Annotated in this window: 101 protein-coding genes, 4 tRNA genes and 1 riboswitch (2 of these 106 cut by a window edge); of the genes, 55 read left to right on the top strand and 50 right to left on the bottom strand. The window is 69.7% G+C overall.

The window, feature by feature from the left end:
* The 4 genes from QF035_RS32945 to QF035_RS32930 all read left to right on the top strand — a co-directional run.
* Positions 1 to 1,064, top strand: partial view of a helix-turn-helix domain-containing protein gene (locus tag QF035_RS32945; protein WP_307524043.1) — the 3' portion only. Its footprint begins 166 nt before the window's first position; only the last 1,064 of its 1,230 coding nucleotides appear in the window; the start codon falls outside the window, past its left edge; it ends in the stop codon at positions 1,062 to 1,064.
* 162 nt (positions 1,065 to 1,226) lie between these two features.
* Positions 1,227 to 1,829, top strand: a complete 603-nt coding sequence (gene orn, locus QF035_RS32940) for an oligoribonuclease (RefSeq protein WP_307524042.1) — start codon at positions 1,227 to 1,229, stop codon at positions 1,827 to 1,829.
* 94 nt (positions 1,830 to 1,923) lie between these two features.
* Positions 1,924 to 1,996, top strand: a tRNA-His gene (locus tag QF035_RS32935).
* Between the two features lie 143 nt (positions 1,997 to 2,139).
* Positions 2,140 to 2,901, top strand: a complete 762-nt coding sequence (locus QF035_RS32930) for a hypothetical protein (RefSeq protein ID WP_307524041.1) — start codon at positions 2,140 to 2,142, stop codon at positions 2,899 to 2,901.
* A 48-nt stretch (positions 2,902 to 2,949) separates the two neighbouring features.
* Here the strand turns inward: QF035_RS32930 and QF035_RS32925 are convergent, their stop codons facing one another.
* Positions 2,950 to 4,005: a LacI family DNA-binding transcriptional regulator gene (locus QF035_RS32925; protein WP_307524040.1), complete on the bottom strand. Its 1,056-nt coding sequence runs from the start codon at positions 4,003 to 4,005 to the stop codon at positions 2,950 to 2,952.
* Positions 4,006 to 4,544: 539 nt separating this feature from the next.
* Between QF035_RS32925 and QF035_RS32920 the strand changes: the two genes are divergently transcribed.
* From QF035_RS32920 to QF035_RS32905, 4 genes are all read left to right on the top strand, one after another.
* A complete protein-coding gene (locus QF035_RS32920; protein ID WP_307524039.1) occupies positions 4,545 to 5,867 on the top strand; it encodes an ABC transporter substrate-binding protein in 1,323 nt (440 codons plus the stop codon).
* Positions 5,864 to 6,892, top strand: a complete 1,029-nt coding sequence (locus QF035_RS32915; protein ID WP_307524038.1) for a carbohydrate ABC transporter permease — start codon at positions 5,864 to 5,866, stop codon at positions 6,890 to 6,892. The genes QF035_RS32920 and QF035_RS32915 overlap by 4 nt, the downstream gene beginning before the upstream one ends.
* Positions 6,889 to 7,803: a carbohydrate ABC transporter permease gene (locus tag QF035_RS32910; protein ID WP_307524037.1), complete on the top strand. Its 915-nt coding sequence runs from the start codon at positions 6,889 to 6,891 to the stop codon at positions 7,801 to 7,803. Before QF035_RS32915 ends, QF035_RS32910 begins: the two co-directional genes overlap by 4 nt.
* 115 nt (positions 7,804 to 7,918) lie before the next feature.
* Positions 7,919 to 9,349: a GH1 family beta-glucosidase gene (locus QF035_RS32905; RefSeq protein WP_307524036.1), complete on the top strand. Its 1,431-nt coding sequence runs from the start codon at positions 7,919 to 7,921 to the stop codon at positions 9,347 to 9,349.
* 166 nt (positions 9,350 to 9,515) lie between these two features.
* Here the strand turns inward: QF035_RS32905 and QF035_RS32900 are convergent, their stop codons facing one another.
* From QF035_RS32900 to QF035_RS32890, 3 genes are all read right to left on the bottom strand, one after another.
* Positions 9,516 to 10,976, bottom strand: a complete 1,461-nt coding sequence (locus tag QF035_RS32900; protein ID WP_307524035.1) for a glycoside hydrolase family 18 protein — start codon at positions 10,974 to 10,976, stop codon at positions 9,516 to 9,518.
* 103 nt (positions 10,977 to 11,079) lie between these two features.
* Positions 11,080 to 12,483 (bottom strand): sensor histidine kinase, encoded by a 1,404-nt coding sequence (locus tag QF035_RS32895; protein ID WP_307524034.1) that lies wholly within the window; start codon positions 12,481 to 12,483, stop codon positions 11,080 to 11,082.
* On the bottom strand, positions 12,480 to 13,193 hold the full coding sequence (locus QF035_RS32890; RefSeq protein ID WP_307524033.1) for a response regulator transcription factor: 714 nt from the start codon (positions 13,191 to 13,193) through the stop codon (positions 12,480 to 12,482). The genes QF035_RS32895 and QF035_RS32890 overlap by 4 nt, the downstream gene beginning before the upstream one ends.
* Before the next feature lie 110 nt (positions 13,194 to 13,303).
* Between QF035_RS32890 and QF035_RS32885 the strand changes: the two genes are divergently transcribed.
* Positions 13,304 to 13,855, top strand: coding sequence for a hypothetical protein (locus tag QF035_RS32885; protein ID WP_307524032.1), 552 nt, complete (start codon positions 13,304 to 13,306; stop codon positions 13,853 to 13,855).
* A gap of 131 nt (positions 13,856 to 13,986) precedes the next feature.
* Here the strand turns inward: QF035_RS32885 and QF035_RS32880 are convergent, their stop codons facing one another.
* Both QF035_RS32880 and QF035_RS32875 read right to left on the bottom strand, forming a co-directional pair.
* The gene (locus QF035_RS32880) at positions 13,987 to 14,877 is read right to left on the bottom strand and encodes a spermidine synthase (protein WP_373466771.1); all 891 of its coding nucleotides are present in this window, start codon (positions 14,875 to 14,877) and stop codon (positions 13,987 to 13,989) included.
* Positions 14,878 to 15,045: 168 nt separating this feature from the next.
* Positions 15,046 to 15,414, bottom strand: coding sequence for a hypothetical protein (locus tag QF035_RS32875; RefSeq protein ID WP_307531612.1), 369 nt, complete (start codon positions 15,412 to 15,414; stop codon positions 15,046 to 15,048).
* A 276-nt stretch (positions 15,415 to 15,690) separates the two neighbouring features.
* Between QF035_RS32875 and QF035_RS32870 the strand changes: the two genes are divergently transcribed.
* Positions 15,691 to 17,175, top strand: coding sequence for a hypothetical protein (locus QF035_RS32870; protein WP_307524031.1), 1,485 nt, complete (start codon positions 15,691 to 15,693; stop codon positions 17,173 to 17,175).
* A gap of 118 nt (positions 17,176 to 17,293) precedes the next feature.
* Here the strand turns inward: QF035_RS32870 and QF035_RS32865 are convergent, their stop codons facing one another.
* On the bottom strand, positions 17,294 to 17,890 hold the full coding sequence (locus tag QF035_RS32865; protein WP_307524030.1) for a histidine phosphatase family protein: 597 nt from the start codon (positions 17,888 to 17,890) through the stop codon (positions 17,294 to 17,296).
* Positions 17,891 to 18,097: 207 nt separating this feature from the next.
* Between QF035_RS32865 and QF035_RS32860 the strand changes: the two genes are divergently transcribed.
* From QF035_RS32860 to QF035_RS32830, 7 genes are all read left to right on the top strand, one after another.
* Positions 18,098 to 19,093, top strand: coding sequence for a phosphatase PAP2 family protein (locus QF035_RS32860; protein ID WP_307524029.1), 996 nt, complete (start codon positions 18,098 to 18,100; stop codon positions 19,091 to 19,093).
* Entirely contained in the window at positions 19,026 to 20,162 is a 1,137-nt protein-coding gene (locus QF035_RS32855) for a hypothetical protein (protein ID WP_307531609.1), read from the top strand. Before QF035_RS32860 ends, QF035_RS32855 begins: the two co-directional genes overlap by 68 nt.
* A gap of 130 nt (positions 20,163 to 20,292) precedes the next feature.
* Positions 20,293 to 21,969, top strand: a complete 1,677-nt coding sequence (locus QF035_RS32850) for a hypothetical protein (protein WP_307524028.1) — start codon at positions 20,293 to 20,295, stop codon at positions 21,967 to 21,969.
* Entirely contained in the window at positions 21,966 to 23,300 is a 1,335-nt protein-coding gene (locus QF035_RS32845) for an AAA domain-containing protein (RefSeq protein ID WP_307524027.1), read from the top strand. The genes QF035_RS32850 and QF035_RS32845 overlap by 4 nt, the downstream gene beginning before the upstream one ends.
* A 136-nt stretch (positions 23,301 to 23,436) precedes the next feature.
* Positions 23,437 to 23,802 carry a hypothetical protein gene (locus QF035_RS32840; protein WP_189843370.1) on the top strand — a complete coding sequence of 122 codons (366 nt, stop codon included), beginning with the start codon at positions 23,437 to 23,439 and terminating at the stop codon, positions 23,800 to 23,802.
* Between the two features lie 309 nt (positions 23,803 to 24,111).
* Positions 24,112 to 24,843 carry a bifunctional DNA primase/polymerase gene (locus QF035_RS32835; protein WP_307524026.1) on the top strand — a complete coding sequence of 244 codons (732 nt, stop codon included), beginning with the start codon at positions 24,112 to 24,114 and terminating at the stop codon, positions 24,841 to 24,843.
* A tRNA-Lys gene (locus QF035_RS32830) sits at positions 24,834 to 24,907 on the top strand. The genes QF035_RS32835 and QF035_RS32830 overlap by 10 nt, the downstream gene beginning before the upstream one ends.
* Positions 24,908 to 24,983: 76 nt before the next feature.
* Here QF035_RS32830 and QF035_RS32825 read toward each other — a convergent pair.
* Positions 24,984 to 26,411 carry a M6 family metalloprotease domain-containing protein gene (locus tag QF035_RS32825; protein ID WP_373466770.1) on the bottom strand — a complete coding sequence of 476 codons (1,428 nt, stop codon included), beginning with the start codon at positions 26,409 to 26,411 and terminating at the stop codon, positions 24,984 to 24,986.
* Positions 26,412 to 26,807: 396 nt separating this feature from the next.
* Between QF035_RS32825 and QF035_RS32820 the strand changes: the two genes are divergently transcribed.
* Positions 26,808 to 28,958, top strand: a complete 2,151-nt coding sequence (locus QF035_RS32820; protein ID WP_373466769.1) for a putative bifunctional diguanylate cyclase/phosphodiesterase — start codon at positions 26,808 to 26,810, stop codon at positions 28,956 to 28,958.
* Here the strand turns inward: QF035_RS32820 and QF035_RS32815 are convergent.
* The 3 genes from QF035_RS32815 to QF035_RS32805 form a co-directional block, all read right to left on the bottom strand.
* Positions 28,949 to 30,091, bottom strand: coding sequence for an LLM class flavin-dependent oxidoreductase (locus QF035_RS32815; protein ID WP_307524025.1), 1,143 nt, complete (start codon positions 30,089 to 30,091; stop codon positions 28,949 to 28,951). The two genes, QF035_RS32820 and QF035_RS32815, sit on opposite strands and share 10 nt — an antisense overlap.
* Positions 30,092 to 30,334: 243 nt before the next feature.
* Entirely contained in the window at positions 30,335 to 31,066 is a 732-nt protein-coding gene (locus QF035_RS32810; RefSeq protein WP_307524024.1) for a maleate cis-trans isomerase family protein, read from the bottom strand.
* A complete protein-coding gene (locus tag QF035_RS32805) occupies positions 31,063 to 31,869 on the bottom strand; it encodes a maleate cis-trans isomerase family protein (protein ID WP_055615652.1) in 807 nt (268 codons plus the stop codon). The genes QF035_RS32810 and QF035_RS32805 overlap by 4 nt, the downstream gene beginning before the upstream one ends.
* Before the next feature lie 314 nt (positions 31,870 to 32,183).
* Between QF035_RS32805 and QF035_RS32800 the strand changes: the two genes are divergently transcribed.
* Positions 32,184 to 33,158, top strand: a complete 975-nt coding sequence (locus QF035_RS32800; protein WP_307524023.1) for a D-2-hydroxyacid dehydrogenase — start codon at positions 32,184 to 32,186, stop codon at positions 33,156 to 33,158.
* Positions 33,159 to 33,190: 32 nt separating this feature from the next.
* Positions 33,191 to 34,597 carry an amidase gene (locus QF035_RS32795; RefSeq protein WP_307524022.1) on the top strand — a complete coding sequence of 469 codons (1,407 nt, stop codon included), beginning with the start codon at positions 33,191 to 33,193 and terminating at the stop codon, positions 34,595 to 34,597.
* Positions 34,598 to 34,870: 273 nt separating this feature from the next.
* Here QF035_RS32795 and QF035_RS32790 read toward each other — a convergent pair whose 3' ends face one another.
* Positions 34,871 to 35,371 carry a DUF3830 family protein gene (locus QF035_RS32790; RefSeq protein ID WP_307524021.1) on the bottom strand — a complete coding sequence of 167 codons (501 nt, stop codon included), beginning with the start codon at positions 35,369 to 35,371 and terminating at the stop codon, positions 34,871 to 34,873.
* Between the two features lie 96 nt (positions 35,372 to 35,467).
* Between QF035_RS32790 and ehuB the strand changes: the two genes are divergently transcribed.
* From ehuB to QF035_RS32760, 6 genes are all read left to right on the top strand, one after another.
* Entirely contained in the window at positions 35,468 to 36,394 is a 927-nt protein-coding gene (gene ehuB, locus QF035_RS32785; protein ID WP_307524020.1) for an ectoine/hydroxyectoine ABC transporter substrate-binding protein EhuB, read from the top strand.
* Positions 36,391 to 37,116 (top strand): ectoine/hydroxyectoine ABC transporter permease subunit EhuC, encoded by a 726-nt coding sequence (ehuC, locus tag QF035_RS32780; RefSeq protein ID WP_200397966.1) that lies wholly within the window; start codon positions 36,391 to 36,393, stop codon positions 37,114 to 37,116. Before ehuB ends, ehuC begins: the two co-directional genes overlap by 4 nt.
* The gene (ehuD, locus tag QF035_RS32775) at positions 37,116 to 37,766 is read left to right on the top strand and encodes an ectoine/hydroxyectoine ABC transporter permease subunit EhuD (RefSeq protein ID WP_307524019.1); all 651 of its coding nucleotides are present in this window, start codon (positions 37,116 to 37,118) and stop codon (positions 37,764 to 37,766) included. The genes ehuC and ehuD overlap by 1 nt, the downstream gene beginning before the upstream one ends.
* Positions 37,767 to 37,776: 10 nt before the next feature.
* Positions 37,777 to 38,586: an ectoine/hydroxyectoine ABC transporter ATP-binding protein EhuA gene (gene ehuA / locus QF035_RS32770; protein WP_143632512.1), complete on the top strand. Its 810-nt coding sequence runs from the start codon at positions 37,777 to 37,779 to the stop codon at positions 38,584 to 38,586.
* A gap of 337 nt (positions 38,587 to 38,923) precedes the next feature.
* Positions 38,924 to 39,679 (top strand): IclR family transcriptional regulator, encoded by a 756-nt coding sequence (locus QF035_RS32765; protein WP_307524018.1) that lies wholly within the window; start codon positions 38,924 to 38,926, stop codon positions 39,677 to 39,679.
* A gap of 87 nt (positions 39,680 to 39,766) precedes the next feature.
* Positions 39,767 to 39,840: transfer RNA gene (locus tag QF035_RS32760), tRNA-Lys, on the top strand.
* A gap of 80 nt (positions 39,841 to 39,920) precedes the next feature.
* Here the strand turns inward: QF035_RS32760 and QF035_RS32755 are convergent.
* The 6 genes from QF035_RS32755 to QF035_RS32730 all read right to left on the bottom strand — a co-directional run bounded on the left by QF035_RS32755 (position 39,921) and on the right by QF035_RS32730 (position 46,380).
* Positions 39,921 to 41,582 carry a long-chain-fatty-acid--CoA ligase gene (locus QF035_RS32755; protein ID WP_307524017.1) on the bottom strand — a complete coding sequence of 554 codons (1,662 nt, stop codon included), beginning with the start codon at positions 41,580 to 41,582 and terminating at the stop codon, positions 39,921 to 39,923.
* Between the two features lie 58 nt (positions 41,583 to 41,640).
* Entirely contained in the window at positions 41,641 to 42,153 is a 513-nt protein-coding gene (locus QF035_RS32750) for a hypothetical protein (protein WP_307531604.1), read from the bottom strand.
* A 135-nt stretch (positions 42,154 to 42,288) separates the two neighbouring features.
* Entirely contained in the window at positions 42,289 to 42,909 is a 621-nt protein-coding gene (locus QF035_RS32745) for a lytic polysaccharide monooxygenase auxiliary activity family 9 protein (protein WP_307524016.1), read from the bottom strand.
* 96 nt (positions 42,910 to 43,005) lie between these two features.
* Positions 43,006 to 43,677, bottom strand: coding sequence for a nucleoside/nucleotide kinase family protein (locus QF035_RS32740; protein ID WP_307524015.1), 672 nt, complete (start codon positions 43,675 to 43,677; stop codon positions 43,006 to 43,008).
* Positions 43,664 to 44,836 carry an SPFH domain-containing protein gene (locus tag QF035_RS32735; RefSeq protein WP_307524014.1) on the bottom strand — a complete coding sequence of 391 codons (1,173 nt, stop codon included), beginning with the start codon at positions 44,834 to 44,836 and terminating at the stop codon, positions 43,664 to 43,666. The genes QF035_RS32740 and QF035_RS32735 overlap by 14 nt, the downstream gene beginning before the upstream one ends.
* 146 nt (positions 44,837 to 44,982) lie before the next feature.
* Positions 44,983 to 46,380, bottom strand: coding sequence for a peptidoglycan-binding protein (locus QF035_RS32730; protein WP_307524013.1), 1,398 nt, complete (start codon positions 46,378 to 46,380; stop codon positions 44,983 to 44,985).
* 197 nt (positions 46,381 to 46,577) lie between these two features.
* Between QF035_RS32730 and QF035_RS32725 the strand changes: the two genes are divergently transcribed.
* The 4 genes from QF035_RS32725 to QF035_RS32710 all read left to right on the top strand — a co-directional run bounded on the left by QF035_RS32725 (position 46,578) and on the right by QF035_RS32710 (position 51,811).
* A tRNA-Lys gene (locus tag QF035_RS32725) sits at positions 46,578 to 46,654 on the top strand.
* Positions 46,655 to 46,750: 96 nt separating this feature from the next.
* Positions 46,751 to 47,461 (top strand): FadR/GntR family transcriptional regulator, encoded by a 711-nt coding sequence (locus QF035_RS32720; protein WP_307524012.1) that lies wholly within the window; start codon positions 46,751 to 46,753, stop codon positions 47,459 to 47,461.
* A 315-nt stretch (positions 47,462 to 47,776) separates the two neighbouring features.
* Positions 47,777 to 49,768: a glycosyltransferase family 2 protein gene (locus QF035_RS32715; RefSeq protein WP_307524011.1), complete on the top strand. Its 1,992-nt coding sequence runs from the start codon at positions 47,777 to 47,779 to the stop codon at positions 49,766 to 49,768.
* A gap of 105 nt (positions 49,769 to 49,873) precedes the next feature.
* Complete coding sequence (locus QF035_RS32710) at positions 49,874 to 51,811, top strand: kelch motif-containing protein (protein WP_307524010.1); 1,938 nt, start codon at positions 49,874 to 49,876, stop codon at positions 51,809 to 51,811.
* Positions 51,812 to 51,930: 119 nt separating this feature from the next.
* On the opposite strand, the gene QF035_RS32705 is transcribed toward QF035_RS32710, so the two are convergent.
* Positions 51,931 to 52,971 carry a glycoside hydrolase family 6 protein gene (locus QF035_RS32705; protein WP_307524009.1) on the bottom strand — a complete coding sequence of 347 codons (1,041 nt, stop codon included), beginning with the start codon at positions 52,969 to 52,971 and terminating at the stop codon, positions 51,931 to 51,933.
* Positions 52,972 to 53,253: 282 nt separating this feature from the next.
* On the opposite strand from QF035_RS32705, the gene QF035_RS32700 reads away from it, so the two are divergent.
* Positions 53,254 to 53,928 (top strand): GAF and ANTAR domain-containing protein, encoded by a 675-nt coding sequence (locus QF035_RS32700; RefSeq protein ID WP_307524008.1) that lies wholly within the window; start codon positions 53,254 to 53,256, stop codon positions 53,926 to 53,928.
* 308 nt (positions 53,929 to 54,236) lie between these two features.
* Here the strand turns inward: QF035_RS32700 and QF035_RS32695 are convergent, their stop codons facing one another.
* From QF035_RS32695 to QF035_RS32675, 5 genes are all read right to left on the bottom strand, one after another.
* Positions 54,237 to 54,911, bottom strand: a complete 675-nt coding sequence (locus QF035_RS32695; RefSeq protein ID WP_307524007.1) for a class F sortase — start codon at positions 54,909 to 54,911, stop codon at positions 54,237 to 54,239.
* A 6-nt stretch (positions 54,912 to 54,917) separates the two neighbouring features.
* On the bottom strand, positions 54,918 to 55,553 hold the full coding sequence (locus QF035_RS32690; RefSeq protein WP_307524006.1) for a hypothetical protein: 636 nt from the start codon (positions 55,551 to 55,553) through the stop codon (positions 54,918 to 54,920).
* 129 nt (positions 55,554 to 55,682) lie between these two features.
* Complete coding sequence (locus tag QF035_RS32685) at positions 55,683 to 56,462, bottom strand: HAD-IIA family hydrolase (protein WP_055617989.1); 780 nt, start codon at positions 56,460 to 56,462, stop codon at positions 55,683 to 55,685.
* 160 nt (positions 56,463 to 56,622) lie between these two features.
* Positions 56,623 to 57,351 carry a hypothetical protein gene (locus QF035_RS32680; protein ID WP_307524005.1) on the bottom strand — a complete coding sequence of 243 codons (729 nt, stop codon included), beginning with the start codon at positions 57,349 to 57,351 and terminating at the stop codon, positions 56,623 to 56,625.
* A 384-nt stretch (positions 57,352 to 57,735) separates the two neighbouring features.
* On the bottom strand, positions 57,736 to 58,860 hold the full coding sequence (locus QF035_RS32675) for an ROK family transcriptional regulator (protein WP_307524004.1): 1,125 nt from the start codon (positions 58,858 to 58,860) through the stop codon (positions 57,736 to 57,738).
* 116 nt (positions 58,861 to 58,976) lie between these two features.
* On the opposite strand from QF035_RS32675, the gene QF035_RS32670 reads away from it, so the two are divergent.
* Both QF035_RS32670 and QF035_RS32665 read left to right on the top strand, forming a co-directional pair.
* The gene (locus QF035_RS32670) at positions 58,977 to 60,098 is read left to right on the top strand and encodes a Gfo/Idh/MocA family protein (protein ID WP_307524003.1); all 1,122 of its coding nucleotides are present in this window, start codon (positions 58,977 to 58,979) and stop codon (positions 60,096 to 60,098) included.
* A complete protein-coding gene (locus tag QF035_RS32665) occupies positions 60,095 to 60,571 on the top strand; it encodes a heme-degrading domain-containing protein (RefSeq protein ID WP_307524002.1) in 477 nt (158 codons plus the stop codon). Before QF035_RS32670 ends, QF035_RS32665 begins: the two co-directional genes overlap by 4 nt.
* Positions 60,572 to 60,747: 176 nt before the next feature.
* Here QF035_RS32665 and QF035_RS32660 read toward each other — a convergent pair whose 3' ends face one another.
* From QF035_RS32660 to QF035_RS32650, 3 genes are all read right to left on the bottom strand, one after another.
* Positions 60,748 to 61,605, bottom strand: coding sequence for a fumarylacetoacetate hydrolase family protein (locus QF035_RS32660; RefSeq protein ID WP_307524001.1), 858 nt, complete (start codon positions 61,603 to 61,605; stop codon positions 60,748 to 60,750).
* Between the two features lie 146 nt (positions 61,606 to 61,751).
* On the bottom strand, positions 61,752 to 62,516 hold the full coding sequence (locus QF035_RS32655; RefSeq protein ID WP_307524000.1) for a YidC/Oxa1 family membrane protein insertase: 765 nt from the start codon (positions 62,514 to 62,516) through the stop codon (positions 61,752 to 61,754).
* 187 nt (positions 62,517 to 62,703) lie between these two features.
* The gene (locus QF035_RS32650; protein ID WP_200397946.1) at positions 62,704 to 63,018 is read right to left on the bottom strand and encodes a DUF6412 domain-containing protein; all 315 of its coding nucleotides are present in this window, start codon (positions 63,016 to 63,018) and stop codon (positions 62,704 to 62,706) included.
* Between the two features lie 274 nt (positions 63,019 to 63,292).
* Here QF035_RS32650 and QF035_RS32645 point away from each other — a divergent pair, with 274 nt between their 5' ends.
* The 3 genes from QF035_RS32645 to QF035_RS32635 are packed head-to-tail and all read left to right on the top strand — an operon-like array spanning position 63,293 to position 68,633.
* Entirely contained in the window at positions 63,293 to 64,123 is an 831-nt protein-coding gene (locus QF035_RS32645) for a hypothetical protein (RefSeq protein WP_307523999.1), read from the top strand.
* Positions 64,120 to 66,339 (top strand): bifunctional serine/threonine-protein kinase/ABC transporter substrate-binding protein, encoded by a 2,220-nt coding sequence (locus tag QF035_RS32640; protein ID WP_307523998.1) that lies wholly within the window; start codon positions 64,120 to 64,122, stop codon positions 66,337 to 66,339. The genes QF035_RS32645 and QF035_RS32640 overlap by 4 nt, the downstream gene beginning before the upstream one ends.
* Positions 66,340 to 66,341: 2 nt before the next feature.
* A complete protein-coding gene (locus QF035_RS32635) occupies positions 66,342 to 68,633 on the top strand; it encodes an ABC transporter substrate-binding protein (RefSeq protein WP_307523997.1) in 2,292 nt (763 codons plus the stop codon).
* A gap of 65 nt (positions 68,634 to 68,698) precedes the next feature.
* On the opposite strand, the gene QF035_RS32630 is transcribed toward QF035_RS32635, so the two are convergent.
* The gene (locus QF035_RS32630) at positions 68,699 to 69,538 is read right to left on the bottom strand and encodes a class E sortase (RefSeq protein ID WP_307523996.1); all 840 of its coding nucleotides are present in this window, start codon (positions 69,536 to 69,538) and stop codon (positions 68,699 to 68,701) included.
* Positions 69,539 to 69,767: 229 nt separating this feature from the next.
* Here QF035_RS32630 and QF035_RS32625 point away from each other — a divergent pair, with 229 nt between their 5' ends.
* The 3 genes from QF035_RS32625 to QF035_RS32615 all read left to right on the top strand — a co-directional run bounded on the left by QF035_RS32625 (position 69,768) and on the right by QF035_RS32615 (position 72,270).
* On the top strand, positions 69,768 to 70,781 hold the full coding sequence (locus QF035_RS32625; protein WP_307523995.1) for an SEC-C metal-binding domain-containing protein: 1,014 nt from the start codon (positions 69,768 to 69,770) through the stop codon (positions 70,779 to 70,781).
* Positions 70,782 to 70,815: 34 nt separating this feature from the next.
* Positions 70,816 to 71,772 carry a NaeI family type II restriction endonuclease gene (locus QF035_RS32620; protein ID WP_307523994.1) on the top strand — a complete coding sequence of 319 codons (957 nt, stop codon included), beginning with the start codon at positions 70,816 to 70,818 and terminating at the stop codon, positions 71,770 to 71,772.
* Positions 71,773 to 71,871: 99 nt separating this feature from the next.
* On the top strand, positions 71,872 to 72,270 hold the full coding sequence (locus tag QF035_RS32615) for a very short patch repair endonuclease (protein WP_373466768.1): 399 nt from the start codon (positions 71,872 to 71,874) through the stop codon (positions 72,268 to 72,270).
* Here QF035_RS32615 and QF035_RS32610 read toward each other — a convergent pair whose 3' ends face one another.
* Positions 72,271 to 73,461, bottom strand: coding sequence for a DNA cytosine methyltransferase (locus QF035_RS32610; RefSeq protein WP_307523992.1), 1,191 nt, complete (start codon positions 73,459 to 73,461; stop codon positions 72,271 to 72,273).
* Between the two features lie 161 nt (positions 73,462 to 73,622).
* Here QF035_RS32610 and QF035_RS32605 point away from each other — a divergent pair, with 161 nt between their 5' ends.
* Positions 73,623 to 74,375 (top strand): HNH endonuclease, encoded by a 753-nt coding sequence (locus tag QF035_RS32605; protein WP_307523991.1) that lies wholly within the window; start codon positions 73,623 to 73,625, stop codon positions 74,373 to 74,375.
* Here QF035_RS32605 and QF035_RS32600 read toward each other — a convergent pair.
* The gene (locus tag QF035_RS32600; RefSeq protein WP_307523990.1) at positions 74,372 to 75,004 is read right to left on the bottom strand and encodes an ATP-binding protein; all 633 of its coding nucleotides are present in this window, start codon (positions 75,002 to 75,004) and stop codon (positions 74,372 to 74,374) included. The genes QF035_RS32605 and QF035_RS32600 overlap by 4 nt on opposite strands.
* A 213-nt stretch (positions 75,005 to 75,217) precedes the next feature.
* On the opposite strand from QF035_RS32600, the gene QF035_RS32595 reads away from it, so the two are divergent.
* Positions 75,218 to 76,063 carry a helix-turn-helix domain-containing protein gene (locus QF035_RS32595; RefSeq protein ID WP_307523989.1) on the top strand — a complete coding sequence of 282 codons (846 nt, stop codon included), beginning with the start codon at positions 75,218 to 75,220 and terminating at the stop codon, positions 76,061 to 76,063.
* Entirely contained in the window at positions 76,064 to 76,270 is a 207-nt protein-coding gene (locus tag QF035_RS32590) for a DUF397 domain-containing protein (RefSeq protein ID WP_307523988.1), read from the top strand.
* Between the two features lie 84 nt (positions 76,271 to 76,354).
* Here the strand turns inward: QF035_RS32590 and QF035_RS32585 are convergent, their stop codons facing one another.
* The 5 genes from QF035_RS32585 to QF035_RS32565 form a co-directional block, all read right to left on the bottom strand.
* The gene (locus tag QF035_RS32585; RefSeq protein ID WP_307523987.1) at positions 76,355 to 76,948 is read right to left on the bottom strand and encodes a hypothetical protein; all 594 of its coding nucleotides are present in this window, start codon (positions 76,946 to 76,948) and stop codon (positions 76,355 to 76,357) included.
* 124 nt (positions 76,949 to 77,072) lie between these two features.
* Positions 77,073 to 78,515: a PIN-like domain-containing protein gene (locus QF035_RS32580; protein ID WP_307523986.1), complete on the bottom strand. Its 1,443-nt coding sequence runs from the start codon at positions 78,513 to 78,515 to the stop codon at positions 77,073 to 77,075.
* A 136-nt stretch (positions 78,516 to 78,651) separates the two neighbouring features.
* Positions 78,652 to 84,240 carry a DEAD/DEAH box helicase gene (locus tag QF035_RS32575; RefSeq protein WP_307523985.1) on the bottom strand — a complete coding sequence of 1,863 codons (5,589 nt, stop codon included), beginning with the start codon at positions 84,238 to 84,240 and terminating at the stop codon, positions 78,652 to 78,654.
* Positions 84,233 to 85,180: a hypothetical protein gene (locus QF035_RS32570; RefSeq protein WP_307523984.1), complete on the bottom strand. Its 948-nt coding sequence runs from the start codon at positions 85,178 to 85,180 to the stop codon at positions 84,233 to 84,235. Before QF035_RS32570 ends, QF035_RS32575 begins: the two co-directional genes overlap by 8 nt.
* Complete coding sequence (locus QF035_RS32565; protein WP_307523983.1) at positions 85,180 to 87,279, bottom strand: hypothetical protein; 2,100 nt, start codon at positions 87,277 to 87,279, stop codon at positions 85,180 to 85,182. The genes QF035_RS32570 and QF035_RS32565 overlap by 1 nt, the downstream gene beginning before the upstream one ends.
* A gap of 278 nt (positions 87,280 to 87,557) precedes the next feature.
* Between QF035_RS32565 and QF035_RS32560 the strand changes: the two genes are divergently transcribed.
* From QF035_RS32560 to QF035_RS32550, 3 genes are read left to right on the top strand one after another with little or no spacing between them, the layout of a single operon-like run.
* The gene (locus QF035_RS32560) at positions 87,558 to 87,869 is read left to right on the top strand and encodes a DUF397 domain-containing protein (protein ID WP_307523982.1); all 312 of its coding nucleotides are present in this window, start codon (positions 87,558 to 87,560) and stop codon (positions 87,867 to 87,869) included.
* Between the two features lie 9 nt (positions 87,870 to 87,878).
* On the top strand, positions 87,879 to 88,049 hold the full coding sequence (locus tag QF035_RS32555; RefSeq protein ID WP_307523981.1) for a hypothetical protein: 171 nt from the start codon (positions 87,879 to 87,881) through the stop codon (positions 88,047 to 88,049).
* Positions 88,050 to 88,061: 12 nt separating this feature from the next.
* Positions 88,062 to 88,340 (top strand): DUF6087 family protein, encoded by a 279-nt coding sequence (locus QF035_RS32550; protein ID WP_307523980.1) that lies wholly within the window; start codon positions 88,062 to 88,064, stop codon positions 88,338 to 88,340.
* A 418-nt stretch (positions 88,341 to 88,758) separates the two neighbouring features.
* Here QF035_RS32550 and QF035_RS32545 read toward each other — a convergent pair whose 3' ends face one another.
* Both QF035_RS32545 and QF035_RS32540 read right to left on the bottom strand, forming a co-directional pair.
* Positions 88,759 to 89,034 carry a DUF1876 domain-containing protein gene (locus QF035_RS32545; RefSeq protein WP_307523979.1) on the bottom strand — a complete coding sequence of 92 codons (276 nt, stop codon included), beginning with the start codon at positions 89,032 to 89,034 and terminating at the stop codon, positions 88,759 to 88,761.
* Between the two features lie 135 nt (positions 89,035 to 89,169).
* Positions 89,170 to 89,841, bottom strand: a complete 672-nt coding sequence (locus QF035_RS32540; RefSeq protein ID WP_307523978.1) for a maleylpyruvate isomerase family mycothiol-dependent enzyme — start codon at positions 89,839 to 89,841, stop codon at positions 89,170 to 89,172.
* A 152-nt stretch (positions 89,842 to 89,993) separates the two neighbouring features.
* On the opposite strand from QF035_RS32540, the gene QF035_RS32535 reads away from it, so the two are divergent.
* Both QF035_RS32535 and QF035_RS32530 read left to right on the top strand, forming a co-directional pair.
* A complete protein-coding gene (locus QF035_RS32535) occupies positions 89,994 to 90,788 on the top strand; it encodes a sigma factor (protein WP_307523977.1) in 795 nt (264 codons plus the stop codon).
* Between the two features lie 235 nt (positions 90,789 to 91,023).
* Positions 91,024 to 91,740, top strand: coding sequence for a hypothetical protein (locus QF035_RS32530; RefSeq protein ID WP_307523976.1), 717 nt, complete (start codon positions 91,024 to 91,026; stop codon positions 91,738 to 91,740).
* A gap of 27 nt (positions 91,741 to 91,767) precedes the next feature.
* On the opposite strand, the gene QF035_RS32525 is transcribed toward QF035_RS32530, so the two are convergent.
* Positions 91,768 to 92,643 carry an alpha/beta fold hydrolase gene (locus QF035_RS32525; protein ID WP_307523975.1) on the bottom strand — a complete coding sequence of 292 codons (876 nt, stop codon included), beginning with the start codon at positions 92,641 to 92,643 and terminating at the stop codon, positions 91,768 to 91,770.
* Between the two features lie 151 nt (positions 92,644 to 92,794).
* On the opposite strand from QF035_RS32525, the gene QF035_RS32520 reads away from it, so the two are divergent.
* Together QF035_RS32520 and QF035_RS32515 are read left to right on the top strand one after the other, a co-directional pair.
* Positions 92,795 to 93,589, top strand: a complete 795-nt coding sequence (locus QF035_RS32520) for a rhamnogalacturonan acetylesterase (protein ID WP_307523974.1) — start codon at positions 92,795 to 92,797, stop codon at positions 93,587 to 93,589.
* Positions 93,590 to 93,663: 74 nt separating this feature from the next.
* The gene (locus QF035_RS32515) at positions 93,664 to 93,966 is read left to right on the top strand and encodes a hypothetical protein (RefSeq protein ID WP_307523973.1); all 303 of its coding nucleotides are present in this window, start codon (positions 93,664 to 93,666) and stop codon (positions 93,964 to 93,966) included.
* Between the two features lie 91 nt (positions 93,967 to 94,057).
* On the opposite strand, the gene QF035_RS32510 is transcribed toward QF035_RS32515, so the two are convergent.
* A complete protein-coding gene (locus QF035_RS32510; RefSeq protein WP_189843414.1) occupies positions 94,058 to 95,011 on the bottom strand; it encodes a GlxA family transcriptional regulator in 954 nt (317 codons plus the stop codon).
* Between the two features lie 175 nt (positions 95,012 to 95,186).
* Here QF035_RS32510 and QF035_RS32505 point away from each other — a divergent pair, with 175 nt between their 5' ends.
* A complete protein-coding gene (locus QF035_RS32505; RefSeq protein WP_307523972.1) occupies positions 95,187 to 95,741 on the top strand; it encodes a protease in 555 nt (184 codons plus the stop codon).
* Here QF035_RS32505 and QF035_RS32500 read toward each other — a convergent pair.
* A complete protein-coding gene (locus tag QF035_RS32500) occupies positions 95,704 to 96,240 on the bottom strand; it encodes a hypothetical protein (RefSeq protein WP_373466767.1) in 537 nt (178 codons plus the stop codon). The genes QF035_RS32505 and QF035_RS32500 overlap by 38 nt on opposite strands.
* Before the next feature lie 177 nt (positions 96,241 to 96,417).
* On the opposite strand from QF035_RS32500, the gene QF035_RS32495 reads away from it, so the two are divergent.
* Positions 96,418 to 97,503, top strand: a complete 1,086-nt coding sequence (locus QF035_RS32495; RefSeq protein ID WP_307523971.1) for a helix-turn-helix domain-containing protein — start codon at positions 96,418 to 96,420, stop codon at positions 97,501 to 97,503.
* A 100-nt stretch (positions 97,504 to 97,603) separates the two neighbouring features.
* On the opposite strand, the gene QF035_RS32490 is transcribed toward QF035_RS32495, so the two are convergent.
* The 3 genes from QF035_RS32490 to QF035_RS32480 all read right to left on the bottom strand — a co-directional run bounded on the left by QF035_RS32490 (position 97,604) and on the right by QF035_RS32480 (position 101,788).
* On the bottom strand, positions 97,604 to 98,554 hold the full coding sequence (locus QF035_RS32490) for an alpha/beta hydrolase (RefSeq protein WP_307523970.1): 951 nt from the start codon (positions 98,552 to 98,554) through the stop codon (positions 97,604 to 97,606).
* Positions 98,555 to 98,738: 184 nt separating this feature from the next.
* The gene (locus QF035_RS32485; protein WP_307523969.1) at positions 98,739 to 100,244 is read right to left on the bottom strand and encodes an MFS transporter; all 1,506 of its coding nucleotides are present in this window, start codon (positions 100,242 to 100,244) and stop codon (positions 98,739 to 98,741) included.
* A gap of 182 nt (positions 100,245 to 100,426) precedes the next feature.
* The gene (locus QF035_RS32480) at positions 100,427 to 101,788 is read right to left on the bottom strand and encodes a DUF445 domain-containing protein (RefSeq protein WP_373466766.1); all 1,362 of its coding nucleotides are present in this window, start codon (positions 101,786 to 101,788) and stop codon (positions 100,427 to 100,429) included.
* A gap of 221 nt (positions 101,789 to 102,009) precedes the next feature.
* Here QF035_RS32480 and QF035_RS32475 point away from each other — a divergent pair, with 221 nt between their 5' ends.
* The gene (locus QF035_RS32475) at positions 102,010 to 103,326 is read left to right on the top strand and encodes an SGNH/GDSL hydrolase family protein (protein WP_307523967.1); all 1,317 of its coding nucleotides are present in this window, start codon (positions 102,010 to 102,012) and stop codon (positions 103,324 to 103,326) included.
* A 113-nt stretch (positions 103,327 to 103,439) separates the two neighbouring features.
* On the opposite strand, the gene QF035_RS32470 is transcribed toward QF035_RS32475, so the two are convergent.
* From QF035_RS32470 to QF035_RS32455, 4 genes are read right to left on the bottom strand one after another with little or no spacing between them, the layout of a single operon-like run.
* The gene (locus tag QF035_RS32470; RefSeq protein ID WP_307523966.1) at positions 103,440 to 104,339 is read right to left on the bottom strand and encodes a DUF1707 SHOCT-like domain-containing protein; all 900 of its coding nucleotides are present in this window, start codon (positions 104,337 to 104,339) and stop codon (positions 103,440 to 103,442) included.
* A gap of 10 nt (positions 104,340 to 104,349) precedes the next feature.
* Entirely contained in the window at positions 104,350 to 105,360 is a 1,011-nt protein-coding gene (locus QF035_RS32465; RefSeq protein ID WP_307523965.1) for an ABC transporter ATP-binding protein, read from the bottom strand.
* Between the two features lie 6 nt (positions 105,361 to 105,366).
* Positions 105,367 to 106,224: an ABC transporter permease gene (locus QF035_RS32460; RefSeq protein ID WP_307523964.1), complete on the bottom strand. Its 858-nt coding sequence runs from the start codon at positions 106,222 to 106,224 to the stop codon at positions 105,367 to 105,369.
* Entirely contained in the window at positions 106,217 to 107,026 is an 810-nt protein-coding gene (locus QF035_RS32455) for an ABC transporter permease (RefSeq protein WP_307523963.1), read from the bottom strand. Before QF035_RS32455 ends, QF035_RS32460 begins: the two co-directional genes overlap by 8 nt.
* A 199-nt stretch (positions 107,027 to 107,225) precedes the next feature.
* On the opposite strand from QF035_RS32455, the gene QF035_RS32450 reads away from it, so the two are divergent.
* Entirely contained in the window at positions 107,226 to 109,652 is a 2,427-nt protein-coding gene (locus QF035_RS32450; RefSeq protein ID WP_307523962.1) for a transglycosylase domain-containing protein, read from the top strand.
* 55 nt (positions 109,653 to 109,707) lie between these two features.
* Here QF035_RS32450 and sugE read toward each other — a convergent pair whose 3' ends face one another.
* From sugE to QF035_RS32435, 3 genes are all read right to left on the bottom strand, one after another.
* Positions 109,708 to 110,028 carry a quaternary ammonium compound efflux SMR transporter SugE gene (gene sugE / locus QF035_RS32445; protein ID WP_307523961.1) on the bottom strand — a complete coding sequence of 107 codons (321 nt, stop codon included), beginning with the start codon at positions 110,026 to 110,028 and terminating at the stop codon, positions 109,708 to 109,710.
* Between the two features lie 42 nt (positions 110,029 to 110,070).
* A riboswitch (guanidine-III (ykkC-III) riboswitch) is annotated at positions 110,071 to 110,141 on the bottom strand.
* A 73-nt stretch (positions 110,142 to 110,214) separates the two neighbouring features.
* A complete protein-coding gene (locus QF035_RS32440; RefSeq protein ID WP_055611843.1) occupies positions 110,215 to 110,517 on the bottom strand; it encodes a GroES family chaperonin in 303 nt (100 codons plus the stop codon).
* 148 nt (positions 110,518 to 110,665) lie between these two features.
* Positions 110,666 to 111,004 (bottom strand): DUF3618 domain-containing protein, encoded by a 339-nt coding sequence (locus tag QF035_RS32435; protein WP_055611832.1) that lies wholly within the window; start codon positions 111,002 to 111,004, stop codon positions 110,666 to 110,668.
* A 155-nt stretch (positions 111,005 to 111,159) separates the two neighbouring features.
* On the opposite strand from QF035_RS32435, the gene bcp reads away from it, so the two are divergent.
* A complete protein-coding gene (bcp, locus tag QF035_RS32430) occupies positions 111,160 to 111,627 on the top strand; it encodes a thioredoxin-dependent thiol peroxidase (RefSeq protein WP_307523960.1) in 468 nt (155 codons plus the stop codon).
* A gap of 173 nt (positions 111,628 to 111,800) precedes the next feature.
* Positions 111,801 to 112,083: the 5' portion of an HNH endonuclease signature motif containing protein gene (locus QF035_RS32425; protein ID WP_307523959.1), read on the top strand. 365 nt of this gene lie beyond the right edge of the window; only the first 283 of its 648 coding nucleotides appear in the window; the start codon lies at positions 111,801 to 111,803; its stop codon lies off the right edge, out of view.

Here is a 112,083-nt window from a genome sequence, read left to right as displayed (position 1 = left end):
GCTACCGACTACTGGTGTGCGCCGGCGAGGAAGGCCCACTGCGGACCACAGGAGGCCTGGAACTCACCGCGCCCAATGGGCTGGAGGCGATCTCCCGGGCAGGCACGGTCGTCGTGCCGGCCTGGCGGTCGATCACCTCACCGCCACCGGAGGAGGCGCTCGACGCACTGCGCCGGGCCCATGAGGAGGGTGCCCGCATAGTCGGGCTGTGCACCGGCGCCTTCGTACTCGCGGCGGCCGGACTGCTGGACGGCCGTCCCGCGACGACACACTGGATGTACGCGCCGACGCTGGCCAAGCGCTATCCGTCGGTGCACGTCGATCCCCGCGAGCTGTTCGTGGACGACGGCGACGTACTGACGTCGGCGGGCACGGCGGCCGGGATCGACCTCTGTCTGCACATAGTGCGGACGGACCACGGAAACGAAGCAGCCGGAGCACTGGCCCGCCGTCTGGTGGTCCCGCCCCGGCGCAGTGGCGGTCAGGAGCGCTATCTCGATCGGTCTTTACCAGAGGAGATCGGCGCCGACCCGCTCGCGGAGGTCGTCGCCTGGGCGCTGGAGCACCTCCACGAACAGTTCGACGTGGAGACGCTGGCGGCACGCGCGTACATGAGCAGGCGTACGTTCGACCGCCGGTTCCGCTCGCTCACCGGGAGCGCTCCCCTGCAGTGGCTGATCACGCAGCGGGTGCTCCAGGCGCAGCGGCTCCTGGAGACGTCCGACTACTCGGTGGACGAGGTGGCGGGCCGTTGCGGCTTCCGCTCCCCGGTGGCCCTGCGCGGCCATTTCCGCCGGCAGCTCGGCTCGTCCCCCGCCGCGTACCGGGCCGCGTACCGGGCCCGCCGTCCGCAGGGCGAGAAGCAGTCGGACTCGGGCGGTTCCGGCGCGCCGCCACCGCCACCGGTGCAGCAGGAGGCACCCGTGCCGCTGCAGACCCGGCGTACGGCGGCCGCGCACGCGGTCGGTCCGGCGACGTCGTCCCTCTCCACGGAGGGACGGGCCGGCGCGGAGATGTACGCGGGAGGCCGGGCGAGCCTGCCCGGGCAGCGGAGCGCGCCCTAGCCGCGGCCGTGTCATGGCGCTGCGCGCCGGCCCCGGACCCCTGTGGTCCGGGGCCGGCGCGGTTTTTGTCCGTCATCGGTACCGTCATCGGTACCGACATCGATGCCGACTGCCGAGGTCCCGGGCCTGCCCGGGCGCGAGAGCGGGCCGTAGGGTGAACCCATGAACGATCGCATGGTGTGGATCGACTGCGAGATGACCGGTCTCTCGCTGTCGGACGACGCGCTCATCGAGGTGGCCGCGCTGGTGACCGACTCTGAGCTGAACGTACTCGGCGAGGGGGTGGACATCGTGATCCGCCCGCCGGACGCCTCGCTGGAGACGATGCCGGACGTGGTGCGCCAGATGCACACGTCCTCCGGCCTCCTCTCCGAACTGGCCGGTGGCACGACCCTGGCGGACGCGGAGGAGCAGGTCCTCACCTATATCCGTGAGCACGTCAAGGAACCGGGCAAGGCCCCGCTGTGCGGGAACTCGGTCGGCACGGACCGCGGCTTCCTCCTCCGTGACATGGCGACCCTTGAGGAGTACCTCCACTACCGCATCGTGGACGTCTCCTCCGTCAAGGAGCTGGCGCGTCGCTGGTACCCCCGGGCGTACTTCAACAGCCCGGAGAAGAACGGCAACCACCGCGCGCTCGCCGACATCCGCGAATCCATCGCGGAGCTCCGCTACTACCGCGAGGCGATCTTCGTCCCGCAGCCCGGCCCCGACTCGGAGACGGCCCGCAGCATCGCCTCGAAGCACGTCCTACCTGCGGGATAACCCCCACCGAAACACGGGCGCGAGCACCCCTTCGGACCCTGTACACTTTTTCTCGGCCGGTCGGTGAACCACTCGGAGAACCAACCCGGTCATGGTGGGTGTAGCTCAGCTGGTAGAGCACCTGGTTGTGGTCCAGGATGCCGCGGGTTCAAGTCCCGTCACTCACCCTGAAGGTCCTGAGGGCCGGTCCGCGAAAGCGGACCGGCCCTCAGGCGTTTCCCGCACCACTCGGCACTACTCGGCCACCGGGCTGATCGGATTCCCCGGTGCTACTGGACTGCCCCTCCCGCACCCCGTCACAGTTACGAGCATGCTGGAGGCAGTCGTCGGAGTGGTCGGGGTCGTTGTCGGGGTGGCGGGGCTGGTCACGAGCTATGCCGGGCATCGGCACTCCGTGCGGGAGTCGGCGCGGGTGGCGGCCATGGCCCGGGAGGTCGAGGAGCGGGAGCGGGAGCTCGCGCTGGAGGCCGAGCGGCGGGCGGAGGTGGTGCAGGCATCCCTGGTGCAGGTGGTGATGAGGAGCCGGCCGTCGCCGCTGGCCGAGCAGTGGGTCGGCTGGAGTCTTCAGGCTACGAACGGGAGCGACCAGCCGGTCAGGGACGTCGCTCTGCACTACGACGGCCGGCCGCTCCCCACGACCCTCACCGGCGGACTGCTGCACGCCGGGGAGAGCGTCAGCGCCCTGCTGCCCACGAGCGACACGAGCCTCGGTCCCGCCCATCCCTCCCAACCCGCCCTCGGTGTCGTGCAGTTCACGGACGCGGCGGGAGTCCGGTGGCGGAGGTCGGCCACCGGAATGCTGGAACAGCGGTACGAGAACGGGAGTTGGGACGCCCGGCACCCGCGGGTGGCTCCGTTTCAACCGCCCGTGCAGACGGGGGCGTACGGCCGACCGACCCCTGCCGGACCTCCGGGCGCGGGCCCGGCACAACCACAGCCACAGTCACAGCCGCGACTGCGGACACGGCCGCGGCCCCGGTCCCGGAAGCCGCTGCCTCGGTCGGTGTCCGCCGCGATGGTGCTCGTCGGCGCGGGCCTGGTCGCCTGGGCGGTGTGGTCCCTCACCCGGTAGGGCGGCACCACCCGAGGATCTGCACGACCCGGGAAACCGTCCCCTCCCCTACGAAGACGCCCGCGCCACCAGTTCCGTGGGAAGAACCAGCTGTCGCCTCTCCAGCCCCCGGGACACCGCCGGGCGGCGGTCCGCGATCTCGTCGATCAGGAGGTCGAGCATCGCGCGGCCCATGTCCTCGATCGGCTGGCGCACGCTCGTCAGGGGCGGGTCCATGTGGCGGGCGATGGCCGAGTCGTCGTAGCCGACGAGGGCCACGTCGTCGGGTATGCGGCGGCCCGCCTCGCGCAGGACCTGGCGGGCGCCGGCCGCCATCACGTCGGAGCCGGCGAAGACCGCGTCCAGGGTCGGGCAGACGGCGAGCAGCTCCTTCATCGCCCGGCGGCCGCCCTCCTCCGTGAAGTCACCGGGGACGATGAGCCGGTCGTCGACCTCGCGCCCCGCCTCGCGCAGCGCCTCGCGGTAGCCGTCGACACGGCGCTGGGCACCGAACACGTCGAGGCGTCCCGCCAGGTGGGCTATGGTCTGCCGGCCCTGGGCGATCAGGTGTTCCACCGCGAAACGGCCGCCGCCGAAGTTGTCCGAGTCCACCGACGGCAGGGTCTCGTCGGCCGAGCGCCGGCCGCTGATCACCGCCGGGATCTCCAGCTGGGCCAGCAGGTCGGGCAGCGGGTCGTCCGCGTGGACCGAGACCAGCAGGACCCCGTCCACCCGGTGCGCCGCCAGGTACTGGGCCAGCCGGCGCCGCTCCCGGTCGCTGCCCGCGAAGATCAGCAGGAGCTGCAGCTCGGTGTCGGAGAGCGCCGCGCCCACTCCGCGCAGCATGTCGGAGAAGTACGGCTCGGCGAAGAAGCGGGTCTCGGGCTCGGGGACGACCAGGGCGATCGCGTCCGTACGGTTGGCGGCGAGGGCTCGGGCCGCCGTGTTGGGTACGTATCCCAGCTCCGCGACCGCCGCCTCGACGGCCGCGCGGGTGGCGTCGCTGACCCGCGGGGAGCCGTTGATCACGCGGGAGACCGTGCCGCGGCCCACACCGGCGCGCGCGGCGACCTCTTCGAGGGTCGGCCGTCCGCCGCTCCGGCTACGCGCTCCGTGGACTGCCATGGTCCGCCTCCCGTCCGGCACGGCTCTCACCGTGCTTGGCCTGGAATGTAACAGTCGTGATCGGCACCGGGCGCCCGGAGTCCGGGCCTCCGCGCTCCGGCCGTACTTCCCGGCACCCCGGCCCCCCCCCGGCCGGCACCCCGGTCGTACTCCCCCGGCACTCCGCCGCGAGCGCCACCCCAGAGCCGCGCCGCGTCCATGCCGCGTCCTGGACGCGCCCGCGACCCGTCCGCGGCGGAGCCACTCCGAGGCCGATCCGGCGCCTTCCCGAGGCCGTCCCGAAACCGTCGGAGACCTACTCTCCCGAACCCAACCTTCGTTAGCTAACAGCCCGATAACTGAAGACATATCTCTATGCCCTCTCCCTTGACACCCCCGCGCCGAGCGACGAACCTTCAACACATCACCTGTGGGAGCGCTCCCACAGTACCTGACACATACACATCCCGCACGTTCCCCGCCCGAGCCGCAGCGTGAACTAACGGGCCCAACAATGCAGTTGGCCGGGGGGTCGGCACGTCAGGCAACAGGAGGACGCAATGCGCACGAGTACCCGCGGGTCCCGCAGGCTGATGGCCCTCGCGGCCGTCGCCGCGCTGACGACGGGGCTGCTTGCCGGCTGCGCCGAGGACTCGGACGACGGCTCGTCGAACTCGGACGGCGGTAGCGGCGGTGGCAAGACCACGCTCACCATCGGCACCTTCGGTGTCTTCGGCTACAAGCAGGCCGGCCTCTACGACGAGTACATGAAGAAGAACCCGGACATCACCATCAAGGAGAACGTCACGACCCGTACCGACGTGTACTGGCCGAAGACGCTCACCCGTCTGCAGGCCGGTTCCGGTACCGACGACATCCAGGCGATCGAGATCGGCAACATCGCCGAGGCGGTGCAGACGCAGGCCGACAAGTTCGTCGACCTCGGCAAGGAGGTCGACAAGTCCCAGTGGCTGGACTGGAAGACGGCGCAGGCCACCACCAAGGACGGCAAGACCATCGGGCTCGGCACCGACATCGGCCCGATGGCGGTCTGCTACCGCAAGGACCTCTTCAAGGCGGCAGGTCTGGAGACGGACCGCACCAAGCTCGCCGAGCAGTGGAAGGGCGACTGGTCCAAGTACGTGGACGTCGGCAAGGAGTACATGAAGAAGGCGCCCAAGGGCACCAAGTTCGTTGACTCCGCCTCCTCGGTCTACAACGCGGCGCTCGGTGGCGAGAGCCAGCGCTACTACGACAAGGACGGCAACGTCATCTGGGACAAGTCCACAGGGGTGAAGAAGGCCTGGGACGCCTCGATGGAGGTGGCGACCAGTGACATGTCGGCGAAGCTGAAGCAGTTCGACAAGCCGTGGGACCAGGCCTTCGCCAACGCCAAGTTCGCGACGGTGGCCTGCCCCGCCTGGATGATCGGCTACATCCAGGAGAAGTCCGGTGACGCCGGCAAGGGCAAGTGGGACATCGCGGCGGCACCCACCGCGGCCAACTGGGGTGGTGCGTTCGTCGGTGTGCCCACGGCGGGCAAGCACCAGAAGGAGGCCATCGCCCTGGCGAAGTGGCTGACCGCTCCCGAGCAGCAGGCGAAGGTCTTCGCCAAGCAGGCGAGCTTCCCGTCGATCCCGGCTGCGTACCCGAGTCTGAAGCCGCAGGCCGCCACGACGGCGTTCTTCTCGAACGCGCCGATCACGCAGATCTTCTCCGACTCGGCGAAGACCATCCCGACGCAGATCTTCGGCGTCAAGGACCAGCCGATCGGCACCGCCATCACGGACATCGGCATCCTGCAGGTCGAGCAGAAGGGCAAGACCCCTGACCAGGGCTGGGACGCGGCCAACAAGGAGATCAAGGACGTGCTCGGCCAGTGACCAGCTCCAAGCAGGCTCTCGCGCAATCCGCGTCGAGCGCCGACGCCGCGCCCGGCTCCCAGCCGGGCGCGGCGCGCCGTGCTCACGGTCGCGGTACACCGCCCCCGGGCCCCGACTCCTGGCGCAGCCGGCTGTACCGCTGGGACATGAAGGCGTCGCCGTACGCGTTCATCGCCCCCTTCTTCATCTTCTTCGGCGCCTTCGGGCTCGTCCCGCTGCTGTATACGGCCTGGTACTCGCTGCACAACGTGCAGCTGTCCAACCTGGACCAGCAGACCTGGGTGGGCCTGGACAACTACAAGAACCTGATGTCCTCGGACTTCTTCTGGGGGGCGCTGCAGAACACCTTCACCATCGGTGTGATCTCGACCGTGCCGCAGCTGGTCATGGCGATCGGCATCGCGCACCTGCTCAACTACAAACTGCGCGGCTCGACCATGTGGCGGGTAGTGATGCTCACCCCGTACGCCACCTCGGTGGCGGCGGCGACCCTGGTGTTCGTGCTGCTGTACTCCTGGGACGGCGGCATGATCAACTGGCTGCTGGGCTTCGTCGGGGTCGACCCGGTCAACTGGCGTGAGTCCACCTGGGGTTCGCAGTTCGCCGTCTCCTCGATCGTGATCTGGCGGTGGACCGGCTACAACGCCCTGATCTACCTCGCGGCGATGCAGGCGATCCCCTCCGACCTGTACGAGTCGGCGGCCCTGGACGGCGCCGGCCGCTGGCAGCAGTTCCGCCATGTGACGATCCCGATGCTGCGGCCGACGATCCTGTTCACGGTGGTCGTCTCCACGATCGGCGCGACGCAGCTGTTCGGTGAGCCGCTCCTGTTCGGCGGGGCCAGCGGCTCCAAGGGCGGCTCCGAGCACCAGTACCAGACGCTCGGCCTGTACATGTACGACCAGGGCTGGATCATCGGCAACCTCGGCAAGGCGTCCGCGATCGCCTGGACGATGTTCCTGATCCTGCTGATCGTCGCCGCGGTCAACCTGCTGATCACCCGACGGCTGAGGAAGTCACAATGACCACACGTGAACTGACACCACCTCAGGTGAAGGATGCGGTGGAGAAGAGCGGCCCGGGCGGCACCGGGCGCCGCCGGCTGCTCGGCGCCGGCAAGCAACTGCACGCGGGGCCGGTCACGTATGTCGTCCTGGCCGTCTTCGCCCTCGTGTCGCTGGCGCCGCTGCTGTGGACGGTGGTCGCGGCCTCGCGCACCAACCAGCGGCTCGCCGAGACGCCACCGCCGCTGTGGATCGGCGGGAACCTGTTCAAGAACCTCGAGGCCGCGTGGAACGAGGCGGCCCTCGGCACCGCGATGCTCAACAGCACGATCGTCGCCGGGACCATCACCGTCGGTACGGTCCTGTTCTCCACGCTCGCCGGGTTCGCCTTCGCCAAGCTGCGGTTCAGGTTCTCCAGCCTTCTGCTGCTGCTGACCATCGGCACGATGATGATCCCGCCGCAACTGGCGGTCGTACCGCTGTACTTGTGGATGAGCGAGCTGGGCTGGTCCAACCAGCTGCAGACGGTCGTCCTGCCCACCCTGGTCAGCGCCTTCGGTACGTTCTTCATGCGGCAGTACCTGGTACAGGCGCTGCCCAGCGAGCTGATCGAGGCGGCGCGGGTCGACGGCGCGAGCAGTCTGCGCGTCGTGTGGCACGTCGTCTTCCCGGCGGCGCGGCCGGCGATGGCCGTGCTCGGGCTGCTGACGTTCGTGATGGCCTGGAACGACTTCCTGTGGCCGATCATCGCGCTCAACCAGCAGAACCCCACCGTGCAGGTGGCCCTCAACTCGCTCGGCACCGGCTACGTCCCCGACCAGGCGGTGATCATGGCGGGCGCGCTCCTCGGCACCCTGCCGCTGCTCATCGCCTTCCTGCTGTTCGGCAAGCAGATCGTGGGCGGGATCATGCAGGGCGCGATCAAGGGCTGACCCGCCGCGCCCGGACGAAGGGGCCGAGCCGCCGCTGCCTCGGCCCCTCCTTCTCCCCCCTCCGACCCCATATCCCCAGGTCTCCTACGACCTTTCCTCCCATGGGAGCGCTTCCATGCCTGAGCCCGCAACGCCCGTGACCTTCCCTCCCGCCTTTCTCTGGGGCGCGGCCACCTCCGCGTACCAGATCGAGGGGGCGGTGCGGGAGGACGGCCGTACGCCCTCGATCTGGGACACCTTCAGCCACACGCCCGGCAAGACGGCAGGCGGCGAGAACGGTGACATCGCCAACGACCACTACCACCTGTACCGCGACGACGTGGCCCTCATGGCGGAGCTCGGGCTGACCGCGTACCGCTTCTCCGTGTCGTGGTCCCGGGTGCAGCCGACGGGCCGCGGCCCCGCCGTCCAGCGCGGCCTGGACTTCTACCGCCGCCTGGTCGACGAGCTGCTCTCCCACGACATCAAGCCCGCGCTCACCCTCTACCACTGGGACCTCCCCCAGGAGCTGGAGGACGCGGGCGGCTGGCCCGAGCGCGACACCGCGCTGCGGTTCGCCGAGTACGCGCAGATCGTCGGCGAGGCGCTGGGCGACCGCGTCGAGCAGTGGATCACGCTCAACGAGCCCTGGTGCAGCGCGTTCCTGGGATACGGATCCGGGGTGCACGCCCCTGGCCGTACGGACCCGGAGGCGTCCCTGCGTGCCGCGCACCACCTCAACCTGGCGCACGGGCTCGGGACTTCGGCGCTGCGCACCGCGATGCCGGCCCGCAACAGCATCGCGGTGAGCCTCAACTCCTCGGTGGTCAGGCCCCGTTCGCAGGACCCGGCGGACCTGGTGGCGGTCCGGCGCATCGACGACCTGGCCAACGGCATCTTCCACGGCCCGATGCTGCACGGCGCGTACCCGGAGACCCTGCTGACCGCCACGTCGTCGGTCACGGACTGGTCGTACGTCCTGGACGGCGATCTCGCCCTGATCAACCAGCCGTTGGACGCGCTCGGCCTCAACTACTACACGCCGACGCTGGTCGGTGCCGCCGAGACCGCCACGGACGGCCCACGCGCGGACGGCCACGGGGCGAGCGACCACTCGCCGTGGCCGGGCGTGGACGACGTGATGTTCCATCAGACCCCGGGCGAGCGTACGGAGATGGGCTGGACCATCGACCCGACGGGCCTGCACGAGCTGATCATGCGCTACACGACGGAGGCCCCCGGGCTCCCCCTCTACATCACCGAGAACGGCGCCGCGTACGACGACAAGCCGGACCCGGACGGCCGCGTCCACGACCCGGAGCGCATCGCCTATCTCCACGGCCATCTGTCGGCCGTACGCCGGGCGATCACCGACGGCGCGGACGTCCGCGGCTACTACCTGTGGTCCCTGATGGACAACTTCGAGTGGGCGTACGGCTACGACAAGCGCTTCGGCGCGGTGTACGTGGACTACGCGACCCAGGCCCGTACACCGAAGTCGAGCGCCCTCTGGTACGGCGAGGCGGCGCGGACGGGGGCGCTTCCGTCGGCGAACACGACCGAATAACACCTCTCCCAGGGGGGACACGGCGGGCGGGGGACGGGGCGCGGCACTGTGAGGGGAGTGCCGCGCCCCTCCGCGAACCCCGGCCGGGTGGGGGGAAGGCCGGCCGGGGCGTGTGACCCCCGGGCGGAGATGGCTGCCTGGGCTTCCGACGGGGCTGCTCGTCGGGCTACTTGTAGGCGGCGAAGGCCTTCGAGAAGGCGTGGGGGTCCTGGAGGATCGAGCTGCAGGTCGCGTCGGCGGAGGGCTTGGTGCCGCCGGGGCACTGCTTGTCGCGGGTGGCGGACCACATGGAGAGCCAGCCGATCCCCTTCGCCTTGGCGAAGTCCACGAGCTGGGTGGCGTCGTCGACCTTGAAGATCTCCGTCACCACGTCGTTGACGCCGATCATCGGGGTGACGGCGACCGCCTTCCAGGCCGCGGACTCGGACAGGCCCAGAACTCCCTTGATCTGCGCCTGGGTCGCCGTCGCGGCCTGTTCGGCGTAGGTGCCCATGTCGCCGCTGTACGCCGGGCCGTAGTCCATCGCCATGATGTTGACCGTGTCGATGCCGACGCCGTTCGACTTGGCGTCGGCGAGCAGGTTCACGCCGTCCTGGGTGAGCCCCTCGGGCATGACGGGGAGGGTGAACGAGACGTCCAGGTCCGGGTGTTCGGCCTGGAGCGTGGCTATCGCCTTCGCCCGGCGCGTGTTCGCCGCCGTGTCGGGAAGCGCGCCGCCCTCGACGTCGAAGTCGACCTTCGTGAGCTTGTACGCGTCCACCACCTTCTCGTACGCCGCCGCGAGGGCGTCCGCCGACGAGCAGTTCAGGGCCAGTTCCGAGCCGGCCGCCCCGCCGAAGGAGACGCGGACGTCGCCGCCCTTGGCGCGCAGGGCGCCGATCTGCGCGGCGACCGCGTCGGTGCCGAGGTCCGTCACGCCGCCCCACTTGGGGGTGCAGCCGCCGCCGTCCGTGACGAAGGCGAGGTTGTAGTCCTTCACACCGGTGGCCGTCGCGGCGGCGACCAGGTCGAAGGCGGGGTAGAGGGAGGTGTCGACGTAGGGCGCGAAGCCGGCGGTGGCCGCCGTGCCGCCGTCGGTGGACTCGGAGGGCGAGGCGGTGGGACTCGCGGTCTGGGAGGGGGTGGCCGTGGGAGTCGCGGTGGGTTTCGGCGTCTCCGTCCCCGTCTCCGTCGGGCGGCCGGTCGGTTCCGGGGTCGCCCCGTCGTCGACCGAGCACTTGGCGTCGTCGATGAGACAGCCGGTGGGGGCGCCGGAGCCGTTCACCACGAAGCCGACCGTCACCGACTCGCCCTTGGCCAGCCCGTCCTTGTCCCAGGCGGGAGGCTTCACGGTGACGTGCCGGCCGCTCACGCTCGACTCGCCGTTCCACAGGGAGCTCAGCTTGGCCCCGGACGCCAGGTCGAACTCCAGCGTCCAGTCCGTCTTCGCAGCGCCGGTGTCGTTGGTGACGACGTACTGCGCGGTGTAGCCGGTCGACCAGTCGCTGGTCCTGGTGTACGCGGCGCCGACCCCGGCCGCCTGCGCCGTACCGGAGAACACGAGGGCTCCACCGCCGACCACGGCCGCGGCGACCACGCCTCCGATCGCCTTGTTCCTGCCACTGACCGTGCGCCGGTGCGTGCTCATCGCGTGCCTGCCTTCAAGGGGGGTGGGGTGCGGCAGCACGCTAGCGAGCCGGAAACGGGCAAACGGCCTGATCCGGACGGGGGTCGGGGATCTTAGGGTGCGCTTAAGGAAGGGATCGGGACCGGTTAAAGGTCGAGACCAATTTGGCCGATCGGCGTCGGCGCACCGAGCCCCGGTGACCTCGCCTCTCTGGCTCCCGGCCGTCGAGCTGGATCCAGATGCGGACCTCGGTCCCGCCCAGGACGGAGCGCCCGATCCGTACGTCCCCGCCCGTCGACTCCGCGAGCCGGCGCACGATGTCGAGCCCGAGCCCGGTCGAGCCGTCGCTGCCCGATCCGCCGCCCCGCGCCATCGCCGCCTCGGGGTCGGTGATGCCCGGGCCCGCGTCCGAGACGAGCACGATGACGGCGTCCTCGCCGTTGTGCACGTCGACCGCGAAGGCCGTGCCCTCTGACGTGTGCCGGAACACGTTCCCGAGCAGCGCGTCGAGCGAGGCCACCAGGTCTGCGCGGGCCACGGGTATCCGCACCGGCCGGTCGACCCCGGCCACCCGCACCTTGCGCCCCTCGTCCTCCGCGAGCGCCGACCAGAAGTCCATCCGTTCCCGGACGACCTCGGCCGCGTCGCACCCGGCACCCACGCCTATCGCCGCGGTCTGCGGCTTGGCGTCCCGGGCGGTCCGGATGATCGTGTCGACCTCACGCTCCAGCTGCGCGACGGCGGCCCGGGTCTGCTCGGCGGCGGGCCCGTCCCCCAGCGAGGCCGCGTTCAGCCGCAGCACGGTCAGCGGCGTACGCAGCCGGTGCGAGAGGTCGGCGGCCAACTCCCTTTCGTTCGCGAGCAGTTGGACGACCTGGTCGGCCATGGAGTTGAAGGCGACCGCCGCGAGCCGCAGTTCGGTCGGCCCCTCCTCGGGCACCCGGGCGCCCAGCTTCCCCTCCCCCAGCTCGTGCGCGCTCTCCACCAGTCGCCGGGCGGGCTTCACCATCCGTACGCCGAGCCGGTCGGCCACCGCGACCGAGCCGACGATGAGCGCGATGCCGACCCCGGCGAGCACGGCCCAGGCCGTGGCCACGCCGTTGGTGACGTCCGACTCCGGCACGTACACCTCGACGACGGCGATCTCGCCCGAGCTCAGCGCGACGGGCTGGAGCAGCGTTGAGCCGCCGGGGACCTCCGCGGTGGAGGCCCGGCCCAGCTTCCGGGTCGTGGCGATGTCCTTGCCGACGGCGCGCTGCCGGCCGAGGTCGACCGCCTCCACACCGTCGCTCGCGGGTATGTGGACGGCCATTCCCGCGTCCGAGCCCGCCGAGGCGACGACCATCTCCAGCTGGCGCCGGTCGGTGGTGATGGAGAGGGCGGGGGCGATGGCCGCGGCCTCCCGCTCGGCGTTCGAGAAGGCGCGGTCCCTTGCCATCTCCCTGATGACGAGCCCGAGCGGCACGGCGAAGGCCACCACGACCATGGTGGTGACGGCTACACAGACCTTGACGAGTGCCCATCTCATCGCGGCGGCTCCGCTCCCGACGGTCCCGGCGGCTCCAGCTTCACACCCACTCCACGAAGGGTGTGCAGATAGCGCGGGCGGGCCGCCGTCTCGCCCAGCTTCCGTCGCAGCCAGGACAGATGGACGTCGATGGTCTGGTCGTCCCCGTACGACTGCTGCCACACCTCGGCGAGCAGTTCCTTGCGGGCCACGACGACTCCGGGCCGCCCGGCGAGGAAGGCCAGCAGGTCGAACTCGCGCCGGGTCAGATCGAGTCGTACGCCGTCCAGCTCGGCCTGGCGGCGCAGCGGGTCGATGGACAGACCGCCGACGCGGATCTCCGGCGACGGCGGGGCCTCCCCGGCCGAGGACCGGGCGCGGCGCAGCACCGCCGCCATGCGTGCCGCCAGGTGCTCGACCGAGAACGGCTTGGTCAGGTAGTCGTCCGCGCCGTCGTTCAGCAGCCGCACGATCTCCGTCTCGTCGTCCCTCGCGGTCGCGACGATCACGGGCACGTCGGTGATGCCGCGCAGCATCTTCAGCGCCTCCGACCCGTCCAGGTCGGGCAGGCCGAGATCCAGGATCACGACGTCGAAACGGAAATGGGCGACCTCGCGCAGCGCCTCAAGTGCCGTACCGACACTGCGCACCGTGTGCGCGGCCTCGGTCAGATGCCGGATGAGGGCCGAGCGCACGAACTGGTCGTCCTCGACCACGAGCACACTTGCCATGGCCCGCACCGTACGCCATACGGGCTGGGCCGGTCCGGGGCCTGTGGATAACCGCCCGGGCACCACCGACAGGGGACATGTGTGGGGCGCGTGGGGCAGTATGGCCCGCGATGCTCAGAGGACTCGTACACGGCTTGGCTTGGTCGCTCGCCACGGGCGCGGCGGTCACGCTGTCGTGGTGGGGTGTCCACACGGTGATGGCGGGGACGGCGTACGACCCGCCGCGCGCGCTGCCGATCACGGCCGACGGGGCGACCGAGCAGGGTGCGAAGCCGCTCGCCTCCTCGACGAGTCGGCCCGAGTCCGGGCCCGGGCCGTCGAAGAGCCGCGAGCCGAGTGCGGGGCGTTCGGCCTCCGCCCCGGCTTCGTCCTCGCCGTCGCCCTCCGCCTCGTCCTCGCCCTCGAAGTCGGCGGGTGGCACTGCCGGCGCGGGTGCCTCGGGTGAGGTGAAGAGTTACGACACCGATGGGGGCCGGGTCGTGTTCGACCTCGGCAAGTCGTACGCGTCGTTGGTGTCCGCGACGCCCGCGTCCGGGTGGTCGATGCAGGTGTGGAAGACCGAGACGTGGATTCGGGTGGAGTTCTCGGCGGGGGCGGATCGGGTTTCGGTGTTCTGTACGTGGCATGACTCTGCGCCGCGGGTTTCTGTCAACGACTACTGAGCGCCGCGAGTGGTTTGGTTCGTGGGTTGACTGCGGGTGCGTTTGGGCTGGTCGCGCAGTTCCCCGCGCCCCTGAAAGACAAAGGCGGGCGCGCTACCGTCGCCCCGAGCCACAACAGTTGACTGGGTTTCCTACCGGAACACCGACGGCGGGGGTGCCGGGGACGCTACTGCTGAAGCGTCCGTCACCGGGGTTGCTCCGCCGGTGAAGTCCCTGAGCGACTTGCCGTGTTCGACTCTTGCCGGGTGGGGGTCGGAGGCGGCGCGGCGGGTCAGTTCGGGTACGGGGAGGGGGAGCGCCGAGGCGATCAGGACGGCGTTGCCGAAGCGTTTGCCTCGCAGGACCGTCGGGTCGGCGATGAGGGCGAGTTCGGGGAAGACACCGGCGGCGGTGGCGATCTGGCCGCGCAGATGCGCGAGGGGCGGGCCGTCGGCGAGGTTGGCGGCGTACAGGCCACCGGCGTTGACGACCCGGCGCACATCGGTGAGGAACTCGCCCGACGTCAGATGCGCGGGGGTCCGTGCCCCGCTGAACACGTCCGCGATGACCAGGTCCGCCCAGCCGTCGGGCACCTTGGCGAGCCCTTCGCGCGCGTCGACGGAACGTACCCGGATCCGGGCGTTCGGGTCCAACGGCAGTTCGCGGCGGACCAGTTGAACGAGCGCCGCGTCCCGTTCGACGACCTGCTGGGTGGAGCGGGGCCGGGTGGCGGCCACGTACCGGGCGAGGGTGAAGGCGCCACCGCCGAGGTGCACGACCTGTACGGGCTTACCGGGCGGGGCGACGAGATCGATGACGTGACCGAGCCGGCGCTGGTACTCGAAGCTCAGATACGAGGGGTCGTCGAGGTCGACGTGCGACTGCGGGGCCCCGTCGATGAGCAGCGTCCAGGCACGCCCCCGGTCCCGGTCGGGCATGAGCTCGGCAAGCCCCCCGTCCACACTCTCGACGACAGCCGAAGCAGCAACACGTCTGTCACCGCCCCGCTTGTCGTCCGCACGCTGCTTCCTAGCCCTCGCCATCCACCCATTATCGACGGCACCGCACAGTCCGGCTCAGCGACAGCAGACCCTTGTTCTTTTAGGGGCCCGGGGAACTGTGTTCTTTTAGGGGCGCGGGGAACTGCGCGACAAGACCCCGCGCACCCGCAGACGACAAGGACCCACGAGCCCCGAACCCCCCGCCCAACCTCAACGGCAGTTGTCCGCAGCCTCGATCAGACGAGCCGCCTCCCCCAACGCGGCCCGCAGCACCGCAGGATCCGTCGCCAGGTCCGCCTCCCCAGGAGGCAACAGCCAGTCCGACCCCTCCACAGGCGGCTCCGGCGCCGGCCGAAGCCCCCGCCCGTCGGTCTGCGTACACGTACTGCCCGGGACATCCCAGGCAGAAGCCGTCCCCGACGGCACCAGAAAGCCGAGCGTGTCGCAGCTGTCGTCGTGCAGGACGGGGCCGACGGCCTCCGCCGACGCACCGCGCCGCAGGATGTCGACCGCCTCCAGCCCCTGCCGAGCGGGGACGGTCACGAGATCACAAGGATCGACGCTCTGCCTGCTCTCCATCCTGGCCTCCACCACGGAACCCCTCCTCGATCGGGCACACCGCATGGTTCAACGCCGCTCGGCGTCAACGGCTACGGCGAAACTCGGCCGCAAAGGATGGCAGTTCATGGCAGATCAGGGATGAGATATCCGTTTTGTAGCCAAACCCCGCGTGGTGGGCTCATCACAGCGGGTACGTTCGTGCCCGCCGGAAACACAGGTGCGGCTCGGTCGACAACATGATCAACTCGCCCTGAATCCGGCATGGTTCGACGGTTCGTGAGAGAGGGCCCGGCCATGGCGTCGTCACCGATGACCTCGTCGTCCCAGTCACCTCGGCCGGCGCGGCCGAATCTCGCCTTCCGGCGGCTGCGCGGTCAGCGCTCGCCGGGCGAGTTCGCCGCAGCGGTGCGACGGGCCGCCCGGGAGATCGACGAGCAGGTCAGCTGCGACGCGCGCTACATCGGGCGGGTCGAAGCGGGAGAGATCCGGTGTCCCAACTACGCGTACGAGCGGGTGTTCCTGCACATGTTCCCCGGCCGGACGCTGACGGACCTGGGTTTCGTTCCCCGTTCGGCGGTACGCGGCCGGGGGGCGCGCACTTTCGAGGAGGCGCCCGACCCGCACACCACGAGCCCGATGTACGCCCCGCATGAGACGGACGGGGCGTACGAGCCGTATGACACCACGTACGGCACGCACGAACCGAACGACCGGTATGACCCGCACGAGATCGACGACCAGAACCACGAGGAGAGCGACGTGCAACGTCGCGCATTCATGAGCGGCGGTACCGCCACCGTGGCGGCCGCCTCACTGGGCCCCATAGGGCTCGCCTTCAGCGGTGCTGCCGCGGCCGCGGACCGTTCCGTGCGCCGGGCCGGCGAGGCCGAGGCGGGGGCACTGGAAGAGGCCGTACGCAAGATCCGGCTGCTGGACGACCGGCACGGCGCCGACGGGCTGTACCGCAGGGCGTCGACTCCGCTGCGGGCCGCGTACGCCCTGCTGGACGCGGGCGCCGCGCGGCAGGCGACCGCCGAGCGGCTGCACACGGGGGCCGGTGAACTGGCCATCTCCGTGGGCTGGCTGGCACACGACTCGGGGCGTTTCGAGGACGCGCGTTCGCACTACGCGGAGGCGCTCGCGACCGCCCGGGTGGCCGGGGACCCGGCTCTGGAGGCGCACGCCTTCTGCAACACGTCCTTCCTCGCGCGGGACGCGGGGCGGCCGCGCGAGGCGGTACGGGCTGCCCAGGCGGCCCAGTTCGCGGCGCGTCCGCTGGGCTCGGCGCGGCTCCTGTCGCTTCTCTCGCTGCGCGAGGCGGGCGGCTGGGCGGGGCTCGCCGACCGCAGGGGCTGCGAGCAGGCGCTGACCCGAGCGCAGGCGCTGTACGGGCGCGGCCCCTGTGACGCCGATCCGGAGTGGATGAGCTTCTACGGAGACGCCGAGTTGGCCGGTCTGGAGGCCCAGTGCTGGTCGACGCTGGGCGACTGGTCGCGGGCGGCCCATCAGGCGCGGCGCGCGACCCGGCTCCAGGACCCGCACTTCACCCGCAACCTCGCGCTCTACACGGCCGAGCTGGCCGACGACCTGGCCCGCGCCGGGCACCCCGACGAGGCGGCCGCGGCCGGACTGCGCGTCCTGGACCTGCTGGACGAGGTCCAGTCGTCCCGCGTGCAGACGATGCTGGCGGGGACGGCCCGGGTACTGCTGCCGCACCGCCGCGCGTCGGGGGTGTCGGACTTCCTGGAGCGACACGGGGCGCTGCCGCGGCCTGCCTGAGCCGTTGCGCTCCGCCGGGGCGCGTTGTGATCTGCCTGCGGGCCGGTGGGGGTTGATCGCGCAGTTCCCCGCGCCCCTGAAGGGGCGGCCCCCCTGGGGCGTGGGTACCGCAGTGGGACTACGCCGCCAGGTGACCGCAGTCGTTCCACGTCTCGATCGCGGGCTCTCCGTAGGCCCAGCCCAGGACCGAGAGGGACGTCGGGTTGAGGCGGATACGGGCCGCGAAATCGATGTCCAGGCCGAGCCAGCGGGCACCGATGGAGCGCAGGATGTGTCCGTGGGCGAAGACCAGTACGTCACGGTCGGCGGAGCGGGCCCACTCGACGATCTCGTCCGCGCGCGCGGAGACCTCGGCGAGGGTCTCTCCCCTGGGCACCCCGTCCCGCCAGATCAGCCAGTCGGGGCGGTCGGCCCGGATCTCGTCGGGGGTCATGCCCTCGTACGCGCCGTAGTCCCACTCCATGAGCGTGTCCCAGGGGGTCGCCCGGTCGCCGAACCCGGCGAGTTCGCAGGTCTCACGCGCGCGTGCCAGCGGACTCGTACGGATCTCCACCCCGGGCAGGCCGTTCAGCGGGGCCCTGTGCAGGCGCTCTCCGAGCAGTTTGGCACCGCGCCTGCCCTCCTCCAGGAGGGGGATGTCGGTCCGGCCGGTGTGCTTGCCGGACAACGACCATTCCGTCTGTCCGTGCCGGGCCAGAAGGAAACGCGGTGCCATGGAAGGGGCCTTTCGGGGAAGATCGAGCGGTGAACCGCAGGCGAACGAGGGGTGGATCACTCCATCATCGCTCACTCACAGGTTGAGCAACCCGCTGGGCGATCTCTGCGTCTATGACGACCAGGGGGCGCGGCCACGGGGGACGCGCGCAGAACGTAAATTGGGCCAGGTCATTGCGGCCGGGGAAGCAGAAGGGGGAGGGATCGGATGTTGCGGACCGATGCACCGAGCACCGAGGCGGCACCACGTTCCCGCCTCCGCTGGTGGACCGAGCTGCCACTGATCCTGCTGGTGTACGGGGCGTACTCGGCGGGCCGGCTCCTCGCGCGCGGGGACGTGACCAGCGCCGTCGACCACGGTCTGGCGATCCTGCGCGTCGAGAAGTTCTTCTTCCTCAACGCCGAGCACCCGCTGAACCGTCTCTTCACACGCGAGCCCTGGATCGGCATACCGGCCGACTTCTGGTACGCGTCGCTGCACTACATGGTCACGCCGGCCGTCCTGGTCTGGCTCTTCCGCTCGCGTGCCGTGCGCTACAGAGCGGCCAGGACCTGGCTGATGACGTCCACGTTCATCGGTCTGATCGGCTTCACGCTGCTGCCGACCTGCCCGCCGCGGCTGCTGTCCGCGAGCCACGGGTTCGTCGACACGATGGCCCAGTACAGCGACTACGGCTGGTGGGGCGGCGAGGCGAGCGCACCACGCGGGCTCGGCGGCATGACGAACCAGTACGCGGCGATGCCGAGCCTGCACTGCGGCTGGGCGCTGTGGTGCGGTGTGATGCTCTGGATGTACGGCGGCACGCGGCTCACCAAGGTCGCGGGGGTCCTGTACCCGTTGATCACCACGATCGTGGTGATGGGCACCGCCAACCACTACTTCCTCGACGCGGTCGCGGGCTTCGTCGTGATGGGGATCGGGTTCCTGCTGACCCGGCCGGTGCTGCGGCTCGCGGACACGCTCCGGGCGCGGCTCGGGATCCGGCCCTTCGCACCCGCCTCCGGGGGTTCCACAGGCGCCTCGCACGGCGCAGGTTCCTCAATTGTCAGTGCGGGGTGCCAGACTTCGGCGGGTGAGCGAATTCCCCGACAGCGCAAGGTCCCAGCCATCCCGGGTACTGCCGAGCCGGGAGCCCCTGCGGGAGCAGAACCGGGAGCGAGTCCCCCCGGCGCGGAGGACGGGGCTCCGGCAGCGGCTCGCTGAGCTGCGCGGCCCCGCGGTCCCGCCGCAGCCGCTCGACGCACGCGCCCTCGCGGCACTCGCCGCGAACCCGGGGTGCAAGCGGCGCGCGATCCTCGACGGGGCAGGGGTGAACAAGGCCGCACTGGCGAGCGCGCTCGGCTCGCCGTCGGCCTTCGGCCAGTCGCAGTTCGCGTTCATGCGGGGCAACGCCTTCGAGGCGCGGGTCAAGGCCGACGGCGGCGCCGAGCTGCTGCGGCTGGTGCACGAGAAGCTGGACGCGGGGGCCGTACCGCCCACGGCCGGCGCCGTTCCCGACCTGTCCGCCGTGGGCCCCGAGGGACGCACGGCGCGTACGGCCCTGGCGCTGCGCGAGGCCACCGAGGCAGGCGTCTGGACGCTGCTCGACCACCCCCTGCTCGCCCTGGACGTCGCGGGCTCCCCCGCCTTCCTGGAGCCGGACGCGGTGGTCGTGCACCCCGACGGGAGCTGGACCGTCGTGGAGATCAAGTCCTTCCCGATGCTGGACGGTTCGGCGGACGCGGCGAAGGTGGGCGCGGCCGCCCGCCAGGCCGCGGTGTACGTCTTGGCCCTGGAACGGGTCGCGGCCCGGCTGGCCGCCACACCCGAAGTCCGGCACACGGTGCTGCTGGTCTGCCCGAAGGACTTCTCCAACCTCCCCACCGCGTCCGCCGTCGACGTCCGCAAACAGCGCTCGGTCACCCGCCGCCAACTGGACCGCCTCACCCGCATCGAGGACATCGCCGACCTGCTCCCCGAGGGCACGTGCTTCTCCCCCGATCTCCCCACCGCCGACCTGACGGCCGCGGTGGAATCGGTCCCGGCGACCTACGCCCCCGAGTGCCTCTCCGCCTGCGAACTCGCCTTCCACTGCCGCGACCACTCCCGAGCGGAGGGCGCGGTGACCTCACTCGGCCGCTCCCTCCGCGCCGAGTTGGGCGGCCTGACGACGATCACCGACGTCCTCTCAGCAGCCCACGGCAAGTCCGGCGACCCGACCGACCCAGCGGTCGCGGCCCTATGCAGAGCGGCCCAACTACGAGCCGAGGCACTGGGACACACGACGTGCTGAGCCCCTTCACCCCCAGCCCCGAGAGGGGCGCGGGGAACCGCGCGACAAGCCCCCACCGCCCCGCACCCAAAACACAACCCCCACACACCAAACCGCACCACTCGGCGAGCCCCTCCCAGGAGGCAGCCCCATGTCCCTGATCACCACCCTCGCCCGCCTGGAAGCCGTGGACACCGGCCGAGCCCAACCCCTGGCCACCACCAACCACCGCCACCTCTCCCCGCACCCCCTCGTCTTCGTCCCGCTCACCACCGCAGGAGAAGCCGGGGCCCCGCTAGGGGCACTGGTCGGCACGGACCGCGAAACCCCCCGCCTGCTCGTCGTCCCCCAGCCCCGCGACCGCGACCTCCGCTTCGCGTTCCTCGCCGAGCTGGCGGACATCGTCCTGCCGTACATCGACGCGTACGCCGCGGACGTCGAGGCGGCCGAGCGCAACGAGACCGACCCGGAGACCGGCAAGCGGGTCAAGGTGGAGGTCGAACTGTGCGCGGACGCCCCGCAGTTGATCGTCCCGAGCCGCTCGGGCATCGACTTCGTACGGCTGCTCGGCCGCTCCATGCGCTTCCGCCGCACCGCCGAGCAGGACCCGGAGACACCGCACCCGGCGCCCCCGCGCGTACCGCTGCTCGGCCGGTGGCTGACGCACTACGGCGAGCGTTCCCGCGTACCCGGCTCCTCGCTCCTCCTCGCACTCACCGACGTCCTGTCCCGGCACTGGGCGACCGGGCAGTCCAGCCTGGAGGACCAGCACCTCGGCGCGCTGCTCGCCTGGATCGACCCGCCGGACGGCGAGTCCGGCGCAGAGGCCGCTCTGCGGGCCGAGCTGCGGCGGGACGGCAAGGGACAGCTCCTCTGCCCGCCGGCCGGACCCGCCACCGACCCGGCGTTCGACAACAAACTGCTCGCCCCCGCCATCGAGCGCTACGACCGCGCGCGTACGGCACTCGCGGCCGCCGAGGACGGCATCGAGGCGGACGACCGCCTCGGTGAACTCACCGCCGCCGAGCGGCAGATCCGCGACCTCGTGGAGAGCCGCACCCGCCCCACCTGGGACGCGGTGTGGCGCGGCCTCGACCTGCTGCGCGCCCTGCCCGAGGGCGCCCACACGGCCGACCGGTGGACCCGGGACCGCTGGTCGTTCACCGGCCACCGGGACCGGGTCCTGGCGGGCGAGCCCCCGCAGCCGCGCCGCGACGACGCGGTCACGGCGGCGAACAAACTCGCCACGCGCGAGCGCGAACAGGCCCGTCTGGAGGCCCAGGAGGCCCTCGACGACCCGCTCGTCATGGCCGGCCGGCGGCTCGCGGGCGAGGCCTTCGCGGGCGAGGTCACGGATGTCGTGATGGCGTACAGCGAGGGCAAGCGGCCGAGCCCGCGCCCCCTCGTGACCGTCCGCACGGACGACCGGCCGCACTTCGGCGAGCGCGCCAAGGTCTACCGCTCGCTCGGCGGAAAGCCGCAGGCGGCGGAGTTCGTCGAGTACGCCCGGCACGAGGGCGACGGCACCTCCGATGCCCACAGCCACCCCGACCAGAGCGACGACCCCACCCATGCCCTCGGCTCCCTGGTCGTGCTGCGTGTGGTCGACAAGATGGGCCGCGGCAAGGAACCCGAGACCGGATCCGTACCGGAGAAGGGCGATCTCGTCTGCTTCACGCTCTTCGAGCACGAGCAGCGGGGCGGTGCGAAGCTGCCCGACCCGGAGGAGACGCCGTGGACGCACGGCGGGCCGCCCGGCGAGACCGATGCCGCCGCCCCGCGACTCGAGGTGCAGCCCGACGCCGTGACCGAAGAGGACGTCCTGTGACCACCGTGTTCGATCCGGGCGCCGAGGCCGCCCACGCCACCGACGCGATCCTGCGCGACACCCTGCACGGGACGTCCCGCGGTGTCGTGGTCGACTCCCCGCCCGGCGCCGGCAAGTCCACGCTCGTCGTACGGGCCGCGCTCGAACTGGCCGACGCGGGACGCCCGTTGATGGTCATCGCGCAGACGAACGCGCAGGTCGACGACCTGGTGCTGCGGCTCGCCGAGAAGAACCCCGAGCTGCCCGTCGGCCGACTGCACAGCAGCGACGCGGACCCGTACGACAAGGCGCTCGACGACCTGCGACACGTCCGCAAGTCGTCGAAGGCCGGGGACCTGGCCGGGCTCGACGTCGTCATCTCGACGGCCGCGAAGTGGGCGCACGTCAAGGGCGTCGAACCGTGGCGGCACGCGATCGTCGACGAGGCGTACCAGATGCGGTCGGACGCGCTGCTGGCCGTGGCCGGGCTGTTCGAGCGGGCGCTCTTCGTGGGCGACCCGGGCCAGCTGGACCCGTTCGCGATCGTCGGCAGCGAGCAGTGGGCCGGGCTGTCGTACGACCCCTCGGCCTCCGCCGTCACGACGCTCCTCGCCCACAACCCGGAGCTGCCGCAGCACCGCCTCCCCGTCTCCTGGCGGCTTCCGGCGTCGGCCGCGCCGCTGGTCTCGGACGCGTTCTACCCCTTCACTCCGTTCCGCAGTGGCACCGGGCACGGCGACCGCCACCTCGCCTTCGCCGTCCCGTCGGACGGTTCGGGCCCCGACCGGGTCATCGACGAGGCGGCCGAATCGGGCTGGGGCCTGCTGGAACTGCCCGCCCGGAACACCCCGCGCACGGACCCGGAGGCGATCCGGGCGCTGGCCCAGGTCGTACGCCGGCTCCTGGACCGGGGCGGCGCGGCGACCTCGGAGCGATCCCCCGACCCGGCCCCGCTGACGGCCGACCGCATCGCCGTCGGCACCGCGCACCGCGATCAGGCGGCGGCCGTCCGCTCGGCCCTGGCGGAGCTGGGCGTCACGGACGTGACCGTGGACACCGCGAACCGTCTCCAGGGCCGCGAGTACGACGTGACGGTCGTCCTGCACCCGCTGTCGGGCCGCCCCGACGCGACGGCCTTCCACCTCGAAACGGGCCGCCTGTGCGTCCTGGCCTCCCGCCACCGCCATGCCTGCATCGTCGTCTGCCGCGCCGGCGTCACCGACCTCCTCGACGACCACCCGTCCACGGAGCCGGTCCAGCTCGGCGTCACGGTGAAGTTCCCGGACGGCTGGGAGGCGAACCACGCGGTGCTCTCCCATCTGGCGGAGCACCGGGTCTCGTGGGAGTCGTGAGGGAGCGCGAAGGGTAGGAGAGAGCGTGCATCAGGGCCGGTCAGCCGCGCCCTGAGGCGCTCTTGCGGAGTCAAGGGACAATGGACGGTGGCCCACCAACAAGGACGGGCCGACCACCGTACGAGGAGGAGAAGTCATGGCGGAGCCCACGCCGCGTCGGAACGAGCCGCGGCTTCGCCCCGCGCCGCTGCTCTTCGAGCCCGCGGAGGCTGCTGCCGATCCCGAGCACTTTTTCGACCTGGAATCGATAGAGGATCCCCAGGCGCTGCTGGACCGCGCCACCGAACTGACGCTCGCGTTCCGCGCAGCCACGGACCGGGCCGTCGAGTTCCAGGCGATGGCCGCCGCACAGCTCGCCGATCCCCGCCGGTTCGACCGGCTGACGCCCGCGGAGATCGCCGAACGGGCAGAGTGGACCGAGGACTACGCGAAGAAGATGGTCGAGTTCGGCCGCGAACTGCTGCGCGGCGCGGACGCCGAGGGGTACGCGGACCCGGTCTGAGCGCCGGCGCCGACGGAAGCGACAGCTACAGCGAGCGCCAAGGCCGCGCGCGGACACCGTACGCAGGCGGGACACCCGGGCCGGGCCCGCGAACCCGGCCACCGAACCCACTGCTCAAGCCGTACGGGCAACCGGCCCCCGGACAGCCGTGCATCAACCGTGTGGCAGCCGCGCATCCAAGCCACGCCCAGCCGAAAACAAACCCCTGGCATATGCCAGGCGGGCAAGATACCTCACCCCGCACCCCGCTGTCCCCCATTCCCGCAACCCTCAGGGACGGGCCGTTCACCCCCGGTAGCTCTAGATGACATGAGCAGCGATCGGAACCCGGTAAGCATCGCCCCCGACAGCCCCGGCCCAGGCTCCGGCCTCGACACAGGCCCGGGCACCGTCGAACCGCTCCCCGACCGGTTCGACGTCTCGGGGGTAACCTCCGAGGGCGCCGCCTGGCTCGCCTCGGCAGGCACGTACCCGCGCAGCACGCTCGCCTTCTGGGAGGACCGGCCCACCGCCCCGGTGGTCCTGTCCTGCGGCTTCGCCTTCGACGTCGTCAACGCGCCCGCGATCTTCGGCCGCCGCATGCTGGACCGGCTGTGGGACGAGGGGCCGGGATCGGGCCCCGTGGCCACCTACCGGGGCCGGATGCTCCTGTTCGCCGCGCCCGGGACCGCGCAGCGTCTGCCCGCGCTCCTGGAGTGGGAGGAGTGGGGCTCGGGCGGCGCCTCCGAGCGGGCCCGGACGGTCCCGCCGCTCCTCTGCCACGGCACCGGTGACGCGGTGACGATCCCGCCCCCCACCCCGACCGTCCCGGCCGCTCCCCGCGCCGGCTCCCGTCCGCCCGCGGAATCCCGCTGGCTGGTCGCCCCCGACACCCGCCACCCCTGGCTGCCGACCCCGGCGATCCTGCTCTGGGCGGCGATACGAGCTGCCCGGTCAGCGGCCCGCCGACGCGTCCCCGAGCCCTCCCCCGAGGCCCCGATATCGATTTTTCCTCCCGCCGATCAGGATGCTAAGGTCTACGACGTCAGCAAGCGCCGCTAGCTCAGTTGGTTAGAGCAGCTGACTCTTAATCAGCGGGTCCGGGGTTCGAGTCCCTGGCGGCGCACAGACGGTGAAAGGCCCCTCGCGAGAGCGAGGGGCCTTTCGCATGCCTGCCATGCCCTACCGCCGACGAGACACTCTCAGCTCCCGGTCGAGATCGTCACCGTCCACGCCCCCGAAGCCGTCCGGTCCTCCACCTCGACGCGCACGTTCTCACCCGGCACGGTGAAGCTCTCCCCGAGCCCGACCGGCGCGTCGGCGAGCGGCGGATAGACCGAGTCGTCCCAGCAGGCCGCGGACGAGGGGTGCGCGTCGACGACCTCGATCGGGCCGCCGCCGGACTGGGTCCCGCCGCGGATGCGGTAGACGAGTACTCCCTGTGAGCAGACCGCCGCGTCGTTGCCGACCGGCCCGCGCGCCTCGAAGGCGACCGCGGTGTCCCGCCCGGTCCGCACCACCGCCAGTTTCGTCCCGTTCCCCGACCCGAATCCCATGCCCTCCGACTCCGGCCCGGCACCGGGAACACCCACCCTCTCGAAGACCTCCGAACCCGCCGCGGCCACCCCGGCCCCCGCCCCCAGAGGCTCCAGCGTCAGCCGCGTACCCCGTCCGCCCGCGTCCCGAACACACGCCACCTGGCGTGTTTCCAGCCACCCGAGTTTCCACTTGTGCCAGCCGAACAGGTCGGGCGCCAGGCCGAACTGACTGCCCATGAGGTCCCAGTCGCCGACGTACGTGTCCCAGTCGCCCTTGCCGTCGGAGGGGCGGTGGTAGAGGTCGGGCAGGTCGAAGACGTGTCCGGTCTCGTGGGCCAGGACCAGCCGGTCGGGCGGATGCCTCTCGAAGACCGTGACGACCCGGCGGATGTCCTTCCCGTCGGCCCGCAGCGGCGTGTCCATGTTCACCACCTTCGTCGCGTCCGAGTCCACGCCGGGCGCGTCCGGGTCGGCGACGAAGTAGACGATGTCGTAGCGGGAGAAGTCGACCCGGTCGTCCGCCGCGGCGAGGGCGTCGCGCAGATACGCCGAGCGCGCCGCCGCGCTCCAGTCGCGCTGTATGGCGTACGAGGTGGAGGCCCGCGGCATCCGGATCCACTCGGTGAGCGGGTGCGGGCGGAGCTGGAACCTGCCGTACGAGGCCCGTTCGAAGAAGCGGCTGGTGGCGGGGAAGTAGTCGGCCGTCAGCTCGTCCGGCGTGGTCAGCGGGTCGGCGTCCGGGAAGGAGAGGAAGACCATCACCGCGTCGAGGCGTCTGGTGGGACGCGGGTAGGCGGCGTTCCAGGTGTCCAGGCCCTCCGAGTGGTGCGCCTCGGTGCGCTTGAGGGCGCACGGCATGGAGAGCGGGACGGCGACCGAGGGGCCCGTCACCAGGGAGGTGGCGGCGAGGGCCGTCATGGAGGTGAACACGGCCGCGGGCGCGTGCCACCAGCGGTCGCGCCAGGTCTGCCGCCACCATGCCGGTACACGCCGACCAGGACCGGGCCGACCCGATCCGGGCCGGCCGAGGCCTCGCCAACGGGGCCGAACCCCGCCACGGGTGAGCCCCTTGAGGGGGAGCAGACGCGGCACGTCGACCTCCGGATGCGGAATTCGGGATACCGCACCCAGCCTGTGCCGTTTTGATCGTTTACGCCCTGTTTATCTGAACCAAAGGAGTGAGAGGGCCGACATCCGACCGAGAACATCGGGGAGCGCCAGGGGGGCGCCAGGACGCGGCGACACCCCGAGCACTCACGGAACGTCACAAGTGATCGACCAGGGAAGGAACCCGTCCAGCTGCGGGCAGAAACGATCTGTCAGAGAGAGGGGTTCATCCGGGACACTGGACAGTAGCTGGAAGGCCCTACGGCCAACCTCTATGATCGGCACACTTTCCTGCGCGGACACGGCTAGAGCGGCCGTCCACCACCGGCCGACCCCTCGACGAGACCTGTACGACGAACGAGTGCACAGCGGGAGCGAACGGTGAGCGGAACGTCCGATGGGCCGGCGCCCGCGGTAGACCTCGTCCGGCCGGCCGTCACAGAGAGTCACATCGCGGCCTCTCGTCGCGTCGGGACCCCTCCTCACGAGGAACGGGTCCCACGCGTCGAATCCCTGGTCGCACCCCCTCTGGACCTCTCGGCGGGACTCCCCGCCGAGCTTTCTGCCGGACTGCCGGCCGACTTCCTCGCCGGATTTCCGTCCGGCCTGTCGGCGGGACTTCCGGCCCGGCTCTCGGCCGCTTCCCCGGCCGGTCCTCCGCCGCGCCCCGGGATCGACTTCGAGGCCGACGGCCACCCCCACACCGGCACCGATCCGCGTGCCGACGCCCATCCCCATCCCCATCCCAGCGCCGGCGCCGGAGCCCCTGCCGGCACCGACACCGAGGCCGGCGCCCGTACATTCCGCGCCACTTTCGCCGCCGCTCCCCTCGCGATGGCGGTCGTGGACCGGGAGGGTCTGGTCGTCACGGCCAACGACACCCTGGCCGCGCTCCTCGGCGCGGGCCCGGAAGGGCTGACCGGCCGGATCGCCGCCGACCTGGTGGACCTGGCCTCGGACGCCCGTACGTGGCACGCGTACCGCGAGGTGCTCCACGGCCGGCAGGCCAGGCTGCGCTGCACCCGACGCCTCAAACACCCCGACGGCCACTCCCTCTGGGCCCAGGTGACGGTCAGTCCGCTGCCCGAGGAGGAGCGCGCGGTGCTGCTCTCGGTCTCCGACATCAGCGCCCGCCGCGAACTCCAGGCCCGGCTGCGCCACCTGCAGATGCACGACCCGGTGACCCGGCTGCCCAACCGCACCCTGTTCTTCGAGCGACTTTCGGCCGCGCTGGAGGCGGAGGCGTACGAGGAGTCAGGCACCGGCCGGATCGGGCTCTGCTATCTGGACCTCGACGGGTTCAAGGCGGTCAACGACACGCTCGGCCACCGCGTCGGCGACCGGCTGCTCGCGGCCGTCGCCGAGCGGCTGACGCGCTGCGCGAACGAGGCCGGGTACGCGAGGCCTGCCACCCCGCTGGTCGCCCGGCTCGGCGGCGACGAGTTCGCGCTGCTGGTCGAGGACTCCACGGGCACGGAGCAGCTCGCGGACCTCGCCGACTCCGTACTGAAGTCCCTGCAGGTGCCGTTCGACCTCTCCGGGCAGCGACTCTCGGTCTCGGCCTCGATCGGTGTCGTCGAGCGGCACGCGGCCGGCACCACCGCGACCGGTCTGATGCAGGCCGCCGACACGACGCTGTACTGGGCGAAGGCCGACGGCAAGTCCCGCTGGACGCTGTTCGACCCGGAGCGCAACGCCCACCGGATGACACGCCAGGCCCTCTCCTCCACACTCCGCCCGGCCATCGAGAAGGGCGAGTTCGCGCTGGAGTACCAGCCGCTCGTGTGCATGGAGGACGGCGGGGTGCGCGGGGTCGAGGCACTGGTGCGATGGAACCATCCCCAGTTCGGCACACTGACGCCGAATCGGTTCATCGGACTTGCCGAAGAAGACGGTTCGATCGTGCAGCTGGGCCGCTGGGTTCTGGCCACCGCCTGCCGGCAGGCGCGCCGCTGGCAGCTGGACCACCCGGACGCGGAACCGATCTTCGTCAGCGTGAACGTGGCAGTGCGCCAGGTCTGGGACTCCGACCTGGTGGCGGACGTGGCGGCGACCCTCGCGGAGACCGGCCTCGCCCCGCACCTCCTGCAACTGGAGCTCACCGAGTCCGCGGTGATGGGCTCCGCGGGCCGCCCGCTGCAGGCCCTCCAGGCCCTCAGCGACATGGGCGTACGCATCGCGATCGACGACTTCGGCACGGGCTACTCGAACCTCGCCTACCTCAGCCGCCTGCCCGTCTCGGTGCTGAAACTCGACGGGTCGTTCGTGCGGGGCTTCCAGTACGAGACCGGCGAGAACGGCGCGGGTCCGGACGCCCGTTCCAACCCGGCGGACGAGGTCATCGTCGAGGCGATGATCCAGCTCGCGCACCGGCTCGGTCTGACGGTCACCGCCGAGTGCGTGGAGACCGCGGGACAGGCGTCACGGCTGCGGCGTATCGGCTGCGACACCGGCCAGGGGTGGCTGTACTCCCGGCCGGTGGCGCCGGATCGTATCTCCGCGCTGTTGACGGCGGCCTGCTCTCAGGCCTGAGGCTCCCCGGCCTGAGTCTCTCCGACCGCGGGCAACTGGTAGGCGTCCGCGATCAGTTCGTAGGAGCGCAGGCGTACGTCGCCGCTGTGGGCGTTGGCGGTGAGCATCAACTCGTCGGCGCCGGTGCGCTTCTGGAGGTCGTCGAGGCCGGAGCGGACCTCGTCGGCGGTGCCGTGGACGACGTTCGTGTTCCAGGAGTCGACGAACTCCCGCTCCATCGGGCTGAACTCGTACGCCTCCGCCTCCTCCGGGGTGGGAACCAGGCCGGGGCGGCCGGTGCGCAGGCGGACCATGTTCAGCGCGGCGGCCATGATCTGGCGGCGGGCCTCCTTCTCGTCGTCCGTCGCGAGGGCGGAGACGCCGATCAGGGCGTAGGGCGAGTCGAGTACGGCCGACGGCCGGAAGGACTCGCGGTAGAGGTCGAGCGCCGGGACCGTGTTCTGCGCCGAGAAGTGGTGCGCGAAGGCGAAGGGCAGACCGAGGGTGCCCGCGAGGCGGGCGCTGAAGCCGGAGGAGCCGAGCAGCCAGATCGGCGGGCGGTGCGGGGACTGGACTCCGCCGGGGGAGGTCGCCTGGATGGGGCCCGGGACCGCGTGGATGCGGGCGTAGGGGTGCCCGGGCGGGAAGTCGTCGTCCAGGAAGCGGGTGAGCTCCGCGAGCTGCTCGGGGAAGTCGTCCGCGCCCTCGTTGAGCCGCTCGGTGCGGCGGAGGGCGGCCGCGGTGGCGCCGTCCGTGCCGGGGGCTCGGCCAAGGCCCAGGTCGACGCGGCCGGGAGCCATCGCCTCCAAGGTGCCGAACTGCTCCGCGATGACCAGCGGGGCGTGGTTCGGGAGCATCACGCCGCCCGAGCCCAGGCGGATGCGGGTCGTGTGGGCGGCGAGGTGGGCGAGGATCACGGCGGGGGAGGTGGAGGCCACGCCCGGCATGGAGTGGTGTTCGGCCACCCAGTAGCGGTGGAATCCCCTGTCCTCCGCGAGGCGGGAGAGCTTGACGCTGGTGCGGAGGGCGTCCGTCGCGGTGCGGCCGGCGCCTACCGTGACCAGGTCCAGGACGGAGAGGGGTACCTGTGCGGTCCCCTTCGCCTCCGCCCTGATCTCGTCGGGTTCGCTGGGGGTGTGGTCCGGTGCCGCCACGGGGGTCCTCCTGTTTGGTACGACGCGTTGTCCGCGCCTGACCTAACAGGAGGTGGGCTCCGCTTTATTCCCTCGCCCCCGCCGCCCCTACCCAGTCCCGTCACTCCTCAGGGGCTCCGCCCCCGGACCCCCAAAAGACTGCGCAGTTCCCCGCGCCCCTTAGGTCTTTAGGGGCGCGGGGAACTGCGCGACCAGCCACAACGAACCCGCACCCGACAACACACCCCACGGGGCCTGGGGCGGTCACGCCTGGACGATCGGCTCCCTGGTGAAGAGGGCGCCGAGTTCGGGGGCGTTCACGCGGCGGTCCGTGAGGCGTAGGGCCTCCCAGACCGTGACCTGGTTGGCGGTGAGGACCGGCTTGCCGAGTTCCTTTTCCAGGGCCGGGATGTGGGAGGCCGTGTGGAGGGCCGTGTCCGGGAGGAGGACGGCCTCCGCCTCCGGATGGTCGCCCGCGCGGGCCAGGGCCAGCACCTCGGCCTCACCCCACGTACCCACCTCGGCCGCCGTGATGATCCCGGAACTGCGCACGCCGAGGACGTCCAGGCCCGCGTCCGTCAGGAAGTTCCCGAAGAGAACGGCCACGTCGTCGGGGTACGTCGCCGCGATCGCGACCCGCTTCACGCCCAGCTCCCGTACGGCATGGGCGAACGCGAAGGACGTCGACGAGGCAGGCAGCCCCGCCGTCGTGGCCAGGGTGCGGACCTGATCGTGGGCGCCCTCCCAGCCGTAGACGAAACTGCCGCTCGTGCAGGCCCAGACCACCGCCTCGGCCCCGGACAGCCGCAGGTCCTCGACCCCGGCGGCGAGCCGGGCCGCCGAGCCCATCTCCAGCAACGCGTCCACGCGGTGGGCGTCCTCCCCGATGTCCGTGTGGACGACCTGGAGGCGGATGTCGCTGCCAAGGAGCTGCTCCATGCGCGGGTAGTCGTCCTCGGCCGAGTGGCCCGGGTAGAGGAATCCGAGAGCCGTCATGCCCAACCTTCCTGTTCTTCCGGTAGCGCTGGTTCTGCCGGTAGCGCGGGCGGTACGGGCCGCTGTCGCGCCGACTCGTCGATCAGCGCTTGATACGGCCCTACTGCCCGGGTACCCAGGTGACGCAGGGCAGCCCACATCGTCACCTGGTTGGCCGAGATCACCGGAATGCGCAGCTCTGCCTCCAGCTGCGGGATGACGTCGTAGGTGGGGAGATTCGTGCAGCTGATGAAGAGGGCGTCCGCCTGCCCGCGTACGGCGTCGCGGGCCATGTCGACCACGTTGCGGTACGGGACCTTCCAGATGTGCCTGGTCAGGCCCATGTAGGCGCGGCCGGTGACCGTGATGCCCGCCTCGGCGAGGTACTCCTCCAGGGACTGGGTGACGGAGACGGTGTACGGCGTGACGAGCGCGATCCGGCGTGCGCCCAGCTCCTCCAGTGCCTCCAGGAGGGCGCCGGACGTGGTCACGGAGGGGATCTCGCCGGCCCGGGTCATGGCCTCGCACATCGCGCGCTCGCCCGGGATACCGCCGACGAAGCTGCCGGACGTACAGGCGTACGCGACGATCTCCGGCCCGACGGCGTTCAGCGCGCGCACCGCGTCGCCGAGCGTCTCGTGCTCGCTGACCAGTCGGGCCAGGTCGAGGCTGACCTCGACGGGCACGAACGGCGTACGGGTGAGGTGGAGTGAGACCTCGTCGGGGACCCAGCGCCACAGTTCACGGTCGAGAGCGAAATCGAAGGGAGCGACGACGCCGACACCCCTTTGAGGGTGTGGTCCACCAAGGAAGGAGACGTCCATGAGCAGCCCCAACTCAGATCGAGCGAGCGGTGGTGACCGGCCGGGAGGCCGGGGGGACACAAGCCGGCGCATGCCGGGACGTCGGGACAGGGGAACGGACGGGACTCCGGGATTCCCACGGAAACTAGCCCTTGTTGACGAAGGTAGGTTCCGGTGCGAGCGTGGTCAATCCGCGCATCTGAGACGGCTGTGCGCCCCCGGCCCGACGGCCGGTCCCAGACGGTTCGGCCGATGTCCCGCGAGCACTCAGAGCCCGGCGTCCAGCGTCCAGATACCAGAGAAGCGGACCCTCGTTGCGAAATGGTTTCCCCCCGATGACCTCTGCCACGCCCCCGAACCTGGCCGAAAAGACAACCCTCCTGGTGCTCGACGCCGACCCGCCGCCCCGGCTCGGCCGGCTCACCGGCCGGGTGCGCGTCGAGCACGCCGACGAGTCGTCGCTGGCCGCGCTCCTGCCCTCCGCGGACGTCCTGCTGGTCTGGGACTTCGCCTCGCACGCCGTGCGCCGGGCCTGGCCCGGCGAGGGCCCGCGACCACGCTGGGTGCACACGGCGAGCGCGGGCGTGGACCACCTGATGTGCCCCGAACTCGCCGCGTCCGGCACGCTGGTGACGAACGCGCGCGGCGTCTTCGACCAGCCGATCGCGGAGTACGTGGCCGCGCTCGTCCTCGCCATGGCCAAGGACCTGCCGCGCACCTGGGACCTGCAGCGGGCCCGGGAGTGGCGGCACCGCGAGTCGCAGCGGATCTCCGGCAATCGCGCGTGCGTGGTCGGTTCCGGGCCGATCGGGCGTGCGATCGAGGGGACGCTCAAGGCGCTCGGTATGACGACGGCGCTCGTGGGGCGCACGCCGCGCGAGGGGGTGCACGGCCCGGAGGATCTCGACCGGCTGATCGCGCGCGCCGACTGGGTGGTGTCCGCGGCGCCGCTCACCGAGGACACGCACGGGATGTTCGACGCGCGGCGTTTTGGACTGATGCAGCCGTCGGCACGCTTCGTGAACGTCGGTCGCGGGCAGCTTGTGATCGAGGAAGCGCTGGCCGAGGCTCTCGCGAGCCGCTGGATCGCGGGGGCGGCGCTCGACGTCTTCGAGCACGAACCGCTGGGCCCCGACAGCCCGTTGTGGGAGGCCCCGGGCCTCATCGTGTCGCCGCACATGAGCGGGGACACGGTGGGCTGGCGGGACGAACTCGGTTCGCAGTTCGTGGAGTTGTACGAGCTCTGGGAGACGGGAGAGCCGCTGCCGAACGTCGTCGACAAGCAGCGTGGATACGTACCTGGCCACTGAAGCACGTCCACTGAAGCACGTTGGAGGGGCGGATGACCGAGCTCACCGAGCTGACCGCTGTACGACTCGTCGAGGGATACCGCAAGGGCGAATTCAGCCCCGTGGACGTGGTGCGGGCCGCGCTGCACAGGGCCGAGGAGGTCCAGCCCGCGGTGAACGCGTTCGTACGCGTCGAGGCGGACGCGGCCCTCTCCCAGGCCGCGGAGTCGGCCGAGCGATGGCGGCGCGGTGAGCCGGCGGGGCTGGTCGACGGGGTGCCGGTCTCGGTGAAGGACATCCTGCTGATGCGCGGCGGGCCGACCCTGAAGGGCTCCAAAACGATCTCCCCGGAGGGCCGTTGGGACGAGGACGCGCCTTCCGTCGCCCGGCTGCGCGAGCACGGGGCCGTGTTCGTCGGCCGGACGACGACACCCGAGTTCGGCTGGAAGGGCGTCACCGACTCACCGCAGGCGGGCGTGACACGGAACCCGTACGACCTCTCACGCACCTCGGGCGGGTCAAGCGGCGGCAGCGCGGCGGCCGTGGCGCTGGGCGCGGGCCCGCTGTCCCTCGGTACGGACGGGGGCGGCAGCGTCCGTATCCCCGGCGCCTTCTGCGGGATCTTCGCGCTGAAGGCGACGTACGGGAGGGTGCCGCTGTATCCCGCGAGCGCGTTCGGCACGCTGGCGCACGTCGGGCCGATGACACGGGACGCGGCGGACGCCGCCCTGATGATGGACGTCATCAGCGGTCCCGACCCTCGCGACTGGTCGCAGCTCGGCCCGGTGAACGGCTCGTTCGTGGACGGACTGGCCGGCGGCGTGCGGGGGTTGCGCGTCGCGTACTCGCCCTCCCTCGGTGGCCAGGTCGCCGTGCGGCCCGGGGTCGCCGCGGCGGTGCGGCGCGGGGTGGAGGGGCTCGCGTCCCTCGGGGCGTACGTCGAGGAGGCCGACCCCGACTTCACGGATCCCGTCGAGGCGTTCCACACCCTGTGGTTCGGCGGGGCGGCCCGGGTCACCCAGCGGCTCGGCCCCGACCAGCGGGAACTGCTGGACCCGGGGCTGCGGGAGATCTGCGAGGCCGGGGCCCGGTCCAGCGCGCTGGACTATCTCGCGGCGGTGGACGTACGTATGGAACTCGGCCGCCGGATGGGCCTCTTCCACGAGACCTACGACGTCCTGGTCACCCCGACGATCCCGATCACCGCGTTCGAGGCGGGCGCGGAGGTTCCCCGTGGCTCGGGGCACCGCCGGTGGACGGGCTGGACCCCGTTCACGTACCCGTTCAACATGACCCAGCAGCCCGCGGCTACCGTCCCGGTAGGCATGGATGACTCCGGTCTCCCGGTGGGGCTCCAGATCGTGGCCGCCCGCCACCAGGACTCGCTGGTCCTGCGGACAGCGCATGCGTTGTACGAAGCGGGGGTCGCGGGGATCGCCCCGCCGAGCACTCCGCTGTAAGGCCGGTGATTCGACTACGGGCCGGTGGGGGCTGATCGCGCAGTTCCCCGCGCCCCTGAAAAGCGGGGCTGCGCCCCTGGCTTTTTGCCCTTGGGGGCGCGGGGAACTGCGCGAGCAACCCCCCACCGACCCGCGGTGAACCCAACACGTCAACCATCCACCCCCCAGGGGCGCGGGGAACTGCGCAGTCTTTTGGCTTTTAGGGGCGCGGGGAACTGCGCGACCAGCCCCCACCGGCCCGCAGCTCCCCAGCAAACCCCAGCCCTGCAGCCCCTAGACCCGGGAGAAGCTCAGCGTCTCTCCCAGCGCGCCCGCACGCCAGAGGTCATTGCACGCCTCCGCCATCGCATCCAGCCCCTCCACCACCTGCCCCCACACAATCCCGGGGACCCACCCCACATCCCCGTTGAGCAGCAGATTGTTCCGCTCGTAGAACAGGGCGAGGTCGATCACCGGAGCGCCGGCCTGGACACCGGCGCCCGAGCCGTACCCGTACGCCTGCGTACCCAGCTGCGTACCGGAGAAGGAGAAATAGCAGAGATCGCCCGGAATGGGCGTGACGGTCGGGTTCTCCAGCGGCGGCTCGGCCGGGGCGAACGCCGGGAACAGGGCGTAGATCTCGTTGCGGGCGTACTTCGCGTGGTACACGTCACTGCTCAGCGGCAGCGCGTTCCACACCGCCTCGCAGGTGATCGGCGCACGGTCGTCGAGGAGCTTGGCGGTGCAGTGGACTCCGCGCTTGGACAGGGACACGTCGATGTAGCGGTCGGTCATGATTTCCATGGTCCACCCCGGGTCAAGAGGGCCCTGTCGCAAACGGGGCGCAAACAGATCCGCATAACTCGCATCGTCCCGGGTAGCCGCGCGCCCATGGCTCCACCACTTGGGAACGACCCGAAGGAAGCTTCCGCGGAAGAGAAGAAACGCGGCGCGAGCCGCCGGTCACTGCTGGCCGGCGTCGCGGCGTTCGGTGCGCTCGGCGCGGCCGGATGCAGCCGTGTGGCCACGGCGTCCGGCAAGGAAGGCGGTGATCTCCTGGACCGTCTGAAAGCCCAGGGCGTCGTACGCCTCGGTATCGCCGGCGAGATCCCTTTCGGCTACATCGACAAGAACGGCGAGCTCACCGGCGAGGCACCGGAACTGGCGCGGGTCATCTTCAAGCGGCTGGGGGTGGACAGCGTCCAGCCCGTGCCCACGGAGTTCGGCTCGCTCATCCCCGGTCTGAACTCCCAGCAGTTCGACGTCGTCGCCGCCGGCATGTACATCAACGCCGAACGCTGCGAGCAGGTGATCTTCTCCGACCCCGACTACCAGATGCTCGACTCCTTCATCGTGCGCAAGGGCAACCCGAAGAACCTGCACGACTACAAGGACGTCGTGGAGTCGAAGGCGAAGTTCGCGACCGGAACCGGCTACGCGGAGATCCAGTACGCGGTCGACGCCGGGTACAAGGAGAGCGACATCCTGATCGTCCCGGACCAGGTCGCGGGTCTGAACGCCGTCGAGGCGGGCCGTGTCGACGTCTTCGCGGGTACGGCGCTGACCACCCGCGAGGTCGTCAAGAAGTCCCGAAAGACGGAGTCGACCAAGCCGTTCGCGCCCCTCGTGGACGGCAAGCCGCATGTCGACGGCGGCGGCTTCGCGTTCCGTCCGACGGAGACCGGGCTGCGGGACGCCTTCAACGTGGAACTCAGGAAGCTGAAGGAGAGCGGTGAGCTGTTCCGGATCCTCCAGCCCTTCGGTTTCACCAAGAACGAGATGACCGATATGACCGCGAAGGAGTTGTGCGGCGGATGACATCGGGACTCTGGGAACTCGTACTGAAGGGGATCTGGGTCACGGTCCAGCTGCTGGTGTTCAGCGCTGCGCTGGCCGCGGTCGTCTCCTTCGTGGTGGGTATCGCGCGCACCCATCGGCTGTGGATAGTCCGCTTCCTCGCGGGCTTCTACACCGAGGTGTTCCGCGGCACCTCCGCGCTGATCATGATCTTCTGGGTGTTCTTCGTGCTGCCGCCGGCCTTCGGCTGGCAGCTGGTCCCCATGTGGGCGGGCACCCTCGCACTGGGTCTCACCTACGGGGCGTACGGCTCCGAGATCGTGCGCGGCGCCCTGAACTCCGTCGACCCGGCACAGCGTGAGGGCGGCATCGCGCTCAGCTTCACGCCCTGGCAGCGGCTGCGGCTGATCCTGCTTCCGCAGGCGGTGCCGGAGATGATCCCGCCCTTCTCCAACCTGCTGATCGAGCTGCTCAAGGGCACGGCCCTGGTGTCAGTGATGGGCATGGGCGACCTGGCGTTCAGCGGCAACCTGGTGCGGCTCGCGCTGCAGGAGAGCGCGGAGATCTACACGTACATCCTGCTGATCTACTTCGTGATCGCCTTCCTGCTCACGCGGGTCATGCGCGGTCTGGAGAAGAAGCTGAAGGCCGGGCTCGGCAGGGTGCCCGAGGGCGGCGGGAAGCTTCCCGCGCCCCGCCCTGAGACCACGGCCGTCGGCGCCGAAGCGGCAGGGGGTCGCTGATGAAATGGGACTGGAGTGCCGTCGGCGACTTCATGCCGCACTTCTGGGACGGACTGCTGGTCACCCTGCAGGCCCTGGTGCTCGGCTCGCTGATCTCCTTCGCCCTCGGGCTGGTGTGGGCGCTGCTGATGCGCACGCCGAGCCGCTGGGTGCGCTGGCCGGTCGGGGTCGTCACGGAGTTCATCCGCAACACCCCGCTGCTGGTGCAGCTGTTCTTCCTCTTCTACGTGCTGCCCGAGTGGAACATCACGTTCTCCGCGATGACCACCGGTGTCGTCGCGATCGGGCTGCACTACTCGACGTACACGATGCAGGTCTACCGGGCCGGTATCGAGGGCGTGCCGGTCGGCCAGTGGGAAGCGGCCACGGCACTGAACCTGCCCATGACCCGGACGTGGACCGCGGTGATCCTGCCGCAGGCGATCCGCCGGGTGGTGCCCGCGCTGGGCAACTACGTCATCTCGATGCTCAAGGACACGCCGATGCTGATGGCGATCACCGTCCTCGACATGCTCGGCGAGGCGCGCCTGTTCGCGCAGCAGAACTTCCAGTTCACCGAGCCTCTGACGGTCATCGGCGTGGCCTTCATCCTCATTTCCTATCCCGCTTCCCTCCTCATGCGAGCCCTGGAGCGACGTCTTGTCCGCTGACACCCCTCTGATGAAAGAGCCCGACGCCAACTCCGACGCCAACCCGGCGACGGACGGCAGCGAGCTGATCCGCTTCGACAAGGTCACCAAGCGCTTCGGGGACAACGTGGTCCTCGACGAGCTCGACTTCTCCGTAGCCTCCGGCAAGCACGTCACACTGATCGGCCCGTCCGGCTCCGGCAAGACGACGATCCTGCGGCTGCTGATGACCCTGGCCAAGCCCGACGAGGGCACGATCAAGGTCAACGGCGACTACCTCACCCACGAGGAGAAGAACGGCAAGCTGGTCCCGGCCGGCGAGAAGCACATCCGCGAGGTCCGCAAGAACATCGGGATGGTCTTCCAGCAGTTCAACCTCTTCCCGAACATGAAGGTGCTGCGCAACATCACCGAGGCGCCGGTCACCGTGCTCGGCATGTCCAAGGACGCGGCCGAGGAGCGGGCCCGGGAGCTGCTCGAACTGGTCGGGCTGACCGAGCACGTCGACAAGTACCCGAGCCAGCTCTCCGGCGGCCAGCAGCAGCGGGTCGCGATCGCCCGGGCGCTGGCGATGCGGCCGCAGGTCCTGCTCCTCGACGAGGTGACCTCCGCGCTCGACCCCGAGCTGGTCGCGGGCGTCCTCGACGTGCTCAGGGACATCGCCCGCACCACCGACATCACGATGCTCTGCGTGACCCACGAGATGAACTTCGCCCGGGACATCTCCGACCAGGTGCTGATGTTCGACTCGGGGCGCGTCCTGGAGTCCGGTCCGCCGGAGAAGATCTTCGGCGACCCGGAGCACGAGCGGACGCGGGAGTTCCTCGGCGCGGTGCTGTAATCCCTCGGGAGCGTCACCGGCGGTCTTCAAGAGGTGAAGACGTCAGGGTTCCGAGACCGAGCCGATGGGGCATGACTTTGGCATATGCCAGAAGGATGCCCCGCTGTTGAGGGGACTGGAACGCGCCACCAATCTCGCCAACAGCCCCTCCCCGTAAGCCTCTTGGCGGCTATCGTGGAGGGGGCCCGGCCGTCCGGGCTGCGTTGAAGTGAAAGCCGGGCCGAAAAGCGCAAGGGGATACCGTGGCGCTGCTGCACTATTCCGGGGGACAACCCCCGGACCCCCGGCAGAAAAAACTTCTGCCAGCACCCGGAGCGTCACTGCGAGGTGAGCTGTCGTGAAGGTCGAGCCGACCGTGCCGTACCACTCGGCCCAGGACGCCCTGCGCGTCCTGGAGACCGTGGCGGCGCGGCACACCGCCGGTGTCACGGACGCCGAACTCGCCAGCCGCACCGGCCTCGGCACGGAGCGCCTCACCGCGCTCCTGCGGATGCTGCGCCGCGAGGGGTACGTCGAGCAGATCGCCGACGGGGCGTACGCCACCGGGGCGGCGCTCGGCAGGCTGGCTTCCGCACACGGCCGGGACGAGGCCCTGCGCGCCCAGCTCCAGCGGAACCTCGACCGGCTGCGCGACTCGGTCGGCGCCGCCGTCTACATGAGCCGGTACGTGGACGGCGAGATCCACGTCTCCCAGTGGGCCGACAGCCCGAGCACCCCGGCGGTCAACGAATGGGTGGACTTCCGCTCGGCCGCCCACGCCAGCGCGATCGGCAAGAGCCTTCTCGGCCAGCTCGACCTCAACGGCCGGCGCGACCACCTCTCCCGCCACAGGATGGCCCGCCTCACCTCGCGCACCATCACGAACGAGCGCGCGTTCCTGTCCCGGCTCGACGCCCAGGCACCCACCGTGCCCGTGCTCGACCTCCAGGAGTACGCGGTCGGCACGGTGTGCGCGGCGGTCCCCATCACGGCCGGCTCGGCCGTGGGCTGCCTCGCACTCTCCCTCCCGGTCTCCCACGCCCACCGCCTGCGCGAGGCGGCGGCCACCCTGAACCGGGGCGCGGCGCCGGTACTGCTCTCGCTCGCGATCTGACCGCGGGCGGCGTGGTCCGGAGCACCCTCACGGACCAGGTATTATTTTTTCTGTCGCCAGCCGCGAAAAGCGGTTGGCGAGAGTCATGCGCCGCTAGCTCAGTTGGTTAGAGCAGCTGACTCTTAATCAGCGGGTCCGGGGTTCGAGTCCCTGGCGGCGCACAACACGAAGGCCTCCGCGAGAGCGGGGGCCTTCTGCGTTGCCCCTCGGCGTCGAAGGCGGCGGCCGGCCGGGTCCGGCCCTACCTCCCCAGCAGTTCCTCACGCCCCCGCGCCCGGTACCGCGCGATCAGCTCCGCCAGGTCCTCCTCGTCCAGCCTCCGGTACGCGGACTCCCCCGCCGGCCGCCACCACACCGGATCCGCGCACCGGAACCCCTCCCGCCGCAGCCCGACCCGGTGGATCTTGTTGGTAGCGGTGACCGGCATGCGGTCCACGATCCGGATGAAGCGGGGGGCCATCTTGGTGCCCAGGTCCGGCTGGGCGCGCAGGAAGGTCTCGAAGGCGAGGGGGTCGAAGGAGCCGGCCACGGTGGCCATCACCTGGTCGCCCGCCACCGGGTCGGGCACGGCATAGACGGCCACGGCGTCCGCGCCCTCGTAGCGGGCAAGGATGTTCTCGATCACCGCGGCGGCCAGGTTCTCGCTGTCGACGCGGAGCCGGTCGTCCGTGCGCCCCGCGAAGTACAGGAACCCGTCGGTGTCCCGGTAGAAGAGGTCCCCGGTCCAGTACCAGCCTCCCCTCTGCCGGGCCGCCTCCGCCGCCTCGTTGCGCCAGTAGCCCTCGAAGGGGTTGGGCCCGCGGTTCACCAACTCCCCTATCGCCTCATGCCCGTTGAGCAGCCTGCCGTCGGGGCCGAAGGCCGCCGCGGGGCACTCCGTCCGCCTCGCCGGGTCGACCACCGCGAGATCGTCGCCGGGGGCGGCCCGTCCGATCGCCCCCTTCGGTGTGCCGGGCGTCCGCTGGATCGCCGCGCCGCCCTCGGAGGACCCGTACCCCTCCACCAGCCGCACCCCGAACCGCGCCTCGAAGGCGGCCGCGTCCACCGCCCCCGCCTCCGTCCCGAAGCCGGTGCGCAGCGGGTTGTCCCGGTCGTCGGCCCGGGCCGGGGTGGCCAGGATGTACTGCACGGCCCGTCCCACGTACGTGAAGTAGGTGGCCCCGTACGCCCGTACGTCCGTCAGGAAGCCCGAGGCCGAGAACCGCCGTCGCAGGGCGACGCCCGCACCGGCCGCGAGGGCGGGGGCCCAGTCCGCGATGACCGCATTGCCGTGGAACATCGGCATGCAGACGTAGTGCACGTCGTCCGCGCGCACCCCGAAGTGCTCGACCAGCGACCGCCCGGCCGCCGCGAGCCGCCCCTGCGAGCAGATCGCCGCCTTGGGCGCCCCCGTCGAGCCGGAGGTGAAGTACAGGAGGAGGCGGCTTCCCGGGGTGGCCCGCGTCGGCTCGGGGCGCGCGTCCGCGTACGGCGCGAGCAGCCGCTCGTACGCCTCGGTGTCGGTCACCAGCAGCCGCACGCCCGGGAGTTCGAGTCCGTCGAGGAGCGGGAGGTGTGCCCGCTCGGTGACCAGGACGCGGCACTCGGTGTGCAGGATGTCGCGGGCGAGTTCGGGGCCGCGGCGGGTGGGGTTGATCCCGGCGACGGCCGCGCCCGCCAGGGCGGCCGCGCTCAGCCACAGCGGGTATTCGGGGGTGTTGTCGAGCAGCACGCCCACGTGCGGCTCCGCGCCGGGCGGCAGCAGGTCCGTCAACAGTGCGGCCCGCGCCGCCGCGCCCGCGGCCACCTCGTGGTGGGTCAGGGTCCGCTCCTCGAACCACAGCCCCGGCCGGTGGTCGCCCCACCGGTCCTGTACGAGCTCCGCGACAGTCCGTGCGCCGGTCCCCACGCTCCTGGATCCCATGGAGGCGCACCATAATTGACGGGGCGTCAGATGTGGAGGGTCAGGTGCGGAAGGGCGGTCACGGCACCTTGTTGTACGGCCTGTCGTCGATCGAGGGAGGCTCGTCCACGTGGGAGACGGAAGAGTTGTCGCCGAAGGCCTCGGTGTACGTGACCATGAAACCGACGCAGAACACCACGACCACGGAGAGGAACGTCAGGATGCCCACGGTGGAGGCCGCGTTCCTGACGCGGCCCGGCGCCTGGGCCGTGGCCTTCACCATCTCACCCTCGGCGTAGTGCACGACGACGATGTCGCCCTCGAGCGTCGTGCCCGGTCCGCCCTCCTCCTCGAAACGGATGGTGCGCCCGTCGCGGGCCGTGAACTCGTAGACGTGGTGCAGCGTCGTGCGCACGGAGGAGTCGCCGCTGCCGCCGCTGGTCGTCGTGTACGTGCGCAGGCAGCGCGCCTCCGCGGTCAGCCCGCTGTTCCAGGCCCGCCTGAGCTCCAGCGCGCGGCGGATCACCCTGACCGCCAGGAAGACGGTCACGGCCATGATCAGGCCCGGCACCGCATAGAACATGAAGTCCATCGACATCCCCCGATGTTCGGTACAGCTCCACGCACGCCGTCATGGTCGTGGCGACGTGCGTGGAACCTACCCGTGGGGGGTGGGCAAGAGCCTCAAGAGATGCTCAGAGTTGCGCGGCGAACGGGTGTCGGGCGCTCAGAACGTCACGTCCGAGCAGGCGTAGAACGCGTTCGCCGTGTCGGCGATCGTCCACACCGCGAGGATGACGTGGTGACCGCTCTTGCCGGTCGGCAGGGTGCCGCTGTGCGAGAGCGTCGCCGGCGGCTGGCCGCTGTAGGGGACGGTGAGGAACGGGGCTGTGACCAGCGCGGACCGGGTCAGCGGAGCGTTCTGGTTCCAGCCGTTCTTGGTGATGTAGTACTTGAAGTCGGTCGTGGAGTGCCGGGCCGTGAACTGCCAGCGGAAGGTGTAGCTCTGCCCGCCGCTGACCTTGGTCGTCGGCCAGGCACCGCCCGAGGGCGTCGTCGCCTTGTCGAGCGCGCCGAAGTTGCCGTGGTTCGCGGAGCAGATCTGCCCGTCCGCGGGCCCGGCCGCCGGGAAGCCCTTGGGCCCCTCGACGCTCTGCGGCTCCCACTGGATGTCACCGCAGTTGGTCACGGAGCCGTTCTGGCAGAGCTTCTGCCGGCTGATGGGCAGGTCGGTGTAGCCGTGGCCGGTGGCGCCACCACTGGAGAGCACGAGCGCTCCCGTGGTGGCGAGGCCGACCGCGGCGGCGTACCACTTCAGTCGCTTCCGGGGATGGGGAGTTTCTCGCATGCTGCCGCTCCTGGAGAACGTGGGGGAAGTTCCGTGAGCTGTGCGTGCGCATCGCGATGCGTGTGGCGATGATTCAGGTCTAGACCAAGTCCCAGATTATTGCTGAGCCTTGAACATGTCCATACCAATAGTGGAGAGGATTCGATGGCAGCGGTCCCGCGACTTCTCCACGAGTTCGCCGTTGGGATCGTCGTTGGTCGCGACCCAGTCCCGCGCCTGCGCCTCGTTCCTCCCACCCGCCAACTGCCGCTCCACCAGCCTCACCTGACGCACGTCCCCGGGCGCCTCGACGTACCAGCACTCCTCCATGAACACGTGGGCGTCCCGCCACCCTGGCAGATCGCAGGCGAGGTAGTTCCCCTCGGTCACGATCAGCCGGGCCGCCGGAGGCACCACGTGCCGCGCGGCGACCGGCTCGTCGAGCGTGCGGTCGTAGTCCGGTACGTAGATGTCGCGGCCGGTCTCGTCGAGGACCCGGCGCAGCAGGTCGACGTACCCCCACACGTCGAAGCTCGGCTCGGAGCCCTTGCGGGCGGTCAGGCTGAGGCGCTCCAACTGGGCGTTGGAGAGATGGAAGCCGTCGAGCGGGAGATAGGCGGCGCCCTCGCCGATCCGTTCGACCAGGGCACGGGCGAGGGTCGACTTCCCGGCGCCGGGCGGGCCCGCGAGGCCCAGGACGGCGCGGGGGGTGTCGGCGGTCAGATTCCAGGCGTACTCGGCGAGCCCGGCGAGATTCGGTGCGGGGGTGCGGCGGTCAGCGATCTCCATGTCCCGTATAGAACGCCACCGTCAGATCCTTCACCAGAGCCTTGCGCTCGTAGTCGTCGAGTTCGACGAGCCCGCGCACGGTCAGCCGGGTCACCGTGTCCTCGACGGAGTCGACGACCGAGGTGAGGACCTTGTCGCGGTGCTGGGCGTCGAGTGCCGCGATCCTGCGGCGCTGCATCACGGCGGCGACCTCGGGGGCGTACTCGACGCGCAGCGGCTGCGCGGAGAACACCTGGAGGCCGGCCGCCGCCGCGTCCGCGGCCACGATCCGGGTCAGCGAGTCGCCGACGGCCTCGGTGTTGCGCAGGGTCGCGGACTCGGCGGCCCTCGGCGAGTTCGGCGCGACATCGGCCGGCAGCTGCGCGAGCACCCGGGCCAGCGCCGCCTCCACGCACTCGCGCAGATACCGCTGGTGGTCCTCGACGCCGAGCGCGGCGCGCGCGGTGTCCCGCACCCGCCAGACGACGAGCACCACGACCCTCAGCGCGACCCCGTTCGCGTCGACCGCCGGCATCGGGTCGCTGCGCCAGTGCCGCAGGCGTACGTCGATCCGGCGGCGCAGCACCAGCGGGTTGACCCACATGAGCCCGGTGCGCCGGACCGTGCCCCGGTAGCGGCCGAAGAGGCCGAGCACCCAGGCGCGCCCGGTACGGCCGCGGGCCAGCCCGCCGAACCCGAACAGGGTGAGCGCCCCGGCCCCGGCGAGCGCCGCCCACTGCGGTCCGCCGAGCCCGGCGCTCATCCGCACCGGCAGCCCCAGCGCGTCCACGGCGAGCGGCGGCAGCACGCCCGCCCACCAGGACGCGAGGACGCAGCCCGCCGCGCCGACGGCACCGGCCAGTGCCCCGACCATGCCCGGCAGTACGCCCGCGGGCCGCTCCACCAGGTCGGGGTCGACCTCCACCACCGGCCGCTGCCGCACCGGGGCGGGAGAGCGCCGGGTGACCCTCGGCTGCTCGCCGGTGCCGCGCCGCCGGCTCACCACGGCGGGCGCGAGCGGTACGGACACCGGCTCGGGCTCGTCGCGGAACAGCAGGTGGACCGGGATCTCGGTGGTCGCCTCGTTGTGGATGAGCCGCGCCCCGCGGCCACCCGTGTCCCGACCGCCCGCCTCTGGGGCCCCCTCGAACTCCGGGGACTGTTCAGTCGTCGTACTCATACGTGCCTCCGTGCCTCCGCGCCAGGAAGAACTGTCATGAGAGAGCTGTCGTGAGAAGTGCCGTCGGGAGCCGTCCGAACCGGCCCGGCTCCCCAGGCCGTCCGGGCTCCCCGGGCCGTCCGGGCTCCCCGGGCCGTCCGAGCCCCTCAGGAGAAGAGCCGCCGCCAGGTCTCCGGACCCGGGTAGCCGTCGGCCGCCCCGCCGCGCCACCCCTGCGCACGCTGGAACGCCTCGACGTTGCGCCGGTCGCCCTCGCCCCAGCGCGGTCCCGGCCCCTGCGTGTAGTGCTTGCCGAACCCCTTCTTCACCAGCTGCTTCCCGAGCCGGGTGACGTACTCGTTGCTGGCGCCCGGCCGGAACAACGCCCGCCCCGGATAGCCGGGGACGCCGTGCGAGGCGACACCTCCGGCCGGGGGCCGCCCGGGCTTGCCGGAACTGCCGCCGCTCGGGGCGACGATGTCCCGGCCCTTGTCGCTCACCAGGTACGCCCAGGTCGCCGGCCCCGGGAACCCGTCCGCGTCCGCCCCGGTCCAGCCCTGTGCCCGCTGGAACGCCTGGGTGGCCCTGCGGTCGGCCTCCGACCAGCGCGGTCCGGGCCCCGCCGAGTAGTACGCACTCGCGCCCCGCTCGACCAGCATCCGCCCCAGCCGGGTGACGCTGGCGTTGCTCGCCCCGGGCCCGAAGGCCGCCGCACCCGGGTAGGGCGGCGCCGCCGGTTTCGTCCCCGGAGAGGTGACGGGGGCGGCCGGAGTGGTCGGAGTGGTCGGGGTGGCCGGAGTCTTGGGGCCGACTGGAGAAGTCGGCCCCTCGCCCTCGGTTCCCCCTTTCAGCCCCTTGTAGCGGTACGCCAGATAGCGGTCCGAATACTTCCAGTAGGCGTACGGAGTGGCCTGCTTGCGGGCGCGCGGGCGGGCCTCCTCGTACGCGATGTAATAGTCCTGCGTGTAATCCGTCCAGCCCCCGAAAATCACGACGTGAGACCCCTTCTCGGGGTCCGCCGGATTGTGGAACAGGAGAATGTCACCGGGTTCCAGCTGCTCCCGGGGAATCCGGACGCCGAACTTGTCGAGGCTGCCCGTCCATTCGTTGCCGCCGAGGTTCCAGGCCATCGAGACGAAGCCCGAGCAGTCCTGGCGGTACCCGTCGGACCAGTACGCGCTCATGCTGTAGGGCACCTCGGCGGCGACCCACTCCTTGGCCCGGTTGATGATCTCGGCCCGGGTCGTCGGAGGTGCCTTGACCTTGGCCGGAACGCCTCCGGGGCCGTGGAGCGGGGTCTTGCCGCCCTGCGGTGTGTCGGGTTCGTCGGCCGCGGGGGCGCCGGGCAGCCGCGGGGCGTGCGCGGCGGCCGCGACGGCCGGTACGACGTGGCCCGCGCCGAGCGCCGTGCCGGCCGCGGCGGCCAGGACGAGCGCTCGGTGGGCCGCCGGGTGGCCGCCGAATCCGGTGGCCGTGGAATGTGGCAGCACAAGCCGCCAGTGCGTACATCCGGGGCATTCACAGCCGCTCTCGGGATCGAATTCCTCGAATACCGGAGCCGCCATGCGATTCCCCTCACACTCCTGGTGGAAAAGTCCGCGCTTCTGCACGTCCGTCAGTTTCTCAACTGTCACCGGGTGTCGCATGTTGACGGTCCAAATGATGTAAGGGGGTGCCTCCGGGGGTGCGGCAGGGGGTTGTGTTTCTCCTGCGGGCCGGCCGGGGCACCCCCCGACACCAGGTAGAGTCTGCGGAGCAGCACGCGCCGCTAGCTCAGTTGGTTAGAGCAGCTGACTCTTAATCAGCGGGTCCGGGGTTCGAGTCCCTGGCGGCGCACCACCGAAGAGGCTCCTCGTCACCGCGAGGAGCCTCTTCGCATGCGGCCGAAACTCCATCGCGTATGGCTGAACCCTTTCGGCCCGCTACCCTCTGGCCATGGCGCGCGACCTCCAGGAGCGGATCAAGAAGCTCATCATTGACCGCCGGCTGCCCTCGGGCGCCGTACTTCCGACCGAGCCCGAGCTCATGGAGCTGCTCGGCGCCAGCCGCAATTCCGTGCGCGAGGCGCTGAAGGCGCTCCAGGCGATGGGCATCGTCGAGATCCGGCACGGCTTCGGCACCTACGTGGGACCGATGTCCATGGCCCCGATGATCGAGGGCCTCGCCTTCCGCACGGTCGCCGGGCACTACCGGGGCGAAGACAGCCTGCTCCAGCTCCTGCAGCTGCGCGAGGCCGTGGAGACCGGGCTGATCGTCCGGCTCGCGGGCAAGGTCCCGGCGGACGATCTCGCCGAACTGGACACCCTGGTGGACCGTATGGACGCGGAGGCGGCCGCGGGCACCGGTCTCGCGGACACCGACCGTGCCTTTCACGCCACTCTCTACCGGGGGCTGGGCAACCTGCTGCTGAGCGAGCTTCTGGAGGCCTTCTGGGACGCCTTCCACCGCGTACGCACGGATCTCGTGGGGCTGCCGCAGGATCCGAAGGTCACCTGCCGGCAGCACCGGGAGATCCTCGACGCGGTGCGCTCCGGCGACGCCACCAGGGCGGAGGACGCGATAAGGGAACACTTCGGCAACATCCGTACGCGCTTGACCGCAACCGCACCGAACGAGACCATCAGACACCCCAATGAGCGCGTATGACCGGTAAACACCATGTTTCGCATCTTGCGATCATGGTGAACGGCGTAGAACCCTGGGCGACAAGAGGCTGCGGTTACAGGGCAGTTGGGGGCTTGGAACCGGTTGCGTGCGAAGGCGGGGAATAGGGGCCCCGTTCATGAACGGATGTCGAGGGGGGCATCATGCAACCGGAAGGCCGGTGCGCCGTGTCTATAGGGTATGTGGATGATGTGGTGGCGGGGGCCTGCTGTTGATGCGCCTGTGAATGTCTAGGGGGACATGAGCAGGCGAACGGAACAACGAGCACGCGATGGTTCGCGTGTGGGGGGATGACTCATGACGTCGACGCCGACGGGCGCCCGGCAGAACTCCGATCCGTCCGAGACCACCCAACTGAGGGTGCCGTCACAGACTCGGACCGGCAGCTTCCGGAGAATCAAGAAGACACTGCCGAGATACGACTACGAGCACTACAGCAGGCTTGCGGGGCCTCTCACACAGCCCGATCCGACCCAGCCGTACAAGGTGCAGTACCGCTCGCTGCTCTCGCAGGAGCCGCACCGGCTGCGCGCTGCCCTGATGCTGGGCGCCGCGCCGCTGCTCTCGCTCGTCCTGCTCGTCTGGCTGCTCCAGCCGGCGCACTGGACCGAACGCGACTACCCGGCCTTCGACTTCCTGCCGGCGCTCGACATCGTGATGCTGGTCTCGATCGGTCTGATCGAGCTCTTCCGCTGCATGAACGTGCTGTCGAACGCGCACGCCACGCTGGTCGCCCGCGACCCGATCCCGGTGGTGCCCGAGACCGGTACGAGAGTGGCGTTCCTCACCTCCTTCGTGCCCGGCAAAGAGCCGCTGGAGATGGTGACGAAGACCCTCGAAGCCGCGGTCAAGATCCGCCACCGCGGCCTCATGCACGTCTGGCTGCTCGACGAGGGCAACGACCCCGAGGTCCGGGAGGTCTGCGAGCGCCTCGGCGTGCACCACTTCTCCCGCAAGGGCGTCGCGAAGTGGAACATGCCCAAGGGCCCGCACCGCGCGAAGACCAAGCACGGCAACTACAACGCCTGGCTGGACGCGCACGGCGACAACTACGACTACTTCGCCTCGGTCGACACCGACCACGTGCCGCTGCCGAACTACCTGGAGCGGATGCTCGGCTTCTTCCGCGACCCGAACGTCGGCTTCGTGATCGGCCCGCAGGTCTACGGCAACTACGACAACCCGATCACCAAGGCCGCCGAGTCGCAGCAGTTCCTGTTCCACGCGCTGATCCAGCGGGCCGGCAACGCCTACGGCTCCCCGATGTTCGTCGGCACGTCCAACGCCGTACGCATCAAGGCGCTGAAGCAGATCGGCGGTCTGTACGACTCGATCACCGAGGACATGGCGACCGGCTTCGAGATCCACCGCCACAAGAACCCGGCGACGGGCAGGAAGTGGCGTTCGGTCTACACGCCGGACGTGCTGGCCGTCGGTGAGGGCCCGAACGCCTGGACGGACTTCTTCACCCAGCAGATGCGCTGGTCGCGAGGGACGTACGAGACGATCCTCAAGCAGTACTGGAAGGGCTGGTACTCGCTTCCGCCGAGCAAGCTCTTCAACTACACGATGATGATCATCTTCTACCCGATGTCGGCCCTCAACTGGATCCTGGCGGCGCTGAGCTGTGCGCTGTTCCTGGGCCTGGGCGCCTCGGGTGTGAACATCGACCCGGCGATCTGGCTGATGCTCTACGGCAACGCCTCGGCGCTGCAGATCGGTCTCTACGTCTGGAACCGCCGTCACAACGTCTCGCCGCACGAGCCCGAGGGCTCCGGCGGTGTGGCGGGCATGATCATGTCCGCGCTGTCGGCGCCGCTCTACGCGAAGGCGCTGATCGACTCCGTCCTGCGTCGCAAGAGCAAGTTCGTGGTCACCCCGAAGGGCGATTCCGCGAGCCCGGACACCTGGTTCGGGACCTTCCGGTACCACTGGTACTTCATGGCGATCTTCGCCGGTTCGATCGCTGCGGGCTTCGTCTACGGTCACGCCCACCCGGCGATGATCATCTGGGCGACTTTCGCGCTGCTCATCACCGCCTCGCCGATGTTCGCCTGGCGCTGGATGATGCGGCAGGACAAGAAGGGGCGCAAGCACCGGCAGGGCGGTCCCCAGGACCCGCCCGCTCCCCCGCAGGACAGCCGCATTCCCCACCAGCCACAGAGTTCACAGCAGCCTCCGGTCGCACCGCACACGCCCCAGCAGAAGCCCAGTTGGGCGGCAGGCGGGGGCAACGACCAGACGGTGCAGATCGCCCTCGGGGGACGGCAGCATCAATCCGGGGGCTGAGTTCCATCAGCGGCTCCGCCGCGGCCCCCGGACCCCCGGGCCACCGGACCCCAGCCGGAAAAGCCTTGTACGCCAGTCATCGAGTCAAGTTAGACGGGAATTGAAGTGAAAGACGGTTCCAGCCGCCGCCGCGCCCGCCGCATCGCGATAGGTGCGGCGGTGGTGCTTGCGCTGGCCGGGATGAACGGACCCGCGCTCTACCGCTTCGGGTCGGACCAGTACCACGAGTACAAGATCAACAGACCTGAGTACAAGGCCGACAACGGCAAGTGGGACATCGTCGAGTTCCCCGAGGAGTACCGGCTCAACACCATCCACGCCGCGCTCCTGCACACCGGCAAGATCCTGCTGATCGCGGGCTCCGGCAACAACCAGGACAACTTCGACGCGAAGAAGTTCGACACGCGTGTCTGGGACCCGGTCAAGAAGACGATCAAGAAGGTCCCGACGCCGGCCGACCTGTTCTGCACGGGCCACACGCAACTGCCCAACGGCAACCTGCTGATCGCGGGCGGCACCAAGCGGTACGAGAAGCTCAAGGGCGACATCACCAAGGCCGGCGGCCTGATGGTCGTCCACAACGAGAACCCGGACAAGCCGATCACCCTGCCCGCGGGCACCCGGTTCACGGGCAAGGAGGGCGGCAAGACGTTCGTGTCGAAGGACCCGGTCGTCGTCGAGCGGGCCAAGAAGGTCTTCGACCCGGAGACCGGCGAGTTCCTGCGCAACGAACCCGGCCTGGGCCGGATCTACGTCGAGGCGCAGAAGAGCGGCAAGAAGTACGAGACGGGTACGCAGGACAACTACCGCGTGCAGGGCCTGTCGGGCGCCGCGGCGCGCAACACGTACGGCATCGCCGAGAAGCTCGCCCTGGACAAGAAGGACTTCCAGGGCATCAAGGACGCCTACGAGTTCGACCCGGTCGCCGAGAAGTACATCAAGGTCGACCCGATGAACGAGGCGCGCTGGTACCCGACGCTCACCACCCTGTCCGACGGCAAGATCCTCAGCCTCTCCGGCCTCGACGAGATCGGCCAGCTCGTGCCGGGCAAGAACGAGGTGTACGACCCGAAGACCAAGAAGTGGACGTACACCAAGGGTGTCAGGCAGTTCCCGACCTACCCGGCGATCTCCCTGATGCAGAACGGCAAGCTGTTCTACTCGGGCGCGAACGCCGGCTACGGCCCCGACGACGTCGGCCGTGACCCGGGCATCTGGGACCTGAAGTCGAACAAGTTCAACAAGCTCAAGGGCATGTCCGACCCGAAGCTCCTGGAGACCGCGGGCACGGTGCTGCTGCCGCCCGCGCAGGACGAGAAGTACATGGTGATCGGCGGCGGCGGGGTCGGCGAGTCCGAGCAGTCCAGCAAGAAGACCCGCATCATCGACCTGCTGGACGACGACCCGAAGTTCGTCGACGGTCCCGAGTTGGAGAAGGGTACGCGCTATCCGCAGTACTCGATCCTGCCCAACGACGACGTGCTGGTGTCCGGCGGCTCGGAGGACTACCGCGGCCGCGGTGCCTCCAACATCCTCCAGGCGCGGATGTACGACTCGAAGACCAACGACTTCAAGCGGGTCGCCGACCCGCTGGTGGGCCGGAACTACCACTCGGGTTCGATCCTGCTGCCCGACGGCCGCGTGATGTTCTTCGGCTCGGACTCGCTCTACGCCGACAAGGCCAACACCAAGCCGGGCAAGTTCGAGCAGCGCGTCGAGATCTACACGCCGCCGTATCTGTACCAGGGTTCGCGGCCCTCGCTCTCGGGCGGTCCCAAGACCATCGAGCGCGGCGGCTCCGGGACGTTCACCTCGCAGCACGCCTCGTCGATCAAGACGGCCCGCCTGATCCGGCCGAGCGCGTCGACGCACGTCACCGACGTCGACCAGCGGTCCATCGCGCTGGACTTCACGAAGACGAAGGACGGCATCGAGGTCACCGTGCCCAAGAGCCGCAACCTCGTCGAGTCCGGCTGGTACATGCTGTTCGTCACGGACGACCAGGGCACCCCGAGCAAGGCCCAGTGGGTCAAGATTCCCTGACCCACGGCAGAGTGACGTGACTGGGGGCGCCCTCCTTTGCGGAGGGCGCCCCCAGTCACGTACAGGCTGTCGCCCGCGGTCACCTACCGGCCGTTGCCCGTGGGCTGTTGCCCGGTCGCTTACTTGGTTGCCTTCGCGAGCTTCAGTGCGTACTCGGGCCACCACTGGCCGGCCTTCGGGCCGCCCTTGCACGTGCCGTCGGACTCGCCGGGCCGCTTGACCCACACGTACGCGTCGACGAGGTCGTCGTCGGTCTTGGTCGTGGGCGACTCGCCGAGCGCGCGGCCGGGCGGGTTGCACCAGTTCTCCGCCGGATCGCCTTCCGTGTACGGGCCGTTGCCGTTGCGGCTGGTGTCGACCACGAACGGCTTGTTGCCGACCTTCGACGACAGGTCCTTGCCGTACTTCGTGCTGTCGGCCGTCGTGTAGAAGTTGGACACGTTGACCGAGAAGCCGTCGGCCTGCTCGACGCCCGCCAGCTTCAGCGGCTCGGCGATGTCGTCGGTCTTGCCCCAGCCCGCGTTGCCCGCGTCCAGGTAGACCTTCGTGTTCTTCAGGGACTTGAACTTCTCGACCGCGCCCCGCAGAAGGTCGTAGCGCTCCTCGTGGAACTCGTCCGGGGTGCAGCCGTCCACCATGTGCAGCACGGCGTCCGGCTCCAGGATCACCGTGGTCGCGCGGTCGCCGATGCCCTTGGCGACCTGGTCGATGAAGCCCCGGTACGCGTTGCCGTCCGCGGCGCCGCCGCCCGAGAACTGGCCGCAGTCGCGGTGCGGGATGTTGTAGACGACGAGCAGCGCGTCCCGGTCGGCCTTCGCGGCGGCCTCGGTGAAACCGCGCGCCTCCTGCTCGGCGTTCTCCGGAGTGAGCCACTCACCGGTGGGCTGCTCGGCGATCTTGCGGATCAGTTCGGCGTCGTCCTTCTTGCCGTCCTTCACATATGAGGCCACCTGCTCGGCAGCGTTCCCATCCGGATTGACCCAGAACGGGTCCTTGTCCTTGGGCTGCTGGCTCACCTTGGCGCCCGACTTGTCCTTCTCGCCGTCGCCGTCCGAGGATGAGCACCCCGCCAGCAGCAGCACAGCTCCGGCCACCGCCACGGACGCCTTTGCCACCCCTCCAGTGGCGAAAAGAGACACAGCCCCCCTGCTCCCGTACATCAAACTCCCCCTCGGGTGCACCGTCCGAAGTCCCAATCCTGACATACGTGTCGGTCCGCCCACGAGCGCGTCCGCCCCTTGTCCACTAGCTGTTACACCCCCTCCCCGCCGGGTAGGCGCCGGACGGACGTGCGGGGGCGGTGGCCGGACTCGGGAAGGGCGCGGACATGCACCACAGCAGTCGGGAGGTCCAGCTGGGGGCCGCCCTCGTGGAAGCCGCGGACACGCTCTCCGAGACCTTCGACACGGTGGCTGTACCTGCGACGGCTCTCCGACCGCTGTGTGACCCTCCTGGACGCCTCCGCGGCCGGCATCATGCTGATCGAGGGCGGCGAGACGGTGTCGTTCGGCGCGAGCAGCCGCCGACAGGAGCTGGCGCTCGACCTGTTGGAGGTCCAGCACCACGGCGGACCCTGCCTGGAGAGCTACGGCAGCGGAGAGCCAGTCCCGCCGGTCGCGATCCGCGCGGCCCACGCCTCCTCCCGCTGGCCCGACTTCACCGAACGGGCGCTGCGGTACGACATCGGAAGCACCTTCGCGGTACCGCTGCAGCGGAACGGGACCCCGCTCGGCGCCCTCAACGTGTTCGCGCCGGAGCCGGCCGACCCGTCCCCGCCACCGGCCCACCCGTCCCCTGCACCGGCGGACGAGACCGGACTGCTCCTCGCGCAGACCCTGGCCGACGCGGCCGCCCTGGGGCTCGCCAACCACCGCGTGTTCACCCAGTACCGGACACTGACGGGCCAGTTGCAGGAGGCCCTCTCCAGCCGCGTACGCATCGAGCAGGCGAAGGGCATCCTCGCCGAGCGCCGGCGGACCGGGATGGACGAGGCGTTCATCGCGCTGCGCAGGTACGCGCGCAGTCACCGGCTGCCCATCGACGAGGTCGCGACGGCCGTGATCGCGGGCACGGAGGACCCCTCCGAACTGGGCCACGAGCGCCCCGAACCTTCGTAGACCCACGACTAGCTGCACGGATAACGCAGCGCCACCGGTCCGGGACTTGGCGTCAATCAGACCCTAGGCCGGAGCGCTCATCCGAACTAGAGTCTTATCAGACGGCCCCGGCCCCCGGCTGTCGGACCATTCGTGAGACGCGTTCGTGACGCGCGGACAGGTCCCTGAACCTCCCGTGCCGGCCGCCGGGTTACTCCCGCAGCCCGGGCGCCCACGGTCGAGGACCAGCCCGGTCGGCGGCTCCGGGGGGAGCGGGTCGTCGACCGGGCCAGGTGCGGTGACGAGGGTTCCGGCAAGGCTGGTCGGGCTCACACACCCGTGCCGCTGAGGTACGCGGAGACGACCACGTTCGCCGTGTAGGTGCGGCTGGTCCGGTCGAAGGTGCCGCCGCAGGTGATCAGGCGCAGTTCGGCGCGGCCGGTCTGCCGTGTCCCGTACACCTTCTCGGCGTCGAAGCGGTCCCGCGCGAAGACCTGGACGTCCTCGACGGTGAACTCGGCGACCCTGCCGTCGTCGCGGACCACCCGGACCGTCTCGCCCGGCCGTACCTCGCTGAGGTGGTAGAAGACCGCGGGCCGGGTCTCGGTGTCCACGTGCCCGACGAGCAGCGCGGTCCCGGCCGCCCCGGGCCGCGCACCGTCCCCGTACCAGCCGACGGTCCCCGCCTGTCCGTAGGGCGGCGGATCGATCGCCCCGCGGGGGTCGAGGCCGCGGGTCACCACGGGTGCCTGCACGCCCAGTGCGGGGATGTCCACGCGCTGGGGCCGCGCATCCCCCAACGGCTCGGCCGCGGGCGGCAGTTCGACGCCGAGGGGCCGCCCGACCGCCGCCACGTCACCCGTGGTCGGCGCGGATATGCCCTGGCGTACGTCGGTCACCTCGCGGCCCCACAGCCACAGCCCGAGGAGCAGCAGCGCCCAGGCCACGCCCATGAGCAGCCGGCCGCCGCCGGAGGTGTGTTCCCGGTCCTCCCGGTCGGACATGGCCGGTCAGTCCGTACCGCGGGTACTCCCGCGATTCCGACGGGAACTGCGGACCGCCACGGCGACGGCGGCGACACCGGCCAGGACCAGCCCGACCACCGCGTGCCCGGTACCGGGCCCCTCCGAGCGGGCGTCGACGACGGCGAGCCGCGCGGTACCACCACCGCCCGCGTGCACGGGCGCCACGGGGGACGCGGGCGCGACGGGCGAAGCCGCCGAGTCGTCAGGCTGCTTCTCCTTCTGCCCCTGCTGTTCCTTCTTCTGTTGCTGTTCCTTCTTCTCCTGCTTCTGCTGCTTCTCGCGCTGCTTCTTGTCGACGACGGTGAGGGCGCCCTTGACCTTGTCCTCGAAGCCGTCGCAGGTGACCTTGACGTCGTACGTACCGGGGTCGAGCGTCGAGCGGACGCGGGTCTCGCCGGTGAGGACCCCGGGCGTCCCGGTGAGCTGCGCGTCGGCGACGAACGCCTCGGACGCGGCGGTGCCGGACATCCCGGAGCAGCCCTTGGCCCGCAGCTGGATGTCGCTGCCGGGAGCCGGGGACCCCGGGGTCACGGAGACGCCCCCGTCGGCCGCGTACGCGGTGGGGGCGAGTGCGGCGGCAGCCACCACCCCGGCACAGAGAGTCAGTCGCAGTGAACCCATCGTGAACCTCCAGATATCTGGAGCGTCCTCCTCGGGGCACGGGGTCGCATCCGGAGAGGGGATCCGCTGCTCCGTACGGGTGGTGAGCCCAAGCGGGTGGCGCTCCCGTACGGGTGGCTCACGGGCGACTCAGACGCGGTCGACGAGGTCCGCGATGGAGTCGACCACCGTGGACGGGCGATAGGGGTACTTCTCGATCTCCGCCCGACCCGTGAGACCGGTGAGGACGAGGAAGGTCTCCATGCCCGCCTCCAGGCCGGCCAGGACGTCCGTGTCCATGCGGTCGCCGATCATCGCGCTGGTCTCGGAGTGCGCCCCGATGGTGTTGAGTCCCGTACGCATCATCAGCGGGTTCGGCTTGCCCGCGAAGTACGGCTGCTTGCCGGTCGCCTTGGTGATCAGCGCGGCCACGGCGCCGGTGGCGGGCAGGGCGCCCTCGGCGGACGGGCCGGTCTCGTCGGGGTTCGTGGCGATGAAACGGGCGCCGTCGTTGATCAGCCGCACGGCCTTGGTCATGGCCTCGAAGGAGTACGTACGGGTCTCGCCGAGGACCACGTAGTCGGGGTCGTGGTCGGTCAGCACGTACCCGATGTCGTGCAGCGCGGTGGTCAGACCCGCCTCACCGATGACGTACGCGGATCCGTCGGGGCGCTGGTCGTCCAGGAACTGGGCGGTGGCCAGGGCGGACGTCCAGATGTTCTCGACAGGTACGTCCAGGCCCATCCGCCGCAGACGGGCGTGCAGGTCGCGGGCCGTGTAGATGGAGTTGTTGGTGAGCACCAGGAAGGGCTTCCCGGACTCCCTGAGTTTCTTTATGAAGGCGTCGGCGCCGGGGATCGGCACGCCCTCGTGGATGAGCACCCCGTCCATGTCCGTGAGCCACGATTCGATGGGCTTGCGCTCTGCCATGTGCCGTCTCCTGCCGTACGCGTGCTGCGTGAGCCGTGCGGGTCTGCCGCGGGTGGGGGGACGCCGTCACAGCTGTGTGCCGACGCCTCCAGACTAGCCATCCGCCCGATCTTGGTGGAGGGGGGCGGCAGCGGCCCGGGCAGAGAATCCCGCGGCTCCCTCAGCGCCTGCGGCGGGCCGCGAGCAGTGCGCCCAGTCCCGCGCCGAGGAGCAGGAGCGCACCCGCGGTCGCGGCGAGGATCCCCCGGGTCGAGTGCAGCCCCGTCCGGGCCAGCTCCTCCGCGAAGGGAATCCCGTCCGGTACGCGCCCGGCGGCGTCGGCACTGTCCCGGCCGTCGGTGCTGCCGGCACCGGCACCGTCCTTACCGCCGACCTCGCCCTTCCCGCCCTCTTCGCTGTCTCCCTCCCCCACACCCTCTCCCTCACCGAGGATGCGGAAGCGGTAGTCGTTCGACTGCCCGACCCAGTCGCCGTCGTCCCTCTGCCGCTGTACGACGGCCGCGTGCGCGACGACGTCGTTGGCCACGGCGTCCGAGGTGACCGCGAGCCGCACCTTGACGGAGAGGGTCGCGCCGGGCGCCACGGTGAATCCGGGGAAGGGAGCCTCTTCGGCTTCGGCCCCCTTGGCCGCGCTCGCGGGGGCGCCGAGAACCCCGATGTTCTCGTCCTGCTCGGTCCGCTCGAAGTCGACGGGCCGGGGCCGCTCCCCGTCGTAGAACTCAAGCCGCGGCTGCTCCGGCCGCAGCGCCCGCTTCCCGTCCACGAGGACGACGACCGGGTGGATGTTCCCGCAGGTCGCGTCGGTGGTGTTGGTGAGATCGATGTACCAGGTCCGGAACCCGCCCCCGGCGTCGTACTCGGCGGGCCCGCCATGGATCCGCGTCCGCACGGGAAACTCCCCGTTCCCCGGCTCGGCACAGGTGGGCCGGCCCGGCCGTTGATCCACCCCCACCGCGGCATCGGCGGGCACAGGGGCGAGGGCGGCTGCAGCACTGACGGCGAGACAAACGGGCTTGCTCAGTCGCATGGACACGGGACCCTGCCACGCCACCCCCTCCGCCCGACCTCGGCACGCTGACGCGGGGTCCGTTCGAGGAGGGGATTGCGCCCGATCGGTCCAGCGCCAGACGGGGCTGAGCCGTACGGCTGGGCCAGGGCCACCCCACCCAGGGGCGCGGGGAACTGCGCAATCCTTTCGCTTTCAGGGGCGCGGGGAACTGCGCGACCAGCCACAACGAACCCGCACCCGACACCGAACCCGCGGAAGCGCCGCTCACCCCTCCGCCCGCCCGAACAACGGCACCAACAACAACTGAGCCGCTCCCTCAGCAACCCCCCGCACCCCGCCGGAGGCAACCCGTACGGGCACAGGACTCCCCACCCCCTCCCGCCGAGCCCGAGCATCAAGAACCGCCCCGACCCCCCGCACGAACCGCGCGGACTCCGCGGCAACCGTGCGCCCACCCAGCAACACAAGGTCGATGTCCAGAAGCCCCACAAGGTTCGCGGCCCCCTCTCCGAGAACACGCGCGGCCTCATCCACATCCCCCCGAGCCACCGCCGCGAGGCACAAAGCCTCGACGCACCCCCGGTTGCCGCAGGAACAGGGCGGCCCGTCCAGCTGGATGACCTGGTGCCCGAACTCACCCGCCCCGGTCCGGGACCCCCGATGCACGGCCCCACCGAGGACGAGACCGGCCCCCAGCCCCGTACCGAGGTGGAGATACGCGAAGGCCCCGGCCTCACCCCCGACCGCCAGCCCGAGCGCAGCGGCATTCGTGTCCTTGTCCAGCACGACCGGCACCCCGAGCCGCCGAGCCAGCGCATCACGCAGGGGAAACCCGTCCCACTCGGGAAACCCGGTCACCCGGTGCAGCACGCCATGCGTGTGATCGAGGGGCCCAGGCATGGCAACACCGACCCCGAGAACGGTGGACGCGGCACTTCCCAGCTCTGCCACCACCTCCCCGAACTCCGCCACGACCACGTCGAACACGGCGTCCGCCCCGGCCCCCAGATCCAGCGGAGCACACCGCTCCCCCACGACCGCCCCGGTGAGATCGACGAGCACGACCCGCAGCTCGTCCCGGTCGAGATGCAGCCCCACCGCATGCCCGGCCTCCGGCACCAGCCGCAGCACCGTGCGCGGCTTGCCGCCCGTGGAGGCCTGCCGTCCGGCCTCGGTCACCAGCCCGTCCTCCCGCAGCCGGGCGGTGATCTTGCTGACGGCCTGAGGCGTCAGCCCCGTACGCTCCGCGAGTTCGAGGCGGCTCATCCCCGTACGCCCGGCGCGTCGCAGCAGATCGAGCAGCAGGGCGGCGTTGTGACTGCGCAGCGCGAGCAGGTTCACCCCGCCGCCCACCCGGGCCGCTCCGGAACCAGCCCCGATCCCAGCCACTCAGATCCTCCCTGTACCGCGTGCGCCTGCCCTACGTGCGCCTGTATCGCGTGCGTCCACAGCCCCATTGTCCCCCGCGCTTGCACTTTGGCAACAGCGTTGTTTAAGTGGAAGGCATGACTGGTACAGGCACTGGCACCTCCCTCGGCGAAGGCCCCGTCCGCGAGGGCCCCTTCCGCGTAGGCCTCGTCGGCTACGGCCTCGCGGGCTCCGTCTTCCACGCCCCGCTGATCGCCGCCACCGAGGGCCTGACCCTCGACACGGTCGTCACGTCGAACACGGACCGGCAGCAGCAGGCGAGGGACGAGTTCCCGGACGTACGGATCGCGGCGACCCCCGACGAACTGTGGCCGCGCGCCCACGAGCTGGACCTGATCGTCATCGCGTCCCCGAACAGGACGCACGTCCCGATCGCCACGGCCGCCCTCAAGGCGGGCCTGCCGGTCGTCGTCGACAAGCCGATCGCGGGCACGGCGGCGGACGCCCGCGAGCTCGCCGCCCTCGCCGACGAGCGCGGGCTGCTGCTCTCCGTCTTCCAGAACCGCCGCTGGGACAACGACTTCCTGACCCTCCAGAAGCTGGTCACCGAGGGCGGCCTCGGTGACGTCTACCGCTTCGAGTCCCGTTTCGAGCGCTGGCGCCCCGAACCCAAGGGCGGCTGGCGCGAGTCCGGCGACCCGGCAGAGGTCGGAGGTCTGCTGTTCGACCTCGGCAGCCACGTGGTCGACCAGGCGCTGGTCCTCTTCGGCCCGGCGGCCTCGGTGTACGCGGAGTCGGACGTACGCCGCGCGGGTGCGGAGGCCGACGACGACACGTTCATCGCGATCACGCACACGAACGGCGTCCGCTCCCACCTCTACGTCTCCGCGACGACCGCCCAACTCGGCCCGCGCTTCCGCACGCTGGGCTCCAAGGCCGGTTACGTCAAGTACGGCCTGGACCCCCAGGAGGCCGCCCTGCGCGACGGCGAGCGCCCGGTCGCGGGCAAGGAGAAGGAGTGGGGCGTCGAACCGGAGGAGCTGTGGGGCCGCGTCGGCTCCGGCGAGTCCCCGGCGACCGGCGGCGGCACCCCGGTCCCGACGGTTCCGGGCGCGTACCCCTCGTACTACGCGGCCGTCGCCGCCGCCCTGAGCGGCACCGGCGAGAACCCGGTCACAGCCCTGGAGGCCGCCGCCGCCCTGGACGTCCTGGAAGGCGCGCGCCGCTCGGCCCGCGAGAACGTGACGGTGACCCTGTGAGCACCCCCACCGCACCCACCATCGCCGAACTGGAGGAGCAGGAGCGCCGCCTGACGCTCCCTCACTTCACGTACGACGACGCGTGGGCCCTGGGCACACTCCTCGTCGAACTGGCCCGCGAGCGCAACGCCCCGGTCGCCATCGACATCCGCCGGGGAGGCCAGCAGCTCTTCCACGCCGCTCTCCCCGGCTCCACCCCCGACAACGACGCCTGGATCGACCGCAAACGCCGAGTGGTCGACCGCTACGCCGCCTCGTCCCTCCTGATCGGCACCCGCTTCCGAGCCAAGAACACAACCTTCGAGGACTCCTCCCGCCTGGACCCCGACGTCTACGCGGCCCACGGCGGCGCCTTCCCGATCACGGTGAAGGGCGCGGGCGTAATCGGCACGGTGGTGGTCTCGGGCCTCCCCCAACTGGAGGACCACGCAATGGTGGTAGAGGCGCTGGAGCACTTCACGGCAACGCTCTAGGGCGTGCGGGGACTCATATAGGGGCGCGGGGAACTGCGCAGTCTTTTGGCTTTGCAGGGGCGCGGGGAACTGCGCAGTCTTTTCGCTTTCAGGGGCGCGGGGAACTGCGCGACAAGCCACGACGGACCCGCACCCGACAACGGACCGTCCGCACTTCCCCGCCCCCAGCGAAACGCTCAGGCAGGCTTGAATTCCTGCCGCTGCCGCCCAAGCCCCTCAATCTCCAACTCCACGACATCCCCCGCCCGCAAGAACGGCTTGGGCTCAGGCATCCCCAGCGCAACCCCCGCCGGCGTCCCGGTATTGATGACATCCCCGGGATAAAGAGTCATGAACTGACTCACATACCGCACGACTTCGGCAACGGTGAAGATCTGGTCGGACGTACTCCCGTCCTGCCGCAACTCCCCGTTGACCCACAGCTTCAGCCCCAGCCCCTGCGGGTCGGCAACCTCGTCCGCCGTCACGAGCCACGGCCCGAGCGGATTGAACGTCTCGCAGTTCTTCCCCTTGTCCCAGGTCCCGCCCCGCTCGATCTGGAACTCCCGCTCGGACACGTCGTGCGCCACCGCGTACCCGGCGACATGCGCGAGCGCCTCCTCGTGCGAGCCGAGATACCGGGCCGTACGCCCGATGACGACGGCCAGCTCGACCTCCCAGTCGGTCTTCACCGAGCCACGCGGCACGAGCACGGTGTCGTACGGCCCGACGACCGTGTCCGCCGCCTTGAAGAAGATCACCGGCTCGGCGGGCGGCTCGGCACCGGTCTCCTTGGCATGGTCGTGGTAGTTGAGGCCGATGCAGACGACCTTGCCGATCCGGGCGACCGGCGGGCCGACCCGCAGCCCGTCCGCGTCGAGCACGGGCAGTTCCCCGGCCTCGGCGGCGGTACGGATCCGGCCGAGCGCCGCGTCGTCGGCGAGCAGCGCCCCGTCGATGTCCGGCACGACGGCCGACAGGTCCCGCAGGACTCCCTCGGCATCAAGGAGCGCGGGCCGCTCCGCCCCTGTCGTACCGACTCGCAGCAGCTTCATGATCACAATCTCCCTTGATCGCGGGCGGCCCGTCCGACGGGTGCAGCCATCGGAGGACTGGTCGATCGTCCAAGGTCGGCGTCCAGTCCGCAATACCTGGTTCACGGACTGGACCGTAACCGCCCGCCCGACAGGCCTCCTGCGCGTCAGCCGAGCACGGCGGCGGCCGGCGCCGCCCCCGGCATGTCCCGGTACAGCACGGCCCGCTCGATCGCGCTCCACGTCGTACTGGTCACCACGTACAGCGCCGCGGCCAGCGGTACCACCGCCACGGTGAACAGCGTGAGGAAGGACATCAGCGGCATGACCTTGGTGATCGCGCCGAGCCCGGGCACCTGCTGCGCACCCTGGTCGCCGTCGGCCGCGGCCACCGGAGCATTTGCCGCCATCATCCGCTTCGTACGCCGGTAGTTGAAGGTGGCGACGGCCGCGACGATCACGAACAGGGCCAGGTACACCAGCCCGGCGCCCCCGAGGACCCCGCCGTCGCCGAGGGCGTCCGCCCACCGGCCGCCGAGCGGCGCGGCGAAGAGCTGGTGGGCGAGGAGGGAGTTGGCCTCGCCGCCGATCCGCGAGTTCGAGAACAGGTGGTAGAGGAGGAAGAAGGCCGGCAGCTGGAAGAGGCTGGGCAGGCAGCCGGAGAGCGGCGAGACCTTCTCCTTGGCGTGCAGCTCCAGCACCGCCTTCTGGAGCTTCTCGGGGTTCTTGCCGTGCTTCTTGCGCAGCGCGGCGATCTGCGGCTGCAGGGCGGCCCGCGCCCGCTGCCCGCGCGCCGAGGCCCGGGACAGGGGATGCACGAGGAGGCGTACGAGCGCGGTGAACAGGACGATCGCGGCGGCCGCGGCGGAGGCCTGGAAGAGCGGTTCGAGCAGTTCGGCGAGCCCCTCGACGAGGCTCGCGAACGCGGACATGAAGGAAGAGAAGAGGGAAGAGAAGCCGGACATGGATGAGCCCTCCGTGGGTCTCGTCGTGCCGAGGAGATGAGACGTGACGTACGTCGGCATGACGACCCGCGAGGGGGTCTGCTGAGGTTCTCCGGAAATCTCCTGCGGACGCTCTGAGAGCGTCCCGAAGTCCCGAATCCCGAAGAGTGGTCCCCTACGCGGCCGTCAGGAGGGAACGGCCGGGTGCTCGGGGACGCCTGCGCCCCCGGGCGTCGGGGTCGCGCTGCGGCAGGAACGCCGTGCGCTTCTCACGGTCGCGCATCGCCGTACGGACCCGTGTACGGGGTACGGCGGGCGCGAGCCGTGAGGCGATGAGGGAGCAGGCGGCGAGCGCGGACCCGGCCGCGGCGGTCGCCGCGAACGTGACGGCGACGGCTCCGGCGAGGCTGCCGGTGTCGAGGAGCGCCACCTGCAGAAGGAGGACGAGCAGCAGCACGGCGGGCTTCAGCTGCGCCCAGGTCCGTGTCATCGGCTGCACTCCTTCCTTCTGAGTCCGTCAGGTCTGTGTCGCTCTGTGCTCTCCTGCCGTTATACAGGATCCGCCTCCGGGAGCGGCTGCCGCCGGTGAGCAGCACGCCACGGCGGCCGCGCACCCCGGCCGCCGCACTCCTCGTTCGCTCCGCGGAAATTCCGGCTCCGAGGAACGATGGACTCCGCCGGAGCCGTAGTACCCCAGGGGCATAGTCGCTACTCTCCCTGCGGGGGAACACGCGTACGTGTGTGGGGAGTTGGGGGAGTTGATGGTGAGCCGAAGACGTGTGCGGCTGGGCGTCGGCGTCTTGTCCGCCGGGCTGTTACTGGCCGGCTGTTCGGGGGGCGGGGGCGACGGAACCGCCAAGCCCACCGGGTCCGGATCCACCGGCTCCAAGAGCCCGGCCGCGAGCGGTGACACCCGCTCCGGCCCCACCCCGAGTCCCAGCGCCACGGGCCTGGACTTCACCCCCGACCCCGGCCGCGCGCCGAAGACCCGCGCGGAGGCCTTACGCCTGGCCCGCGCCGTCGCGGCGACGCCCGCCAGATGGGGCCCCGGCTTCGTCAGGCGCAGCCCGTACGAGAGTGACCCCGCCCTCCGGCCCGTACTCGACAGGGACTGCGTCTGGCAGCTCAAGCCACTGCCCGCGACGGTGCTCGCCACCCTCACCCGCTACAGCGAACTTCCCGCGGAGGACGGCAAGGGCCCCATCCGCGTCGCCGCCGTCGTCACCGTGCACCGGACCGTGAAGGACGCCGACTGGGAGATGGCCGGAACACTGGAGGAGGCGCTGCGCTGCCCCGACCAGCAGCTCCGCCAGGGTGAGCGGATCACCGGGCTGGGATCCCTGGGCTCGGAGTTCGGTCTGATGGGCAACTTGACCGCCGAGGACATGCTCGCCGAAGGCGGCAAGTACTACAGCGACGAACTCGGCGGCCCCTACCACTACTACTGGTCGCAGAGCCGAGTGGGCCAGGTCACCGTCGCCGCCGTCGGCAAGGGCTCCAAGGGCCGGTCCGCGGACGACGTCAACACCGCCCTCGTGCAAGGGAAGAGCGCCATGGTGAGCCGTGTCGAAAGCGAACTGGAGGCGCCGGAATGAGCGGGCCGCTGCTTCCCACCGACCCGGCCTCGATCGGCGGACACCGGCTACTGGCCCGCCTCGGCGCGGGCGGCATGGGCGTGGTCTACCTCGGCCGTACGAAGGCCGGGAGCCTGGCCGCCGTCAAGGTCATCCAGGCCGAGTACGCGGACGAGCCGGACTTCCGCGCCCGGTTCCGCCGTGAGGTCGAGACGGCCCGCCGGGTGACCAGCCCCTGGGCGGTGCCGGTCACCGGCGCGGACCCGGACGCGGACGAGCCCTGGCTGGCCACCGCCTTCGTACCCGGCCCCTCGCTGGAGGAGGCGGTCGCCCGTCACGGCCCGCTGCCCACCCGCAGCGTGCTCGTCCTGGCCAGGATGCTCGCCGCCGCGCTCCGCGAGGTGCACGCGGCCGGTCTGGTCCACCGCGACGTCAAGCCCGCCAACGTCCTGCTCGCCGTGGACGGCCCGCGCCTGATCGACTTCGGGATCGCGCGGGCGACCGACGAGACCGCGATCACCTCCACCGACCTGGTCGTCGGCACACCCGGTTTCCTTTCCCCCGAGCAGGCCGAGGCACGCGGCGCGGCACTGGGCCCGCCGAGCGACATCTTCTCGCTGGGCTGCCTGCTGGCGTACGCGGCGACCGGCCGACCGCCGTTCGGCACCGGCACGGTCGACGCCCTGCTCTACCGCACGGTCCACGACGAACCCGACCTGACCGGCATCGAGGCCGAGGAGGGCAAGGAAGCCGGTGAGGGCGGTGAGGGCGCAGAAGCCGGCGTCGAGTTGCTGACGCTGTTGCTCATGTGCCTGGCGAAGGACCCGGCTGACCGTCCGACGGCCGAGCAGATCGGCACCGTGCTGCTGGTCGAGGACGCGGTCCCCGAGGGCGGGCAGATCGACTGGCTGCCCGAGGGCGTCGTACGGGTCATCGCCGACCGTTCGTCCGAGATGCTGGCGCTCCCCGACATCGAGCCGACCGCCGCCGAAGCACCCGCCGAAGCACCCGCCGGACCACCAGGGGACACAGAACCGGCGTCGCCCGGCCGCCGCCGGCTGCTCCTGGCCTCCGGCGCGGCGGTACTCATGGCGGCGGGCGGAACCGCGGCCTGGGCCGTCCTGCGCGACGAGGACAAGGGCACGTCGGCGTCGGGGGCCCGCCGCTGGGCGATCGGTGTACAGGCGGATCTGAGCGGGACCCGGCGCATGGCGGGCAAGGCGCAGGAGTGGGGCGCGCGGCTGGCGGTCGAGCAGTTCAACTCCCGTAAGGACAAACCCTTCGAGCTCACACTGAAGACCTCTGACGACGGCGGCAGCGCGGAGCGCGCACCGGCCGCGGCCAAGAAGCTGATCCAGGACGAGGACGTGCTCGCCGTACTCGGCCCGTCCAACGACGAAACGGCCCAAGCGGTCCTCGCCACGTACGACGAGGCCCTGCTGCCGCTGCTGTCCGTCTCGGTCGGAGGGTTGCTCATGACCTCGCAGGAATACCGGTCCTTCCTGCAGTGCCGCGCCCCCGACCCGATCATCTCCATGGCACTCGCCGTCCGTCTCGCGGGGCAGAAGGGGGCGCGGCTGCCCGGGCTGCTCCAGGACCGCACCGCGCAGACGTATTCCTGGGATTCCGCCCAGAGCACCACCCTCATGCTGCGCACGCACGGCCTCCCGCCCTACCCCCGGGTGATCCCGGCGGGCACCGAGGACGTCAAGGCCGTCGTCACCGACATGCTGCGGGCCGGCATCGACTCCTTCATCTACTCCGGCTACGCGCCAGGCGCCGCCCGGGTGGCCCGCGAGCTGGCGACGGCCGGTTTCGACGGGCCGCGGCTCGCGCCGCAGGCCGTACTCGACCCGGAGTTCCTGGAGCTGGCCGGGGACGCGGCCGAGGGCTGGCTGATGACCTCCTCCTTCGTCGACCCCTCCGCCGTACCGGCCGCGAAGGCCTTCACCGCCGCCTTCCGCAAGCGCTACGACGCCGCGCCCGGCTCCTACGCCGCCGAGGCGTACGACACCGTCAACCTCGTACTCCAGGAGGTGCTGAAGGCCACGAAGCGCCGGAGGCCGCCGACGCGCAAGGAGCTGGTGGGCCTGCTGCGCAAGAGCCGCTACAAGGGAGTCACCAAGGAGTTCGCCTTCCAGCCGGCGGACGGCCAGTTCACCGGCTGGGGCGTATCCCTGTACCAGGTCGAGAGCGGCCGGTTCCGCTACGTCGGCGAAGCCGCCTCCAAGGTGTAGCGGTGAGCGGGGGGCAGTCGGAGGGGCGCGCGGGAGTGCACGCGGGAGTACGCGCGCTCAGGCCGGGCGACCCGTCGTCCGTCGGCGGACACCGGCTGCTGGGCCGGCTCGGCGCGGGCGGCATGGGCGTGGTCTACCTGGCCCGCTCGACGGGCGGGGCGCTGGTCGCGCTGAAAGTGATCCGCGCCGAGTACGCGGCCGACCACGGTTTCCGGGCCCGTTTCCGGCGCGAGGCCGAGGCGGCGAGCGGGCTCACCGGACGGTGGCTGGTACCGGTCACCGCTGCGGAGCCGGAGGCCCGCGAACCCTGGCTGACGGCCGCCTTCGTACCGGGCCCGTCGCTGGCCGAGGCCGTCACGCTGCACGGGCCGCTGCCGGAACGTACGGTACGAGCCCTGGGCGCCCGGCTGGCCGAAGCGCTCACCGAGGTGCACGCCGCGGGCCTGGTGCACAGGGACGTCAAGCCGGGCAACGTCCTGCTCGCCCTGGACGGGCCCCGGTTGATCGATTTCGGCATCGCGCGGTCCACCGGTGCCACCGCGCTGACCGCGAGCGACGTGGTGATCGGCTCGCCCGGCTATCTCTCGCCCGAACAGGCGCGGGCGCAGGGCGGAGACATCGGCCCGCCGAGCGACGTCTTCTCGCTGGGCTGCGTCCTGGCGTACGCGGCGACCGGCCGCCGCCCGTTCGGTACCGGCACCGCGGCCGCCGTCATCTTCCGTACGGTCCACGAGGAACCGGACCTGGACGCCGTGCCGTGGACCCTGGTCCCACTGCTGACCGCCTGCCTCGCCAAGGCCCCGGAAGCCAGGCCCACCGCGCAGGAGGTACGAGACGCCCTGGCCGATGAGGACGGACCGGAGAGCGGGCCGGAGGGCGGACGGGAGAGCAGGCGGGAGGGCGGGCCGGAGAGCGGGCCAGTGAGTGGGCCAGTGAGTGGGCGGGAGGACGACTGGCTGCCGCCCGCGCTGCCCCGGCTGATCGCGGAACGCTCGTCCGCCGTCCTGGCCCTGCCCGACCCCGCCCCCGCCCCCGGGCCCGTCACGCTCGTGCAGCCGCCGGAGCGGCCCGCCCTCTCCCGGCGCCGCCTGCTGACGCTGGGTTCGGCGGCCGGAGTGGTCCTGACCGGCGGAGGACTGGCGGCCTGGGCCGCCTCCAGGCCCGAGGCCGGCGGCGACGGCTCGACGCGCTCCGGACCGCTGCCCCGGTACGTCATCGGGCTGCACGCGGACCTGTCGGGACCGGACAGGGCGATCGGCCGGGCGCAGGAGCGGGGCGCGCGGCTCGCCGTGGCGGACTTCAACTCCGGCTCCCGTGACGGCCGCGCCTTCGACCTGGCGCTGAAGGTCCTCGACGACGCCGGGCAGGCGAAGCGCGCCGAGGAGATGGCCGGAAAATTCGTCGCGGACCACGACGTGTACGCCGTCATCGGCCCGACCGGCAGCACCGCGGCCGGGACCGCCGTGTCCCGCTACGAGAAGGGCCTGCTGCCCATCGTGACCGTCTCCTCCGGCGGCGACGACGAGTACTCCCTGTCGACCACCCGCGCGTACTTCCGGCTCAGGCCCGACGAGAACACCCTGTCGACACCCTTCATCCACTACCTCACCAACGTCGAGAAGAGCCGGAGGACCGCCCTCGTGGACGACAGGGCGGCGAACCGGACCAGTTGGCAGATCGTCAGAACCCTGACCACGTACCCGCCCTCCAAAGGCACGACCACGACCCATGTCGTCCCCGCGGACAGCGAGGACTTCGACACGGTCGCCGCCGCCGTGCTCGCCTCCGACGCGCAGGCCGTCGTGTACGCCGGCTCCTCACCGCACCGGGCCGCCCGCTGCGCCCGCGCGCTGGAACAGGCCGGATTCCGGGGCACGCGTATGGCCCCGGAACCCGTCCTGCAGACCGCGTTCCTCAAGGAGGCGGGCCGGGCAGCCGAAGGCTGGGTGATGGTGACGACCTACGTCGACCCGGCCGAGCTGCCGGCCGCGGCACACTTCGTGAAGACGTACAGGAAGCGCTTCGGGGTACGCACCGTCGAGCGCTTCGCGGTGGAGGCGTACGACGCGCTGCTCTTCGTCGCCCAGGGCATGCGCGAGCTGGGCAGCGTCGAGCCCGAGCGGGGCGCCATGGTGCGCAGGCTCCGCCAGACCACCCACAAGGGGCTCGCCAAGGCCATCGAGTTCGATCCGGTGACCAAGGAGTTCCGCTGGGTCAACGGCCTCTTCCTCCACCGGGTCCGGAACGGCACCCCGGACTTCCTCGGCCGCTACGACCGGGTGAAGGAGGCCTGATCCGGCGGGCCCGGGACCTGGGCTGTTCGGCGGGGTGACTCAGCGAGGTGGCTCGGCAGGGCGGCTCAGCGCGGCCGCATGGAGCCGAGCTTCCCCCAGACGACCAGGCGGTACTTGGACGTGTACTCCGGAGTGCACGTGGTGAGCGTGAGGTAGTAACCGGGGTCCGTGTAGCCGTACCCCGCTCTGACCGTGCTGCGAGGGACCTCCCGGATCACTCCGCCGTCCCCCGCCGAGGTCTGCGCCAGCGTCCTGTCGACGACGTACGTATAGACGGCGGTACTGGTCTCGACCTCGATCCGGTCCCCCCTCCGCAGCCGGTTGATGTACCGGAACGGCTCGCCATGGGTGTTCCGATGCCCGGCGAGCGCGAAGTTCCCGGCCCGCCCGGGCTGCGCGGTCCCCGGGTAGTGGCCGACGTACCCCTTGTTGAGCACGTTCCCCTTACTGATCCCTTCCGCGATCGGAACGCGGAGGTCGAGGCGGGGGATGGTGAGGATGGCGTAGGCCTGGGTCCAGCGGGGGCGGGGGGTGGAGCTGGCGGCGGAGGCGGAGTCCGGCGCGGACCGGGAGCCGGCGCCGGAACCGTCACGGTCACCGTCGCTGTCGCTGTCGCCGGGGGAGGTGGAGCCACCGTCCGAGACAGATCCGCCGCCCGCCGGATCGCTCTCCCCGTCCCCGGCCCTCCCCTCCCACTCCCGCTGCAGGGCTTGGACCTTCCTCTCGGCGCCCTCCCGGGCCTGCCGATTCGTCCACCACAGCTGGTGGACGACGAGGAGCATGAGGACGACACCGAGGGTTACGAGGATCTCGGCGCCGTTCCAGAGGAGACGGGCGTAGCGGGCACGCCGCCGCCGGGCCTGCTGATGGACGACGGGGACTCGACGGATGTCGGGGACTCGCATGCGCGTATGCCTCCCTCCGTGCGGGGGCCTCGGCCGGTGGTTGGTGGCAAGTGGCCGGGGCCGGGGCCGCACGATAAGGGCTGAGGCCCCAACTCACCATCCCCATGAACGCCCCGCTCCTCCCCACCGCTCACGACCACCCATGACTCCTCATGCCCCCACCCCCGATCTCACCCCTGGCCTGCCCATACCTCTCCTCCGCCGGGCGGTCGGCAGTACGGTGTCCACCATGCGCCCCGACACGTCTGCCGAGTACGTCGACCACAACGCCGAAGCAGCACGCCTGGAGCGGACCGCCGGCCTCTACCCCGAGGACGCCGAGCACCTGCTGCTGCAGGCTGCGGCCCACCTCGAACTGGCCGACGACCGCCCGCGAGCCACCGCCTTCTACGACCGTCTCCTCTCCAGCGAGACCCCCCTGGAGAACCCATTCCTGGTACGGGCCCTGAAGGCGGCGAACCTCTGGGAGTACGGCCACGAGGCCGAGGCGAAGGCGATCATCGCGGGCGTCCGCGCGGCGTCACCCCGCGACCCGGCCCCCTGGGTGATCGTGGCCGAGTCCCTGGAGTCCCACGACGAGCTCGAAGCGGCACAGCAGACGTTCACAGAGGCGGCGACCCACCTCCTGACCGACGTCCCCGAACCCCCGTACGCGACCCACCCGGTCCTCTTCGGCCGCCACCGCGTACGCCGCATGCTGGGCCTCCCCCACGACAACTGGGACGCCCTCGCGGACACGCTCCACTCCTCCCCGGTCTCCCTGGACGAACTCCACGACCCCAAGCGCGTCTGGTCCCTGGGCTCCGACAACCCAGCGGAACTGGAGGCGGAGATCTCACGCCTACGGGCAGAGCTGGGCACGTATCGGGAGGCTCTGTCCCGTCCGTTCCCGGTGGCGGTACTGCACTGGCCGGCGCCGGAACTGGCGGAGCTGGTGTCGGCGTACCCGTCCCTGGCGGCGGAGTACCCGTCCCATGAGGAACACCTGGCGACGATAGAGAGCTCGCTGAGGGAGCTTGCGGCCTCGGGCACGCCGAACCTTGGCATCGTGACGGGCACGGTTCCTTCTTATGAGGCGTTCGCCGCCTCGGAGGGGGCTTCGCCCGGGGATGCGTCGCTGCTGCCGCAGTACGCGACGACTTTGGCGGCGAGGGGGAGGGCTGAGGCTTGGCCGCCGGAGCGGGGGGCGTCTTGTTGGTGTGGGTCGGGGCGGGGGTATGGGGAGTGCCACGGCCTGACGTAAGTGACCTTGTAAACACTCTCCCTGAGGACAACTCTTGGAAGATTCTCTTTTCGGACGCGATATTGCGGCAGCGTTGAAGGTTGCAAACCCGCCATCCCGCCTCGACCCTGACCCGAATTTACTTGAGGTTCAAAACTGGCTCAGGATGCAACCGAACCTCGAAGCCCGATTCGGCCAGGTGCTACGTCAGTCGATCGATGAAGTTCTCGACGGACAGCGAACAGGTCGCTTCAACATTAAAGATCTCGAAAAAACAGAAAAAACTTACCTGGGAACAAAAGTCGAGATCATCACCCGCGCCGAATTCAACCTCGACCGCGGAAAGAAGATGGATTTCTCCATTTTCAGCCACGACGTGGACTCGAAATTCACAAGCGGCGACAACTGGACAATTCCACGCGAAGCCGACGGGCACATCTGTCTACTGATCAGGGCGAATGACCTCAAGGCGAGCTATCAGATCGGGCTGCTCCGAATCCATGACACCCTCTTGAACGTGGGAAAGAACAGGGACGGCAAGCGCACACCGTCAGTCGCCGGGCGGAGCGCCATACAGTGGATTATCCCTGAGGGAAGACTCCCTGAGAACATTCTGCTGACCCTCTCGGACACAGACAGGAACGCAATCTTTAAGACTGGGGCCAGCGGACAGGCGCGCACCAATGAACTATTTCGCCGCGTACAAGATCGCCTGGTAAACCGTAATACTGTCCTCACGGTGGCCCGCCAGGACGACAGTCTGAAGCGAGTACGTGACGCCCGTCATCATCTCCGTAACGAGGGAATCATGATCCTCGGCCATCAGAAACAGCATCCTCACATTGCTCGCGCACTGGGCCTTCAAGTACCCGAAAAAGGATCGTGGATCGCGATTCGCGTTGCCTGCGCAGACGACCTTGAGCCGACCAGAAAATCCACGCAAATCTCCGGCCAGGAATATACAGTCTGGGAAGAGGGGGATTCTCCCGTCCCGGCCCCTGCCGAATACTGATCGCAGCGCCCAATGACGAACACAGAGCACGAAGACGGCCGTTCGCCCTGGACTCCGCCATCCGGGTCCTGGGCCTCATCAGCAGCGCGCCGCCGAAACATGCAGGCCATCCGCAGCCGGGACACCACTCCGGAGCGCATGATCCGTCGGCTCGTTCACGCTCAAGGACTTCGCTACCGTGTCGCAGCCAAGCCTCTTCCTGATCTTCGCCGGACGGCCGACATGGTCTTCCGTCCGGTGAAGATCGCGGTCTTCATTGATGGCTGCTACTGGCATGGCTGCCCAGAACACTATGTACCGCCGAAAACCAACCCGGGCTATTGGTCGGACAAAGTGGCCCGAAACATGGCCCGCGACCGGGATACCGACCAGCGCCTGGCCGAGGCCGGCTGGACGGTGCTCCGGTTCTGGGAACATCAGCCATCAGCAGAGTGCGCGGAGCAGATCGCGACCGAGGTCAAGCACCGCCGCAACTCTGTTGCGGAGAGGAACAGCTGATCAGCGCTTCTTACGGTCACGCTCACGCGCAGCCTTCAAGACGTCGATGATCGACTCTCCGACCGCTTTGGCCACTGGTGGCGGGAAGGCATTGCCAACCTGCCGGTACTGCGCCGTCTTGCCGCCTTGGAACTGCCACTTGCGTGGGAACCCCTGGATGATCGCGGCCTGCTCCACCGTCAGCATCGGGCCGCCCTCCCCGAAGAGATCCCGATCCTCAGTGCCCTTCTCTGCGCAGGTCTCAGCGTCATTGGCAACCCCAAGCCCACAGACACCGAGCTGCTTCCATGCAGCCTTAGCGCGGCTGGGGCCGAGATCAGCTCCACCGTGCTTCTTGGACCCCCCGACCAGCGTCGGTGCAATACCGCCGCCTTTGCCCTTGAGCTCGGCATCCCGCTTCCGCGCCTGAGTGAGCCAGCGGCCATAGGCTTTGCGGGCCCGAGCTTCATGAACCCCGTTGAAGTACCGCTCGTACCGCTCCAGCATGGATTCCTCAAGCCGGTCCGCGACGCTGACCGGCTCCTCATGTGTCGGCGTCGGCCACTCGTACTTCACGTCCTTGATGACGTCATTACGGAAGGCTACGAGGATCGCCCGCGGACGAAGCTGCGGGACTCCGAAGTCGCTGGCCTCCAGGATCCCCCACTTGCAGACGGTGTAGCCAAGGCCTTTTGTGCGAGTTTGCTGACCGTCCTCGCCTCGATAAGTGCCGCCCTGGAGCTGAGCCACGATCCAGTCGCGGTAGTCGGAGAACTTCGGATCCATGATCCCGCGCACGTTCTCGATCATCACGGCACGCGGCTTCAGCTCCTGGACGAGCTGCAGCATTCGTGGGAAGAGATCGCGCTCGTCGTCCTTGCCTAGTTGCTTGCCGGCGTGCGAGAACGGCGGGCACGGGACGCCTCCCGCCAGGAGGTCCAGTTCATGCCTCCCCAGCAGCTCGCCGCTCTTCTTGAGGTCCCTGGCCGGAGAGAACTCCTTGACGTCCACTGACAGAACGTCACAGTGCGCCCTCTCCCAGCTCCACTCCCTATCGATCCTGATGTTCTCAGCGAGCGTCTTCACCGCATGAGAGTCGATCTCTACGAGCGCGAGGTGCCGAAAACCGGCCTGATGCAGGCCGATGGCCTGCCCTCCTGCTCCAGCACAGATCTCCACCGAGGTGTATTCGACTTCGTTCATGCGGGTCATGCCCCCTCCTTACAGCCGTACAGCGGCAGACACACCTTGCAATCCACCATCACTAAGGGTGACAGGTCCCACTGACAACGAGACTCGACACAGTGTGCAACATGCCGCGGCGTTCGTTGCACGCACCCTCCGCCGCGCCGAACACTCATACGATATTGCTCATGAAGAGCCCTGCGTGGACTGAAGACGAACTCGTGCTGGCTGGAGCGCTCGTCGTGAAGAACGGCTGGCGTGAGCTGAGGACCGGCGACCAGGAGGTGCAAGAACTGTCCGAGCTGCTGCGCTCGCTGCCGATTCACAGCCCGGAAGCCAGGGCCCTGCCTGAATTCCGCTCCCTGGACAGCGTCAGCCGGAAGACCACGGACTTCGCCACGAACTACGGCTCCTACTCCGGCAAGCCCACCCGCTGCGGCGAGCCCACTCTCCAGATGATCAAGGCGTTCACTGAGCGCGAGCCCGAAATGCTCCAAGCCGCCCAGGCCATCGAAGAGGGCATCGGATCCGGCGAGTTGCATCTCCTGCCCCGGCAGCCCGACGAGGTCGACGACGACGAGGGGTTCACGGCCATCGAGGGACGGCTCCTCGTCCGCCGGGCGCTCGCCCGCGAGCGGGACCCGAAGCTTCGTAAGCAGAAAATCCGGCAGCTTAGTCGTGACGGGCGCCCCCTGACGTGCGAGGTCTGCGACTTCAACTTCGCCCGCATCTACGGAGACCTCGGCGAGGGCTACATCGAAGTGCACCACGTCACTCCCCTCTACCTCTCCGGTCTCCGGAGGACCAAGCTTGAGGATCTCGCATGCGTGTGCTCCAACTGTCACCGCATGTGCCACAGGAGCCGTCCCGGTGAATCCTGGCGTACTCCGGGCGCCCTTCGGGATGAGATACGGAAGTCCGCACAGAACAGCGCCCACTAGGCCGCGTCCGCCTCGGCTTCGTAGTGCATCTGGGCCCGTTCGAGGATGCCGTCTGGATCACATCCCCGGGCAGCAGTCCAGTGGAGCAGATCGGCGATCAGCTCCACCGCCGACTCCTCAAGCCCGGTATCTCTTCTGCCACCGTGAAGGACGGCACCTCCGCAGGCTTCCTGATAACTCTCGAGGGCGCCGACAGCGCGCTCGACACGGCGGCAGGCAGGGCCATAGTCAAGCGTTACCTCGCACCAGACCGCTTTGCCCGCCGCCGACAGGACCGTTCCCCAGTCCGCGGCCAAGGCCGCGAGCAAGTGCAGGCCGCGACCGCATTCCTCATCACAGCCTGCAGACCCGAGGGACGGGACCACGTGGCTCTTGTCGTGGACTTCGACACGGAGTCGCTCGCTCTGCAGTTCAAGGATCAAGGTCGCCGAAGCACCTTCCCCTACATGCTTGATGACGTTCGTCGCCAACTCAGTAACAAGCAGCTCTGCTTCCTCGGCAGCCTCACGCATTCCCCACAGGTTGAGCTGTGCCGAGGCAGCCCTCCGAAGCAAACGCACCTCCGCCGGCTCTGCCTCAAAGGGGAGAACACAGCGGAGTCGGGGTGCGGTGACTTCGTAGCCGGTCATGGCCACTCCTCCCTCCATGCCACGCGTGCCGCGCCTGCCGTGTTCGCACGACTGCACTGCGTAGCGATCTGCAGAAGAGCATGGCACAGAGAAGTCTCACTGTGTAACTTCTCACAAGTATCCATCGAGTGAATCTGCTGGTACTTCAACTTCTGTGCCGCCTAGCCTGTTTGAGATCCCCGGGCGGGGCCGGCGCACGCGTGGAGGAGTCGCATGTCAGTCCGAACCACGACCCGGCGCCGTCAGCTGGGCGCGATGATGCGCAAGCTGCGCGCCCACAAAGGGCTGACGCTTGAGGAGGCCGGGCAGCTCGTTGGCGTCTCCAAGGCCACCGTCAGCCGGTACGAGACCCAAGCCGGGCCGGTCAAGTGGCTGGTGATTGACGCACTCTGCCGCGAGTACGGAGCAACTGACGCCGAGCGCAGGGCAGTTGTCGGTCTTGCCAAGGACGCCAAGCAGCAGGGTTGGTGGAACTCCTTCGCCGACTCCATCCCCGAGAGCATGAACCTTCTGCTCACACTTGAGGATGAGGCTGTACGCGAGGATCACTTCTCATGCGTCTACGTTCCCGGGCTCCTGCAAACCCGCGGTTACAGCACAGCCCTGCAGCAGGCCAACGAAGTACGTCTGGAGCAGGCCGAGATCGAGCGGCTCGTGGACATCCGGATGAAGAGGCAAGACATCCTTACGAGGCCCAGGCCCCCGCGGTTGTGGGCGATCCTCGATGAGTCTGTGATCCGTCGCGTCGTTGGCTCGCCGGAGACCATGAAGGAGCAGCTCGGTCGGCTGCTTGCAGCGAACGAGTCCACGAGCATCACTCTCCAAGTACTTCCGTTCTCCAAAGGCGCCCATTCCGCGGCCCTCGGAAGCTTCGTGATGATCGGAGGCAGCGAACCTGCTCTCGACGTCGTGTATGTGGACTTCCACACCGGGTCGCTGTTCCTGGAGAAGGACGAAGAACTGGAGCGTTACAGACTTGCGTTCGAGTACCTTCGCGCACAAGCGTTGGACATGGAAGCTTCCTCATCCCTGATCCACCGCGTCCGCAAGGAGCTATGAATGTCCATCGGCCCTCAGCTCGCTCCTGACCACACCTGGTTCAAGTCGTCGTACAGCGGCGGCAACACGACCGAGTGCTTGGAGGCTACCTACGTGCCGACCGGTGTGCTGGTACGGGACTCCAAGCGGCCGGAGGGGCCTCACGTAGCGATATCAGCAGAGGCGTGGGGCAGCTTCTTGGCTGTTCGGCTGGACCAGGACAACTGAGAGAAGGCGACGGAACGATTGCGTCCCGGCCACACGCCACCCATAATTCGCGCTGGGGTCTTCGTCCTCGGCGTGCGCGTTCGGCTACGGGAGCCGCGCAATGATCTCGTTCTTCTCTTCCTTCGAGACCGCCTTCGTTTTGCCGAGCGTCTTGACGACGAGTTCTCGGATCTTGGCGCTGTCGATCTCGAGTGAGCCCAGGATGTAGTGCCGCCGACCGTCCTCCGTGGTCGTAGTGATGTCCAGTCCGAGTTCTCTGAGCTCCCTGATGCGGCGCTCCGTGTGGATGTCGTCCCCATTGATAGTGCGGAGGCGAGCATTGTCGACAGGCGAGCCGATCTCCCGGTGAAGGACGGCAAACAGCCGCTCGTTGGCCTTCGTTCCGTAGGGAACTTTCAAATACCGCTCCGGTACGTGCCCAGAGAACCTCAAGTGCATTTCATCCTGGATCCGAACCCGCAACTCGTGGAACTCAACGCAGGTCGGAGGGAGTTGCGACCGCAGTAGCGACTGCATGGACTGGGCCAGAGCGCGCTTCGCAAAAAGGTAGGAATCCAGGATCGCATCAGGCGATGCTTCTGACTCCTCCAAGGCTGAACTGAGCGCCTTGACCGCGAACTCAGTGTCAGGCTTCAGACGCCCCCACGCCTCGAACGCACCCTGATTCTCTATCGCCACGCTGCCTGCCCTTCGCTCTCATTTCTGGCACGTACTCATCAAGTAGTAGACGCTATCGCAGCAATCCGGCACAGCCGGAATCAATAGGTGCAGGGACCCGTACACCGAGCGCCGACGCCGTCAACTAACGGGAGCGTCGGTTCTTCTCTGCCTGCTGTGCTGCGAGTCTGCGCAGTACGGCGCGGTCCATCTGCGGAGTAGCGTCCAGGAGTTCCATGAACCACGGCGCGATCCACGACGAGTCCCGGTGGAGCCACTCCCCCGGCGGCAGGACTGTACCCGGTTTCCACAGCGGGGACGGCGGCTCAAGGCTTCTCGATGCCGCTGCGATGTCAATGCTGGGCTCCCATTCCTCGGGGATTCGTCGCCCCAGCTGGGCCGTCACACCGATGAGCCACCACTGGAACATCCACTGGGATGGGGAGGACGACTCAAGAGCAACGCGTACGGCCGAGGACGCAAGCTCCACCGACTGCAATGCGGACAGCGCCAGCCCCTCCGGCGGAGCAAGTTGGGGGGCAGACTCCGCGTTGACGAGTATCCCGTCGTCCTGGATCTTCCCGTCGAAGGTCCCAGACACCCGCACAATCTCTGCGTAGGTGTCCTCAGCGAGCTCGGCGTCCAGAAACTCCCTTATCCCGCCGTAGAAGTTCAGCTGGGTCTCGATCCTCAGATCTGCGCCTGCCCTCCGCTTCAGCTCGTCGATGAGACTCGGCCACGGACGTGAATTGCGCGAGCCGGACTCAGACTCGTACCAGTCCTCTTTCGTGTCGTTCGATACGAACAGCACACGGCGACTGGACTGGGGCAGCTGGCTAACGTGCTCGATCAGCTCTTCCCAGAGCAGGAAGTCTCCAGCCGACCTCAGCGGTGTGTCCTTGTCGGAGTCTGCGAACCCGGGCGGGATCTTGTTCGGGAACCGGAAGGTGGTGGCTTCCTCGAGGCGCGTGCGGAGGACTTCGTCGTTCGGCTGCTGGCCGACGCCTTCCCCGTAGAGTTTCGCGACGCGCGGCAGGATCGGATCCACTGCATCGGCCGCATTCAAAGCCAGGTCGTGATCAGCCTTCAGCATGTCCAGGTGGCGTTTGAACTCTTCCCTGTAGACGGACAGGTGCTTGTCAACCGCCGAGTCCTTGGTCAGTTCATCGAGACTGGCTATCTCCTCCGGAGCGCGGGCGTACTTCTCAAGCTGGGCACACACGAGATTTTTGGCTTCCACGATTGCCTTGCGCGCGGCCATGAGCTTCTTGTTGACCTCTGACGCAGCGTCTGAGAGTGCTCTCTTCCGCGACTCGAGCGTGCTGCGGCGTCCGCGTACGAACTCAAGACCGACCTGGTACGGCATCCACAGCCGCCCCGCGGTCTGCTCGAGTGCCGAGAGGACCTCTTCACGGGACGTCTCTGTGTACTCGTACAGGCTGAGGAGCACGTTCGTGTCGAGAACGATGATCCCGTCCTGGAAGAACTCTCTGCGTTCCGCATCCTCCACCGACGGCTGCGGCTGAAGCCACGCTGCGAACCGCTGCAGCAGTACCGGGTCGCTCATATCCGCCTCCGGCTCGACCATGCCCTACTTCCTCACGTGATCACGCTGGCACAGGCTGCCGGCGGTCGAGGCTTGCGCGCACGACTGCCGACGGCCGGATCTACCACAGCTGTCAACTGCCCCTACAGTTACGGACGCTGAGCGAAGCTGCTGTCCACTACGTTCCATCGAAGTCGGCAAGCAGGGCCGCAACTCGTGCCGGAGCCTTGTCGAGCAGGAAGTCGTCTATGAAGACCACGTCCGGAACACCTCGGCTGTCCGATGCGGCAGCCTTGCGCACAGCACTGATTCGGACTGGCTGCAGAGGCTCGTCGGCAGCCTCGAACGGGCTCTTCGCGGCGACCCAGACCCGCTCTTCGAAGAGGACCGCAGGTCCTGTGCCTCCGAGGTCGTCCACGAACTCCGCGTCCCCGAGAGGGAAGTCCGCCGCCCAGTTCCGCAGCAGTCCCATAGCCCCCCGGGCCCGCTGGCTGCTCGCAGCGTCTTTGCCCTCCCGGAGAATGGAGAGGAGGTCACCGGCTAGACGCCAGTCGAGCAGGCTGTGGTAGGCCATGTTCGTGTAATCACGGAGGCACTCGTAGCACGAGCCTCCGCAGTCACGACCGTGCGCGCCCTCCTTGAGTTTGGCCAGCTTCTTATGCGCGGTGGCCATGAGCTGGTTGAACACCTCGGGGTCGGCAAGGTGCGTGCAGTAGCCAGCGCCGTTGTCCAGCGTGTCGGAGAGGAAAGCGAAGGTGCGTGCTTCCCGGCTGCCGGATCCTGCGCCGTGGATGCCGGAAGCGATCTCGTTGGGCTGAACTTGGAGGAGTTCACCCGCGGCCGTCCGGAGCAGTGCGGCGAGCGAGTACCAGGCAGCCCGCCTTCCTGAGCGGTCGTCCGGGAAGCCGGTGCTCTGGGGAATGGACGTGAGGTTGAGGCGCAGTCCGAGAGCAGGGATCTCTCCGGCATGAGGTCCTAGGAGGAACAGGTCGGTGTGCTGAGTGGCGCCGATGGCCGTTGTCAGCAGCTCTTCGTCTGCTGCGATGTCTTTCTTCAGCCAAGGGAACAACTCCGCTGCCCCGGCCTCCAGATACGCCCCGGACCAGCGTGCAGCTGGACTCACCTTCGTAAAGTTGAACAGTCGGCCGCCGTTGTCGTTGACGGCGTAACGGCGGCCTTTACCTGCGTGGACAACCATGCCCGGCGTCGCAATCGCCAGGGGGGCGCCGTGCTCGAGGTCTGCGGCGGTTCGAGGCGCCAGCGACCTGGCCCGCCAAGCGAAGTTGCCGTCGAAGTCACGGGCCTTGCCTGCGGAGTAGAAACCTGCCGGTTCGCGGAGTTCGATCTCGCGGTACGAGCCGTCGGCAGCTCCGCAGGCGCGACAGGACTGCGGTGGCGCGCCGTCATTCTGCGTCAGCGGCGTCTCCACATTCTCCGCAAGGTGACCGCAGGCTCGGCAGATACCGATCAGTGCAGCCTGCCCGAACGGCTCTTCCACGGCCCGCGGGGCCCTTCCTGTCGGCTCGAACGCAACGACGCCCGCAGCTGTATGGACCTGTCCGTCCTTGACAGTCTCAGCACCGGGCGCGAACTGCGAGATGGCGATGTCCAACGACCGGTCGACGACTCCGCTCGGCGGCCACGGATACGAATCGAAAGGGCGCTTCGTGTACAAGTACCGGGCAGATGTGGGGAATCCGAACATCGGCAGGAGGCCTGACTCTGCCAACCGCTGGCTGAGTTCATGGTGACCCTGAGGACGGTCCGCGATCTGCGTGACGCGATTGACGAGCTCGCCGTCCACCCATGCCGTGGCCTCAGCCGGGTGCCATGTACCGCGGGTCCGCTCAGCGAGCGCTTCGGCAAGGCTTCGGATCTCGGCATCATGCGACTTGATCCACGCACTCACGGCCTCGGCTACCACGGGCCAGTCTGCGCAGCGGCCGAACTGGCCGTGGACGTTGCGGGTCGGGTCGAGCCCGCCATCGTCGTCAGCGGCGGTCTGTACAGCGTCGAACGCCCGGCGCAGCACCTCCGCTGCGAACACGCGTTGGTAGATGTCCTTCATGTCAGTGGACAAGTACGGTCGCGGAGTGGCGTCGTTGGTGATGCGCTTCGGGTCCTGGAAGTAGTGCTCGTCGTGGCTTCGTCCGCGGCACACGGTGAGTGCGAGCGCGACCGGCGAGCTGCGACGTCCTGCCCGGCCGACACGCTGCTGGTAGTTGAACCGGGTCGGCGGCATGTTGGCCATGAGGACTGCCGAGAGGGGGCCGATATCGACGCCGGCTTCCATTGTGGTGGTGACGGAGAGGACGTCGAGCCTGTCGGGGAGCTGATTCTCCTTGCCGTTCAGGAAGATGCCCTGGAAGCGGGCCTGTCGTGCCTGCGCATCAAGGCGGTCCGTCTGACCGGTGAGTTCGGCAGTGCTGAGCCGGAAGTTCCCGAACTGGTTACGGGCCATCCAGGCGTAATAATCCGCGTCGGTGCTCTCGAACGGCTCAGGCGTCGCAGGGAGAGGACGTCCGCATTTCGTGCAGACGCCGACACCTGGGTGGAGGTGTCGGCGGCGGCAGGTGGAGCAGGTCCAGGACACATCGCGCCCATGGCGCAGTGCCACGTGCTCAGGTTGGATGACGTACTTGGCGACTGCGGCCCCCCAGATCCGCTCCACCGTCGCCTGGAGGTCGTCCTTGTCCTGCCCAAGGTGATCTGCTGCGCTGGCCCAGAAGTCCCGGAGCTTCTTTGGCGGATTGTCCGCCGGGCTCCGCAGCCCGGCGAACCGGCGCATGTGGCCGAGGACCCGCAGACTCGCCCGGGCCAGCGCTGCATCGGACGCCCGCTCTGCCTCGAGCAGCCACTGGTCGGAAGCCAGAGTGAGCCACCCCAATCCGAGGGATTCGAAGTCGCGCCCAGCACTGCCGAAGAGTCCGTTGAGAAGCTCGCTGCTGAGGTCTTCGCGCATGTCCTGGCGCAGTTGCTCCTGCCGCTCGCTCAGTACGAGGCCTGATTCATCCTGCACTCGGCCGTCCCCGCCCTCGGGCCAGCGGTACAGAGAGGTCCAGGGCTGCGGCAGAGAGCCCTTCTGATAGGCCGTCTGCTGGAGGGATGCCTTCGGGCCACCGGGGTTAACGCCGAGATGCACGAGGCGTTCAGCGACAGCAGCAGTGTGGCTGTCGAGGCACGGTACGCGGCTCAGAAGGCCATAGAGCGCCTGCTCCTCAGCGGGGTCGGGATGGTCGTCGCTGAGGTCATCGATGCTTTCGGAGGCCTCGGGTTTCTGGAGTTTCTCCCACGCGTCGTACGTATCCCGGTCTCGGGCGCGGAGCCGGTCGCGCGCGGCCTTGGCCGTCGCCCTGTCCACCGGCTTTTCGGGCGACTTGCGGTAGAAGCCTGCGACGGCGGCGAGGTCAGCTGCCGGGTCGCCCTGGCCCGCGACCTCCTCAGCAAGCAGCAGGCGCAACAGGTCCTGGTAGTGGCGCAGTCCGAGGCCTGCCGACAGCTTGGCCGCATCCTGCCGACTGTCAGAGAAGACCACGGCCTGCCGGTTTGGGAGGTTGGAAAGGATACCGGTGGTCAGCACCTGGTTGACCTTCTCGAAACCAGTTCGCATAGAGCGGACCGGTGTGCGCATACGCCGGGGGTCGCTCAGACTAAGGTGTTCGCTCCCGACCTGCCGGACCTCCCAGTCATCGCCACATGAAGGGCACCGGGTCGGCGCCGCGGGGAGGTTCTCGGCCTTGAGCCGAGCTCTGCCATTCTTGGGCTTGGGGACGCTGACGTGGAAGGACCAGCCCGTGTGGTCCCGCTGGTTCCGGAGCATGCCGGTACGCGGGTTGTACGTGCTGCGTTTGAACTCGAAGCTCCCGCTCAGTGTTCCCTTGTCAGATGAGGAGTTCCAGGCCAGCTCGTCCGTGGCCGGGTCATCCTTGCGCGGCCAGTAGACAATGTAGTTGGCCGCACTCGGCCCAAGAGCAGCATCCGGGAGCGAGTCGAGCTCTGGCAGGTCCGCCAGCAGGCCGGCTTTGAAGGGGCGGTCTTTGGAATTCTGAAAGGCCGATCCCGGTGCGTATCCGCCGAGGAAGGCGTCACCGCAGTTCTGGCAGTAAAGAAGCTCAAGTACGCGTGCATCACAACTGCATCGTGGCGTGGGCCGGGAGTACAGCTTGCCGACGGTCCTCCCGGCGCCTTCGCGGCGTTGGGCGTCGGGGCATGCAGGGTCTGAACAGGCCCAGACTCCGGGGATGTTGCGGAAAAAGAGGTGTCCCCGGAGCTTGGGGGTCTTCGGGTTCTCGGAGCGGCGCAGGACGGCGAGGACCCCCTGCAGCGCTTGTCCCTGCCTGGTGGAGTCGGCGGAAGGAAAGAGCTTGGCGGCGACTTCAGTGTCGAAGTCCGCGATCAGCCGGTCGCCCTTGCGCAGTGCGTTGACGAATGCATCGGACGCTCCGGTATCGGCCAGAAACCTTTCAGCCTCGGCGGAATCGGGGTCTGCACCCAGGCCTGCGTACGCCTCAATGTGCTCAGAGATGTCGGTCCGCGTGTGGGGCGGCAATACGAGCTGGCCGCCGAGGACTTCGAACCGATCGCGGTCAGCCCCGAAGAACTCCTGCAGGAAGTCCAGGTCTCGAGGCGCCTCAAGAGAGGCGGAGGCCGCGACGATCCGGAACTTCTCCGGCTTGTCGTCGAGGCCCAATCGGTGCCGCAGGTTGCGCAGGAGGTAGGCGATCTCAGTGCCCGCGGTGCCGCGGTACATATGGAGCTCGTCGACGACCAACGTGAAGCGTGCATCCGGGACTTCCTCCAGCCAGCGGCGCGTCATCTCGAAGATGCCTGACTCGCGCGACCGCATCAGCATGACGTTGAGCATGCTGTAGTTCGTGATCATGATGTCCGGTGGAGCCTGGATCATGTCCCACCGGGAGCGCATCTCCCCACCATCGAGCTTCGGGATGAAGAACCGGCCGTCTCCTTCGGCCTTCTGCGCCTGGCGCGAGCGCTCCTCAGTTGCAGCGAACTCCCTGCGCAGCGTCTTCACACCGACGGGCGAGCCGAGGTCCCCAGGGACGGGCGTCGCTCCGGTGTAGCGGCCGAAGTAGAAGCGGTGGCCTGGCCGCGACTGCTCAAGCCAAGTCCGCACCTCGTCGCTGTCGAGGGCCTTGCGCAGGCGCATCATCTGGTCGTCGACGAGCGCGTTCATGGGGTAGAGGACCAGAGCACGTACGGCCGCGTGTCGCCCGCCCTCGCCTGCCCGCTGCGGCTGATACTCACCGTCGGGAGAGGCCCACCAGCGGTTCAACGGCAGCGTGCCCACCGGCCATGCTGCGGACTCGCGGACCAGGTCGGCCAGGATCGGCAGCATGAACGACTCCGTCTTGCCGGAGCCTGTACCGGCAGTGACCACGACGTCACGTCCGTCTCGTACCGCGGCAACAAGGGCCCGGTGCTGGTGCTCGTAAAGCGACGGAACACCCTGCAGCAGGCCGAGCTGCACCAGTTCCGCAAGGTCAGAGTGAGCGCCTGCCTCGCGAACGGACTCCGCGATGCCCACGTCCATCGTGACGTACCGCGGGCGGACCTCCAGGAGCGGTCGCCGCCACGCCCCGCCGTCCACATCGAAGAGGTCCTGCCGCTCGCGTTCCAGGTGCTCGTCAGCGAGGCCGAACGGCGTGTTGTAGTAGCGGAAAAGCGCCTCTTTCAGGTGCTCGAACGAGCCCAAGATGTCGACGTCCCGGCCGCTGCTGCCGGACTGTTCCGCGACGGTGTCACTCATCGTTCTCCCCGAGGTGCTGTCCGAGCGAGTCTGCAATCTTCATAGCAACGGTCTTGGGCACGTTGTCGTACGCCAAGTTCTCTGCATGCGCGTTGATGCGGGGCGCGAGGCCGGAGCACATGACGGCCACCCGCCTGTGCAGGTCCGGCAGCGGGTAACCCCAGTCGACGTACAGGGTGCCGAACCTCTCCCGCCCGCAGTCCTTCTCAGGTAGCCAGCGGAGCACATCGGCGTCCGGGCTCAGGGACTCGACAACCAAGTAGACGCCCAGCTCATGGCTGGTTTCGTACCACTCGCCGTCGCGCAGGACCTGGCACACGCGCTTCGAGTCGCGCCGTTTGAGCCGGTACAGGCCGTTGCCCTGAGGGCTGCGCACGAGCTGGTACTCGCGACGGTCCAAGTCGTACTGCTCAAGCGGCTTCCCGAACTCCGGTTTAGAAGTGCGTACTTCAAGTCCAAGAGGCGGAAGCAGAGCAGCTCCTTGAAGGGCGAAACATGGCGTATACGAGACTCCGAGTTCGGCTGCCCATCCCGCGAGCCCTACCTCGTCGTCGAACTGGACGATCAGCGACACGGGCAGGGGGATATCCCGCGGCGGGCGCGTGCTGGGCACCCGGAAAAGCTCCACCAACCCGTCCTGCACTGCTTGTGTGAGGCGCGCGTCAAACGCGGCTGTCCTGCTTCCGGTCAGCACCGCCAGACCCCGGGCTTGCGGCAGCCGCGTCAGGACGGGTGGGGCCGCGCACCAGCGCCTGTTGTGCCAGTCGATGTCCATGTGTGCGAGGGCTACGGCGTCGCGCAGCCAGCGGCCCGGGGCACCGGGCTCGATGTCCGGACAATGTCTGGCTGCCAGCCACCACATGCCCTGCTTGAGATCGAACAACGTGCCCGCGCCCTGCTCGCTCACCCAGCGCAGCAGCAGGTCTCCAGGGTCAGTCATCAGGCCCCCTGTCTTCCGGCGATCCCATCGGCTGCCGCTACGTAGTCGAGCCAGGCCGGGTCCTGCGAGCGCTCGGCGGCGCTAAGTACGGCGTATGCCCACGCGAAGTCGCCGGAGGACGGTGCGGGCTCGGGTATATCCGCTGCTCCGGCCAAGGGCCGCACCGACCACCGGGCTGCTGTCCGGTAGACCAGCCAGACGTAGCCCGTCGGCACCTCGACCTCAACGCATGGGCCGAGAGCATCTTCTGGCAGGCGCGACTCCATCCAGGCTGGGACGGTCTGCTGCTTGACTTTGCGTACACCGCCGTGAGGGTCGATCAGCACGGCTTCCAGGACGGTGCGCCGCACTAGCTCGGTACGCGGGAGCCGGATGCTCTCAGGCGTGTATGCACCGCGGATGGCCGCCTCAGGATCTTCGACGTCAGTCAGCTCACGCTGAGCGGTGCCATCGCAGGAGTACCCGAGCATCCCAGTACCCGGCGGCAGCGCTTCGTGCAGTCCATCATGCAGGGTGAAGACCTGACTGCTCTCAGCGGTACCTACCTGGTGTGCACCTTCTTCGAGGGGAACTACGCAGAGCGGGAACGGGACCCGTGGGTCGGCGCGCAACTTCTCGGTGCAGCCGTCGAGCACGACCTTGACTCGTCCGTCCGCGGCCTCGCTCGCAGGCAGCAGCAAGTCCGGGGCGCCGCCGCGGAGGAAGTGGCCTGCGACACCGGCGCCTGCCCGGTACTCGGAAGCGATGCGGAGCCCACCGGACAGCTCGGCGTACTGCCGGATCTGGGGCTCGAGGACGTGGGCATGTGCTCCGCCTCGGTCCAATGTGCGGGCAAAGGCACTCCCGTTGACAGCCCGCACGCCCTTGAACAGCTTCCAACCCGGTACAGGCGCAGGTGCTTGGCGGACGGTGCGGCCGCCGAGGGCACTGACCATGGCCCGCACATCGCCGACGACGGAATCGGCGGCCAGGATCCAGTGCTGCTCGCCCGGTTCGAAGTACTCGGTGCTCACCCACTCGCCGAGATGGGGATGCATCCGCAGCAGTATGACCTCCTGCGGTGCCCACTCCAGGACAAGGGCGTCGCCCTCAAGGCGTACGCCGTGGGCCAGTTGCTGCGGCGAGGGGTGCAGCGACTCCAGACCGTCGTAGACGCCGCCGTACTCCTCGCGGAGTCTGAAAGCACGCCCACCGGGTATACCAACCTCCGTTTCGGGGAGCGCTTCCACGGTCTCGGCGAGCCATTCGAGGCGGCTCCCCCGGTCCGCAACCATGAGCCGGAGCCCGAGGGCCCGGCGCCGGTGCTCACGCTCCGGCTCGTGGAGAGTCCCGTCCCAGTCATCAGCAAGTCGTTTGAGAAGACTGGTGATGAGCGTTTCGCCGGTGCCGACCGCGTTGGCGAGTTCTTCCATGAGTCGGGGGGACAGATGCCGGTCGCGCCCTGCCGTCCAGACGCACAGCCGCCTCAGGAGCTCCCGACCGGAGACCCCGTTTCGATTGCGCGGGCGCAGGCGGGTGGTGGCGAAGAAGCGGGTGAGGATCTGCCGGTCCGAACCGCGGATCAGCGCCTGGGAGATGGGGTAGCCGATCTTCCAGTAGTGGTCGTCCGTGCTCACCGTACTTGTGCCGTAGAGGCCACCCGCCTCGTCTAGCCAGGCATCGAGCTGCTCCCACATGGCGGCGACGTCCAGGAAAGCCTTCTGCAGCTTGTTCGCACGGTAGCCGGATGGCTGCTCGCCGAACAGATGGATCCAGCGCCCGTAGAAGTTGCTCCTCAGCATCCCGTCGGAGGACGCCATGCGAGTGGCAGCAAGCACTGACAGGGAGAGCACCGGAAGGCTCGGCGGTGGTCCCTTACTCCCGTCGTTCTCCCACTGCACGACCTCGCTCTGGACACCGCTGAAAAGGGGTCTGTCCAGGTCGCTCCAGGTGAGTTCGTCGGCAACGGCCTGGGCCAGGCTCGTTCCGATGCCCTGCCCCTCTGCGAGCTGCCGTTCGATCTCGTCGTCGACATACAGGACCGCGCTCCGCAACGCGTGTTCCGCACCGAAGAATTCTGTGGAGAGAGCCTCATGCCACTGCCTGTACGCAGCTTTCATCGCACTTCCAGCCCTCGTCCGTCACCGCAGCCCACCTGCGGCGGGGAGCCCACGCTCGGCAGGCGCCCTCCCACCCCGTAGCCGCCAGAGGCGACCGCATAGCCATGCCTGTCCACGAAGCAGGACAACGGGAGAAACGTATTCGGGGCGTATACAGCCCCAACACGCGGCTCCGACTGCCACCGGCGAAGCAGGTATTTGAATATGCCATCACATAGCGTAGCGGCTCCGCGACAGGTGTACGAGCCGGATTCGCAATTCGACGGCCTTGCCTTCGAATGCTTCCGCGCACAAGCGGTAGACATGGAGCCTTCCTCTTCCCCGGTCCACCACATCCGCAAGGAGCTACGAATGTACGTCGCCCCCAAATCCTGTCTGACCTCGCCTGGTTCAAGTGGTCGTACAGCGGCGGCAGCGGCACCGAGTGCGTAGATGCCGCCTTCGTACCGGCCGGTGCGCTGATACAGGATTCCAATCGGCCAAAGGGACCTCACGTCGCGATATCGGCCGAGGCATGGGCCAGGTTCATAGCTGCTCTGGACTGCATCGGGCTGGCCGCCGCACTGTTCGAGGAGGAGGACGCAGAATGATGTGCCGAGGTGGCTCAGGGTGCCCTTGACCAGGCGGTACGCGTCGACTCCACGCTCGTCGCCTCCCGCCTGGACACTCTGTTGGATACGGCACGGCCGTACCGGACCACTGCAGTGGACGAGGTACGTACGAGGGCGAAGGACCTCGCCGTCTCTCGTCCGACCACGATCGCGGCCTGAGAGCATCGAGGCATGGGCAAGCACAGCCGACCCGGCCCGAACCAGCCGTCGCGCGCCGAGCCTCACATCGACGCCGATGACCCGCTCGCCGCGTTCGAGAAGTGGCGGCGTGCGCCCATGGACGTCTACCGGCGCCACCGACCGCTGCACGGCGGCGGTAGTCACCTGCGGTCCGACGAAGCGCGAGCCCTGGAGGAGTGGGACGGTTTCAGCTACGTCCCTGTCGGCACCGCGCCCGACCTCCCGGCCGCGCAGGCATGGGTGGGCGAACTCGCGGAGGACACAGCGTAGGCGGCTCTGATAGCGGACTTCGGGCGCGGTTGCGTCTCGCCTGCACGCCGGGTGGCTTAGCGGCCTTCGGATGGAGGTGGGGAGTTCGGTACCTGCGTGCGCGCCTCCGGAGTTTCCTGCCTCGCGTGCCTTCTTTCACCCTTCGGTTACGCATCCGACATGGCCCCGTTGCGCTCGGTGAGGGGTATTGAGGGAATCAACTCGCCTGGTGGGCCAGGTGAGTTGGCATGGCCTTGGGGCCGGAAGGGGGTGACGCATCATCCGGGGTGGAGCGTCGGCAGAGATGCCCGTACCGGGGCCGCCGTCTGGACCGCTCCGACCGGGCATACGTATATCAACACCCCGCCCCGCGTCCATCGGGAGTGAGCGAGCGGGGGAGGCGGCCTGCCCGTTGTCCTGCCGGTCAGGTCAGGTCAGGTCAGGTCAGCGGGTATGACGTGCGGCCCGAGGCCTCGTCTATTTCGTCGTGGGCCTTGGTCAGGAGTTTCATCGCCAGTTCGTTGAGGGCCCTGGCGCCGGCCACTTCCTCGCCCACCCTCGGCTGGTTGGAGTCGGAGGGGTGGCGGCTCGCGTAGCCGTGGGCCCGTACCTCGCTTCCGTCGGGGAGGCGTACGAGGGCGGCTGCGCGGGTGCGGTTGTCGTCCTCGTGGAATTCCAGCTCTATGTGCCATCCGACAGCGGTCTTCATCGTCATCACGATCACCTCCGGAGCCGCTGTTTCCAGCTGCCCTCCAGCTGTCTTCCGCTGCTTCCACCTTCCTCCAGAGTGCGCCTGCTCAGCCGCGATTGCACGGCGTACTCGTGACTGAAGCTCCCTGGCTCCCTCGTGTCACGCTGTCCCGCAGCGGTCCCGGAGTGGCTCCACTCCGTCGCCCTCCAGGTCGTCGCAGTACGCCGCACGTCCCGTCATCGCCATCACCAGGGCCAGGGTCGTACCGGAGACCAGCGGTCCTGTGCCGGTCGTGAAGGGGCCGTCCGTCGCGGTGAGTCTCAGGCCGTCGATGCGTCCCTTGGCCAGGACCACCAGGTCCGAGCCCCGGTAGTACTCGGCCACCCGCGTGACCGTCTCGATCGGGTGGTCGCGGACGATGCCCAGCGGGCGTCGGATGTCCTCTCCATGCACGATCGTCTCGCCCAGCATGGCCAGGGCCGGGAGAGGGGGCTTGGTTGTGCTTGGGACCACTCGTCGGAATCTCTCCAGTGTCTCCGCCGGGGTGGCGCCCAGTTGTTCGGCCAGCCTCATGGCCACCTGTTTGTCGAAGTCGAACCGGCAGCGGATCACACCCGCCAGCCAGCGTACGGAGTTGAGGCTCGCTCCCGCGGTGAGGTGGGCCAGCACCTCGCGCACCGTCAGCTCGGTGCACAGCGAGGGCGTTCTCCACTGTTCGTCGGTCAGGGCCGCGAGATCGGTCGCCAGTGCCGTTCGCTCGGCGCGGATCAGGGGCCAGGCTCCGGTTGTCCCTCGGCTGCTGCGGGCTGCTCTCGGTTCCGGATCAGTCATGCGGGGCGTCTCCTGTCACGGGGCGTGCGTGTGGGTGTGGGCGTAGGCGTGGTCTCCGGCCTTTCGGGCGGCCTGTGATCCAGGTCTCATCATCGTCGTGCAGCAGAAAACACGGCTTCGGCGTCGAGGGGGTGACAGGAAGGGAGGAGCGTGTGGATCTGGCAACCGAGTGGAAGCTGAGTGCCGGTCGTGGTGAGGCCGAGGCCGAGACGGCGGAGATGGACTTTCAGCAGTTCGTCGCCGCCCGGTCGGCTCCGTTGTTCCGCGGCGCCCTCGTTCTGACCGGGAACCGCGAGACGGCGGAGGACCTGGTCCAGGAGACCCTGGAGCGGGTCTGCCGCAAGTGGCGGACGATCGTCGCCAAGGATGCCCCGGACGCGTACGTCCGGCGGATCATGGTGAACCTGGCCAACGACCGTTGGCGGAGGTTCCGTCGCACGGTTCCGCACCAGGACACCGGCGACATGGCGGCTCCGGGCGACGAGTACGGGCGTATGGACAGCAGGGACCAGTTGGTCCGCGCTCTGCAGAGTCTGCCGATGCGGATGCGGACGTCGTGGTGCTGCTCGCTCACGGCATGGAAAAGCTCAGAAGCCAGTTTCCCGCGCTCTCCGGCCCTTCATCACGGCAGCCCGAGGAGGGAACCCGATGACCTCGAACGATTCGCGGCCCTTCGGCTGCGGACACCCCACACCCTTCGAAGAGGAACTGGTGAACGCCATGAACAACTTCGCGAACTCCGCCGACGCGCCCACCTTCGACGCTCCCAGCATCACGCGCAGGTCCCGTCGGAAGCGGGCCACGGCCATTGCCGGTATCTCGGCCGCCCTCATCGTGGCCGGCGGCGGTACCGCCCTCGCCTCCATCACCGGCGGTTCGGACTCGCCGGAGTCCGCTCCCGCGGCCGCCATCACCGCGGCGCCGGCCTGGACGACGCCAAGGGGTAGATCGCGAAGACCCAGACCAAGCTGGGCAAGGTCAGCAAGGTGGACTGCGGCAAGTACGGCAAGCCGGGCACGGTCATCCAGGTCGACCCCCACAGCCCGAAGACCGTCGCCAACGGCGACACCGTCGATGTGACGCTCTGCGCCGGCTGATCCGAAGCCCCTGTTCGCGCCCCGCCCCTCCCGGTACCGGTGCCCGGAGGAGCGGGGCGCGGCACGCTCAGGGATGATCTGTCCCATGGGGCATGGGAAAGGGCACGGGGCGGACATGGACGACGCCCGGGCGTGGGACAAGCGGCTGGCATGGGCGTACGGACTGATCGCGAACGACCCGGCCGAACGGGCCGCGGCGCTCGACCACTTGGCCTCCGCGCGGAGGAGGACCGAGGAGGCTCAGCATCGGTTCAACGAGACGTTGCGGACGCTGCAGGGGCAGGGGGTGATGTATCCGTACGAGGATCCGGCCCTGCGATCGGCCAACGAGGAGTACCTGTGGGCCCGGAGCCATTCGCTGCCCAGCGGCATGTGGGACAGAGGGCCCGGTGAGGATCTCTCCGAATGGCCCGGGCTGCCCTACGCGCTGCTCTTCCTCGAATGGGAGGCCCGGTATCCGGAGGAGTGGACCCGGCATGCCAAGGCGTGGGGGACGAAGGAAGGGCTCATCCGGGATCTCGCCACCGACGCCGTCGGGCAGGACCCGGTCGCCCGGACCAAGCTGATCGACCTGGTGGAGATCGTCGTACGGCGTGCCTACCGCTGCAAGGACCGTGAGTACGTGCGCATCGCCCGGGTCGTCGACGGCGACCCGCTGCGCGTACGGCTGGAGGGCGCCCGGCGTTCGGAGAACCCCTGGGCCCAGTTGCACGCCGGGTACGTACTGTGGATTCTGGATCGGCCCGAGGTGCCCAACAGCCGCCACGTCTGGCGGACTTGGCTGGCGGACGCGCGGCAGTAGGCCCGGCCCGTGGGGACAGGGGCCCGTTCATGTGGTGTTCCTCGCCGCGAGGAACGTCCGTACCGCCGCGTGCAGGCGGCGCGGCTGGTCCAGGTGTACGTCGTGGCCCGCGTCCTCGATGACCTCGGTCCGGGACTGGGACTGGGTTCGGTCCTGGGGCGGGTGGCCGGTCCGTATCTGTGCCCTCCTCTCCATCCGCGTCATCTCCGCCTCCCGCATCGTGCCCTTCGCTCCACGTACGACGAGGGTGGGGCAGGCGACTCGGTCCCACTCGGGCCAGTACGCGCGGGTGGACAGTTCGGCGACGGCGGCGAGCATCGTGTCGCGGTCCCAACGGGGGTGGTGGCCGTCCTCCCGTTCCTCCAGGCCCCTCGCCCAGGCCTCGTGGCCGAGGAAGGCGGCGGCGGAGGAGAAGGACGTGAACGGCGTGGGCCAGCTGTCCAGCCAGGCGGCGATCTCGGTGGGGAGGTCCGGGCTCGGGCCGGCCGGGCCCGCCTCGATCAGGATCAGGGAGTCGACCAGGTGCGGGTGGGCCGCCGCGGTGAGGAACGCCGTGTGGCCGCCCAGGGACTGGCCGAGGAGGGTCACCGGGGTGGGGAGGGACAGTTCCTCGATCAGGGTGGTCACGTCTCGTACCGCCGACGCCCGCGTCATGTCCGGCGGGCAACGCGTGCTCGCGCCATGGCCTCTGGCGTCGTACGTGATCACGCGGTGGCCGCCCGCCAGGAGGAGCGGGAGCAAGTCGTCCCACTCCCCCATGTGACCCGCCAGGCCGTGCAGGAGTACCAGCGGGGGGCGTTGGGAGCCGGGGGCGGGCTCCGCGCCGGGCTCGGGGGCGTGGTGGTCCCGGTAGGCGAGGCGAGTGCCGTCAGGGGTGGTGGCGTTGCCTGTGTGGGTGTCCAACTGGATTGTCGCTCCTTGTCGTTGGGCTGGAGTTTCTCAGGCTGACGGTGCTGCACGGCACCCCGGCAACCTTTCCACTCCCGGCTGCCACCTCCCTCTGACAGTTCCTCAACTCCTGCGCAGGGATGGTCGGATGAGCCGCAATGTCAGTGTGAGCAGTCGTAGACGGTTTCTTGTCGGTGCCGCGGGTGCGGTCGGGGGTGGGGCGCTCGGGGTGCTGGGGCTGCCCGGGACCGCCGTTGCCGCCGCGGCGGCGACCGGCACCGTGTACATCGCCAGTGACTCCACCGCCCAGACGTACAACTCCCGTTACTACCCCCAGGCCGGCTGGGGGCAGAAGCTGTCCTCGTTCCTGACCTCGAACATCACCGTCGCCAACCATGCGATCGGCGGGCGGAGTTCGCGGTCCTTCATCGAGCAGGGGCGGCTGGCCGCGATCCATCAGGTGATCAGGGCCGGTGACTACCTGTTCGTGCAGTTCGGGCACAACGACGCGACCGTGAGCAATCCGGAGCGGTACACCTCGCCCGCCGACTACAAGGAGTACCTGCGCAACGACTACATCCGGGCGACGCGGGCCCGGGGCGCGACCCCGGTCGTCGTGACGCCGGTGTCGCGGCGCTCCTACAACGCGTCGACGGGGAAGTTCAACGTCTCCTTCCCGGCGTACGTGGATGCCGCGAAGGCGGTAGCGCGGGAGGAGGGCGCCCCGCTGGTCGATCTCTCGGCTGCCAGCCGCGTCTACCTCGACGGGGTCGGGATCGAGGGGTCCAAGGCGATCTTCCTGTGGCTGGCCGCGGGGCAGTACCCGAACTTCCCGAACGGGGTCCAGGACAACACCCACTTCCAGGAGCGGGGCGCGGTCGAGATGGCCCGGCTGGTCTCCCGGGCCGTGGCGGGGCTGGGGCTGCCGATCTCGGGAGAGGTGGTGCCGGGGGTCCGGTAGGGGCGGGTTAGCCTCGATCGACCGTACGGAATCCCGTATGGAATCCCGTACGGACGCAGCACCAGGAGGCAGTGATGGCGAAGGTACCGGCCGCGGCGGTGGCCGCGAGTGGGCTCATCGGCGGGTACGGGGTCGCCCGCTGGACCGGGAAGCGGCAGCTCGGCGGGGTCGTACTCGCCGCCGCCGGGGCCACTGCTGCGCAGCAGTGGCGGCAGCAGGCCGGCGGGCGGGTGGCGAGTGCGCTGACCGTCGCGTACGTCGCCGGGTTCGCCGGATCGCATCCGCTCGCCAAGAAGGTGGGTGCCTGGCCCGCGGTGTTCGGTGTGGCCGGGGCCGTGGCGCTGGCGTCCTGGGCGGTGGCCGACCGGCGCGGCTGAGGACGTCCTTCTTCTTGTTCCTTCTTCTTGTTCCTTCTCCTTTCGGGGCCGTCCCCGGTTTTCGGGCCGACTCCGGGGAGGGCCGGGCCCTCTATCCCACCGGCGCTCCCCGGAACGCCCTCCGGTAGGCCTGCGGGCTCGTTCCCACCACGCGCTTGAAGCGGTCGCGGAAGGCCGTCGGTGAGCCGAACCCCGTCTGGACCGCGATCCGTTCGACCGGGTGGGTCGTGGTCTCCAGGAGGTGCTGGGCGCGGCGCACCCGCGCCAGGTGCAGCCACTGCAGGGGCGTGGTGCCGGTCTGTTCGCGGAACCGGCGGTTGAGCGTACGGGCGCTCGTGCCCGCCCGGGCCGCGATGTCGTCCAGGGTCAGGTCGCGGTCGGAGTGCTCCTCCAGCCAGCTCAGCAGGGGTTCCATCGTCGTGCCTGCCGGTGCCGGGGGCTGGGCGTGGACGATGAACTGGGCCTGCCCGCCCTCCCGTTCGAGCGGCATGACGGACATCCGGGCCGCGTGCGCGGCGACGGCCGAGCCGTAGTCCAGGCGGATCATGTGCAGGCACATGTCCATCGCCGCGGCGGCGCCGGCCGAGGTGAGGAACTGGCCGTTGTCGACGTAGAGGACGTTCGGGTCGACCGTCACCTTCGGGTACATGGCCGCCAGGTCCGCGGCCGCGATCCAGTGGGTCGTCGCCCGCTGTCCGTCCAGCAGACCGGTGGCGGCGAAGATGAACGCGCCGACGCAGATCGACGCGATACGCGTCCCGTTCGCGGCCGCCGCGCACAGGGCCTCCGCGACGCCCGGCGGCAGCGGCACGGTCGGGTCGGCGGTGCCCGGCACGACGATCGTGTCGGCCTCGGCCAGCGCCTCGAGACCGTACGGCGCCCGTACGGAGAACGGGCCCGCGCTGACCTCCTCCGCCACCGAGCAGACCTTGACCCGGTAGGGCGCGCGGCCGTCCGGCAGCCGGGCCCAGTTGAACGTGTCGATCGGCGCGGAGAGGTCGAACGGGATGACCTGGTCCAGTACCAGTACGGCCACTGTGTGCATGGCGAAAGAGTAGGGGTGGCGCGGGTTCTGGCCAACAGGGGGTCGTCCTGGTATCGGCCTGCTGCTGACCCACTGTCGGTCTGCCGACTGCCCGAACGGGCCCTGGCGAGAATCCGTTGAACCCTGGCAATAGCGCCACTTCCACAAGATCCGGTACGCCGCCTACCGTCCCCTCGTGACCAAGTTCTTCCTCGTTCTCCATGTCCTGGCCGCGATCGTCGCCGTCGGGCCCGTCACCGTGGCGGCCAGCATGTTCCCGCCCGGCGCGCGCCGCGCTCTCGCCGATCCGGGGGACCAGCGGGCGGCGGAGACGCTACGGCTGCTGCACCGGATCTGCCGGGTGTACGCGGGCCTCGGCATCGCCGTTCCCGTACTCGGGTTCGCCACGGCCATGAGCATGGGCGTGCTCAGTGACGCCTGGCTGATCGCCTCGATGGCCCTGACCGGGATCGCGGCGGCGGTCCTGCTGGCGCTGGTGCTGCCGCGTCAGGAGGAGCTCCTCGAAGCGGTGGAGGCGGCGGCCGGGGCGGACGCGACCACCGGCACCGCAGACACGGCCGGCGCTGGTGCCGGCGCTGGTGCCGCCTCCGGCACCGCCACATCCACCGGCGTCACCGCGAACCCCCGTGCCACCGTCCGGCTCGCCATGTTCACCGGCATCTTCAATCTGCTCTGGGCCACGGTCACGATCCTCATGATCGTCCGCCCGGGTTCAACGACGGGCGCCTGACGGCCGAGGAACCGCCGCCCGCTCCCGAGGAGGAGTGGGCGAACACCAGCCCGTCCGTCGAGTCTCCCGTGTCCTCCCTGAACTGCCGGGCGACGGACGTGGCGACGAGTACCCCCGCCGCCATCACGAGCGTGGAGAACGCCCAGGTCAGCGGCCACAGGGACGCGTCCGGTGGCTCGGGGTTCGTGCGGAACGAGAGGTACATGAGTGTCGCCGGGGGCGCCGCCACCAGCAGCAGTGGCCAGGCGAGGGCGTCGCGGTGGCCGAAGTACAAGGCCAGGAGGAGCAGGGTCACGGCCAGGGCCGCGACGCCGAGGACGGACACCGGGGTCGTCTCGGTCGTCGAACCGGGTGACTCGGGGCGGTTGCGCAGATCCCAGGGCAGGCAGAGAAGGTACGCCGCCGAGGACAGGGCGGCACCCAGCAGGCGGGTCAGCCAGCGTTCCGTCCAGGGGCGCTTCGACAGCAGGCCCAGCAGCTTCTCGGTCATAGGGGTCATGGGAACGAGCGTTCCTCAGACGCACACAGGGCCGACAGAGTACGCGTACTCAGATCGCCGGGACCTTCCTCCGGACCGACCGCACAGCCGTACAGCCGTACAGCCGTACAACGGGGGCGCACGACCGGCCCGTACGACCGACCCGTATGCGCCACCCACGGCCTAGACTCCCAGGTCATGAAGGGACTGCTGCTACGGCTGTCGGCCCTCGACGCGGATGCCGCGGCGGCGCTGCGGGTCATCGCGCACTTCGAGGCGCTGCTCGGGGCCGGGCGGCTCGACACCGAGTCGCTCGTGCGGTCCACGGCGGGGCTGGCCGAGTGTCCGGCGGGCCTTGAGGTGGGCGGGCGTGTGGTGCGGTTCGGGCCGGCCGGGACCGTACCGGCGGGGCCTGTCGGCACGGTCTCCGGGAGCGCCGAGTTCGCGCCGGGCGGCCGGGTGTGGCTGGAGCGGGCGGGGGCGCCCGGGCCCTTCGACGAGCTGGTGCTGGAGTGGATGGCCATCGCCGCGGGCGTCGTGCACGGCGGCCGTGAGCAGGACAGCGCGCCCCATCAGGTGGCGGACCCGGCGCTGGTCGAGCGGGTGCTGTCGGAGCGCGAGGCCGTCGAGGACCGGGCACGGGCGCTGCGCCTGCTGGGTCTGGTGCCCGAGCAGCTGCTGCGGGTGGTCGCCGTCGCCGGGGCCTCCTCGGTGGCCGTGCTGGGGCGGCACGAACTGCGGCCCGGTGTGCGGGTCGCGGCGGTCGGCCCGCTCGCCGTGGCGCTGGCGCCGGGTGCCGAGTCGGCCGCCGACGCGTTGCGGGCGCTGCTTCGTGAGCACGGTGCCGAGGGGGTACGGATCGGGATCGGCGGGAGTGCTCCCGCCCTGGACGCCGGGGTCTCCTGGGCGCAGGCCCGGCTCGCGCTGCGGTTCGCCGTCGATGTGGCGGGGCTGCCCGACGAGGCCGTCGTGGACCACGACACCCTCGGGCCGGTGGCGCTGCTCGCCGACATCCCCGTGGACCGGCTGCGGGCCCAGCCCGACGTGCGTGCCCTGGCCGGACTCGCCGAGGGCAAGGGCGGCCCGGCGGCGCTGGCCGCCCTGACCGCCTTCCTCCGCACCGGCTCCCTCCGCCACGCCGCCACCGACCTCCACCTCCACCACAGCTCGGTCGCCGCCCGCCTCTCGGGAGTTGAAACCGCCCTGGGCTACCACCTGAGCAACCCACAGGACCGCTTCAGAGCCCAACTGGCGCTGTACGCGCTGCGATTGGCGCCCCTTTAGGGGCGCGGGGCTGTGACATATGCGGCTCCGCCGCGTGGCGCGACCAGCCACAACGCACCCGCACCCGACAACCAACAGGTCCCCCGGCGCTTCGAAAGGGCTACCGCAACGCCCTCCGAAGCACAGCAACCGCCTCCGCCGCATCCCTCTGGGAGACCTCCGCATGGGCGACCATCGCCGAGCCATGGAACGTCCCCGGGAACAGATGCAACTCCACACTCACCCCGGCCGCGAGCAACGCACGGGCATAGTCGATGCCCTCGTCGCGCAGCGGATCGAACTCCATCACCGAGATGTAGGCGGGCGGCAACCCGGCGAGCTGCTCGGTGGTGGCCCGAGCGGGAGCCGCGTAGACCGGGACATCGGGGCCGCCCGGCACCCCGCTGCCGAGGTAGGCGTCCCAGCTGATGATCGCGTTGGGCCGGTTCCACAGGGGCGTGTCGGTGAAGTCCCGCATGCTGGGCGTGTCGAGGCGGTCGTCGAGTTCGGGGATGCCGAGGTACTGGAAGACGATCGCGGGGCCGCCCCGGTCACGGGCGAGCAGCGCCAGACCGGCCGCGATGCCGCCGCCGGCGCTGATGCCGAAGAGAGCGATCCTGGCGGGGTCCATGCCGAACTCGGCGGCGTTCTTGGTGAGGTGGACGAGTCCGGCGTACGCGTCTTCGAGGCCGGCCGGGTACGGGTTCTCGGGGGCGAGCCGGTACTCCACGGAGAAGACGGCGGCGCCCAGTTCCCGCGCGAGCGCCACGTTGACGCCGTGGTCGAATTCGACGCTGCCCAGCATGAATCCGCCGCCGTGGATGTCGTAGATCACCGGGAGCGGGCCCTCGACTCCTTGCGGGCGGTAGCCGCGCAGGAGGACGTCTGGGGCGCCCTCCGGCCCGGGCGCGACCACGTCGAAGACGTCCACGCCCGTGGCGTCCACTTCCTCCAGGGCCGCATTGATTCCGACGAGCATCTCGGCCCGGGCGCCTTCGAGGTCCGAGGTGTCGGCCCGGGGCAGCATGGGCACGACTGCGGCAAGCTCCGGGTCCAGGGGGTAGGTCGTCATCTCGTCCTCCGAATTCGACGCGCGTTCCCGTCGTCGTCGCGGCTCTGCGTCGTCACGTCGCTGCGTCGTTCCGGAAACGGTGACACGGCGCATCCTCGCAGGTCACCCGACGGGCGTCGGGGAATCCGGGAGGGCGGCCCGACAGCCGTGCGGGCCGGAGGCCCGGGGACCCGGGAGGGGCGGCCTAGGCCGTCGCCCCGGAAGGCGCCGGCCCGGCGGGCTTCGGCCCCGAGGACGGTGAAGCCGCCGCCGACAGCGGCCTGGCGATGTCCTCCAGCGACCGCCGTTCCGCCCGTACCGCGAGTGCCGCCGCGACCAGCCCCGCCGCACACATCAGCCCGGCGCCGATCTGGAAGGCGAGCACCGTGTCGCCGACCACGCCCGTGCTGGTCAGGTCGGCGAAGAGCAGCGGTCCGCTGATGCCGCCGGCCGCGGTGCCGATGGCGTAGAAGAAGGCGATGGCCATCGCGCGGGTCTCCATCGGGAAGATCTCGGAGACCGTGAGGTACGCGCTGCTGGCGCCCGCGGAGGCGAAGAACAGGACCACGCACCAGCAGGCGGTCATCGTCGTCGCGCTCAGCGAGCCCCGGTCGAAGAGCCAGGCGGTGGCGAAGAGCAGGATGCCGGAGAGCAGGTAGGTGGACGAGATCATGATCCGGCGGCCCACGGTGTCGAAGAGCTTGCCGAGCAGCAGCGGGCCGAGGAAGTTGCCGGCCGCGATGACGGCGAAGTAGTAGCCGGTCGAGGAGGTCGGCACGTCGAAGAACGTGGTGAGGATCGCGCCGAAGCCGAAGGTGATCGCGTTGTAGAGGAACGCCTGCCCGATGAAGAGGGAGAGGCCGAGCACGGCGCGTTTGCGGTACGTCGAGAAGACCGTGCGCCCGATGGTGAGGAACCCGATACTCTTGCGCTGGTGGATGGTGATCTCGCCCGCGGGCGGCGGGAGTTCGCGTCCGGTCTCCTCCTCGATCTGCCGCTCGACGGAGGAGACGAGGCGTTCGGCCTCCTCCCCCCTGCCGTGGATGAACAGCCACCTGGGACTCTCGGGGACGTTGCGGCGTACGAGCAGGATCACCAGGCCGAGGACGACGCCGAGGAGGAAGGTGAGCCGCCAGCCGACGTTGATCGCGAACAGGTCCGTGTTCAGCGCGACGATCGACAGGAGCGAGCCACCGATCGCGCCGAGCCAGAAGCTGCCGTTGATGATCAGGTCGACGCGGCCGCGGTAGTGGGAGGGGATCAGTTCGTCGATCGCCGAGTTGATGGCCGCGTACTCGCCGCCGATGCCGAAGCCGGTGAGGAAGCGGAAGAGGAAGAACCACCAGGTGGAGAAGGAGAACGCCGTCATGGCCGTGGCCGCGAGATAGACGGCGAGGGTGATCATGAACAGCTTTTTACGGCCGAAGACGTCCGTGAGACGGCCGAAGAACAGCGCTCCCGCGCAGGCCCCGGCCACATAGAGCGCGGCCGCGATACCGGTGACCTGGGCGGCCGAGATGGGCAGCCCGCTGCCGGACTCGGAGAGCCGGCCGGCGATGTTGCCGACGACGGTGACCTCAAGACCGTCAAGGATCCACACCGTGCCGAGCCCGATGACGATGGTCCAGTGCCAGCGCGACCACGGCAGCCGGTCCAGCCGGGCGGGAACGGCGGTGGTGACGGTGCCGGTATCGGCGTCGGTAACGGCCATGGCGCGCCTCCTCCACCCCCGGGCACGTGCGGCTCCGGGGCACATCCCCGAGTCCCCAGATCCGCGCCCCTCTCACCCGCCACCTGCCACGCAGCCCCGGGCTACGCCCCTTCAGGGGCGCGGGGAACTGCGCGACAAGCCCCCACCCACCCGCAACCCACACCCGCGCACCCCGCGGAGCGCTACGCCCCCAACGCCCGGGACACCCCATAAATCAGAAGGCCCGCCAGCGAGCCGACCACCGTGCCATTGATCCGGATGAACTGCAGGTCCCGCCCGATATGCGCCTCGATCTTCTTCGAGGTGTGCTCGGCGTCCCAGCCCGCGACCGTGTCCGTGATGAGCGAGGTGATCTCGTCCCGGTAGGTCGTCACGATGTACACCGCGGCCCCCTCGACCCACCCGTCGACCTTGGCCTGGAGCTTCGCGTCGGTGGCCGTCCGCGCCCCGAGCGAGAGCAGCGAGGCACGAACACGCAGCCGCAGCTCACTGCGCTCGTCCTCCGCCGCGGACACGATCATCTGCCGTACGGAGGACCAGGCGGACGCGATCAGGTCCTGGACCTCGCCACGTCCGAGGACCTCCCGCTTGAGGTTCTCCACGCGCGCGCGGGTGTCGGTGTCGGACTGGAGGTCGTTGGCGAAGTCGGTGAGGAACCGGTCGAGGGCGCCGCGCGCCGGGTGGGCGGGCATGTCGCGCATCTCGGTGACGAAGCGCAGCAGTTCCTTGTAGACGCGCTCGCCGACCCGCTTGTCGACGAACCGCGGGGTCCAGCCGGGGGCGCCGCCCTGTACCGCGTCCATCACCTGGTCGTTGTGGAAGACGAGCCAGTCGTGGGCGCGTACGCAGATCAGGTCGACGACCCGCCGGTGACCGCCGTCCGCGACGACCTTCTCCAGCATCTTCCCTATGCCGGGGGCGATCTCCTGGGCGTCGGCCCGCCGGTTGATGGCCTCGCCGACGACGGCCTGCACGTCCGAGTCGCGCAGCACGGCGAGGGCGCCGCGCAGGGCGGTGGCCAGCTCCGCGGTCACCCGGTCGGCGTGCTCCGGATCGGCCAGCCAGGTGCCGAGGCGGCTGCCGATGCCGACGGCGCGCAGCCGCTGCCGCACGACGTCCCGCGAGAGGAAGTTCTCCCCGACGAACTCGCCCAGGGAGACGCCGAGCTGGTCCTTCTTGGTGGGGATGATCGCGGTGTGCGGGATGGGGATCCCGAGGGGGTGCCGGAACAGCGCGGTGACGGCGAACCAGTCGGCGAGCGCGCCGACCATGCCGGCCTCGGCGGCCGCCGCGACATAGCCCGTCCAGGCGCCCGCGCCGGAGTTCCCGGCCCACTTGGCCAGTACGTAGACGACGGCGACGAACAGCAGGAGGCCCGTCGCCGTGAGTTTCATCCGGCGCACCCCGCGGAACTTCTCCTCGTCCGCAGGGCTGAACGAGTTCATCGCGCGCCCGGGCACCGTGCGGTTCGCCGCACCGCCGGGCCGGGCATGCTGCCCTTCGGGCCCCGCTCCATCCGTTTGATCCGCTTTCGCGCTTTCCATCCGCTCCACCCGTTCCCTGTCCCCCGCACACATTGTCCCAACCTGACCGACTACTGGAACGGAACAGGAGTTCCCGGCGTCTTGCCGGGCGGGGCCAGAAAAATCGGATACGGGCGGCGGGGGCAATGGGGGCCCTGTCTGCTTCCCCCCACGCCATGCCTCATCATGGGGTCATCACATCGGAGCCTCGGGCTCCCACTGCCCGAGGAGACTTGCACCGCATGACCAAGCGTCACGGTTATGCCTTGCTGGCCGCGATCGTCGCCGTAGTCGTGGTCATCTCAGCCGCCATATACGTCGGGGTCGCCGCCGACGACGGCGAGGAGAAGCCGCTCGTGGGCGGCGGTACGCCACACAACTCGGCGGCCCCCGCGTCCGTCGGCACCTGGGTCGGCGCCTGGTCGGCGTCCCCGTCCGGGGCGGAGCCCGGCACCGAGGCCAACGGAATGGCGGGCCGTTCGGTCCGCAACGTGGTGCATGTCGGCGTCGGCGGCACCGCGGCCCGCATCACCCTGTCCAACCTCTACGGGCAGCAGCCGCTCAGCATCACGCACGCCTCGGTCGCCGTCGCGGCCGCCGCGAACAACCCCGCCGCCGCTGCCGGCACCATGCGCCGCCTCACCTTCCGCGGCAGCCCGTCGGTGATCGTGCCGGCCGGGCAGCAGGTGGTCAGCGACGCCGTGCGCCTGCTCGTCCCGCACGACACGGACGTGCTGGTGACGACGTACTCGCCGACGCCGTCCGGGCCGGTCACCATCCACCCGCAGGCACGTCAGATCTCGTACACCGCCGAGGGCGACCTCACGGAGGACGTGACCGGCACCGCGTACACCGGGCAGACGCCGTACTGGCGCTATGTGACCGCGCTGGACGTGCTGAGCAACGAGTCGGACGGCACGGTCGTCGTCATCGGCGACTCGCTCACCGACGGCTCGACCTCGTCCGTGGGCGAGAACCGCCGCTGGACGGACGTCCTGGCGGACCGGCTGCGCGACAACTCCGACGGCCCCCGCTACAGCGTCGTCAACCAGGGCATCAGCGGAAACCGCGTCCTCGGCAGCGGCCTCGGCCGGCCCGCCGAGAACCCGAGCGGTCTGATCCGCTTCAACCGTGACGTGCTCGGCCGTACGAACGTCAGGGCGGTCGTGGTCGCCCTCGGCGTCAACGACATCCTCCGTACGCCCCAGCAGACCGACGCGAACAAGATCACCGCCGGGCTGCGCGAGCTGAAGCGCCTGGCCCACGCCCGGGGCCTGCGCGTCATCGGGGCCACGCTCATGCCCTTCCAGGGCCACCGCGGCTACCGCCCGCACCTGGAGGACACCCGCCAGGCCGTCAACGCCCAGATCCGCGCCGGCAAGGTCTACGACGCCTACGTCGACTTCGACAAGGCACTCCGCGACCCCTACAACCCCCGCCGCCTCCGCTCCGACTACGACTCCGGCGACCACCTCCACCCCAGCGACAAGGGCTACAAGCGCATGGCAGAGGTCTTCGACCTGAACGACCTGAAGGGATCGGTCCCGGCCGAGCTGTGAGTGCCCCTTCAGGGGCGCGGGGCGGTCACACCTGCGGCTCCGCCGCGGGGCGCGACAAGCCACGACGGACCCGCACGCGACAACACCACCTGCGGGAGCGCCACGGCTGGGGCTCAGTCCCGGTCGCGGCGATCCCGCCGCTCACGCCGTTCCTCCCGCCGAGCCTCCCGATGCTCCCGCATCATCTCCCGGTGCTGCTCCATCGCCGCCCGATGGATGGACCGCGCATCATCCAGCGAGTCCCGATGGCCCAAGTCGCCGGAGCCGGAGCCGGAGCCCTCCAGGGCCCGGCGCCTGGACTCCTCCAACTCCTCCTGCCGCGCGGCCTTCCGCTCCAGCTTCTCCAGCCGCCGCTCCTCCTTCTGCCGGAGCCGCTCGGCCTTCGTCACCTTGCGCTCGACACCGACACCGCCCCAGAAGGCGAACCCGGTGACGACGACGCGCGGGGCGCCGGGGTCGCCCTGCACGCCCTCCTCGGTGTGGTCGAAGCCGCCCATGACGCCGATGCCGCGGACGACGACCTCGACACCGGGCGGCACGATCACGCTCATCCCTCCCATGATCGCGACGCAGTTGATCACGACCTCGCCGTCGGCGAAGTTCGCCTCGCGCAGGTCGATGACACCGCCGCCCCAGAACGCGAAGGAGTTGAACTTCCTCGGCACGGTCCAGCGCCCCTTGCGCTCGAACCCCGACATGATCGCGACGCCCCACTGGGACGAGCCCTCACCACCGACGATCCGGCTCGCCCAGCTCCCCGGCTCGGCAGCGCTCCCCTTGACCATCGACACGGTGGGAGCGGGCGGAGTCACCCCGGGCGCGGGCAGATCCCGGGTGATGGGCGCCAACTCCTTGTACGTACGCGCCTTGTACGTCGCTTCCAGACGCTCCTCGAACTCCTCCATGTCGAGGCGGCCCTCCGCGAGGGCGTCCCTCAGGACTTCGGCGACCTGCTCGCGGTCGGCGTCGGAGGCTCGCAGCTCGGGAAGCCCGTCGGGGAGTTCGTCCGTCATGGACAGAAGCCTACGAGGTTGCCTTCTCCGCGTACATGCGGCTGATGACCGCCTCGATGTCCGGCTCACGCACCGACAGGTCCACCAGCGGATACGCGGCGGCGATCCGCGCCACGAGCGGCGCCGCCGACTCCGCCGCCGGGAACGCCAGCCACTGCCGCGGCCCCTCGACCTTCACCACGCGCGCCAACTCGACGTCGATGGGCGGGAGTTCACGCTCCAGGTCCACCACGAGCGTCCGCTCGCTCTCGCCGATCTCGTGCAGCCCGGTCAGCGGCCCGTCGTACATCAGGCGTCCGTGGTCGATGACCATCACGCGCCGGCACAGCTGCTCGATGTCGGTCAGGTCGTGGGTGGTGAGCAGGACGGTCGTGCCGCGCTCGGCGTTGAGGTGCCGCAGGAACTCCCGCACCTTCGCCTTGCTGATCACGTCGAGCCCGATCGTCGGCTCGTCCAGGTACAGCACCTCCGGATCGTGCAGCAGCGCCGCCGCGATGTCCCCGCGCATCCGCTGCCCGAGCGAGAGCTGGCGTACGGGAACGTCCAACAGCTCGCCCAGTTCGAGGAGTTCGACGCACCGGTCGAGGTTCTCGGCGTACCGCGCGTCCGGGATCCGGTACATGCGGTGCATCAGCCGGTACGAGTCGATCAGCGGGAGGTCCCACCACAGGGTCGTACGCTGCCCGAACACCACCCCGATGCGCTGCGCGAGCCGGGTGCGCTCGCGCGAGGGGTCGATGCCCGCCACCCGGAGCCGTCCGCCGCTCGGGGTGAGGATGCCGGTGAGCATCTTGATGGTGGTGGACTTGCCCGCGCCGTTCGGCCCGATGTAGCCGACCATCTCACCACGCGCCACGGTGAAGGAGATCGAGTCGACCGCCCGCACCTGCCGCCGCTCACTGCGCATGAAGCCGGTCTTCTTGCGTACGTCGAAGACCTTCTCCACGCGGTCGAGGTGAATGAAGTCGTCGTCGGCGTGATCGAAGTCGTCGGCCTGGCCGGCGTCCGTCTGCGTGTCCATGTGCGGCTAACTCCCCGTGCTCCGGTACGAACGAAGACCCGCGCGCCAGGCGACCCCCGAGAGCGCGCAGCAGGCGACCGCCACCAGCGGCGGCAGGAACGCGACCCACTCGGGCAGGTCGAGCGGGTACGGCAGGTCCAGCACGTACAGCGCGGGCACCCAGTTGACGAAGGCCAGTGGCAGCACGAACGTCACCCCGCGCACCAGGTCCTTCGCGAAGACCGTCGGCGGATACTGCAGCAGCGTGGTGCCGCCGTACGTGAAGGAGTTCTGCACCTGGGACGCGTCCTGCGCCACGAACTGGAAGGCCGCGCCCGCCACGAACACCGACGCGAAGATGGCGGCCCCGCTGACCACCATCACCGGCATCATCAGCACCTTCAGCGGCGTCCAGGAGACGTCGAGCACGAAGAGCGCGTACCCGAGGACCAGCAGCCCCTGCGTGATCCGCCCCAGGCGGCGCAGCGCGAACCGGTCCGCGGCGACCTGCGCGAGCACCGGCGCGGGCCGCACGAGCAGCGTGCCGTCGCGCACCCGCTGCCCCAGCCGGTCCACCGAGCCGAGCGCCAGGTCGGTGAGACCGAACGCGGCACTGGACAGCCCGTACAGGAACGCCACCTCGCCCAGCGAGTAGCCGCCGAGCTCGTCGACCCGCGAGAACATCAGCAGGATCGTGACGAAGTCGAGCGCGGTCCCCGCGAAGTTGCCGAAGACCGTCATCGCGAAGGACGCGCGGTACGCCATCGTCGAGCGGATCCACATCCAGGCGATCAGCCGGTAGGCCCGCAGCCCGTCCACCACCCGCGAGCGGCCGGCCGGCGGGAAGCCCCGGTGCACGTCTCGCCTCTCCTGAAGGTCAGCCACCCTGGACCACCACCCTGCGCGTCGCCGCCGACTGGACCAGCCGGCCCACCGCGAGCAGCCCCACGGCCCAGGCGGCCTGGAAGGCGTACGTACGCCACAGCGCGAAGCCCGTGCGCTCGCCGAGCAGCACATCCGCCGGGGCCTGCAGCAGCGACGACCAGGGCAGCGCCCGGGCCAGCTCGCCGAGGGCGCCCGGGAAGACGTTCAGCGGCAGCGTCATCCCGGAGAAGAAGAGCCCCGCGAGCACGGCCAGCTGCTGCACGCCCGCCCCGTCCATGAACCAGAACGCCAGCAGCGCCACGAGATAGCGGATCGCGAAACTCACCAGGAGACCGAGGGCGACGGCGACGAGGAACGCCAGCCAGGTCCCGGCATCGGCCGGAAGCGCGAGATGGAACACGAGCCCCCCGAACGCCATCGGCACCACACCGCGCCCCGCCAACTGGAACGCGGCCCGCCCCGCGTCGGCAGCCAGCCACCACATCTGGAGGTCCGCGGGCCGGTACAGGTCGATCGCGATGTCACCCGTACGGATTCTCTCGATCATCTCGTCCTCGAAGCCGCCGCCGATCACCGCGACCGCCGCGAGCAGCCCCTGCCCGAGCCACACGTACGTCACCGCCTGGGACTGGTCGTACCCGCCGAGGCCAGGCCTTTCGTCCCATAGCGCGATGTACGTGTAAGCCAGGATCAGCCCGAAGACGGTGTTGGTGAACACGCCCGCGGCGGTGGCCACCCGGTAGGTCGCGTACCGCCGGAACGCGCCTGCCGCGACGGCTGTGTACAACCGCCAAGTCCCCACGTCGGGCCCCCTTCGACCGGTCCGAGCCAAAGCGCAGGAGCCTAGCCCCGGGGGCGTACCGCGTGCCACGCATTTTCTCCCCGGGACGCGTGCCACGTCCCGGGAACGAATCGCCGGGTGCGACAGTCTTCAAGGAGGGGCGCACAAGGCGTACGAGGGCGTACGAGACGTATGACGCGAAACGGGAGTCCGGCACAACATGAACGACCAGCCGCAGCCGCAGCAGCCGAGCGAGGGCTGGGCACCGAGGGAACCGGGACCCGCCACCGCGGCGGCACCCGAGACACCCGGCAAGAAGCCCAAGCGACCGAAACGCACCGGATGGCGACGACTGATCCCGACCTGGCGGATGGTGCTCGGCACGGTCCTCACCGGGCTCCTGCTGCTCATCGGTGCGTTCGCACTCGGCTACTACCTGGTGAAGATCCCGGCCGCGAACTCGGCGGCGATGAAACAGAGCAACGTCTATCTGTACTCGGACGGCAGCCAGCTCGCCCGTGACGGCGAGGTCAACCGGGAGAACGTGACGCTGGCGCTGATCTCCAAGGACGCCCAGCACGCCGTGCTGGCCGCCGAGGACCGCGACTTCTACAGCGAGTCGGCGGTCGACCCCAAGGCGATGATCCGCGCCGGCTGGAACACCGCGACGGGCAAGGGCAAGCAGTCCGGCTCGACGATCACCCAGCAGTACGTGAAGAACTACTACCTGGCCCAGGAGCAGACGGTCACCCGGAAGGCGAAGGAGTTCTTCATCGCGATCAAGCTGGACCGCGAGAAGAGCAAGGACGACATCCTGGAGGGCTACCTCAACACCAGCTACTTCGGCCGCAACGCCTACGGCATCCAGGCCGCCGCCCAGGCCTACTACGGCGTCGACGCCATCGACCTGACGGTCGGCCAGGGCGCCTACCTGGCATCGCTGCTGAACGCGCCGAGCGAGTTCGACGTCGTCGCCCACCCCGAGAACAAGCCCGCGGCGCTGGCCCGCTGGAACTACGTCCTCGACGGCATGGTCAAGAAGAAGTGGATCACCGCGTCGGAGCGCTCGGGCATCAAGTTCCCCGAGCCCAAGCAGACGGTGATCGCGGCCGGCATGTCCGGACAGCGCGGCTACATCGTGAAGGCCGTGAACGACTACCTGACCGACAACAAGATCCTCGACGAGAACGAGCTGAACGCCGGCGGCTACCGCATCACGACCACCCTGCAGAAGCCCAAGCAGGACGCCTTCGTGAAGGCCGTGGACGACCAGGTGATGGAGAAGCTCGACAAGAAGGACCGCAAGGTCGACAACTACGTCCGCGCGGGCGGCGCCTCCATCGACCCGAAGACCGGCAGGGTCCTCGCGATGTACGGCGGCATCGACTACACGAAGCAGTACTACAACAACGCGACCCGCCGGGACTACCAGGTCGGCTCCACCTTCAAGCCGTTCGTGTTCACCGCGGCCGTGCAGAACGACTCGACCACGCAGGACGGCCGCACGATCACCCCGAACACCGTCTACGACGGCACCAACAAGCGCCCCGTACAGGGCTGGGAGGGCGGCACGTACGCCCCGGAGAACGAGGACCAGGTCTCGTACGGGCAGATCTCGGTCCGCACCGCCACGGACAAGTCCGTGAACTCCGTGTACGCGCAGATGGCCGTGGACGTCGATCCGGAGAAGGTCGAGAAGACGGCCGTCGGCCTCGGCATCCCGTCCGACACCCCCGACCTGACGGCGTCCCCGTCGATCGCGCTCGGCCCGGCCACGGCCAGCGTCCTCGACATGGCGGAGGCGTACGCGACCCTCGCCAACCACGGCAAGCGCGGCACGTACACGATGATCGACAAGATCACCAAGGACGGCGCGGACGTGGTGGACCTGCCCGGGCGCAAGACCTGGCAGGCGGTGAGCCGCGAGGCCGCCGACACCACGACCTCGGTCCTGCAGAGCGTCGTCGACGGCGGCACCGGCACGGCCGCGCAGGCCGCCGGGCGGCCCGCTGCGGGCAAGACCGGCACGGCGGAGGAGGACCAGGCGGCCTGGTTCGCGGGCTACACCCCGAACCTCGCCACGGTCGTCGCCATCATGGGCCAGGACCCCGACACGGGCGCGCACAAGTCCCTGTACGGGGCGCTCGGGCAGCCCCGCATCAACGGCGGTGGCTACCCGGCGCAGATCTGGGCCCAGTACACGAAGGCCGCCTTGAAGGGCACCTCCGCCCAGGAGTTCGACCTACGGCTCCAGGACGGCGCGGAGGAGCAGCAACTCCCGCCGGCCAACCCCGACGAGGACCAGCCGGGCACGGACGCCGGACAGGACAACGGCGGCACGACCACCGGCGGCGAGGAGACCCCCGCGACCGAGGGCCAGACCAACGGCGGGACCACCACGGACGGCGGCACCACCGGCGACGGCGGGACGACGACCGACGGCGGCACCACCGACGGAGGCACGACCACCGGAGGCGCGACGACGGGCGGCGGCACCGGCTTCCCCACGGGTGGTACCGACGGCGCGGGCGGCACCACCGGCGACGGAGGCACCACGACCGACGGCGGAACGACGGACGGCAGCACCACGGACGGAACAGGGGGCGACGACGGGGCCACGGGGACGAACTTCGGCGGCTTCCCGTAGTTCGGGGGCCGCCGCAGTTCGGAGGCCCCGCGCGCCGTCCCTCGGTGTCCGGGGGTCAGTGACCGGAGGTCGCCTTCAGCCCCACCACGGCGATCAGCAGCAGACAGACGAAGAAGATCCGGGCGGCGGTGGTGGGTTCACCCAGCACCGCCATGCCGAACACCGCCGCCCCGGCCGCGCCGATGCCGACCCAGACGCCGTAGGCGGTACCGATGGGCAGCGTCTTCGCCGCGTACGACAGCAGGAACATGCTGGCGACGATGCCCGCACCGGTGAGAACGCTCGGCACGAGCCGCGTGAAACCGTCGGTGTACTTCATACCGATCGACCAGCCGACTTCGAGCAGACCGGCGACGACAAGCAGGACCCAGGCCATGAGGCACCTCCGTGAACGGATCAACAGGCGTTGATCAACAGGGGTGCGTCGTCTTTGCGAGTCCCGGTACGGCGCGTCTCGTCGGGGTCCTTCCAAGGTAGCAAAAGGCAAGCAGAAGGGGGCTGGTGGCGATGGTCACCAGCCCCTTCTGCCTCTTTCGACCTCTGTTTCAGAGGTACAGGTGTTTCAGAGGTACAGACCGGTCGAGTCCTCGGAGCCCTCGAACCGGTCGGCCGCCACGGCGTGCAGGTCCCGCTCGCGCATCAGGACGTACGCGGTGCCGCGCACCTCGACCTCGGCGAGGTCCTCCGGGTCGTACAGGACGCGGTCGCCCGGCTCCACGGTCCGTACGTTCTGCCCGACCGCGACGACCTCGGCCCAGGCGAGCCGCCGGCCCACGGCCGCCGTCGCGGGGATCAGGATGCCGCCACCCGAACGGCGCTCGCCCTCGGCGGTGTCCTGCCGCACGAGCACACGGTCGTGGAGCATCCGGATGGGCAACTTGTCGTGATGGTTCTTCTCGCTCACGTCTCGAACCTACCTGCCTTCACACGGTTCGTACGTACGTGGGGTGCGGTCGGCCGGCCGGCGGAGCGCCCGGGGTACCGGCGCGGGTGCAGTCGGGGCTGACGACGGGTCAGCCCCTGCGGCGCCTGGTGCTCAGGGTGAGCAGTCCGACGACTCCGACCACGACGAGGGCGACGGGCACGATACGGTCCAGCCGCGGCGCCCCCTCCTCGGTGACGAACTGCCCCTTCACATCGCCGACGACGCGGTTGACGCCCACGTAGGCACGTCCGAGCGTGTGGTCGACGCTGGACGCCACCTTGGCCTTGGCGTCCCCGACGATGGTCTTCGGATGCACCCGCACACCGATCTCGTCGAGCGTCTCGGCGAGAGTTTCGCGACGGCGCTTGATGTCCGCCTCGATCTGCGCCGGAGTCCTGGTGTCCGGCGTGCTCGACGTGTCCGACACGCGCTGCCTCCGTGGTCGTGGTCGTTCTTCCCGTGGCCTGTTCTCTTCGGCCTTTTCTCTGGTCGACAGTCTGTCAGCTCCGCACGCCGCGCACCGCCCGGCACCCCCATTACGCTCGGGTGCGTATCCACCACCCCGCAAGGAGACCCCACGAGATGAGCGAGCGACTCCAGCCCGGCGACACCGCCCCCGCCTTCACCCTGCCCGACGCCGACGGCAACGAGGTCTCCCTGGCCGACCTCAAGGGCCGCAAGGTCATCGTCTACTTCTACCCGGCCGCCCTGACCCCCGGCTGCACCAAGCAGGCCTGCGACTTCACGGACAACCTCGAGCTCCTCGCCGGCGCGGGCTACGACGTCATCGGTGTCTCCCCCGACAAGCCCGAGAAGCTCGCCAAGTTCCGCGACAAGGAGAACCTGAAGATCACCCTCCTCGCCGACCCCGACAAGACGGTCACCGAGTCCTACGCCGCCTACGGCGAGAAGAAGAACTACGGCAAGACCTACATGGGCGTCATCCGCTCCACGATCGTGGTGGACGAGGAGGGCAAGGTCGAACGGGCGCTGTACAACGTGCGGGCTACGGGCCACGTGGCGAAGATCATCAAGGACTTGGGGATCTGAGGGCCTGGGGATCCTAGGGCTTGAGGTCCGGCTCCCCGCATTACCAGCATCGGAACGTCCCGCGCCCCGCGATAAGCGGCGCGGGACGTTCCACATTCCGGACGTGACCATCCGATAAACGGTTCGTTACTCCGTACGAGGTCGCGAACAAGCGGCCGGAACGGAGGGGAACCATGCCGGTCAGCCCGTACACCAGGGAGCGGCTGGAGGAGGCGGCGAGCTCGTCGCGGACGTTGTCGGAGGCGTTGGGGAAGTTGGGGGTGGATCCGAAGAGTTCGACGCGGCGGTACGTGCAGGCGCGCATGAAGAAGTTGGGGGTGAACACCTCGCACTTCGAGCGTGAGGGAGCACGGTGGACCAGAGAGATCCTTGCAACAGCAGTCTCCGCGTCGACGAACATGTGTGAAGTCCTGCGCAGTCTCGGGCTTGAGGTCGTCGGCGGACACCACACGCACA

The organism is Streptomyces umbrinus (assembly GCF_030817415.1).
Taxonomy (GTDB): domain Bacteria; phylum Actinomycetota; class Actinomycetes; order Streptomycetales; family Streptomycetaceae; genus Streptomyces; species Streptomyces umbrinus_A.
This window is presented reverse-complemented; position numbering and strand designations above follow the sequence as displayed.

What these genes read in the sequence shown, in the direction of transcription:
- orn (WP_307524042.1), top strand. Translation starts at nt 1,227, where the DNA reads ATGAACGATCGCATGGTGTGGATCGACTGCGAGATGACCGGTCTCTCG.
- QF035_RS32930 (WP_307524041.1), top strand. Translation starts at nt 2,140, where the DNA reads ATGCTGGAGGCAGTCGTCGGAGTGGTCGGGGTCGTTGTCGGGGTGGCG.
- QF035_RS32925 (WP_307524040.1), bottom strand. Translation starts at nt 4,005, where the DNA reads ATGGCAGTCCACGGAGCGCGTAGCCGGAGCGGCGGACGGCCGACCCTC.
- QF035_RS32920 (WP_307524039.1), top strand. Translation starts at nt 4,545, where the DNA reads ATGCGCACGAGTACCCGCGGGTCCCGCAGGCTGATGGCCCTCGCGGCC.
- QF035_RS32910 (WP_307524037.1), top strand. Translation starts at nt 6,889, where the DNA reads ATGACCACACGTGAACTGACACCACCTCAGGTGAAGGATGCGGTGGAG.
- QF035_RS32905 (WP_307524036.1), top strand. Translation starts at nt 7,919, where the DNA reads ATGCCTGAGCCCGCAACGCCCGTGACCTTCCCTCCCGCCTTTCTCTGG.
- QF035_RS32900 (WP_307524035.1), bottom strand. Translation starts at nt 10,976, where the DNA reads ATGAGCACGCACCGGCGCACGGTCAGTGGCAGGAACAAGGCGATCGGA.
- QF035_RS32895 (WP_307524034.1), bottom strand. Translation starts at nt 12,483, where the DNA reads ATGAGATGGGCACTCGTCAAGGTCTGTGTAGCCGTCACCACCATGGTC.
- QF035_RS32890 (WP_307524033.1), bottom strand. Translation starts at nt 13,193, where the DNA reads ATGGCAAGTGTGCTCGTGGTCGAGGACGACCAGTTCGTGCGCTCGGCC.
- QF035_RS32885 (WP_307524032.1), top strand. Translation starts at nt 13,304, where the DNA reads ATGCTCAGAGGACTCGTACACGGCTTGGCTTGGTCGCTCGCCACGGGC.
- QF035_RS32880 (WP_373466771.1), bottom strand. Translation starts at nt 14,877, where the DNA reads ATGGCGAGGGCTAGGAAGCAGCGTGCGGACGACAAGCGGGGCGGTGAC.
- QF035_RS32875 (WP_307531612.1), bottom strand. Translation starts at nt 15,414, where the DNA reads ATGGAGAGCAGGCAGAGCGTCGATCCTTGTGATCTCGTGACCGTCCCC.
- QF035_RS32870 (WP_307524031.1), top strand. Translation starts at nt 15,691, where the DNA reads ATGGCGTCGTCACCGATGACCTCGTCGTCCCAGTCACCTCGGCCGGCG.
- QF035_RS32865 (WP_307524030.1), bottom strand. Translation starts at nt 17,890, where the DNA reads ATGGCACCGCGTTTCCTTCTGGCCCGGCACGGACAGACGGAATGGTCG.
- QF035_RS32860 (WP_307524029.1), top strand. Translation starts at nt 18,098, where the DNA reads ATGTTGCGGACCGATGCACCGAGCACCGAGGCGGCACCACGTTCCCGC.
- QF035_RS32850 (WP_307524028.1), top strand. Translation starts at nt 20,293, where the DNA reads ATGTCCCTGATCACCACCCTCGCCCGCCTGGAAGCCGTGGACACCGGC.
- QF035_RS32840 (WP_189843370.1), top strand. Translation starts at nt 23,437, where the DNA reads ATGGCGGAGCCCACGCCGCGTCGGAACGAGCCGCGGCTTCGCCCCGCG.
- QF035_RS32835 (WP_307524026.1), top strand. Translation starts at nt 24,112, where the DNA reads ATGAGCAGCGATCGGAACCCGGTAAGCATCGCCCCCGACAGCCCCGGC.
- QF035_RS32810 (WP_307524024.1), bottom strand. Translation starts at nt 31,066, where the DNA reads ATGACGGCTCTCGGATTCCTCTACCCGGGCCACTCGGCCGAGGACGAC.
- QF035_RS32805 (WP_055615652.1), bottom strand. Translation starts at nt 31,869, where the DNA reads ATGGACGTCTCCTTCCTTGGTGGACCACACCCTCAAAGGGGTGTCGGC.
- QF035_RS32800 (WP_307524023.1), top strand. Translation starts at nt 32,184, where the DNA reads ATGACCTCTGCCACGCCCCCGAACCTGGCCGAAAAGACAACCCTCCTG.
- QF035_RS32795 (WP_307524022.1), top strand. Translation starts at nt 33,191, where the DNA reads ATGACCGAGCTCACCGAGCTGACCGCTGTACGACTCGTCGAGGGATAC.
- QF035_RS32790 (WP_307524021.1), bottom strand. Translation starts at nt 35,371, where the DNA reads ATGACCGACCGCTACATCGACGTGTCCCTGTCCAAGCGCGGAGTCCAC.
- ehuB (WP_307524020.1), top strand. Translation starts at nt 35,468, where the DNA reads ATGGCTCCACCACTTGGGAACGACCCGAAGGAAGCTTCCGCGGAAGAG.
- ehuC (WP_200397966.1), top strand. Translation starts at nt 36,391, where the DNA reads ATGACATCGGGACTCTGGGAACTCGTACTGAAGGGGATCTGGGTCACG.
- ehuD (WP_307524019.1), top strand. Translation starts at nt 37,116, where the DNA reads ATGAAATGGGACTGGAGTGCCGTCGGCGACTTCATGCCGCACTTCTGG.
- ehuA (WP_143632512.1), top strand. Translation starts at nt 37,777, where the DNA reads ATGAAAGAGCCCGACGCCAACTCCGACGCCAACCCGGCGACGGACGGC.
- QF035_RS32755 (WP_307524017.1), bottom strand. Translation starts at nt 41,582, where the DNA reads ATGGGATCCAGGAGCGTGGGGACCGGCGCACGGACTGTCGCGGAGCTC.
- QF035_RS32750 (WP_307531604.1), bottom strand. Translation starts at nt 42,153, where the DNA reads ATGGACTTCATGTTCTATGCGGTGCCGGGCCTGATCATGGCCGTGACC.
- QF035_RS32745 (WP_307524016.1), bottom strand. Translation starts at nt 42,909, where the DNA reads ATGCGAGAAACTCCCCATCCCCGGAAGCGACTGAAGTGGTACGCCGCC.
- QF035_RS32740 (WP_307524015.1), bottom strand. Translation starts at nt 43,677, where the DNA reads ATGGAGATCGCTGACCGCCGCACCCCCGCACCGAATCTCGCCGGGCTC.
- QF035_RS32735 (WP_307524014.1), bottom strand. Translation starts at nt 44,836, where the DNA reads ATGAGTACGACGACTGAACAGTCCCCGGAGTTCGAGGGGGCCCCAGAG.
- QF035_RS32730 (WP_307524013.1), bottom strand. Translation starts at nt 46,380, where the DNA reads ATGGCGGCTCCGGTATTCGAGGAATTCGATCCCGAGAGCGGCTGTGAA.
- QF035_RS32720 (WP_307524012.1), top strand. Translation starts at nt 46,751, where the DNA reads ATGGCGCGCGACCTCCAGGAGCGGATCAAGAAGCTCATCATTGACCGC.
- QF035_RS32715 (WP_307524011.1), top strand. Translation starts at nt 47,777, where the DNA reads ATGACGTCGACGCCGACGGGCGCCCGGCAGAACTCCGATCCGTCCGAG.
- QF035_RS32705 (WP_307524009.1), bottom strand. Translation starts at nt 52,971, where the DNA reads ATGTACGGGAGCAGGGGGGCTGTGTCTCTTTTCGCCACTGGAGGGGTG.
- QF035_RS32695 (WP_307524007.1), bottom strand. Translation starts at nt 54,911, where the DNA reads ATGTCCGACCGGGAGGACCGGGAACACACCTCCGGCGGCGGCCGGCTG.
- QF035_RS32690 (WP_307524006.1), bottom strand. Translation starts at nt 55,553, where the DNA reads ATGGGTTCACTGCGACTGACTCTCTGTGCCGGGGTGGTGGCTGCCGCC.
- QF035_RS32685 (WP_055617989.1), bottom strand. Translation starts at nt 56,462, where the DNA reads ATGGCAGAGCGCAAGCCCATCGAATCGTGGCTCACGGACATGGACGGG.
- QF035_RS32670 (WP_307524003.1), top strand. Translation starts at nt 58,977, where the DNA reads ATGACTGGTACAGGCACTGGCACCTCCCTCGGCGAAGGCCCCGTCCGC.
- QF035_RS32660 (WP_307524001.1), bottom strand. Translation starts at nt 61,605, where the DNA reads ATGAAGCTGCTGCGAGTCGGTACGACAGGGGCGGAGCGGCCCGCGCTC.
- QF035_RS32655 (WP_307524000.1), bottom strand. Translation starts at nt 62,516, where the DNA reads ATGTCCGCGTTCGCGAGCCTCGTCGAGGGGCTCGCCGAACTGCTCGAA.
- QF035_RS32650 (WP_200397946.1), bottom strand. Translation starts at nt 63,018, where the DNA reads ATGACACGGACCTGGGCGCAGCTGAAGCCCGCCGTGCTGCTGCTCGTC.
- QF035_RS32640 (WP_307523998.1), top strand. Translation starts at nt 64,120, where the DNA reads ATGAGCGGGCCGCTGCTTCCCACCGACCCGGCCTCGATCGGCGGACAC.
- QF035_RS32630 (WP_307523996.1), bottom strand. Translation starts at nt 69,538, where the DNA reads ATGCGAGTCCCCGACATCCGTCGAGTCCCCGTCGTCCATCAGCAGGCC.
- QF035_RS32625 (WP_307523995.1), top strand. Translation starts at nt 69,768, where the DNA reads ATGCGCCCCGACACGTCTGCCGAGTACGTCGACCACAACGCCGAAGCA.
- QF035_RS32615 (WP_373466768.1), top strand. Translation starts at nt 71,872, where the DNA reads ATGCAGGCCATCCGCAGCCGGGACACCACTCCGGAGCGCATGATCCGT.
- QF035_RS32610 (WP_307523992.1), bottom strand. Translation starts at nt 73,461, where the DNA reads ATGACCCGCATGAACGAAGTCGAATACACCTCGGTGGAGATCTGTGCT.
- QF035_RS32605 (WP_307523991.1), top strand. Translation starts at nt 73,623, where the DNA reads ATGAAGAGCCCTGCGTGGACTGAAGACGAACTCGTGCTGGCTGGAGCG.
- QF035_RS32600 (WP_307523990.1), bottom strand. Translation starts at nt 75,004, where the DNA reads ATGACCGGCTACGAAGTCACCGCACCCCGACTCCGCTGTGTTCTCCCC.
- QF035_RS32595 (WP_307523989.1), top strand. Translation starts at nt 75,218, where the DNA reads ATGTCAGTCCGAACCACGACCCGGCGCCGTCAGCTGGGCGCGATGATG.
- QF035_RS32590 (WP_307523988.1), top strand. Translation starts at nt 76,064, where the DNA reads ATGTCCATCGGCCCTCAGCTCGCTCCTGACCACACCTGGTTCAAGTCG.
- QF035_RS32580 (WP_307523986.1), bottom strand. Translation starts at nt 78,515, where the DNA reads ATGGTCGAGCCGGAGGCGGATATGAGCGACCCGGTACTGCTGCAGCGG.
- QF035_RS32575 (WP_307523985.1), bottom strand. Translation starts at nt 84,240, where the DNA reads ATGAGTGACACCGTCGCGGAACAGTCCGGCAGCAGCGGCCGGGACGTC.
- QF035_RS32570 (WP_307523984.1), bottom strand. Translation starts at nt 85,180, where the DNA reads ATGACTGACCCTGGAGACCTGCTGCTGCGCTGGGTGAGCGAGCAGGGC.
- QF035_RS32565 (WP_307523983.1), bottom strand. Translation starts at nt 87,279, where the DNA reads ATGAAAGCTGCGTACAGGCAGTGGCATGAGGCTCTCTCCACAGAATTC.
- QF035_RS32560 (WP_307523982.1), top strand. Translation starts at nt 87,558, where the DNA reads ATGCTTCCGCGCACAAGCGGTAGACATGGAGCCTTCCTCTTCCCCGGT.
- QF035_RS32550 (WP_307523980.1), top strand. Translation starts at nt 88,062, where the DNA reads ATGGGCAAGCACAGCCGACCCGGCCCGAACCAGCCGTCGCGCGCCGAG.
- QF035_RS32545 (WP_307523979.1), bottom strand. Translation starts at nt 89,034, where the DNA reads ATGACGATGAAGACCGCTGTCGGATGGCACATAGAGCTGGAATTCCAC.
- QF035_RS32540 (WP_307523978.1), bottom strand. Translation starts at nt 89,841, where the DNA reads ATGACTGATCCGGAACCGAGAGCAGCCCGCAGCAGCCGAGGGACAACC.
- QF035_RS32530 (WP_307523976.1), top strand. Translation starts at nt 91,024, where the DNA reads ATGGGGCATGGGAAAGGGCACGGGGCGGACATGGACGACGCCCGGGCG.
- QF035_RS32515 (WP_307523973.1), top strand. Translation starts at nt 93,664, where the DNA reads ATGGCGAAGGTACCGGCCGCGGCGGTGGCCGCGAGTGGGCTCATCGGC.
- QF035_RS32510 (WP_189843414.1), bottom strand. Translation starts at nt 95,011, where the DNA reads ATGCACACAGTGGCCGTACTGGTACTGGACCAGGTCATCCCGTTCGAC.
- QF035_RS32500 (WP_373466767.1), bottom strand. Translation starts at nt 96,240, where the DNA reads ATGACCCCTATGACCGAGAAGCTGCTGGGCCTGCTGTCGAAGCGCCCC.
- QF035_RS32495 (WP_307523971.1), top strand. Translation starts at nt 96,418, where the DNA reads ATGAAGGGACTGCTGCTACGGCTGTCGGCCCTCGACGCGGATGCCGCG.
- QF035_RS32490 (WP_307523970.1), bottom strand. Translation starts at nt 98,554, where the DNA reads ATGACGACCTACCCCCTGGACCCGGAGCTTGCCGCAGTCGTGCCCATG.
- QF035_RS32485 (WP_307523969.1), bottom strand. Translation starts at nt 100,244, where the DNA reads ATGGCCGTTACCGACGCCGATACCGGCACCGTCACCACCGCCGTTCCC.
- QF035_RS32480 (WP_373466766.1), bottom strand. Translation starts at nt 101,788, where the DNA reads ATGGAAAGCGCGAAAGCGGATCAAACGGATGGAGCGGGGCCCGAAGGG.
- QF035_RS32475 (WP_307523967.1), top strand. Translation starts at nt 102,010, where the DNA reads ATGACCAAGCGTCACGGTTATGCCTTGCTGGCCGCGATCGTCGCCGTA.
- QF035_RS32470 (WP_307523966.1), bottom strand. Translation starts at nt 104,339, where the DNA reads ATGACGGACGAACTCCCCGACGGGCTTCCCGAGCTGCGAGCCTCCGAC.
- QF035_RS32465 (WP_307523965.1), bottom strand. Translation starts at nt 105,360, where the DNA reads ATGGACACGCAGACGGACGCCGGCCAGGCCGACGACTTCGATCACGCC.
- QF035_RS32450 (WP_307523962.1), top strand. Translation starts at nt 107,226, where the DNA reads ATGAACGACCAGCCGCAGCCGCAGCAGCCGAGCGAGGGCTGGGCACCG.
- sugE (WP_307523961.1), bottom strand. Translation starts at nt 110,028, where the DNA reads ATGGCCTGGGTCCTGCTTGTCGTCGCCGGTCTGCTCGAAGTCGGCTGG.
- QF035_RS32440 (WP_055611843.1), bottom strand. Translation starts at nt 110,517, where the DNA reads ATGCTCCACGACCGTGTGCTCGTGCGGCAGGACACCGCCGAGGGCGAG.
- bcp (WP_307523960.1), top strand. Translation starts at nt 111,160, where the DNA reads ATGAGCGAGCGACTCCAGCCCGGCGACACCGCCCCCGCCTTCACCCTG.